The 112992-nt window shown below is 60.5% G+C and carries 110 protein-coding genes and 3 pseudogenes (1 of these 113 cut by a window edge); 57 read left to right on the plus strand and 56 right to left on the minus strand.

Annotation, left to right across the window (positions count from 1 at the left end; all coding sequences use genetic code 11):
- A protein-coding gene (locus N2A41_RS29905; RefSeq protein ID WP_260111933.1) for an ABC transporter ATP-binding protein crosses the window boundary here: on the minus strand, positions 1–344 show its beginning. The gene continues 1546 nt to the left of window position 1, outside the view; the window shows 344 of its 1890 coding nt (coding positions 1–344); its start codon is at positions 342–344; its stop codon lies off the left edge, out of view.
- Positions 345–498: 154 nt separating this feature from the next.
- Positions 499–1842, minus strand: a complete 1344-nt coding sequence (locus N2A41_RS29910) for an adenylate/guanylate cyclase domain-containing protein (RefSeq protein WP_260111934.1) — start codon at positions 1840–1842, stop codon at positions 499–501.
- A gap of 508 nt (positions 1843–2350) precedes the next feature.
- Between N2A41_RS29910 and N2A41_RS29915 the strand changes: the two genes are divergently transcribed.
- The 3 genes from N2A41_RS29915 to N2A41_RS29925 all read left to right on the plus strand — a co-directional run bounded on the left by N2A41_RS29915 (position 2351) and on the right by N2A41_RS29925 (position 4347).
- Positions 2351–3688: a nucleotide sugar dehydrogenase gene (locus N2A41_RS29915; RefSeq protein ID WP_260111935.1), complete on the plus strand. Its 1338-nt coding sequence runs from the start codon at positions 2351–2353 to the stop codon at positions 3686–3688.
- Positions 3689–3821: 133 nt separating this feature from the next.
- Complete coding sequence (locus N2A41_RS29920) at positions 3822–4073, plus strand: type II toxin-antitoxin system Phd/YefM family antitoxin (RefSeq protein ID WP_260111936.1); 252 nt, start codon at positions 3822–3824, stop codon at positions 4071–4073.
- Between the two features lies 1 nt (position 4074).
- A complete protein-coding gene (locus tag N2A41_RS29925; RefSeq protein ID WP_017968210.1) occupies positions 4075–4347 on the plus strand; it encodes a Txe/YoeB family addiction module toxin in 273 nt (90 codons plus the stop codon).
- Positions 4348–4401: 54 nt separating this feature from the next.
- Here the strand turns inward: N2A41_RS29925 and N2A41_RS29930 are convergent, their stop codons facing one another.
- The gene (locus N2A41_RS29930; RefSeq protein WP_260111937.1) at positions 4402–5577 is read right to left on the minus strand and encodes a DUF3095 domain-containing protein; all 1176 of its coding nucleotides are present in this window, start codon (positions 5575–5577) and stop codon (positions 4402–4404) included.
- A 224-nt stretch (positions 5578–5801) separates the two neighbouring features.
- Between N2A41_RS29930 and N2A41_RS29935 the strand changes: the two genes are divergently transcribed.
- The gene (locus N2A41_RS29935) at positions 5802–6281 is read left to right on the plus strand and encodes a class I SAM-dependent methyltransferase (RefSeq protein WP_260111938.1); all 480 of its coding nucleotides are present in this window, start codon (positions 5802–5804) and stop codon (positions 6279–6281) included.
- Positions 6282–6409: 128 nt separating this feature from the next.
- Here the strand turns inward: N2A41_RS29935 and N2A41_RS29940 are convergent, their stop codons facing one another.
- Together N2A41_RS29940 and N2A41_RS29945 are read right to left on the minus strand one after the other, a co-directional pair.
- A complete protein-coding gene (locus N2A41_RS29940; protein WP_260111939.1) occupies positions 6410–8200 on the minus strand; it encodes an ABC transporter ATP-binding protein in 1791 nt (596 codons plus the stop codon).
- A 421-nt stretch (positions 8201–8621) separates the two neighbouring features.
- Complete coding sequence (locus N2A41_RS29945; protein ID WP_260111940.1) at positions 8622–9077, minus strand: Rrf2 family transcriptional regulator; 456 nt, start codon at positions 9075–9077, stop codon at positions 8622–8624.
- Between the two features lie 131 nt (positions 9078–9208).
- Between N2A41_RS29945 and N2A41_RS29950 the strand changes: the two genes are divergently transcribed.
- From N2A41_RS29950 to N2A41_RS29990, 9 genes are all read left to right on the plus strand, one after another.
- Positions 9209–10114, plus strand: coding sequence for an NAD(P)/FAD-dependent oxidoreductase (locus N2A41_RS29950; RefSeq protein ID WP_260111941.1), 906 nt, complete (start codon positions 9209–9211; stop codon positions 10112–10114).
- Between the two features lie 251 nt (positions 10115–10365).
- Positions 10366–10812 carry a DUF805 domain-containing protein gene (locus N2A41_RS29955; RefSeq protein ID WP_260112002.1) on the plus strand — a complete coding sequence of 149 codons (447 nt, stop codon included), beginning with the start codon at positions 10366–10368 and terminating at the stop codon, positions 10810–10812.
- A 4-nt stretch (positions 10813–10816) separates the two neighbouring features.
- Complete coding sequence (locus N2A41_RS29960) at positions 10817–11572, plus strand: hypothetical protein (protein ID WP_260112003.1); 756 nt, start codon at positions 10817–10819, stop codon at positions 11570–11572.
- Complete coding sequence (locus N2A41_RS29965) at positions 11565–12851, plus strand: hypothetical protein (protein ID WP_260111942.1); 1287 nt, start codon at positions 11565–11567, stop codon at positions 12849–12851. Before N2A41_RS29960 ends, N2A41_RS29965 begins: the two co-directional genes overlap by 8 nt.
- 87 nt (positions 12852–12938) lie before the next feature.
- Entirely contained in the window at positions 12939–13895 is a 957-nt protein-coding gene (locus tag N2A41_RS29970) for an AAA family ATPase (RefSeq protein ID WP_222280194.1), read from the plus strand.
- A complete protein-coding gene (locus N2A41_RS29975; protein ID WP_260111943.1) occupies positions 13896–15215 on the plus strand; it encodes a DUF58 domain-containing protein in 1320 nt (439 codons plus the stop codon). It abuts the gene before it with no gap.
- On the plus strand, positions 15215–16291 hold the full coding sequence (locus tag N2A41_RS29980) for a stage II sporulation protein M (RefSeq protein ID WP_260112004.1): 1077 nt from the start codon (positions 15215–15217) through the stop codon (positions 16289–16291). Before N2A41_RS29975 ends, N2A41_RS29980 begins: the two co-directional genes overlap by 1 nt.
- Positions 16288–17187 (plus strand): RDD family protein, encoded by a 900-nt coding sequence (locus N2A41_RS29985; protein WP_260111944.1) that lies wholly within the window; start codon positions 16288–16290, stop codon positions 17185–17187. The genes N2A41_RS29980 and N2A41_RS29985 overlap by 4 nt, the downstream gene beginning before the upstream one ends.
- Positions 17188–17426: 239 nt before the next feature.
- Positions 17427–17759, plus strand: coding sequence for a hypothetical protein (locus tag N2A41_RS29990; RefSeq protein ID WP_222295325.1), 333 nt, complete (start codon positions 17427–17429; stop codon positions 17757–17759).
- A gap of 148 nt (positions 17760–17907) precedes the next feature.
- On the opposite strand, the gene N2A41_RS29995 is transcribed toward N2A41_RS29990, so the two are convergent.
- Together N2A41_RS29995 and N2A41_RS30000 are read right to left on the minus strand one after the other, a co-directional pair.
- Entirely contained in the window at positions 17908–18786 is an 879-nt protein-coding gene (locus N2A41_RS29995; RefSeq protein WP_170256474.1) for an FkbM family methyltransferase, read from the minus strand.
- Positions 18786–20504, minus strand: a complete 1719-nt coding sequence (locus N2A41_RS30000) for an adenylate/guanylate cyclase domain-containing protein (protein WP_222386864.1) — start codon at positions 20502–20504, stop codon at positions 18786–18788. Before N2A41_RS30000 ends, N2A41_RS29995 begins: the two co-directional genes overlap by 1 nt.
- A 177-nt stretch (positions 20505–20681) precedes the next feature.
- Here N2A41_RS30000 and N2A41_RS30005 point away from each other — a divergent pair, with 177 nt between their 5' ends.
- Both N2A41_RS30005 and N2A41_RS30010 read left to right on the plus strand, forming a co-directional pair.
- A complete protein-coding gene (locus N2A41_RS30005; RefSeq protein WP_162115203.1) occupies positions 20682–21770 on the plus strand; it encodes a glycosyltransferase family 4 protein in 1089 nt (362 codons plus the stop codon).
- The gene (locus N2A41_RS30010; RefSeq protein ID WP_222386865.1) at positions 21770–22510 is read left to right on the plus strand and encodes a polysaccharide deacetylase family protein; all 741 of its coding nucleotides are present in this window, start codon (positions 21770–21772) and stop codon (positions 22508–22510) included. Before N2A41_RS30005 ends, N2A41_RS30010 begins: the two co-directional genes overlap by 1 nt.
- Here N2A41_RS30010 and N2A41_RS30015 read toward each other — a convergent pair.
- The 3 genes from N2A41_RS30015 to N2A41_RS30025 all read right to left on the minus strand — a co-directional run bounded on the left by N2A41_RS30015 (position 22507) and on the right by N2A41_RS30025 (position 24724).
- Entirely contained in the window at positions 22507–23391 is an 885-nt protein-coding gene (locus N2A41_RS30015) for an alpha/beta fold hydrolase (RefSeq protein WP_222386925.1), read from the minus strand. The two genes, N2A41_RS30010 and N2A41_RS30015, sit on opposite strands and share 4 nt — an antisense overlap.
- A 2-nt stretch (positions 23392–23393) precedes the next feature.
- Positions 23394–23768, minus strand: a complete 375-nt coding sequence (locus N2A41_RS30020; RefSeq protein WP_162115205.1) for a GFA family protein — start codon at positions 23766–23768, stop codon at positions 23394–23396.
- A 125-nt stretch (positions 23769–23893) separates the two neighbouring features.
- Complete coding sequence (locus N2A41_RS30025; RefSeq protein ID WP_170256478.1) at positions 23894–24724, minus strand: MBL fold metallo-hydrolase; 831 nt, start codon at positions 24722–24724, stop codon at positions 23894–23896.
- Positions 24725–25221: 497 nt separating this feature from the next.
- Here N2A41_RS30025 and N2A41_RS30030 point away from each other — a divergent pair, with 497 nt between their 5' ends.
- Positions 25222–25890, plus strand: coding sequence for a GntR family transcriptional regulator (locus N2A41_RS30030; protein ID WP_170256479.1), 669 nt, complete (start codon positions 25222–25224; stop codon positions 25888–25890).
- 76 nt (positions 25891–25966) lie between these two features.
- Positions 25967–26641: a GntR family transcriptional regulator gene (locus N2A41_RS30035; RefSeq protein ID WP_170256480.1), complete on the plus strand. Its 675-nt coding sequence runs from the start codon at positions 25967–25969 to the stop codon at positions 26639–26641.
- A 95-nt stretch (positions 26642–26736) separates the two neighbouring features.
- Here the strand turns inward: N2A41_RS30035 and N2A41_RS30040 are convergent, their stop codons facing one another.
- Positions 26737–28632, minus strand: coding sequence for a bifunctional sugar phosphate isomerase/epimerase/4-hydroxyphenylpyruvate dioxygenase family protein (locus N2A41_RS30040; RefSeq protein ID WP_260111945.1), 1896 nt, complete (start codon positions 28630–28632; stop codon positions 26737–26739).
- A gap of 248 nt (positions 28633–28880) precedes the next feature.
- Between N2A41_RS30040 and N2A41_RS30045 the strand changes: the two genes are divergently transcribed.
- The 7 genes from N2A41_RS30045 (at position 28881) to N2A41_RS30075 (ending at position 34576) form a co-directional block, all read left to right on the plus strand.
- Entirely contained in the window at positions 28881–29711 is an 831-nt protein-coding gene (locus tag N2A41_RS30045) for a transporter substrate-binding domain-containing protein (RefSeq protein ID WP_222386867.1), read from the plus strand.
- Positions 29712–30014: 303 nt separating this feature from the next.
- Positions 30015–30458 carry a type II 3-dehydroquinate dehydratase gene (locus tag N2A41_RS30050; RefSeq protein WP_260111946.1) on the plus strand — a complete coding sequence of 148 codons (444 nt, stop codon included), beginning with the start codon at positions 30015–30017 and terminating at the stop codon, positions 30456–30458.
- Between the two features lie 31 nt (positions 30459–30489).
- Positions 30490–31158 (plus strand): amino acid ABC transporter permease, encoded by a 669-nt coding sequence (locus N2A41_RS30055; protein WP_017968237.1) that lies wholly within the window; start codon positions 30490–30492, stop codon positions 31156–31158.
- Between the two features lie 10 nt (positions 31159–31168).
- A complete protein-coding gene (locus tag N2A41_RS30060) occupies positions 31169–31810 on the plus strand; it encodes an amino acid ABC transporter permease (protein ID WP_017968238.1) in 642 nt (213 codons plus the stop codon).
- 54 nt (positions 31811–31864) lie between these two features.
- Positions 31865–32629 (plus strand): amino acid ABC transporter ATP-binding protein, encoded by a 765-nt coding sequence (locus N2A41_RS30065; RefSeq protein ID WP_311202897.1) that lies wholly within the window; start codon positions 31865–31867, stop codon positions 32627–32629.
- Positions 32630–32673: 44 nt separating this feature from the next.
- A complete protein-coding gene (locus tag N2A41_RS30070) occupies positions 32674–33741 on the plus strand; it encodes a Gfo/Idh/MocA family protein (RefSeq protein ID WP_222386868.1) in 1068 nt (355 codons plus the stop codon).
- A 4-nt stretch (positions 33742–33745) separates the two neighbouring features.
- Positions 33746–34576: a shikimate dehydrogenase family protein gene (locus N2A41_RS30075; protein ID WP_222386869.1), complete on the plus strand. Its 831-nt coding sequence runs from the start codon at positions 33746–33748 to the stop codon at positions 34574–34576.
- A 203-nt stretch (positions 34577–34779) separates the two neighbouring features.
- Here the strand turns inward: N2A41_RS30075 and N2A41_RS30080 are convergent, their stop codons facing one another.
- Positions 34780–35706: a LysR family transcriptional regulator gene (locus tag N2A41_RS30080; RefSeq protein WP_260111947.1), complete on the minus strand. Its 927-nt coding sequence runs from the start codon at positions 35704–35706 to the stop codon at positions 34780–34782.
- 116 nt (positions 35707–35822) lie between these two features.
- On the opposite strand from N2A41_RS30080, the gene N2A41_RS30085 reads away from it, so the two are divergent.
- The 4 genes from N2A41_RS30085 to N2A41_RS30100 all read left to right on the plus strand — a co-directional run bounded on the left by N2A41_RS30085 (position 35823) and on the right by N2A41_RS30100 (position 39674).
- The gene (locus N2A41_RS30085; RefSeq protein ID WP_222386871.1) at positions 35823–36809 is read left to right on the plus strand and encodes an NAD(P)H-dependent flavin oxidoreductase; all 987 of its coding nucleotides are present in this window, start codon (positions 35823–35825) and stop codon (positions 36807–36809) included.
- Positions 36810–36864: 55 nt separating this feature from the next.
- Positions 36865–38220, plus strand: coding sequence for an MFS transporter (locus N2A41_RS30090; protein ID WP_260111948.1), 1356 nt, complete (start codon positions 36865–36867; stop codon positions 38218–38220).
- A 59-nt stretch (positions 38221–38279) separates the two neighbouring features.
- Entirely contained in the window at positions 38280–38591 is a 312-nt protein-coding gene (locus N2A41_RS30095) for a tautomerase family protein (RefSeq protein ID WP_407767203.1), read from the plus strand.
- Positions 38592–38777: 186 nt separating this feature from the next.
- Complete coding sequence (locus N2A41_RS30100) at positions 38778–39674, plus strand: alpha/beta hydrolase family protein (RefSeq protein ID WP_222386874.1); 897 nt, start codon at positions 38778–38780, stop codon at positions 39672–39674.
- Positions 39675–39753: 79 nt separating this feature from the next.
- On the opposite strand, the gene N2A41_RS30105 is transcribed toward N2A41_RS30100, so the two are convergent.
- From N2A41_RS30105 to pcaD, 6 genes are all read right to left on the minus strand, one after another.
- Positions 39754–40521: an SDR family oxidoreductase gene (locus tag N2A41_RS30105; RefSeq protein WP_222386876.1), complete on the minus strand. Its 768-nt coding sequence runs from the start codon at positions 40519–40521 to the stop codon at positions 39754–39756.
- Positions 40522–40588: 67 nt separating this feature from the next.
- A complete protein-coding gene (locus tag N2A41_RS30110; protein ID WP_222386877.1) occupies positions 40589–41635 on the minus strand; it encodes a 3-carboxy-cis,cis-muconate cycloisomerase in 1047 nt (348 codons plus the stop codon).
- 141 nt (positions 41636–41776) lie between these two features.
- Entirely contained in the window at positions 41777–42388 is a 612-nt protein-coding gene (gene pcaG, locus N2A41_RS30115; RefSeq protein WP_222280207.1) for a protocatechuate 3,4-dioxygenase subunit alpha, read from the minus strand.
- Positions 42389–42390: 2 nt separating this feature from the next.
- Complete coding sequence (gene pcaH, locus N2A41_RS30120) at positions 42391–43140, minus strand: protocatechuate 3,4-dioxygenase subunit beta (protein ID WP_018071487.1); 750 nt, start codon at positions 43138–43140, stop codon at positions 42391–42393.
- Between the two features lie 9 nt (positions 43141–43149).
- Positions 43150–43554, minus strand: a complete 405-nt coding sequence (gene pcaC / locus N2A41_RS30125; protein WP_017968245.1) for a 4-carboxymuconolactone decarboxylase — start codon at positions 43552–43554, stop codon at positions 43150–43152.
- Positions 43551–44360: a 3-oxoadipate enol-lactonase gene (gene pcaD / locus N2A41_RS30130; protein WP_222313927.1), complete on the minus strand. Its 810-nt coding sequence runs from the start codon at positions 44358–44360 to the stop codon at positions 43551–43553. The genes pcaC and pcaD overlap by 4 nt, the downstream gene beginning before the upstream one ends.
- Positions 44361–44792: 432 nt before the next feature.
- Here pcaD and pcaQ point away from each other — a divergent pair, with 432 nt between their 5' ends.
- The 4 genes from pcaQ to N2A41_RS30150 all read left to right on the plus strand — a co-directional run bounded on the left by pcaQ (position 44793) and on the right by N2A41_RS30150 (position 47701).
- Complete coding sequence (pcaQ, locus tag N2A41_RS30135; protein ID WP_222386879.1) at positions 44793–45710, plus strand: pca operon transcription factor PcaQ; 918 nt, start codon at positions 44793–44795, stop codon at positions 45708–45710.
- 19 nt (positions 45711–45729) lie between these two features.
- Positions 45730–46419 carry a methyltransferase family protein gene (locus N2A41_RS30140; protein WP_222386880.1) on the plus strand — a complete coding sequence of 230 codons (690 nt, stop codon included), beginning with the start codon at positions 45730–45732 and terminating at the stop codon, positions 46417–46419.
- Positions 46420–46511: 92 nt separating this feature from the next.
- Complete coding sequence (locus N2A41_RS30145; RefSeq protein WP_222386881.1) at positions 46512–47033, plus strand: MbcA/ParS/Xre antitoxin family protein; 522 nt, start codon at positions 46512–46514, stop codon at positions 47031–47033.
- Positions 47030–47701: an RES family NAD+ phosphorylase gene (locus N2A41_RS30150; RefSeq protein WP_017968250.1), complete on the plus strand. Its 672-nt coding sequence runs from the start codon at positions 47030–47032 to the stop codon at positions 47699–47701. Before N2A41_RS30145 ends, N2A41_RS30150 begins: the two co-directional genes overlap by 4 nt.
- Before the next feature lie 40 nt (positions 47702–47741).
- Here the strand turns inward: N2A41_RS30150 and N2A41_RS30155 are convergent, their stop codons facing one another.
- On the minus strand, positions 47742–48383 hold the full coding sequence (locus N2A41_RS30155; RefSeq protein ID WP_170260548.1) for an alpha/beta hydrolase family protein: 642 nt from the start codon (positions 48381–48383) through the stop codon (positions 47742–47744).
- Positions 48384–48454: 71 nt separating this feature from the next.
- Between N2A41_RS30155 and N2A41_RS30160 the strand changes: the two genes are divergently transcribed.
- On the plus strand, positions 48455–48637 hold the full coding sequence (locus tag N2A41_RS30160; protein ID WP_222386882.1) for a hypothetical protein: 183 nt from the start codon (positions 48455–48457) through the stop codon (positions 48635–48637).
- Between the two features lie 327 nt (positions 48638–48964).
- Here N2A41_RS30160 and N2A41_RS30165 read toward each other — a convergent pair whose 3' ends face one another.
- Genes N2A41_RS30165 through N2A41_RS30175 form a run of 3 tightly spaced genes read right to left on the minus strand, consistent with a single transcriptional unit; the run spans position 48965 to position 50388 of the window.
- Positions 48965–49585, minus strand: a complete 621-nt coding sequence (locus tag N2A41_RS30165; protein ID WP_260111949.1) for a glutathione S-transferase family protein — start codon at positions 49583–49585, stop codon at positions 48965–48967.
- The gene (locus N2A41_RS30170) at positions 49578–50063 is read right to left on the minus strand and encodes an SRPBCC family protein (RefSeq protein WP_017968254.1); all 486 of its coding nucleotides are present in this window, start codon (positions 50061–50063) and stop codon (positions 49578–49580) included. The genes N2A41_RS30165 and N2A41_RS30170 overlap by 8 nt, the downstream gene beginning before the upstream one ends.
- The gene (locus N2A41_RS30175; protein WP_260111950.1) at positions 50044–50388 is read right to left on the minus strand and encodes an ArsR/SmtB family transcription factor; all 345 of its coding nucleotides are present in this window, start codon (positions 50386–50388) and stop codon (positions 50044–50046) included. Before N2A41_RS30175 ends, N2A41_RS30170 begins: the two co-directional genes overlap by 20 nt.
- Before the next feature lie 254 nt (positions 50389–50642).
- Here N2A41_RS30175 and N2A41_RS30180 point away from each other — a divergent pair, with 254 nt between their 5' ends.
- Both N2A41_RS30180 and N2A41_RS30190 read left to right on the plus strand, forming a co-directional pair.
- Entirely contained in the window at positions 50643–50903 is a 261-nt protein-coding gene (locus N2A41_RS30180; protein WP_017968256.1) for a DUF982 domain-containing protein, read from the plus strand.
- Between the two features lie 292 nt (positions 50904–51195).
- Positions 51196–51897, plus strand: a complete 702-nt coding sequence (locus N2A41_RS30190) for a DUF899 family protein (RefSeq protein ID WP_260111951.1) — start codon at positions 51196–51198, stop codon at positions 51895–51897.
- Between the two features lie 20 nt (positions 51898–51917).
- On the opposite strand, the gene N2A41_RS30195 is transcribed toward N2A41_RS30190, so the two are convergent.
- From N2A41_RS30195 to hutI, 6 genes are all read right to left on the minus strand, one after another.
- A complete protein-coding gene (locus tag N2A41_RS30195; protein ID WP_026154580.1) occupies positions 51918–52547 on the minus strand; it encodes a J domain-containing protein in 630 nt (209 codons plus the stop codon).
- Between the two features lie 175 nt (positions 52548–52722).
- Positions 52723–53298: a HutD/Ves family protein gene (locus tag N2A41_RS30200; protein ID WP_222386885.1), complete on the minus strand. Its 576-nt coding sequence runs from the start codon at positions 53296–53298 to the stop codon at positions 52723–52725.
- Positions 53299–53303: 5 nt separating this feature from the next.
- Positions 53304–54977, minus strand: a complete 1674-nt coding sequence (gene hutU / locus N2A41_RS30205) for a urocanate hydratase (protein ID WP_260111952.1) — start codon at positions 54975–54977, stop codon at positions 53304–53306.
- 30 nt (positions 54978–55007) lie between these two features.
- The gene (hutG, locus tag N2A41_RS30210; RefSeq protein ID WP_260111953.1) at positions 55008–55811 is read right to left on the minus strand and encodes an N-formylglutamate deformylase; all 804 of its coding nucleotides are present in this window, start codon (positions 55809–55811) and stop codon (positions 55008–55010) included.
- A gap of 153 nt (positions 55812–55964) precedes the next feature.
- Positions 55965–57500, minus strand: a complete 1536-nt coding sequence (gene hutH / locus N2A41_RS30215) for a histidine ammonia-lyase (protein WP_260111954.1) — start codon at positions 57498–57500, stop codon at positions 55965–55967.
- Positions 57497–58759 carry an imidazolonepropionase gene (hutI, locus tag N2A41_RS30220; protein WP_260111955.1) on the minus strand — a complete coding sequence of 421 codons (1263 nt, stop codon included), beginning with the start codon at positions 58757–58759 and terminating at the stop codon, positions 57497–57499. The genes hutH and hutI overlap by 4 nt, the downstream gene beginning before the upstream one ends.
- Positions 58760–58882: 123 nt before the next feature.
- On the opposite strand from hutI, the gene N2A41_RS30225 reads away from it, so the two are divergent.
- Positions 58883–60229 (plus strand): formimidoylglutamate deiminase, encoded by a 1347-nt coding sequence (locus tag N2A41_RS30225; protein WP_260111956.1) that lies wholly within the window; start codon positions 58883–58885, stop codon positions 60227–60229.
- A 121-nt stretch (positions 60230–60350) separates the two neighbouring features.
- Positions 60351–61073, plus strand: coding sequence for a histidine utilization repressor (hutC, locus tag N2A41_RS30230; RefSeq protein WP_162115229.1), 723 nt, complete (start codon positions 60351–60353; stop codon positions 61071–61073).
- Between the two features lie 35 nt (positions 61074–61108).
- On the opposite strand, the gene hutC (N2A41_RS30235) is transcribed toward hutC (N2A41_RS30230), so the two are convergent.
- A complete protein-coding gene (gene hutC, locus N2A41_RS30235) occupies positions 61109–61864 on the minus strand; it encodes a histidine utilization repressor (protein ID WP_162115230.1) in 756 nt (251 codons plus the stop codon).
- 196 nt (positions 61865–62060) lie between these two features.
- On the opposite strand from hutC (N2A41_RS30235), the gene N2A41_RS30240 reads away from it, so the two are divergent.
- From N2A41_RS30240 to N2A41_RS30260, 5 genes are all read left to right on the plus strand, one after another.
- The gene (locus tag N2A41_RS30240; RefSeq protein WP_017968268.1) at positions 62061–62900 is read left to right on the plus strand and encodes a transporter substrate-binding domain-containing protein; all 840 of its coding nucleotides are present in this window, start codon (positions 62061–62063) and stop codon (positions 62898–62900) included.
- Positions 62901–63116: 216 nt separating this feature from the next.
- The gene (locus N2A41_RS30245) at positions 63117–63842 is read left to right on the plus strand and encodes an ABC transporter permease (RefSeq protein ID WP_017968269.1); all 726 of its coding nucleotides are present in this window, start codon (positions 63117–63119) and stop codon (positions 63840–63842) included.
- 10 nt (positions 63843–63852) lie between these two features.
- Positions 63853–64557 (plus strand): ABC transporter permease, encoded by a 705-nt coding sequence (locus tag N2A41_RS30250; RefSeq protein WP_222386893.1) that lies wholly within the window; start codon positions 63853–63855, stop codon positions 64555–64557.
- Between the two features lie 26 nt (positions 64558–64583).
- On the plus strand, positions 64584–65360 hold the full coding sequence (locus N2A41_RS30255; protein ID WP_017968271.1) for an ABC transporter ATP-binding protein: 777 nt from the start codon (positions 64584–64586) through the stop codon (positions 65358–65360).
- On the plus strand, positions 65357–66850 hold the full coding sequence (locus N2A41_RS30260; RefSeq protein ID WP_260111957.1) for an HAL/PAL/TAL family ammonia-lyase: 1494 nt from the start codon (positions 65357–65359) through the stop codon (positions 66848–66850). The genes N2A41_RS30255 and N2A41_RS30260 overlap by 4 nt, the downstream gene beginning before the upstream one ends.
- Before the next feature lie 14 nt (positions 66851–66864).
- Here N2A41_RS30260 and N2A41_RS30265 read toward each other — a convergent pair whose 3' ends face one another.
- From N2A41_RS30265 to N2A41_RS30290, 6 genes are all read right to left on the minus strand, one after another.
- On the minus strand, positions 66865–67410 hold the full coding sequence (locus N2A41_RS30265; protein ID WP_260111958.1) for a hypothetical protein: 546 nt from the start codon (positions 67408–67410) through the stop codon (positions 66865–66867).
- A gap of 96 nt (positions 67411–67506) precedes the next feature.
- Entirely contained in the window at positions 67507–68322 is an 816-nt protein-coding gene (locus tag N2A41_RS30270; RefSeq protein ID WP_017968274.1) for a hypothetical protein, read from the minus strand.
- A gap of 218 nt (positions 68323–68540) precedes the next feature.
- Positions 68541–69329, minus strand: a complete 789-nt coding sequence (locus N2A41_RS30275) for a hypothetical protein (protein WP_222386896.1) — start codon at positions 69327–69329, stop codon at positions 68541–68543.
- An 88-nt stretch (positions 69330–69417) separates the two neighbouring features.
- The gene (locus N2A41_RS30280; protein WP_260111959.1) at positions 69418–71691 is read right to left on the minus strand and encodes a multiheme c-type cytochrome; all 2274 of its coding nucleotides are present in this window, start codon (positions 71689–71691) and stop codon (positions 69418–69420) included.
- A gap of 72 nt (positions 71692–71763) precedes the next feature.
- Complete coding sequence (locus N2A41_RS30285) at positions 71764–72735, minus strand: HAD family hydrolase (RefSeq protein WP_260112006.1); 972 nt, start codon at positions 72733–72735, stop codon at positions 71764–71766.
- Positions 72736–72850: 115 nt separating this feature from the next.
- Positions 72851–74521: an arylsulfatase gene (locus N2A41_RS30290; protein WP_170260532.1), complete on the minus strand. Its 1671-nt coding sequence runs from the start codon at positions 74519–74521 to the stop codon at positions 72851–72853.
- Positions 74522–74822: 301 nt separating this feature from the next.
- Here N2A41_RS30290 and N2A41_RS30295 point away from each other — a divergent pair, with 301 nt between their 5' ends.
- From N2A41_RS30295 to N2A41_RS30320, 6 genes are all read left to right on the plus strand, one after another.
- A complete protein-coding gene (locus N2A41_RS30295; RefSeq protein WP_260111960.1) occupies positions 74823–76715 on the plus strand; it encodes a sensor histidine kinase in 1893 nt (630 codons plus the stop codon).
- The gene (locus tag N2A41_RS30300) at positions 76712–77344 is read left to right on the plus strand and encodes a response regulator transcription factor (protein ID WP_170256506.1); all 633 of its coding nucleotides are present in this window, start codon (positions 76712–76714) and stop codon (positions 77342–77344) included. The genes N2A41_RS30295 and N2A41_RS30300 overlap by 4 nt, the downstream gene beginning before the upstream one ends.
- Before the next feature lie 100 nt (positions 77345–77444).
- Positions 77445–77816, plus strand: coding sequence for a response regulator transcription factor (locus N2A41_RS30305; protein ID WP_017968280.1), 372 nt, complete (start codon positions 77445–77447; stop codon positions 77814–77816).
- 256 nt (positions 77817–78072) lie between these two features.
- A complete protein-coding gene (locus tag N2A41_RS30310; protein ID WP_260111961.1) occupies positions 78073–78801 on the plus strand; it encodes a phosphatase PAP2 family protein in 729 nt (242 codons plus the stop codon).
- A 47-nt stretch (positions 78802–78848) separates the two neighbouring features.
- The gene (locus N2A41_RS30315; protein WP_162115241.1) at positions 78849–79601 is read left to right on the plus strand and encodes a COG4280 domain-containing protein; all 753 of its coding nucleotides are present in this window, start codon (positions 78849–78851) and stop codon (positions 79599–79601) included.
- The gene (locus N2A41_RS30320; RefSeq protein ID WP_017968283.1) at positions 79598–79822 is read left to right on the plus strand and encodes a hypothetical protein; all 225 of its coding nucleotides are present in this window, start codon (positions 79598–79600) and stop codon (positions 79820–79822) included. Before N2A41_RS30315 ends, N2A41_RS30320 begins: the two co-directional genes overlap by 4 nt.
- A 26-nt stretch (positions 79823–79848) precedes the next feature.
- On the opposite strand, the gene N2A41_RS30325 is transcribed toward N2A41_RS30320, so the two are convergent.
- The 6 genes from N2A41_RS30325 to N2A41_RS30350 all read right to left on the minus strand — a co-directional run bounded on the left by N2A41_RS30325 (position 79849) and on the right by N2A41_RS30350 (position 85254).
- Positions 79849–81369 carry a mechanosensitive ion channel family protein gene (locus N2A41_RS30325; RefSeq protein WP_017968284.1) on the minus strand — a complete coding sequence of 507 codons (1521 nt, stop codon included), beginning with the start codon at positions 81367–81369 and terminating at the stop codon, positions 79849–79851.
- Positions 81370–81487: 118 nt separating this feature from the next.
- Positions 81488–84049, minus strand: coding sequence for a GcvT family protein (locus N2A41_RS30330; protein WP_260111962.1), 2562 nt, complete (start codon positions 84047–84049; stop codon positions 81488–81490).
- 103 nt (positions 84050–84152) lie between these two features.
- Positions 84153–84284, minus strand: coding sequence for a hypothetical protein (locus N2A41_RS30335; protein ID WP_441005729.1), 132 nt, complete (start codon positions 84282–84284; stop codon positions 84153–84155).
- Between the two features lie 135 nt (positions 84285–84419).
- Positions 84420–84659: a hypothetical protein gene (locus N2A41_RS30340; protein WP_162115244.1), complete on the minus strand. Its 240-nt coding sequence runs from the start codon at positions 84657–84659 to the stop codon at positions 84420–84422.
- Positions 84660–84669: 10 nt separating this feature from the next.
- Positions 84670–84930: a hypothetical protein gene (locus tag N2A41_RS30345; protein WP_260112007.1), complete on the minus strand. Its 261-nt coding sequence runs from the start codon at positions 84928–84930 to the stop codon at positions 84670–84672.
- A gap of 3 nt (positions 84931–84933) precedes the next feature.
- Positions 84934–85254, minus strand: a complete 321-nt coding sequence (locus N2A41_RS30350) for a helix-turn-helix domain-containing protein (RefSeq protein WP_222386906.1) — start codon at positions 85252–85254, stop codon at positions 84934–84936.
- Positions 85255–85493: 239 nt separating this feature from the next.
- Here N2A41_RS30350 and N2A41_RS30355 point away from each other — a divergent pair.
- Positions 85494–86555: pseudogene (locus tag N2A41_RS30355) on the plus strand (class I SAM-dependent methyltransferase).
- Between the two features lie 25 nt (positions 86556–86580).
- Here the strand turns inward: N2A41_RS30355 and N2A41_RS30360 are convergent.
- Positions 86581–87606, minus strand: coding sequence for an AraC family transcriptional regulator (locus N2A41_RS30360; RefSeq protein WP_222386907.1), 1026 nt, complete (start codon positions 87604–87606; stop codon positions 86581–86583).
- Positions 87607–87666: 60 nt separating this feature from the next.
- On the opposite strand from N2A41_RS30360, the gene N2A41_RS30365 reads away from it, so the two are divergent.
- From N2A41_RS30365 to N2A41_RS30390, 6 genes are all read left to right on the plus strand, one after another.
- Complete coding sequence (locus tag N2A41_RS30365; RefSeq protein ID WP_260111963.1) at positions 87667–89133, plus strand: alpha-glucosidase/alpha-galactosidase; 1467 nt, start codon at positions 87667–87669, stop codon at positions 89131–89133.
- 122 nt (positions 89134–89255) lie between these two features.
- Positions 89256–91343, plus strand: coding sequence for an ABC transporter substrate-binding protein (locus tag N2A41_RS30370; RefSeq protein WP_170260519.1), 2088 nt, complete (start codon positions 89256–89258; stop codon positions 91341–91343).
- 117 nt (positions 91344–91460) lie between these two features.
- Positions 91461–92465, plus strand: a complete 1005-nt coding sequence (locus N2A41_RS30375) for an ABC transporter permease (protein ID WP_260112008.1) — start codon at positions 91461–91463, stop codon at positions 92463–92465.
- A gap of 1 nt (position 92466) precedes the next feature.
- Positions 92467–93603, plus strand: coding sequence for an ABC transporter permease (locus N2A41_RS30380; RefSeq protein WP_260111964.1), 1137 nt, complete (start codon positions 92467–92469; stop codon positions 93601–93603).
- Positions 93604–93613: 10 nt separating this feature from the next.
- Positions 93614–95281, plus strand: a complete 1668-nt coding sequence (locus tag N2A41_RS30385) for an ABC transporter ATP-binding protein (protein ID WP_260111965.1) — start codon at positions 93614–93616, stop codon at positions 95279–95281.
- A 22-nt stretch (positions 95282–95303) separates the two neighbouring features.
- The gene (locus tag N2A41_RS30390; RefSeq protein WP_260111966.1) at positions 95304–96674 is read left to right on the plus strand and encodes an alpha-glucosidase/alpha-galactosidase; all 1371 of its coding nucleotides are present in this window, start codon (positions 95304–95306) and stop codon (positions 96672–96674) included.
- A 97-nt stretch (positions 96675–96771) separates the two neighbouring features.
- Here the strand turns inward: N2A41_RS30390 and N2A41_RS30395 are convergent, their stop codons facing one another.
- Genes N2A41_RS30395 through N2A41_RS30420 form a run of 6 tightly spaced genes read right to left on the minus strand, consistent with a single transcriptional unit; the run spans position 96772 to position 103832 of the window.
- The gene (locus N2A41_RS30395; protein ID WP_260111967.1) at positions 96772–97137 is read right to left on the minus strand and encodes a hypothetical protein; all 366 of its coding nucleotides are present in this window, start codon (positions 97135–97137) and stop codon (positions 96772–96774) included.
- Positions 97138–97160: 23 nt separating this feature from the next.
- Positions 97161–97637, minus strand: a complete 477-nt coding sequence (locus tag N2A41_RS30400) for a hypothetical protein (protein ID WP_222333681.1) — start codon at positions 97635–97637, stop codon at positions 97161–97163.
- 20 nt (positions 97638–97657) lie between these two features.
- On the minus strand, positions 97658–98866 hold the full coding sequence (locus N2A41_RS30405) for a hypothetical protein (RefSeq protein WP_260111968.1): 1209 nt from the start codon (positions 98864–98866) through the stop codon (positions 97658–97660).
- 54 nt (positions 98867–98920) lie between these two features.
- A complete protein-coding gene (locus N2A41_RS30410; protein WP_260111969.1) occupies positions 98921–99685 on the minus strand; it encodes a TfuA-like protein in 765 nt (254 codons plus the stop codon).
- Positions 99678–100826 carry a YcaO-like family protein gene (locus N2A41_RS30415; RefSeq protein ID WP_260111970.1) on the minus strand — a complete coding sequence of 383 codons (1149 nt, stop codon included), beginning with the start codon at positions 100824–100826 and terminating at the stop codon, positions 99678–99680. The genes N2A41_RS30410 and N2A41_RS30415 overlap by 8 nt, the downstream gene beginning before the upstream one ends.
- Before the next feature lie 15 nt (positions 100827–100841).
- Positions 100842–103832: an ATP-binding protein gene (locus N2A41_RS30420; RefSeq protein ID WP_260111971.1), complete on the minus strand. Its 2991-nt coding sequence runs from the start codon at positions 103830–103832 to the stop codon at positions 100842–100844.
- 168 nt (positions 103833–104000) lie between these two features.
- Here N2A41_RS30420 and N2A41_RS30425 point away from each other — a divergent pair.
- Positions 104001–104327: pseudogene (locus N2A41_RS30425) on the plus strand (hypothetical protein); the annotation flags it as partial.
- Positions 104328–104612: 285 nt separating this feature from the next.
- A complete protein-coding gene (locus tag N2A41_RS30430; RefSeq protein ID WP_311202898.1) occupies positions 104613–105281 on the plus strand; it encodes a hypothetical protein in 669 nt (222 codons plus the stop codon).
- A gap of 313 nt (positions 105282–105594) precedes the next feature.
- On the opposite strand, the gene N2A41_RS30435 is transcribed toward N2A41_RS30430, so the two are convergent.
- From N2A41_RS30435 to N2A41_RS30475, 8 genes and pseudogenes are all read right to left on the minus strand, one after another.
- Entirely contained in the window at positions 105595–106197 is a 603-nt protein-coding gene (locus N2A41_RS30435) for a hypothetical protein (protein WP_260111973.1), read from the minus strand.
- 300 nt (positions 106198–106497) lie between these two features.
- Positions 106498–106638 (minus strand): hypothetical protein, encoded by a 141-nt coding sequence (locus tag N2A41_RS30445; protein ID WP_260111974.1) that lies wholly within the window; start codon positions 106636–106638, stop codon positions 106498–106500.
- A 434-nt stretch (positions 106639–107072) separates the two neighbouring features.
- The gene (locus N2A41_RS30450; protein WP_017968299.1) at positions 107073–107507 is read right to left on the minus strand and encodes a hypothetical protein; all 435 of its coding nucleotides are present in this window, start codon (positions 107505–107507) and stop codon (positions 107073–107075) included.
- A gap of 243 nt (positions 107508–107750) precedes the next feature.
- Positions 107751–108056 carry a hypothetical protein gene (locus N2A41_RS30455; protein ID WP_260111975.1) on the minus strand — a complete coding sequence of 102 codons (306 nt, stop codon included), beginning with the start codon at positions 108054–108056 and terminating at the stop codon, positions 107751–107753.
- Positions 108057–108704: 648 nt separating this feature from the next.
- Positions 108705–110948: a bifunctional diguanylate cyclase/phosphodiesterase gene (locus N2A41_RS30460; RefSeq protein ID WP_260111976.1), complete on the minus strand. Its 2244-nt coding sequence runs from the start codon at positions 110946–110948 to the stop codon at positions 108705–108707.
- A 148-nt stretch (positions 110949–111096) separates the two neighbouring features.
- A pseudogene (locus tag N2A41_RS30465) lies at positions 111097–111512 on the minus strand (ATP-binding cassette domain-containing protein); the annotation flags it as partial.
- Positions 111513–111598: 86 nt separating this feature from the next.
- Positions 111599–112096 (minus strand): hypothetical protein, encoded by a 498-nt coding sequence (locus N2A41_RS30470; RefSeq protein ID WP_260111977.1) that lies wholly within the window; start codon positions 112094–112096, stop codon positions 111599–111601.
- A 1-nt stretch (position 112097) separates the two neighbouring features.
- Positions 112098–112970, minus strand: a complete 873-nt coding sequence (locus N2A41_RS30475; RefSeq protein ID WP_260111978.1) for a PGN_0703 family putative restriction endonuclease — start codon at positions 112968–112970, stop codon at positions 112098–112100.
- Positions 112971–112992 lie beyond the last annotated feature (22 nt).

Genomic DNA, 112992 nt, shown 5'->3' on the forward strand with positions numbered 1-112992 from the left:
GGCGAGAGCGAGGTCATCGGCTCCTGGAAGATCGTCGCCATGCGCCGGCCGCGCAGGTCGCGCATTTCCTCGCTGTCGCGCGGAAAGGATAGGATATCGGTCGTGCTGCCGTCGAGCGGATCGGTGAAGAGGATGCGGCCGGAGGCCTTGGCCGGATTGGGCAATATGCCCATCACCGACTGGCTGATCACCGATTTGCCGGAGCCGGATTCACCGACGAGGGCGGTGACCTTGCCCGGAAGGATGCGAAGATTGGCTTCTTTTACGACGCGTAACCGGTCACCGAAAACCGAGAAGGAGACGTCGAGATTTTCAATACGCAACAGATCGGCTGCAGACGCCATACCAATGAAATTCCCCAGTCTTCTATGTTCCCGTTAAGGCACACTATCGTACCGCAAACGGGGTGTCTAGCTGATGACAATCATAGAAAAACCGCCGCCCCCGCCGAAGTTCCCCCGGGCGAGATGCGAAGATTATGGCAGGGGTTCTAAGCTCTTACTGGATGAATTTCTCCATGCTGGTGCGCTTGACCTGTTTCTTGGCGTCGCGATGCAGGAGAATGACCTGCTCGGCTTCCGAAAGTCCGTTCTGTACGGCCTCGCGGAAGCTCTCGTCGACATTGATTGTGGGTGCCGGCGCGCGCGGCTGCAGCACCGTCACCTTCTGGCGGACGCCGCGCAACTTCTCCTCGCCGAGCGTTGTCCATTCGCCGCCGCAATAACCGGCGAAGGCCTGGCTGGCGACGACCTCGCGGCCGTATTTCTTGGTCAGGATCTGCAAACGTTGGACCTCGTTGACGGCTGAGCCGAAGGCGGAGAAGGTCAGGCGGTCCTTGAGGCCGACATTGCCGAACATGACGTTGCCGACATGCAGGCCGATGCCGTAGCCGACCCTGGTCAGGCCCTTCTGCTCGCGGTCCCTGTTGAGCTCGGCGACCCGCGCCTGCGCCTGATGCACGGCCGAAAGCGCCGCCTCGCAGGCAATTTTCGATGGGTCCTTATGGCGCCCGCAAGGATAGACGGCGAGGAAGCCATCGCCGAGGAAGCTCAGGATCTCGCCGCCATTGCGGTTGAAGGGGGCGGCAATCGCGTCGAAGAACTGGTTCAGCGTGTCGATATAAGCCTGCCGGCCTTCCTTTTCGGCATATATGGTGGATTCGCGCATATCGCCCATGACGAGGGCTGCGCGGATCGTCTCTCCGTCGCCGCGGCGGATCTGGCCGTTCAGCACCCGCTTGCCGGCGTCGCCGCCGAGATAGGTGGTCAGCATGTTGTTGGCGAGTTTGCCGAGCACCGCCATCTTGGCAGCGACCGCCAGATGGTTCTGCATCCTGAGCAGCGCATCGATCATGTCGTCGGAAAAGCCGGTATTATGGTCCGTCGACCAGGAACCCATCATGCCCTGCACCGAGCCGTCGCCAAAGGGCTGCACGAAGGCGAGGTAGTCGGTGATGCCGTCCTTGCGCAGGTCCTCGAAGATCGGGAATTCGGCCGGGCCTTCTTGGGTCAGCCGGCGGCGGATGTGCTGCAGGTTGTTGTCGAGCAGGTAATAATAGGGGCTCTGCAGGAAGCGGTCCGGCTTCTGCCCGGCCGGCATGCGAAAACCTTCGATGGTGACGCCGCTGGCGCGCCGCCAGGTGAAGCTCAGCGCATCGTAGAGCGGATGCAGCATCGAAAAGGTCAGGTGCACGCGCGCGATCGGCAGGCCGGCGGCCGCAAGTCTTTCGCAGAAGCCGCGGACGATGTTTTCAAGCTCGTCTCCGGCCAGCGAAGAGTTCGTCAGCCATTCAGCGACCCGGTCCAACAGGATGGAGGAGACGCTGGTTTCGATCGTGCTCATTCTCGGTATGATCCTCATAAGGCACGCCATCCCTAAGAGCCAAAAATTCCCTCGGCCGCCGCATTTTCATGCGCAGGTCACAGGGAAATCAGGATGTACGAGCGGTAATATAGTGTCAACGGATCTGCCGAAAGCCCGGCAGTGGCGCCCCTCAGCTCCCCATATCCGGGGATCGGACGGGTTGTCCTTTCCAGCTGGTTCATTATCAAAAGTCAAAATAGGGATGCTGCAAATGCGAAACAATGGGAGCTGCAATTTTTTGTGCGCTGAAGTTGCAGCAAACGGCGCGGCCTGAGTCATTTCCGCCACACAGGTTAAGGGATTTGGGCATCAATGCCACGCGACATCCCGGCCCAGGAGATCGGCAAGAGGGTTAGGTTGAGGGGCAGCCATCGGCGAGAACCGGCCGGCCGTGCCGCCGGAAAGACGAGGAAGATCCGCGCCCGGGTTTAATTTGCCTGGATCATGCATTAGATCAGCCTTCCCTTCCCGTTTGAAAGATCCCGCCTTGACCACCTCCACCTTCGATACGCTTTTGCAGAAGATCGAAACCCGCGCGGCCCGTGCCGGCATCATCGGGCTTGGTTATGTCGGCCTGCCGCTGGCGATGGCGGTGGCGCGTAGCGGCTTTGCGGTGACCGGCTTCGACATCGATCCAGGCAAGATGGTGGCGCTCGATGCCCGCCGCTCCTATATCGACGCGGTGAGCGATGAGGCGCTGTCTGCCGAGATCGATGCGGGCCGCTTCAAGGCGACGACCGATTTCGCCGGCCTTGCCGAGTGCGACGTCGTCATCATCTGCGTGCCGACGCCGCTCACCAAACATCGCGATCCCAACCTTTCCTTCGTCGAGGCGACGTCGCGCTCGATTGCCGCGCATTTGCGCCCCGGTCAGCTCGTCGTGCTGGAATCGACCACCTATCCCGGCACGACCGATGACGTGGTAAAGGTCATTCTCGAAGGCACCGGACTGAAATCCGGCTCGGACTTCTTCGTCGGCTTCTCCCCGGAGCGTGAGGATCCCGGCAACCAGCACTATCATACCGCCACCATCCCCAAGGTCGTCGCCGGCGACGGGCCTGAGGCGCTGGCGCTGATGAAGGCCTTCTATGGTGCGACGGTATCATCCGTCGTTCCGGTCTCTTCGAATGCGACGGCCGAGGCCGTGAAGCTCACCGAAAACATCTTCCGCTCGGTCAATATTGCCCTCGTCAACGAGCTGAAGACCGTCTATGCGGCGATGGGTATCGACGTCTGGGAAGTCATCGACGCTGCCAAGACCAAGCCCTTCGGCTACATGCCCTTCTATCCCGGCCCCGGTCTTGGCGGCCATTGCATCCCGATCGATCCCTTCTATCTCACCTGGAAATCGCGCGAATATGAGCTGCCGACCCGCTTCATCGAACTCGCCGGCGAGATCAATTCGGCAATGCCGCGTTATATCGTCGGCAAGCTCGCCGAAGCGCTCGACATCCGCGCCGGCAAGGCGCTGAGCCGCAGCCGGGTGCTCGTGCTTGGGCTCGCCTACAAGAAGAACGTCGCCGATATAAGAGAAAGCCCGTCGCTGCGGCTGATCGAGATCATCGAGGAGCGTGGCGGACATGCAGATTATCACGATCCCTTCGTCGCCGAGATCCCGCCGACGCGCGAATACCAGGCGCTGAAGGGCCGCAAATCGGTGACGCTGACTCCTGATACCATTGCCGGCTACGATGCGGTGCTGGTGGCGACCGACCACGACAAGGTGGATTACGCGGGGCTGTCGAAAAGTGCGGCGCTGATTATCGACACGCGCAACGTCTTCAACCGGCTCGGCCTCTCGGGCGATCACGTCGTCAAGGCGTGACGCAAACGTCACCGCATAAGTCTGCTATTTGGCAGCGACTCCCATCGAGATGGCGGGCGAGCTAATGTTCCGTACTGACTTTCCGGCAATCTGTACATATATCCGTACGCTTGGAAGTTGGGAAAGGATGTCGATGGCCCACGTTCGTTTGACGGAGTTCCGGCAAAATATTGCAACCTATTTTGATCAAGTCCTCTCTTCTCGGGCTCCTCTGCTCGTGACCCGTCAAGGTTCGGAAGCAATGGTCTTGGTTGCCGAAGGCGAATACGAGAGTATGCAAGAGATGTTGCACCTGCTCTCGACGCCTGCTAATTCTGCCCGGCTACGCGAAAGTATCGGACAGCTTCGCAAGGGGCAGGTGGTAGAGAGCGATCCCACCCTCTGACATGAAATTGCTATGGACGCCGAATTCCTGGGAAGAGTACGAATACTGGCAGAAAAGCGACCAGAAGATGGTCGAGAAAATCAACGAGCTCCTGAAAGATACGAAAAGGTCACCCTTTAAAGTTCTTGACAAGCCAGAGCCATTGAAGGGCGATCTATCCGGATTTTGGTCAAGGCGCATCCTCGGAGAGCATCGGCTCGTCTACTGCGTGACTGGCAAGGGTTCCGACCAGCAGTTGGAAATCATTCAGTGCCGATTTCATTACGAAAAGTAGGTTCATGCGTGGTGCAGGTGATTGCGACGTCCGAAGGATTGCGGGGTTACAGCGTTAAATCACGCTCGGCGCTGTAGAAAGCGACCTGCCGGTGATCTGGCTCGCGGCCACTGCATAACCGCCGGCGGCGCCATCGATGAAATGGATGTGATCGCGCGCGATCGGCGTCGGCACGAAGCAGGTCATCAACGCTGAGGATTGTCGATGCAGGCCGTAGCGGGCCACACCCTTGGCCTTCGCCTGTTGCAGCAGGGTCTCGATGCGCTTCAGGTGTTCGGCGTCGACATCGATCGTCATTTTCAGCCCGTCGTCGAACTTGCGGAAATCGGAATTGTCCGCGACGTCGCGCTTGTAGCGGCGTGCATCGAAGCGGCCGAGCGGAATGCCGAGCCTGTAGCACGCGACTGTGATGGCGAGCTGCAGGAAGATGAAGAGCTTCTGCCACAACCGCCGGCGCGGTGGCGCGGTGGCTTTGGCCTCGCGATTGATGCCATGGAGCGAGAAGGCAAGGTCCGGACCATCGGCCGGTACCGGATGGCTGTCCCTGTTCTGCTCGGTGGTGATGGCGACAATGCCGCCGACGAGCTCTTGAAATTCCCGGCCTGGCCGGCCTTCGCCGGGCACGGCGATAATCGAGACGATCTCGCCGTTTCTCGCATCGATCGGGCTCCAGCGGCAGGAGAGACCGGTGAGATTCGGGCGAGTTCCAGCGGGCGCGCGGGCGATGCCGTAACGGCCGAGCTTCATCTGTCTTTCGGCCCAGCTGGTGCCGCCGCCCCAGAACATCGCATAGGTCACATAGGGGCTTGCGGAGTAACGCGCGACACGGACGTCGAGGCCCTCGGCGCGGGTGTCGGCGACCGGCACGATGGCGATGCGCAGCATCAGGCCCAAATCCTCTTCGACCCAGATCTGCACGGCGGCAAGGGCGCCGCGTGCCGCCGCCTCCAGCGAACCCGGAAGCGCGATCAGTGCGCCGTCACCGCCGAAGACGAAGGGATAGTCGCCCTTGCCGACCGCATTCAACACCGCTGAAATGACGCTGGCGCCTGCCATGTTGACGTCCTTGTAACGGCCGGCGCCGATCGCCTGCGTCGAGCCGACGATGTCGGCGAGCGCCAGCACCCATCCGTCCGGCAGCGGCCGGTAGTTGGCGGCGTCGGTCACGCCCTCGAATTCGCTGAAGAGCGGCACTTCGGCAAAAAAATCTTCGTCGGTCACGGTTTTCATGTCATCAAGCTTAGCACAGACCCATGTTGCCACTGCAACGCCAATTCCCATTTACGGCAATCGACTTGCCAAGGTTTCATGTGTTAGAGCATTTCCTGCTTTTTCGGACGCACGGAAATGCTCTATCTTTTTGTTTTTACGCAATTCCGGATGCAAAACCGCTCTCGCACTTTTGCTGGAATTCCTCCAGGACCGCTGACGATTTCATGACGGATAGAGATTAGATGAGCCGCCTCGACAGCTTCATTCGCCGGTTGACGGCTCAACGCGACATTTTGAACTCGATCGTCGATCTGGTGGGGGAAATTGAAGGCCCGGTGCTGGAGTTCGGCCTCGGCAACGGCCGCACCTATGATCATCTGCGCGAGATTTTTCCCGGCCGGCGCATCGTCGCCTTCGACTGGGAAGCGCGCTCCTATTCGGCCTCGACACCAGAGGCAGAAGACATGGTGACCGGCAATATCCGCGAATCGGGCCAGGCCTTCGTCGGCATCGGCGCAGCCCTCGCCCATGCCGATATCGGCACCGGCCATGACGAGATCGACGCGGTGACGCTGATCTGGCTGCCGCAGCTGATGGCCGGCGTGCTCGCCCATAACGGCGTCGCCGTCAGCGGGCTGCCGCTGGAGCATCCCGAACTGGTGGCGCTGCCGTTGCCTGATGGCATCAAGGAAGGCCGCTATTTCCTTTACCGGCGGACGTAAAGGATAGCGTCAGCCCTGCTGCATATTTCCTGAAACCGGAATCGATTTAAGGATAAAATTATGCAGCCATTCAAAGTGCTACAGCGCCGCGGCTCTCGAAAAGACGCGCGGCGCTGTAGTGTTTCGGTTCACGCCACCAGACCCTTGGTCAGCTCCAGCGCCTGTCGTTCGAACAGCCGGCGATAGATACCGTTATTGAGCCGGATCAGCGCCTGGTGGTCGCCTTCTTCGACGATCTTTCCCTTGTCGAAGACCAGCAGCCGGTCCAGCGCCCGCACCGTGGACAGCCGGTGGGCGATCACCAGCGTCGTGCGGCCGTTCATCAGACGTTCCATGGCCTGCTGGATCTGCACTTCGCTCTCGCTGTCGAGGCTCGACGTCGCTTCGTCCAGGATTAGCACCGGCGCATCCGCCAGGAAGGCACGGGCAATGGCGACACGCTGCCGCTCGCCGCCCGACAGCTTGACGCCGCGTTCCCCCACCATCGTCTCATAGCCCTTGGGAAGGTCCATGATGAAGTCGTGGGCACTCGCCTGTTTCGCCGCCTGCTCGATCTCGCGCCGCGAGGCGTTAGGCCTGCTATAGGCGATGTTTTCCGCCAGCGTTCGGTGGAACAGGATAGGCTCCTGTTGCACGATGGCGATCTGGCCGCGCAGGCTTGATTGCTTGACCCCTGCAATATCCTGCCCGTCGATGCGGATCGCGCCCGAGTTGACGTCATAGAGGCGCTGGATGAGCTTGACGAAGGTCGTCTTGCCCGAGCCCGAATGCCCCACCAGGCCCACGCGTTCGCCCGGCTTGATGGTGACCGAAAAATCCTCGTAAAGCGGAGTGGGATGAGCGCCGTACTGGAAGGTGATGCGATCGAAGACGATCTCGCCCTCCCTGATCTTGACAGGCTTGGCGTTGGGCTTGTCCTCGATATCGAGCGGCATCTTGTCGAGCAGCACCAGTTCTTCCATGTCGTTGACGGCACGCTGCAGGTTGCGGATGTCCTGGCCGACGTTGCGCAGATAACCTTGCAGAACGAAGAACATGGCCAGCACGAAGGTGATGTCGCCAGGCGTCGCCAGCCCCTGCCGCCACATCACCAGGCCCGTTCCCAGAATGCCGGCCTGCATCGAAACCATCATGAAGCCCTGGATCGTGCCGCTCAATGTGCCGCGCTTCCATGTCCGCCGCGTGCGGCTGTCCCATCTGGCGAGCACTTGGCCCAGTCGCGTCTCTTCGCGGCTTTCAGCGCCGAAGGCCTTGACCACCGAATTGCAGCTGATGGCATCTGCCAGCGCACCACCCAGCTTGGTGTCCCAGGCGTTGGCAAGCCTTGCCGCCGGCGATACGAAGCCCATGGAAAGCGCCACGGTCACCCCGATATAGATCAGCGACCCCGCGGCCACGATCAGGCCCATGATCGGCCAGTAGCTGCCGAGCACGATACTGGCCCCGACCAGCATGACGATGGAAGGCAGCAAGGCGACCAGCAGCAGGTCGTTGAGCGAGTCGAGCGCCCACATGCCGCGGGTGATCTTGCGCACCGTCGAACCGGCAAAGCTGTTGGCGTGCCAGTCGGTCGAGAACCGCTGCACCTTGTGGAAACCGTTGTTCGTCACATCCGCCATGGTGCGGAGCGTCAGCCGGATAATGCCGTTGAAGATGAACCAGCGCAATGCCACGCTGGTCAGGCCCAGTGCCACGACGATGACGAAGGCGCGCAGCGCCCGGTCAGCCGCATTGCTGCCGGCAATGGCATCGACGATCTGGCCGGAAAACACCGGCACCATGACTTCGGCCAGCGTGCTTGCTATCACCAACACGATGATAACGCCCACTAATACAGGCCGATGGCGCCAATGATGGAAAACAAAGCCGAGCACATGGCGATAGGCATCGGCGCGGAAATCGAGCTTCTTGCGAGTCATTTTAATCGCTCGGCGCCGTGTTCGGCAACCGGTCCTCAAAATAGAGAGTTGGAAGGCACAGCCTAAGCGGGAGACGAAATAATCCCGTCAAATCATCGGGCTATGAATTAAGGGAAAACCGCATGTCGGGCGCGCTTGAGGCGGGCCGCGAATGGAAATGACCTAGCGTCGGGACATTCCGCACGGGAAGGTTTCGATGATTGCTGGCATGCAACGCCTCCCTTATGTTTGAACTAAAGCGGTGAGCGTTTTGTACCGAAGCAATTCGCCATTGCCAAGCGGATATTTGCAACCTTACAGGAAGTGATGCGGAAACGACACACCTTGTGCGCTTGCGAGTGACGGTTCGGGCCGGCGTGCTCGCTTCACAAAGACGTCAAGGAAGGTCGTTACTTTCTCTACCGAGAGATGTAATCACCGCTCATGAACCGCAGGAATAGCATATCGCCGGGCGGGCGGTCAGTTTTGCCTCGAAGTCGGCCGCGATTTTGTCCAGCGTAACGCTGTCCAACCGTCGCAGGAGCAGGGCCTGGGCCTCCTTCATCGCGTCGCCGAGAGCGACATTCACCGCCTGTTCCACGAGGCATTGCGGCTGATCGTCGGCCGGGCCGATGGCGAAGAGATGCGGTTCGCCGATGGCGCGGTAGACGTCGAGCAGGGTGATCTCGGACAGCGGACGCACCAGTGTCCAGCCGCCGCCATGGCCTTTCTCGGAGCGGACATAGCCCTGTTGGCGAAGGCCGGCCATGGTGCGGCGGACGACGACCGGATTGGTGTTCAGCATCTTGGCAATCATTTCGGAGGTCGCCGAATGCTGGTGCTTATCCATGTGGATCAGCACGTGCAGCATGCGTGAAAGGCGGCTGTCATTGCGCATGGCTCTCTTTCCTGTCGATCGCGCGGATATTATCGCAAGCGGATCGTAACAAGACAAGTAACATGATGCTTGACGGCGTCATATCATGTAACTTATGTTGAGTCATGAATTCGATATCAACGGAGAGTTCCATGTCCTTCGAAGCCATCGTCATCGGCGGAAACTTCGCCGGCCTGTCGGCCGCTATGCAGCTGGCCAGGGCGCGGCGGCGCGTGCTGCTCGTTGATGCCGGCGCGCCGCGCAATCGGTTTTCTGAAGCGTCGCACGGTTTTCTCGGCCAGGACGGCCAAACGCCGGCGGCGATCATGCGGGAGGGAAAACGGCAGCTTTCGCTTTATCCGACTATCACCATCCGCCAGGGGAAGGTCGTGCGGGCGCACAGCGATGGTGACGCATTCATTGTCGGCACCGAAGACGGCGGCGAAGAACGAGCCGCGCGCGTCCTGCTCGCAACCGGCGTCAGAGACACGCTGCCGGAAATCCCCGGCCTCAAGGAGCGATGGGGCCGCTCGGCGCTGCACTGCCCTTATTGTCACGGCTTTGAGGTCAGCGGCGGCAAGCTCGGCGTTCTCGCAAACCATCCGCATTCGGCCCATTCCGCCATGATGATTCCGGACTGGGGCGCAACGACGTTTTTCACCCAGGCGCTGTTCGAGCCCGATGAAGAGCAGTTGGTAAAGTTGACCGCCCGTGGCGTCCGGATCGAACGCAGCCCTATCGTGGAATTGTTGGGCGACAATTTGAAGCTTGAGGCCGTTCGCCTCGCCGATGGCCGCGTCGTGCCACTCGATGCCGTCTTCGTCGCGCCGAAAACGACGATGGCTAGCGCGGTTGCCGAACAGCTCGGCTGCGCCTTCGACGACGGCCCGTTCGGGCCAATCATTCGGATCGCCGATAACAAGGAAACAACCATCAAGGGTGTCTTCGCCGCCGGCGATGCGGCAAGCGCCATGCACAATGCCACGCTCGCCTCCGCCTCAGGCGTGCTCGCCGGCGTGCACTGCCATCAATCGCTGGTGATGCAGTCGGCGGCATGAGGCAAAACAGCAGGTTAAACGGGCTGAATTCTTCCCCCAGCAGGTCAGGGACCTTTACGGCCACCTCGTGACCAAGGTGAAAATCTCAACGCGTTAATCATTGCTTTTAAAATAATGATCCCAATGCAACCGACTTATTGCAATTTCTACGTTTGAAATGTAGCTGTTTTCATCTGAATGACTAACAAGCAAGACGATGGTGAGACCGTGGATCACCGCGCTTGCAGCAAGCTGAAATGGGGGCATTTCATATGGGGTTTACTGATGCTGTTCGGACCGTTCTGACGCAGAAATACGCAACCTTTTCCGGCAGGGCCTCCCGCTCGGAATATTGGTGGTTTCAGCTGTTCTATGTGCTTGTTGTGGTCATACTTGTAATTGTGGCCGCTTTGACCGGGGCTTTTTCAGATATTCAGGATGGACCTTCGCCACTGCTCTTTATTTTTGGAGCCATCGGTGGATTGTTTGCGCTTGCAATGGCTTTGCCGCAGATATCCCTTCAGGTTCGACGTTTCCATGATCGCGACCTTTCTGGCTGGTGGTATCTCGGGCTGCTCGTGTTGGGCATGGTTCCCTATATCGGTAAGATTACAGGCCTCGCGATATTCATTATTTCCGTACTCAGGGGCACCGATGGTCCCAATAAGTTCGGGCCGGATCCGCTGCGTCCCGAAGCAAGAGCAGAGGTCTTTGCCTAGCAGCATGACCATCCGCACTGTCAGCCTGCTGGTGGCTCTGTTGCTCGCCGCTTCGGCTCAGATTTCGTCTGCGTGGGCGCAGGACAGCGACACTCGGCAGGTTGTGGGCGGTGATCATCAAAAGAGCGCCGTCGGAGCCGAGTATGCCGCGCAGTGCCAGCAGAACGGATTGCGCTGCACGCTCGTCTATGGCGACGTCGCGGCAAAGGCCGAGCCGGCATCGAATACGACAAAATCGTCGCCTCAACGCAAGCCGTTGATGATCCCGCGCGAGCCCGTTGTCAACGGTCCTCTGGCGGTTGCCGTCGTGCTTGTCGGTCTCATCGTGGTCATCGGTTTATGGATACGCTTCGGTAATGGCGGCGTCTTGCTTTCATCTGCGCCACGCGACATTAAACGGCAGGGGGAGGCGCCGGAAAGCTGGCGCACGTCAGCAGCCGAGGCCGAGGAAAAGCCGAGCGACTTTCTGCAGCGCATTGCCGCCATGGCGGATCGCAGGCAGGCGCTTGTCCTGCTGCTCAGACATTGCCTGCTGCACGCGGCAGATGTGACGGGAACACGGCTTTTCCGCTCGGATACGGAACGGGCCGTTTTCGCCCGTCTGCCGGACAATATGCCCGACCGCGATCGGCTTGAAAATTTTCTGACCGCAGTGGAGCTCGTTCATTACGGTGGCCGCACGCTTGCGGAAAGCCATTTCGGCATCCTTCTGACGACCGCGCGCGGCTTGCTGTCATCGGGCAGAGTAGCCAATGCGTAACGCGGGGCCTCTTCTGTTGCTGGGGCTGTTGCTTGCGCTGGCGGCGCTGGCAGTCTTTGCGCTTTCGCGCGGCAGCGATTTCGACCGCTCGCCGCTTGGCAACAAGGGGTTGGAAACGTGGCTGCAAGCCAAGGGTATCCCTGTCGTACGATCCGACCCTCATGTCGCTCGGGCGCGTTCGGAAATCTCGCTGCGCATCATTCCCCTGTCGATACGCCAAGCCATGGTTGTCGCACCTCAGGCAAGCGAGGAAGCGGATGACGCAGGCCCGGAAAGCCCGATCCGGGAGTCAAACCGCTATGCGTTGCCGACGCTGATCATATTGCCGAAATGGCGCGGCAGCGTCTCAACGGATGGTGTTGCCAGCACATCGGGACTGATCGATCTCGCCGATATCGGCGGCGAACTCGACAAGCTCGGTTATTCAGATTTTGGCTTTGCCCGTAGCAGCACCGATTTTGAAGAGGCGCAGCCGCAGCCGAAACCGGGCCAGCCCATCAACATCGCCCTCTATCAGGCGCAAACCTTCGAACGGTCGGGCCTGCCGAGCGGTTGGGAGGAGCTGGCGGGCACACCGTCGGGCGCGCTGCTACTGCGTGGCGAGGACGACCCGAACGTCTATCTGCTGTCGGATCCGGACCTGTTGAACAATCACGGACTGGCTCTGGCCGATAACGCCTCCTTTGCCGTGTCGCTCGTCACGCTGTTGCGCGGCGCGGGCGAGAAGCGGCCGGTCTATCTGGATACGGCCGGCCTGCCTCTGGATAGTAAGAAACCGGCGGATGAAGGCCGGACCTACGAGCGCTCTGCCTCCGATTTCAAGCGGTTTTTCGCTTATCCGCTGTCCGTCATCTGGGGAGTGCTGTTCGTCGTCGCCGCTATTTGTTTCTGGCGCGGCGCCTATCGCTTCGGGCCTGCTTTGCCCGAGGCATCCGCAAACACCGAGATGTCGAAGACGGCCGCGATCGACGCGACGGCGCGTCTGCTGCGCCTGTCAGGCAATGATGGCCGGATGACCGGACAGTTCGTGCTCCATCTGCTTGCGGACAAGGCGCAACTGGTCTTCGGCCCCGGAGCCGGAAACGAGGCAGGCGTAGAGCGGCTGTTTCAACGCCTGGCGCGCCGCGATCAGGCGGCGGCGAAGGCATTGCACTCGTCAGCGCAAGCGCTGATCGATCGTGGGCATCGGATGACGCGGGCGGATCTGCACCGCAATCTCGAAATATTTAGAAAGTCGCTAGAACAGGATGATTTCAGGCCGGGTCGGCCTAAAATCTGAATCCTGTTCTAAATTAAAGAGTTAGAGCATGATGTCGTCCGAAAACCGCTTACACATTTCGGCATCATGCTCGAGGGAGCATTGATCTTGGATCTAGGTGAATTTCGCAATCTTATCGCCGCGGTTCGTGGCGAAATCGGCAAAGCGGTGCAGGGGCAGGATGCGATCATCGACCTCGTCCTGATCTCGATCTTTGCCGGCGGCCACTGCCTCGTCGAAGGTCCGCCCGGCACAGCCAAAACCTTGCTTGCCCGGTCGGTCTCCGCCGCCATGGCGCTGCAATATCGCCGCATCCAGTTCACGCCAGACCTGATGCCCGGCGATGTTCTGGGCGTCAATCTCTTCAATTTCCAGACCAATCAGTTCCACCTGACCAAGGGCCCGGTCTTTACCGACATTCTTCTCGCCGACGAGATCAATCGCGCCCCCCCGAAGACGCAATCGGCCCTGCTGCAGGCGATGAACGAGCGGATGGTCACGCTTGACGGAACCGATTATTCCCTGGGACCGGATTTCTTCGTGCTTGCCACGCAAAACCCGATCGAGCAGCAGGGCACCTATCCCTTGCCCGAAGCACAGCTCGATCGCTTTCTGTTCAAGCTCGTCGTCGAATTTCCCAGCCGCGATACGGAAATTGCCATCCTCTCCAAACATGCGACGCAGGCGCTGAAATCAGACCTGCGCAATGCCGGCATCCGTCCGCTGGTCACGAGTGCCGCACTCGCTACGGGGCGGGCGCTGATCGATGCGATCCATCTGGACACCACGATCCTGACCTACATCGTCGACTTGGTGCGCGCCACGCGCTCCGATCCCGACATTCTCTATGGTGCGTCCACCCGCGCGGCCGACGCGGTAGCATCGGCAGTGCGCGTGCGAGCGGCTTTCGAGGGAAGGGATTACGGCTTGCCGGACGATGTCCAGGCGTTGCTGGTGCCTGCCTTGCGCCATCGCATCGTACTTTCGCCCTCGGCGGAAATTGACGGGCGCACGCCGGACGAGGTGCTGCGCAATATCATGAACCGCGTGGACGCGCCCCGTTAAATGCGGCCATCCTCCACTCTGATCGCGCTCGTTCTGATATCAGCCGCGGTGACGGTCTTCACCAGCGTGTGGTGGCGCGACATGAGCTCCTTCTTGCTCCTCATGTGGCTTGCGCTTGCAGCCCTGACCGTCGCCGATTTGGTCATCTCCAACCTGGCGGGGAGGATGACGATCGATTTCGATCTGCCGCCGCAAGGCTTTGTCGGCCACACCGCCGCGTTTACGGTCGGCATCCGGCCGCAGAAGGGCGCGCTGCCCCGGAAAATCGAAATCCGGCTCGATCTCGCTCCCGAGCTGGTCGTCGACGAAATCAGATGGCTCGACCCTGCATCGGGTGCCGGTGAAGGAGAGGTCAAGGCCTCTCTGGACCTTCATCTGACCCGGCGGGGACGATACGCTGTCCACGAGCTATGGCTGAAGTGGTCATCGCGATTGAAGCTGCTCGAGATCATCGCAAAGATGCCCGTTGGGCAAGAGATCGCTGTCCAGCCCGACATATCGCCGGTGCTGTCTGGAGCGATCAAGACCCAGATCCTGCCGCTGGAGGCCGGCCAGAAGGATTTGCGGTTGCGCGGCGAGGGATCGGAATTCCACCAGCTGCGTGAATTTGTAAGCGGCATGGATCCGCGCAGCATCGATTGGAAGCGCTCGGCGCGCATGCGCAGCCTCGTCGTGCGCGAGATGAGGGCCGAACGAAACCACCAGATCATCCTCTGCGTCGATTCCGGACGGCTGATGGCCGAGCAGCTTGCCGGCTTCACGAAGCTCGATCGCGCCATCAATGCGGCGCTCGCCATGTGCTGGGGCGCAGGCCTTGCCGGCGATCTTGTTGGCTTCTACAGCTTCGACAGCCGTCCGCGTCTGTTCGTGCCGGCCTTGCCCGGACGAGCGGCCTTTCCGCGGCTGCAGACGGTGTGCGCCGGGCTGCGCTACGAAACCCAGGAGACCAACCATACCTTGGGACTGAGCCACCTGTCAGGACGCCTGAAGCGACGGTCGCTGATTGTGATATTCTCCGATTTCGTCGACACCATCACGGCGGAGCTGATGATCGAGAACATGCAGGTGCTCGCCCGGCATCACTTTGTCGTCTATGTCGCCTTGTGCGATCCGATGCTGGCCAAGCTCATCGAACCTGAGGAAACGACGCTCGATGCCGTCGCTCGCTCGGTTGCGGCGCGCCAGATCCTTCAGGAGAGGCGCGCCGTCATGGAAAAGCTGGCGCGTCTCGGGGTGCTTTGCCTCGACAGCACGCCGGAGGCACTAACTTCGGATCTCATTGCGCGCTACATCGAAATCAAATCCCGTGAGATGATATGATGGATATCGGTATCGACGGCAGGATGGATAGGGGCGCGACAGTCAATGTCGGCGCCGTTCAGAACGATACGCTTCGTTCGGCCCGCTTCCGGCTGGAGCGCGAGGCACACTGGCGCCAACTGGACGAACTGGTGACGCGTGCCGAGAAAGGGGGCGCAGCCGCACTCGGCTATGATGAAGTCCGCAATCTCGCCACCGGATACAGGCAGGCGATGAACTCGTTGAGCGTGGCGCGCGATATTTCCCTCGATCGCGCCTTGATCGCCTATCTGGAAAGCCTCTGCGCCCGGGCCTATCTCGTCGTCTACGCTCCTCAGGAAAGCCTTGGCGGCCTAATGAGGCGCTTGCTGTTGCACGGCATTCCCCAGGCGGTGCGGCGCTCGGTCCTGCCTTTGTTCATCGGCTTCCTGGCGCTCATTCTGGGCGCGCTGGCCGGATACAGACTTTGCGCCAACGACCCGAGCTGGTTCTATACCTTGGTGCCGCCGGAGATGGCCGACCAGCGCACGCCCGATGCCTCGACCGATTACCTCCGCTCGACCATCTATGGCAATGAAGGGCATGACAGCGACCAGTTGGCCGCATTTTCCAGCTTTCTCTTTTCCCACAACACCACCATCGTCATCCTGATCTTCACCCTTGGTGTTTTCCTGTCGGTGCCGAGCTTCATCCTGACCTCTTACAATGGTCTGATCCTCGGCGCGTTCTTCGCGATGTTTTATCGCAGAGGGCTAGGCTACGACGTCTTCGCCTGGCTCTCGATCCACGGCGTCACCGAGCTTGCGGCCATCGCCATTGCCTGCGCCGGTGGGGCAAGGCTCGGACTTGCCGTTCTCCTTCCCGGTGCCAGAACGCGAAAGGAAGCCTTGCGCCACCAGGCGCATGATGCCGTCAAGCTCGCCATCCTGGCGGCGCTGATGCTTGTCGCGGCAGCCTTCATCGAAGGCTTCCTGCGTCAGCTGATCCAGGATCCGCTCTGGCGCATCGTCATCGGTTGGGGGATGGGCCTCTTCTGGGTAGGCTGGCTGCTGCTTGGAGGTCGCCAAAGCAAGGTTTCGCGTGAGGCCGTGCGATGAGCCAGACAGTCACGGACGGCAGCCACGTCGAGCAGTTCATACCGCCTGAGGGCGTCCCGATCAGCTTCGCCATTGCCTCGATCGGAACCCGTTTCGGCGCGCAATTCCTCGACATCGTCTTCACCTCGATCATTATATTCATCTGCGCTGTGGCCATCCTCTTCACAGGCGTGCTGCCTATGACGGCGGAGGCGATGCTCATGGTGATGCTCGGTTTTTTGGTGCAGACCCCCTATTACATTCTCTCGGAGCTCATCTGGAACGGACGCACGCTCGGAAAGAGAATCACGGGCATCCGCGTCATCAACATGGACGGACGGCGGCTCACGCCGCACCAGGTGACCGCACGCAACCTGATGAAACAGGTGGAGATTTTCGCCCCCATGGGCCTTTTGGCTTCGGTCGGCACGCAGTCGGTCTGGGAAAACGGTCTGACGAGCCTCTGGCTTCTAGCGGTGGTCGTCGTCCCCTTCACCAACCGACGCCGGCAAAGGCTTGGCGACATCATTGCCGGCACCCTGGTGGTCGACACTCCGCGTTCCGTGCTCTTGTCCGACCTTGCGCTGTCTGCTCCTGCCGCCGTCTCGTCGCAGGCGGAATTCGAATTCCTGCCGGAACATCTCGATATCTACGGCAAATATGAGCTGCAGACGCTGGAGGACGTGCTTCGCGACTCGACGAAGACAGCCAACCATAAAGAGATCGAACAGATCGTGCGAACCATTACCCGGAGGATCCGGTATGAAGACACGGTGAAGCCCGGCCGGGGACTGGTTTTCCTGAATGAGTTCTATCGCGCCCAACGCGAGCATCTCGAGAGCTTGAAGCTTTTCGGCACGCTTCGCGAAAACAAATATCATGAGCATTCGCGATCAGAGGCGAAGAAGCTCGTTTGATGGGGTGAATGCTTTGGGACGAAAGTGGCAAGTCACCGCCACCAATTGATGAACGTCTTTTTTGAAGCATTGAGAAGGCTTGAGCTCGACGACAGGTGATTGGATGCCAGTTTGGCTGTTGTTAGAGCCCTCCTACCGATCGAACTCTGAAGGAATTGTGGTTTTGAGTTGGAGAGAAGTTACTTCGGAAATCCGCCGGGTTGTACTATGCCCATAGATTGTACTTTAGGGATAATGTAATGAAGCTACGTATTTTAGGCGCTTTCGCGCTTGTTCTTGCTGCTACGGGTCACGCTCAGGCCGACGAACGCGCCGCCGCATCAGCAATCTTCTTTCATGATGTGACGAAATCGACATGCGGTTTCAAGATGACGCCAGAGTCGGCGTTAAAAGCTGCAACCACTCTTGGAATGTCGGGTCTTATTAGCGAGCCATTGCTTTCGGCGGTGTTTGCAATTTGTGGAGAAGTAAAAAAGGGAAACAAAAGCAAAACCATTGTAATCCAGGTTCCCGACAACCGCAAAGTGCTGCGGAAAGTCATGATTGAAAGAGCCAAGTGGTGGCAAGCATGATAAGGGCGGCAGCGCTTGGCGGAGATGACAAACCCGCTGTAACCGCCGGATACCGAAGCAAGTGACAAGTGCTGCATCTTCACCGCGTGTCTGGTGAATTTCAATTGACGCAGGGGAAAGAGTCTCTCCGGCATGCATGGCCGAACATTTAAGGCAGAAACAGCACGTTGTACTGTCCGAAATTGCCCGGCAGGTCGCGGACCTTCATTTCCTCTTCGCGGTCCTCGAAGACGACGAGGCAATCCTCGTAGAACCCCGACAGCATCGATATGAAGGCTTTCGTTCCCTCCGGGCCGTAGAAGAGCGGCGTGAATTCCATATAGAGCGGCACGCGGCGGGCAAGCAGCGGCCGCATCGAGCGGCAGGCGACCGGCTCGTAGCCTTCGATATCCATCCAGACGAGGCCGATTGCGGCCGGATCGACCGAAAGACCGGCAAGGATCTCGGAAACCGGCTTCACCGGCACGCTGATCTTCCTGTCTGTCGGGCTTTGACGGATGGCGCTGCTCTTGCCGTGATTGTTGAGGTTGAGGAAAAAGTCGATCTCGCCTTCGCTCTCGCCGGCGGCGCAGTTGACGAGGCGGACTTTCTCCTCCAGCCGATTCTGGCGAATATTGAGGGCAAGCAGCGGGAAATTGCGCGGATCGGGCTCGATGCTGACAACATGGGCGTAGGTGTCGCTGAGGGCGAAATAGACGGTCTGGGTGCCGATATTGCCGCCGATCTCCAGCAGCGTCGCGTCCTTTCGCAAGAGGCCGCGCTCGCGCAGGATGGCGATCAGCCGGTCGACGGCCTCGCGCTCGAAATGGCCCTTTCGGAAGACCTTGCGGCCGATATAGTCGGCGGGCGAGAAGGTCATCAGGTGGTCGCCGGCGTCGATCGTCATCGAGACGACGCGCGGGCCGATATTTTCGATCAGCAAGCGGCGGCCGAAGCGGGTGTCGAAGAAGCGCGAAGCGGCTCTATTGCGCGCCTTGCGCAGCCGGCGGCTCCAGTATTTGGTGGTCAGCCAGGGCTTGCCGGGCATCAGTCTTTTCCTTCGAGCGGTTCTGCTGCTTTCTCTCTCGGAATGACGTAGACTTTCAAGGGCAGGGCCCGGCCGCGCACACTGATTTCACGGCTTTCGATGCCGGAAAGATCAGCACCCGAAAGGGTCGCCACCGGTTCGGAGATGACGATCGCCGCTTCGAACTCTTTTGCAGCGCTTTCCAACCGGCTCGCGACATTGACGGTATCGCCGATCGCCGTCATGCTGCGCACCCGGCCGTATCCCATCGTGCCGACGACGGCGGGACCGGTGTGAATTCCGATGGCGATGCGCAGCGGCAGCGCCAGTTCATCGGCCAACTCGGCAGCGAGTTTCTCGACCTCGGCGACGATCGCGGCTGCTGCGTTGAGCGCCTGGCGGCAGGCTTCCTCCGGCGCGGTATTGAGGCCGAAGAGCGCCATGGCGCCGTCGCCGATGAACTTGTCGAGCCGCCCGCCCGCCTGCTCCACCGCCTTGCCGATGATGGCGAAATAGCGGTTCAGCAGGAAGACGACGTCGAAGGGCAGGCGGGTTTCCGTCAGCGTGGTGAAATGGCGGATATCGACGAAGAGCACGGCGATTTCACGCTCGCGGCCGGGGCTCGTTTCCTGGCTGTTGGCAGGAAGGGCTGCCTCGACCGCCGGGACGAGAAGCGGCGCGACCGCAACGTCGCGGTTCGGACGAAGCTGGCAGGCGAGCCGGACATCCGGGCCGGCATTGATGCGCTTCAGCGTCGTCTGCTCCATCTTGTCGGGGGCCGGCAGGCTTTCGTAATCGCCAAAGATCTGCACGCGGCAAGTGGAGCACTGGCCCTTGCCGCCGCAGACGGCATAATGCGGCAGGCCACCGAGCCGGCTCGCTTCCAGCACCGAGAAGCCGCGCGGCACCCGGATCACCTCGCCGCCCGGATAATTCACGGCGACCTGATCGAGCCGCTCCTTCAGCTTGCGCCGGGCGCGGGCGACGACGACGATGAGCAGCGAGGCCGAGAAGGCGCCGTAGAGCCCGGCGCGGATCACGGCGACCTGACGGTGAACGTCCGGGTTCGAGGCGTAGCGGGTGTTGACCCCCTCCTTGTAGGCGCTGACCGTCATTGACTGCTGGTAGGAAGGGTCGGCGAGCGCCCGGCCCATTTCGACGAAGCCCAGCAGCGCGAGCACCGGCACGAGGATAGCAAGCGCCAGCATTAGCGGAGCGAAGTCCGGATACCAGGAGCGGTAGCGCAGCCAGAAATGGATGCCGATGCAGCCGTGGATCCAGACGGCGACAACGGCGAACACCTGCCGAACGCCGTTTGTCGGGTTCCTGATCCAGAGCATTCCGACGACCGTCTCGTAGTCATCGATGTAGCCGTAGAATTCGTGGGCGATGCGCGTACCGATGACATGATCGAGGAGCAGCAGCGGGATCATCAAGCCGAGCACGATCTGCGCCATTTCCCCCTTCGGCATGACGAGGCTGCGGCGCATGTAGATGGCGCGCAGCACCAGCGCGATATGGATGAGGACCGACGAATAGAAGATGGCGGTCCCCAGAGGATTGCGCCAGATCGCCAGGAAGAGGTGGGCGGCTTTATCGGCGGCAGCGACGGAAATCAGGCCAATCGCATGGTTCGACAAATGGAAGAGGACGAAGATGAAAATGACGAGGCCGGAACCGAGCCTCGCCCTTCTGATCGTACGCTCCGAAAAAATCCCTGTGGCCGAGACCGTCGTCATTCATTCCCGTTCTTGTCGATGTAACCGCAGGCCCATAGAGATTGAGAAAGAGGCGGAATTGCTTCGATCGCGATCACATTCCATATGCTTATGCGCAAGTTTCCGGCAAAGGGACAAGAGCGGAATTTTTCCGACGGGCGCGAAAGTTGTAAACAGTCTGTCTCACGTGAGGTGTCAATGCGGGTGGCTTTCTACGCGCCGATGAAATCGCCGAACCATCCGGTGCCGTCGGGCGACCGGCTGATGGCGCGACTGCTGATCCGGGCACTGGAGCTTGGCGGGCATCAGGTCGACGTCGCCTCCGAATTCCGTACCTATGCCTCGACACCGCAAGCCGCAGCGGCGCTTGAACCCGCCATCGGCGCCGAACTGGAGCGGCTGCGGCTAAGATGGAAATCCGCGCCGCGGCCGGAACTCTGGTTCTGCTACCACCCCTATTACAAATCGCCCGATCCCTTCGGGCCGGCGATATCAGCCGAATTCGCAATTCCCTACGTCACCGCCGAATCCTCCTATGCGGCAAAACGCGATCGAACCGGCTGGGCAGCTTCACAGAAGCTGGTGGGCGAGGCGATCATGCGGGCGGCGGTCAATATCAGCTTCACCGGGCGCGACCAGGCCGGACTTGCCGCCGCCTTTGCGCAGGCGCGCCTTGCCAGGCTTAACCCCTTCATCGACACGGCGTTGTTCGAGACGGTGTCGCCAGCGCCCGATCAGCGCCGGCTGATGACGGTCGCGATGATGCGGGCCGGCGACAAGATGGACAGTTATGTCATGCTTGCAAAAGCGTTGCGGCTGATCGAAGACCGGCTCTGGACGCTGGCCGTCATCGGCGATGGTCCGTTGCGGCAAGAGGTGGAGGCGCTGTTTGCCGGCTTTCCCGGCCGCATCGAATGGCTGGGCGAGCGGAATGTCGTCGAGATCGCCGAATTGCTCGGACATGGCGGCATCTATGTCTGGCCCGGCTGCGGCGAAGCCTACGGTCTCGCCTATCTCGAGGCCCAGGCAGCCGGTCTTCCTGTCGTGGCGCAGGCAACGGCAGGCGTGCCAGCGGTGGTCGAGGCTGGCGTGACCGGCCTGCTGACGCCGGAGGGTGATGTCGCTGCCTATGCAAGGGCGATCGCAACCCTGCTCGGCGACGGTCAAAAGCGTGACGCGATGGGGCAGGCGGCACGATGCTTCGTGCTCGAGGAGCGTTCGCTTGCGAGGGCTGCCCGTGTCTTGGACGGGATTTTGCGCAGAAGCGCAGGAACAGGAGTGAGGTGATGAACTGGGAACCGTTGGGCCGCGAGCTTGAACGCTGGCGTGCCGCCGGCCGCGTGGTGCGGTTCTGGCTCAGGGACGACGACGCCGTCGAGCCGACGCCTGATCTGGAAAAGCTGCTGTCGCTGACCGGCGACAACGGAATTCCGCTGACGCTTGCCGTCATTCCCGCCCTGACGGGTGAGGCATTGGCCGCGCGGCTGGCGGGGGGAGCAGGCGTCGCTGTCGCCGTGCACGGCTGGTCCCACACCAATCACGCCGGACCTGAGCGCAAGAAGCAGGAACTCGGCGGCGAACGGGCGTCCGAGGTGGTGCTCGGCGAGTTGCGTGAGGGATTACAGCGCCTGAAGCGGCTCCATCCGGCTCGCTTCCTGCCGGTGCTGGTGCCGCCGTGGAACCGGATCGATGCCGCCCTGATTCCTGCATTGCCCGAACTCGGCTTTGCCGCGCTTTCGACTTACGGGCGGGCAAGAGAGGGCGGACCAATCCCGCTGCTCAACACCCACGTCGACATTATTGACTGGCACGGCACGCGCGGCGGCCGCAGCGAGGGGGAACTGGTGGCCGAACTGGTCGCTGAACTCCGCGACCGGCTTGCCGGCAGCGACGAGCCGATCGGCGTGCTCACTCACCATCTGGTTCATGATGCGGCCGCCTGGGATTTTCTGTCCGCCTTGTTTGCAGCGACGGGCCGGCATCCCGCCGTCCGCTGGTCATCGGCGTCGGAATTGCTAGAGCCTTAGACATTGCCGATCAGGCGGCGTGAAACTCGCCCGAGAAACTCTCGCATGAGTGCTACGACGTCATCGAGATGCGTCTCGAGCAGCCAGTGGCCGCCGCCGAGCAGATGCAGTTCGGCATCCGGCAGATCGCGCATGTAGGCTCGCGCCGATTTTTCCGGCATGTAGTGATCATTCGGACCCCAGACGATTAAAGTCGGAGGCCGATATTCGCGCAGATATTTGCGGTGTTCCGGGAACCACGCCCGGTTCTCCTTCAGTCCGGCGATCAGGTCGATGGCGATTTCCTTGCGCCGCGGCGTGATCAGCGACCAGTGCAGCTTCCAGAGATCCGGCGGGACCGTGTCGGCCAGAAGCGGCGGCAGATCGTTGAGGAATTCCTCCTTGAAGGTCTCCTCGCTGACTGTCTCCGCCAGCACCTTCTTCATCTCGGATCTCGGAAGCGTCCATGTCGCCTCGATCTCCGCATACTTCGGCCCGAGGGCATCATCATAGGGGATGTCGCCGTTCTGGATGATCAGCGCCAAGATGCGCTGGGGATCCTTGATCGCCAACCGCGCACCGATAGGCGACCCGAAGTCGTGGAGGTAGAGGACAAACCGGTCGACATTCATCGCGCTGACGAAGGCCTCCAGCCAGGCAGCGTATCCGTCGAAGCTGTAGTCGAAATCATCAGGCGTGCCGCTGTAGCCCGCACCCGGGAAATCCGGCGCAATCAGGCGCCAATGGTCGGCAAGGCGTGGCATGAGATTGCGAAATTCATAGGATGAGCAGGGATATCCGTGCGGCAGCAACAAGACCGGAGCATCTTCTCGGCCGGCCTCGCGGTAAAAAGTCTCGACGCCTGCAACCGTAACGAAGTGATGTCGGACGAGCGTGGCCACGTTCACGTTCGGTCCTCCTCATACTGCTCGGCGCCCTCCACCGGTCGCAGCCACGCTTCGCGGCGCTTGATCCAGAGTTCGTAGCGTGGCACCAGTGGCGTCGGCGCCTGCGAGAGGATGCCGAGCTTGATTTCCGCCTCCTGGTCATCGGCGGAAAACAGGCGCGCGCCGCAGCCGGTGCAGAAGCGTCGGCCGTGGAATTCGCCGGTTTCGCCGGAATGTTCAAACTGGCCGGCGGGCCAGACCCCGTAGAAGGTGAAGGCCGAACCGCTTTCTTTTCTGCAGTCGGTACAATGACAGATGCCGACGCGCAGCGGTTCGCCCCGCACAGAAAGCTGCACCTGCCCGCAAAGGCATTGTCCGGAAAGCACGGTCATGGCTGATACCCCGTTTCATCGATCTTGCGCTGCCGGGAAAACGGTCGGATCCGACATCTGTTCCGTCAGCAAGGCGCAAGCTGCCGGGCGCGCCCACTTGCGCGGGTACAGGAGACTTGTCGGTTCTAGACCACCATAGTCTGGTTGTCGCGGGCGGCGAAGGCGCCGGGGAAAGCGTCCTGCGCGTGTGCTTCCATCTGCGCCAGCTGTTCGTCCGTGCGGGAGGGCGCGTGGTGGAACAAGGCGAAGCGCTTCGCGCCGGCCATTTTCGCAAGCTCGGTGCCGTGCTGCCAGGTCGAATGGCCGAAGCCCTTGAAACGCTGCATCTCGTCTTCATTGTAAGTGCAGTCGTAGACGACGAGATCGGCGCCCTGCATCATCTCCAGCGAAACCGGATCGTAGCTGCCTGGAATATGCTCGATGTCATAGACGAGAGCGACCGAACGGCCCTGCCATTCGATGCGGTAGCCGATGGCGCCGCCCGGATGGTTCAGCATGAAGGTCTTGATCTCAATGCCCGCATGGGGCGTCAGCACCTGACCGGCATGGAAATCGCGGAAGTTCATCGTCGCCTGGCAGATGTCGGTCTTAACCGGAAACCAGGGCGGGCTGATGAACTGCTCGACCATTTCCCGCGTGCTCATCTTGCCATGGAGATGGCCGGACCAGATGTTGACGTTGATCGAGGGATAATAGATCGCCTTGAAGAAGGGCAGGCCGATGATGTGGTCGTAGTGGCAGTGGCTGAAGAACAGATCGACGTCGCTGACGCTGTCGGCGAGCAGCGAGAGCCCAGCCTCGCGCAGGCCGGAGCCCGCGTCGAAGATCATCCGATGTTCTCCGCAGCGAATTTCGATGCAGGAAGTGTTACCGCCGTAGCGATCGAACTCGGGGCCCGACACGGGAATACTGCCGCGGACGCCCCAAAATTTTACCTGAAATAAATCTGTCGTCATCGTTCTTCAAACCGGCCTTCCCGCATCGCCATCGTAGTCATTGTTCATCCCGATGCGAAGCAGTAGAATTCCACGGGTTTGCCTGCGGCCCCTTTCATTCTCCTAACCGCTAGCGGAAGAAGAAGTAGATTTTCCTAAGCAATCGGCTTTCGCTTCGGAAAGCAACCCAGTATGGTTGGTTTTCGGTAAACGGGCTGCTGAGGGCGGGACATTTTCCCGTACGTCATGCCTATTAGATGGTTGCGCGCGATTGAAAAAACAATTGCCGCCCTGTTGAGCCGAAAAATCCGGTTTTAAGAGCAGCACGAAAGCCCCGTGAAAGGGCTTCGCCCAACACGCATGGGGCACGGTGTTATGGTCAGGCCCTGCCGGCCGCTTCCACGTTCTCCGGCAGCATCATATGAGAAAATTCTAATTCCTGTTCTGCGAATGTTTTCTTGATTGAGAATGCCAGAAAGAGATATATCCGACGATACAGAAAATATAAGAGACTCGCCATGTTGCAGCCGGCTATCAACGAGACCATTGCCGAGACCAGCTACAGGCGCATTCGGGCCGACATCATTTTTGGCCGGCTGGCTCCAGGACAAAAATTGAAGCTGGAAAGCCTGAAGGAGTCCTACGAGACCAGCATCAGTACACTTCGGGAGGTGCTGAACCGGCTGTCCTCCGAGGGGCTCGTCGTTGCCGAGGGACAAAAGGGTTTCGAAGTGTCTCCGGTATCCGTTTCGGACCTCAAGGAGACAGCGGCGCTGAGGCTTCTGCTGGAAACACATGCGCTGGAACAGTCGTTCGTGCATGGCGACGTAGAGTGGGAGGCTCCCCTGGTATCGGCGCATTACAAATTGGCGCGGATGGAACGGGTGATGGCATCCGGCGACACCAGCAGGGCCGAGGACTGGAAGCGCTACGACTGGGAGTTCCACCAGGCCCTGATATCCGCCTGCGGGTCGAAGCTGCTGATGGAAACGCATTCGGTGATCTTCGACAGATATCTCAGATATCAGATGGTTGCCTTGTCCTATCGAGGCGATGTCGCCGCCAATGAACACCAGCAGCTTTTGGATGCGGCGCTGCGACGTGATGCGGAGACGGCCAAGCGCGTGCTTGTGCTGCATATCCAAGGCGGGGTCGAACATGCGCTGGCAAGAGGGACGCTGAAATAGAAATGATCCGGATGTTGCTCTTCGAGCTTTAGGTCCACCAACACAGGTGACATTTCGGCAAAACCAGGAAAAAGCCATGCTCAAGCAAATCCATGATCCGGCTGAAACAGTAAGCGATGTCGTCTTCCGGCAGATCCGCCAGGATATTATATCTGGGACATTGCCGCCGGGGGCCAAGATCAAGCTGGAGCAGGCAAAGGAGCGCTACTCCATCGGCATTTCATCGCTGCGTGAAATTCTAAGCCGCCTGACGACGGAAAACCTCGTTGTCGCCGAGGGGCAGCGCGGCTTTGAAGTCAGCCCTGCTTCGCGCCGCGAACTTCTGGAGCTCGCCGACCTCCGGATTGTTCTTGAAACGCATGCGATCGGCCTTGCATTCGCTGCGGGAAATCTTGAATGGGAGGGGCGCATCGTCGCTGCCCATCACAGGCTGGCTGCCGCCGAACGCAAGCTGCTTGCGGGTGACGTCTCGCGGACCGTCGACTGGGTTCGATACGACTGGGAGTTCCATCAGGCGATCGTCTCGGCCTGCAATTCAGCGACGCTGATGGCGACATTGTCGTCTGTCTTCGACCGCTTTCTTCGTTACCATATGCTGGCTGAGAGTTTTCGCGGCAAGCCAGTCGTCGATGACCACAGGCTTTTGTTTGAACTTTCCATTCAGCGCGACGTCGCTGGCGCGACCGACGTCGTCAGAACGCACGTTCAAAGCGGCGTGGAGCATGTGCTGAAGAGCGGCCGGATTCGCTAGAGCAATTCCGGGAAAAGTGCGAAGCAGTTTTTCAAAACAAAAGCTTAGAGTGGCTCTGCTCTCGATGAAAAACTGAACCGCTCTAAACCAGGGCCTCAAGAGGCGTCTTTCGGAATTCCTTCCGGACGCATCTGTTTCTTCAGGGCGGCGATCCGGAAAATTGCGTTCGGCGCGCCGTAGCCGCGGTAGCCGCGGCGCTCGACGATCTCGAAAAAGAAACCCTCTCCATAGGTTCCGCTATAGAGCTGGAAATATTCGCCATGCTCGTCCCGATCATAGAGGATGTTCTCCGCCTTCAGCCGCTCGGTCAGGGCAGGATCGAGGCCGAAGCGTGCTTCGACGTCATCGTAGTAGTTCGGCGAAATGTGCAGCGATCTGAAACCACAGGCACGAAGGTTTTCGGCGGTTGCAAAGATGTCGTCGGTCAGGAACGCCAGGTGCTGGATGCCGGCCCCGAATTTCTCGGCCATGAAATGTCCCGCCAAGGTGCGGCGGTTCTCGGCGCCGTTCATGGTGATGCGCAGCGCGCCGGTGTCGTTCTCGACGACTTGGCTGCGGACCACCCCGGCCGGATCGATGATATCGACCATCGGGGTCTTCCGCGTCTCGAAAATGGAGGTGTAGAACAAAAGCCAGGTGAGCATTTCATCGTAGCCGACCGTCTGGGCGACGTGATCAATGCGCAAAAGACCAGCAGACGGCGCGTCGCTGTCGTCCGTGACCGGCTGAAAGTCGATTTCGGAGAAACGACCCAATGCGCTCTTGTCGTCGATGAGATAGATGATCCCGCCTCCCACGCCCCGAATGGCAGGCAGCTCGAGCTCACCGTCTGCGACAGGCTGGGTGAATGGCTCGGCATCCAAGGCGAGCGCGCGCTCATAGGCCTTTGTCGCATCGTCGACGATCAGGGCCATGGCATAGGCAAAAGTACCGTGAACGGCGTAGGCCGCGTTGGCAAATCCTGCCTGATCGACATTGACGAGGATCCGGATCTCGCCCTGCTCGAAGAGGGAGACCTTTTTCGTGCGGTGGACCGCCGTCTTTTTGAACCCGAGAGTGCGCAGCAATGCAACCAGTTCGACTTCGTCTTCCTCGTCCGTGGCAAACTCGACGAAGCCGACGCCCTTGACGGAAGGCCTTTCCGGCATCGCCGCCCCGGTCATGCTGCCGATGCCGAGATGGCGGCGCACCTGATCGCCAAGATAGATCAGCGAGCGGTGGCCATCGGCGGCAATCGCCCGCGACAAACCGCCTCGAAACTGGTCGTTGAAGATCTCCAGGGAGAAATACCCGTCATAACCTGTTGCCGCGACGGCTTCGGTGAACGCCGTGACGGGAAGGTCGCCTTCCCCCGGCATGTTTCGGAAGTGGCGGCTCCAATAGAGCAGGTCCATGTCAATCAGCGGCGCATCGGCAAGCTGGACGATGAAGATCTTCTCCTTAGGAATCGAGCGGATGGAATTGACGTCGATCTTGCGCGACAAAGTGTGGAAGCTGTCGAGGATAAGACCGACATTCGGATGATCGGCGCGACGGACGATCTCCCAGGCGTCGCGGTGGTCGCTGATATGGCGACCCCAGGCAAGCGCCTCGTAGCCCACCCTCAGTCCTCGCCTGGCGGCACGCTCGCCGAGTTCATGAAAGTCCTCTGCCGCCCGGTCGATGCCGCCGATCGCGGCCGGCGAGACGTTCGAGCATACGAGCACCAGGTCCGTTCCCAGCTGCTGCATGACGTCGAATTTCCGTTCCGCGCGGTCAAACGTGCGGCTCCGCAGCGGCTCCGGCATGCCCTCGAAATCACGAAATGGCTGAAACAGGGTAATCTCCAGGCCGTGGTCGCGGACGAGTTTTCCGACATCGGCCGGCCTGCCGTCGAAGGCGAGGAAGTCATTCTCGAAGATCTCGACGCCGTCGAAGCCCGCTCGGGCGATCGCCTCGAGCTTCTCCGGCAGTTCGCCGCTGATCGTTACAGTCGCAATCGAGGTCCTCATGTCAAAGCCCTTCCGATATCCGTGCGGGATTGAACGAGCGCCGAACACAAAGATGCATTCCAGAAAACCGCTCGTTACTATTATGGCAAATGTCGTGAGGAATTCAAATAGCGTGTCTTATTATAAACTCTCATATGATTTTTAAAAACTCTGTTGATTTTAGCGCTCGTCTCTGGCAATCATTCCTCACACAGTCAAAAGGTGAGGTGGCTGTCCGGTCGAATGACCGCCAAAGGAGGAGGAGTTACATGTTCAAGTCTTTCCTAACGCGTGGAAACGCGATGCTCGGAGCCGCGGCCCTGGTGGCTGCCGTCACCCTGGCGCAACCGGCCGCCGCCATCACGCCTGATGAAATCAAGGCTCGCGGCAAGATCATCGTCGGAATTCAGGGTGACAACCCGCCCTGGGGTTTCGTGACCAGCGGCGGCAAACAGGACGGCCTCGACGCCGACATCGCAACGCTGTTTGCCAAGGAACTGGGTGTATCCGTCGAGTTCGTGCCGCTTGAAGTCAACAATCGCATTCCCGCACTGACGGCCGGCCGTGTCGACGTTCTCTTCGCAACGATGGCGATGCTGCCGGATCGCGCAAAGGCCGTGCAGTTCAGCAAGCCCTATGTTGCCAACGCGATCGTTCTGATTGGTCCGAAATCGGCTGAGATCAAGACGAATGCCGACATGGCCAAGTTCACTGTCGGCGTCGCCAAGGGTGCGGCTCAGGACACGCAGGTGACCAAGAACGCGCCGCCGAGCACGACCATCCGGCGCTATGATGGAGACGCCGCGAGTGTCCAAGCGCTGGTGTCCGGCCAGGTCGAGACACTCGGGGGCAATATCTTCTACATGGACCGGGTGGAGAAGGCCCGTCCGGGCGAATTCGAAAACAAGCTTGAATTCCAGAAGCTCTACAACGGTGCTTGCACGCGTCTCGGCGAAAAGGAAATCAATGCGGCGCTCAACACCTTCATCGACAAGATCAAGGCCAACGGCGACCTCAAGGCAGTCTACGACAAGTGGATGAAGGTTCCGGTACCGGAATTCCCGGAAAAGCTGGAAGGCATTCCATTCGCGGCGAACTGAGCGAACGGCAAAGGATGGCTGGCTTTCGCGTCGGTGGCCGCCCGATTGCCCCTCACCCTAACCCTCTCCCCGTAAGGACGGGGAGAGGGGACGTGCTCCACGGGACGCTGGCGAGGGACGGAGAGGTCACGGCTTGATCCCTTCGCCCCGTTTACGGGGAGAAGGTGGCGGCAGCCGGATGAGGGGCAGGCGGCCATCTCCTGGCGCGGGAATATTGAGGTCCAGACGAAGCCCTTACCAATGAAGGCGGGCAGCCATGCCCGTCAACGCAACCGCCATACCCACGGCCCTGAGGTGCGCGACATGACCAGAACCATTTTTGTGCTCAACGGACCGAACCTGAATCTGCTCGGTGAGCGCGAGCCCGCCATCTACGGCTCGGTGACGCTGGCCAATATCAAGGACAAGTGCCTCGCAAAGGCTGGCAGTCTCGGCTTTGCCATCGACTTCCGGCAGACCAATTTCGAGGGCGAACTGGTGGAGAGCGTGCATCAGGCCAGGACAGACGCCTGTGGCATCATCATCAATCCTGCCGGTTATACCTTCACATCGATCGCTCTTCTGGATGCGTTGAAAATGTTCGACCCGCCGAAGATCGAGCTGCACATTTCGAATGTTCATGCGCGCGAGAGCATCTACCACAATTCGCTGATCTCGCGCGTTGCCACCGCCATCATGATCGGCTTTGGAGCCGACGGCTACGAACTGGCTATCCAGGCCATGGCTGGAATGGTCAAGCGGGACTGAACTTTCAGGAAGACGGACCGGAAGGGTCGCCATGAATTATAAGTTGGATTTCACCCCGGTCATAGACGGCCTGCCGAGCCTTCTGCTTGGCTGTCTCGGGACATTCTTGCTTGCCATTTGTGGGATGTTGCTGGCGATCATCATCGGAATTGGCGGCGTTGCGCTGCGCGACTCTGCGCTCAAGCCGGCGCGATGGCTGGTCATCGCCTTCGTCGAACTGATCCGCAACACGCCGTTCCTGGTCCAGATCTTCTTCATCTATTTTGCGCTTCCGCTCACGGGCATCAGGCTGGATCCGACGCCGACGGCGATTATCGCGCTCGGCATCAACGGTGGTGCCTACGCCATCGAGATCATTCGCGGCGGCGTTCAGTCGATCCCTAGGGGACAGATGGAAGCGGGGCTGGCCCTTGGTCTGCACAAGGCTCAGGTTTTCCGGCTGATCATTCTCAAGCCGGCATTGCGGGCGATTTATCCGTCGCTGACAAGCCAGTTCGTCCTCCTGACGCTGACCACCAGCATTGCATCGGCGATTTCGGCCTACGAGCTGACCTCCGTATCGCAGCGCATCGAGTCGGAGAGCTTCCGCAGCTTCGAGGTCTACTTCACGGTCACGGTTTTCTATTTCGTGATCTCCTGGCTGATGATGCGCATCTTCGCGCTGTTTTCGGCGCGCTACTTCAAATATCCGGTCAAGTAGGAGGAATTCCATGGGTCACGACGAATTCGTCTTCCTCCTGATCGGCCTGAAGTGGACCGTGGTCCTGTCCGCCGTCGGCTTCGTCTGCGGCGGCATTGCAGGGCTCGGCGTCGCCCTTGCGCGCGCCTCGGGCATACCGCTGCTGGAACGCGTCACGGCCGCTTATATCGCCGTCTTCCAGGGTACACCGCTGCTCATGCAGCTTTTCGTCGTCTATTACGGGCTGGCGCTGGTGGGGCTGATGCTCGACGCCTGGGTGGCCGTTGCCATCGGCCTGACCCTGCATGCCAGCGCCTATCTCGGCGAGATCTGGCGCGGATCGATCGAAGCGGTGCCGCGCGGCCAGACGGAAGCGGCCAAGGCTCTCAGCCTCAGATACGTCTCGCGTATGAGGGATGTCATCCTGCCGCAGGCGCTGCGCATCTCGCTGCCAGCCACGGTCGGTTTCCTCGTGCAGCTGATCAAAGGCACCTCGCTTGCATCGATCGTCGGCTTCACCGAGCTGACGCGGGCCGGCAACATCATCTCCAACCAGATCTTCCAACCGCTGACGGTCTTCGGCATCGTCGGCGCTCTCTACTTCCTGATGTGCTGCCCACTGACGATCCTTGGCGCGCGCCTCGAACGAAAGTTTGCCGCCTCTGCGCGCTGATCCGCATCGCCCATTCTTCGACGCGGTCCAGCCCGCCAAAGTGGAGTTCTACCGATGACCAGTCCCAGTCCTGCTCAAGGCGCAGAGACCATGATCACCATGGAGCGGGTGGAGAAGTGGTATGGCGCTTTTCAAGCCCTGCACGACATCAACATATCGGTTCGCAGCGGCGAGAGGATCGTCTTGTGCGGGCCTTCCGGCAGTGGGAAGTCGACGCTCATCCGCTGCATCAACCATCTCGAGACCTACGAGAAAGGTGAAATCCGCGTCGGCGGAATTCTTCTCGGCAATCAGGCCAAGACCATCGATGCGATCCGTCGTGAGGTCGGCATGGTCTTCCAGCAGTTCAATCTGTTTCCGCATCTGACGGTGCTGCAGAACTGCATGCTGCCGCCGATGAAGGCTGCCGGCGTCGGCAAGGCGGAGGCCGAGGAACGGGCACGCGGGCTGCTCGAGCGCGTCAAGATCCTGGAGCAGGCCGACAAATATCCGGTGCAGCTTTCGGGTGGCCAGCAGCAGCGCGTGGCCATTGCCCGCGCGCTTTGCATGCGGCCGAAGGTGATGCTGTTCGACGAGCCGACGTCGGCGCTTGATCCGGAGATGGTCAAGGAGGTGCTGGATACGATGATTGCGCTCGCCGACGAGGGCATGACGATGATCTGCGTCACCCACGAAATGGGCTTTGCCCGCCAGGTCGCAGATCGCGTGATTTTCATGGCCAGCGGCGCGATCGTCGAGGAAGCCCCGCCGGCCGAGTTCTTCACAAACCCACAGCATGAGCGAACCAGGAAATTCCTCGGAGAGATCCTGCGGAAGTAATGCGTTTCAAGGTCGATGCCTCTGGCAAATTATGGGAGCAGGCAATGAAGCCGCTGGAGATTGCAGTCATGGGAGCTGGCCTCATCGGCAGGCGCCACGTCGAGCGTGTCATGTCCGAGCCCGGAACCGTTCTCTCGGCGGTGATCGATCCTTCTGCCGCCGGTCGCAACTTTGCCGAGAATGTCGGCGCCCGATGGTACCGGAGCTTCTTAGACATCCGCGTTGAGGACAGGCCTGACGGCGTCATCGTGGCAACGCCGAACCAGCTCCACGTTGAGAACGGAATGGAGATCGTCGCTGCCGGCATCCCTGTCCTGATCGAGAAACCTATCGCCGACGATGTCGATGCTGCCGCAGCACTGGTTGGCGCCGGCGAGAAGGCAGGCATACCGCTCCTAGTCGGCCATCACAGGCGCCACAATCCGATGATCAAGACGGTCAAACAGATCGTCGACGGCGGAAGGCTTGGCCGGATCCTCACGGTGCACGGCACGTTCTGGGTCGCCAAGCCCGACGACTATTTCGACATCCCCTGGCGGCGCGAGGCGGGCGCCGGCCCGGTCTTCGTCAACCTGATCCACGATGTCGATCTCTTCCGATATTTCTTCGGCGAGGTCGAAGCCGTCCATGCGATGGAATCCCACGCCGTGCGGAACCATGCCGTCGAGGATACGGCTGTCGTCACGCTGCGTTTCGCAAGCGGGGTGCTTGCAACCCTCAACGGCAGCGATGCCGTGGCCGCGCCCTGGAGCTGGGAGACGACCACCGGCGAAAACCCCGCTTTTCCCCGTTACGATCAATTCTGCTACCAGATCGGCGGCACCAAGGGTTCGCTCGGAATTCCCGATCTGACGCTTTGGACGAGCCCTTCGAAGCCCGATTGGCTGGAGCCGCTTGCCCAGGAGCGCGTGCCTTACCAAGCCGCCGATCCCCTTTGCGTTCAGCTCAGACACTTTTGCGACGTCATTCGTGGCGGTGCCACGCCTCTGGTGAGTGGCCGGGAGGGCCTTGCTACGCTCAGGGTCGTCGAAGCGATCAAGAGATCGGCACGCTTAGGGCAGATGATCCACCTCTCCAATGGCAGCGCCTCTTCCGATCCCCAGAAAGTCTGACCACATGATCACCGGGACGACCAAACTCATCGCTCACCTCGGCTATCCCACGGAGTCCTTCAAGGCCCCGCTGATCTACAATCCTTACTTTCAGAAGAACGGAATTGATGCCGTCGTCGTGCCGATGGGCTGCAGGCCGGAGGATTATCCGGCATTTCTGAAGCTTCTGTTCCGGTTGTCCAACATCCACGGTGCTCTGATCACGATGCCGCACAAGGTTTCGACAATGGCACTGCTCGACGAAACATCGACCAACGCAAAAGTCGCCGGCTCGTGCAATGCAGTGCGTCTCGGTTCGGACGGCAGGCTGATCGGTGACATGTTCGATGGCGAGGGCTTCGTTCGCGGCGTGTTGCGCAAGGGTAAAAAGGTTGAAGGAGCCCATGCGCTCATTGCGGGCGCCGGCGGCGTCGGCTCGGCGATCGCCGCGTCATTGGCACAGGCGGGTGTGGACCACCTCGCCATCTTCGATGCCAACCAGACGACCGCGACCGCGCTGCTGGACAGGCTGAAGAAATATTATCCGCATCTTGAAGTGACGGTCGGCTCCGCCGATCCTGAAGGTTTCGACATTGTCGTCAATGCGACGCCTCTCGGCATGCGGCGAGGTGACCCGCTGCCGATCGATATCGACCGCATCTCGCCATCGACCTTCGTCGGCGAAGTCGTGTTGACGAAGGAGATAACCCCTTTTCTTGAGGCCGTGCGGGCGCGCGGCTGCGCATTTCAGGTGGGAACGGACATGTTGTTCGAACAGATCCCCGCCTATCTCGAATTCTTCGATTTCCCGACGACGACGGCCGACAATCTGCGGGCAATCGCCAAACTCGGATGATGTCGAAATGTGTGAGCGTTTGCGATTCGGGATTTTAGATCCCCACAATAACAGGCAGATTTTATCTGCCGCTTGAGCTGGCGGCTTTGGCCCTGATGCTTGCGGCTTGGAACGCTATAGCCATTTTTTGAGGCAAATGGAGACGCAAGATCTGCGGTCAAGATCCGCGAAGGATCTCGTTTAGCTCTTTTGCGGCGCGCTTCTTAGGCCTGCTGCAGCTGTCTGATCGCCTCTGGCCTTGTCGGCTGAGGCTGTGAATGCACCTCAGAGGCTACCTTCATGAACGTCTGAAGTGCCGCAGAAAGATATTGGTCGCTCCGCGTCACGAAAACAGTCGGCGCCGTTCGCAGATTGTCGGGAAGCTGGTGTATCATGACCCGTCCGTCGGCCGCCGCTGCCTGAACGACACCGCGAGGCAACATGGCCACGCCGACACCGGCTGCAACACAGCCGATGATCCCGTCCATGGTTCCGAGTTCCATCCAGCGGACATTCGTTACCCCACATGCCGCAAGGAACATGTCCATGCGCCGGCGATAGGAACAGCCCGATCGGAAGGCGAGGACCTTCAGGGCCGGCGATGCAGCCAATGCCTTCAGATCCGCAAGCTCGCGAACCCGCGGCGAGGAGATGACCACGAGCTCCTCCTCGATGATGGACAGGCTCTGCAGTTCGGGATGAGCAATGGGGCCGGAGACGAACGCGCCATCCAGTTTGCGTGCGACGACGTCGCTCACGAGCTGTTCCGTCGGTGCAGCCTCCATCAAGACATCGACTTCCGGATATTCTTCAGCATAACGTATCAGGATGGGCGGAAGGCGAAGCGCTGCAGTGGTCTCCATCGAGCCGATCCTGAGTAAACCGCTCGGCGTACCGTGGTCCGTGACGACGCGCATGGCTTCGTCCAGAAGCTCTCCGACGCGCTCGGCATAGGGTACGAGCTGAAGGCCGGTGGCCGTCAGCGTAACCCCTCGCCTGGAGCGATGAAAAAGCGGCGCGCCGATTTCTTCCTCAAGCGACTTTATACGTGCGGTGACGTTGGATTGGACAGTATGCAGCACACCGGCCGCCCCTCCAATGCTGTTTGCTCTCACCACCGCCTGGAAAAACTTGAGATCGACGCTGTTCATCAGCCATCTCCTTTTCTGATGGAAAACATCTGATCTAATCGTTTGTCATTCGTCAAGCGTCACCATAGCGTCAAAGAAAATTAACCGGGAACATTCCTCCAACTGGGAGAAGTACGATGACGATACGGACGCGTCTGACAGAGTTTTTCAATATTGAGCACCCGATCATCCTGGCACCGATGACGCCGGCAGCGGGTGGCGCGCTTGCGTCCGCCGTCGCCGATGCCGGCGGTTTGGGTCTTTTGGGCGGCGGATATGCTGATCGTTCATGGTACGAGACCGAGTCATCGCTGATCACCAACGAACGCGTTGGCTGCGGGTTCATTACATGGGCGGTTGAGCACGACCTTGATCTGTTTGACCGTGCGCTTGCGGAGCGTCCATCCGCGATGATGCTGTCCTTTTCCGATCCGGCCAGGCTCGCAGCCCGCGTCAAGCAGGCGGGTGTTCCGCTGATTTGTATGATCCACACGCTCGAACATGCCCGGCATGCGATCGACGTCGGCGCCGACGTGCTTATCGTTCAGGGGACCGAGGCCGGTGGCCATGGCCTGGTCGCGCGCTCGACCATGCCCTTCGTTCCCGCGGTCGTGGATCTGGTGGCGAAGATTTCCCCGTCTGTCATCATTGTGGCGGCAGGCGGCATTGCCGACGGAAGAGGCCTGGCCGCTTCGCTGATGCTTGGAGCGGACGGGGTCCTGATGGGAACCAGGTTCTGGGCTACGCGCGAGTCGCTCATCCATCCGGCAGCCAAGGACAAGGTTGTCGCCGCCTCTGGCGACGAGACGATCCGGACGTCCGTTTACGACATCGTCCGTCAGAAAGCCTGGCCCGCTGGCTATACCGGTCGCCTGCTCAAAAACGGCTTCATCGACAAATGGCATGGCCGCGAGGAAGAGCTGCGTATGCTGCATTCCGAAGAATTGTCAAAGGTCGAGACGGCTTGGGCCTCTGGCGACTATGACACGGCCAACGTGACCGTCGGTGAGGCGGTTGGCCTCATCAACGATCTGCCGTCGGCGAAGGACATCGTCCGCCGAACGGTGCGCGAAGCAAGCGAAAGGCTTGGCCTCTACGCATTCGATCAGCGCATCGCCAGCTGATTTACCACGGCCCAAAAGGGCCGATCGCTTCAAAAACAAAAAAGGGGACTGCAGCATGCAACAGCTACAGGAAAGGGACGATTCCGTCCGCAAACCGGGCATCTGGACCGTCGTTCTCGCGTCAAGCGCCGGCACGGTCATAGAATGGTACGACTTCTATCTCTACGGAAGCCTGGCAATCTTTTTCTCGACACTCTTCTACCCAGCCAATGAGCCGACGGCAGCCGTTCTGATCAGCGTCGCGACTTTCGCCACGGGATTTGTCGTGCGGCCATTGGGAGCCCTGCTGTTCGGCAGCATCGGCGATCGCTTCGGACGCAAGAGCACCTTCTTGATGACGCTCATTCTGATGGGCATCGCGACCGCGCTTATCGGCATCTTGCCAACCTTCGAGACTGCCGGGTATTTTGCACCGATCGCCCTTGTCGTCCTCCGGCTGATCCAGGGATTGGCAATCGGCGGCGAATACGGCGGCGCCGCCGTTTACGTTGCGGAACACGCTCCCGAAAACAGACGTGGTTTCTTTACGAGCTTTATCCAGACAACCGCAACCGTCGGCTTTTTCCTGGCGATTGTCGTCGTTCTTACGTGCCGGCTGTCGCTCGGCGAAGAAATCTTCAAGCTATGGGGTTGGAGAATCCCCTTCCTGCTTTCGTCGGTTTTGATCGTCCTGTCGCTTTATTTGCGCCTCAAGCTCAGCGAATCTCCGGTTTTCGAGGAACTCCGCAAGGGCGGAAAGACCGCAAAGAGCCCGATCCGCGAGAGTTTCGCCACCGGTCATGGTGCGCGCTATGCAGCCTTCGCGCTGTTTGGGGCAACCGCGGGCCTCGGATGCGTGTGGTATACAGGGCAGTTCTACGCCCTCTATTTCTTGCAGAGCGTGCTGAAGCTGGACTTCCTGACGGCGAACCTTTGCCTTGCGGCTGCTCTGGTGATCGGAACGCCGCTCATCGTTTTCTTCGGCGCCTTGTCCGACCGGGTCGGCCGCCGCAAGTTGATTGTCACCGGCTTTATTCTCGCAGCCGTGTTCTATGTCCCGATCTATCAGGGCATCGCCGCCGCCGTCGCAGCGCAAAATTTCGTTCTGGTCACGGCCCTCATCGTCGCCCAACTCGTCTTCGTCGGTCTGGTCTACGGGCCGATGGCAGCCTTCCTCGTCGAGCTCTTCCCGGCGAAACTGCGCTACACCTCGCTCTCGCTTCCCTATCACATCGGAACAGGCGTGTTTGGCGGGTTCGTTCCCCTCATCAGTCTGTCGCTCGTTGCCTATACGGGCAACATCTATGCCGGCCTGGCCTATCCCATCGCGATCGCGATTATGAGCGCGGTCGTGAACCTGCTCTGCTTCCCCCGTGCCCTGTCTGCCGATACCCGACCCGCCATAGCCGCCCTCCCGGCGGATGCAAACTAAGTGCAGGCGGGGAACGGCATAGGGCCGTTCTCCGCTCTCCTTTCCCCCGAGGACGACCCATGCCGCTGATAAAAATCAATCTTCTGAAGGGCCGATCGCCAAACGATCATGAGAGGATACTCAACTGCATACATGAGGCAGTCGTCAGGGCTTTCAATGTGCCGACGGCAGATCGTTATCAGATTCTGTATGAGCACGAGCCAACCCATGTCCGTGCAGAGGACACTGGCCTCGGAATTTCTCGCAGTGACAGGCTGATCATTATCGAGGTGATCTCGCGAGCACGGTCCGCCGAAGATAAGCAGGCTTCTACCGTTTTGTTACCACGGGGCTTCTGGATGCGTGTGCGATCGACCCTGCAGATGTCGTAGTCAGCATCGTGGAGAATGGCGACGCGGGTTGGTCCTTCTGCCTTGGTCGAGCTCAATTCATAACCGGCGAACTTCGCTGAATCAGGCATCCGGGCAGTGAAAGGACATCAACGCCCGATGCCAATCCGATACGGCCGCGCCACTTTGACCGGCCGAGCGCAAATTCAAAAAAGAAAGAGAGCAGCTATGAAACAGCTATACCGAACCGTTGCCGCGTCACTGGGAGTGCTGATGACAACCTTTTTAGTTTCCGCGCAAGCCGAGGAGACCATCGTCAAACTTAAAGTCGAAGGCCAGACAATCGTAGCGACGATGGTTACGCCGGATGATGTTGCCAATCCCCCTGTCGTCCTGATGCTTCACGGCTTCACTGGCAGCCGCAACGAATGGAGTTCGGACGCAGTGAAGGAAGGCCTATTCGGGCGTGCTGCGCCGGTGCTCGCAAAGAACGGCATCGCTTCGCTTCGGATCGATTTTCGCGGCAGCGGGGAGAGCGACGGCAAATTCGAAGACATGACGGTCGAAACCGAGATAACGGACGCGCAAGCGGCGCTCGACTTCCTATCGACGAATGACGGCGTCGATGGCAAGCGGATTTCGGTGATGGGAATGAGCCTGGGCGGCGCTGTCACGACCGCCGTCGCCGGCCGGACAAAAACACCTTTAAAATCTGTGGTGCTCTGGAACCCCGGTATCAATCTTCCCGCGGCATTCATTTCGATCTTCGGCGAAAAGCAAATGGCTGAAGCTGTGAAAGCTGGCGATAACGTCTATCCTACCAAGCGCCTCGGCGATGGGAAAGATATCCCGTTGAAAGGCCGCTTCTTCGAGAGCCTATACGCAGTGCAGCCTGCTGGCGAGATCTCGCGCTATAAGGGTCCGCTGTTCCTGGCGGTCGGAACACGTGATAGCATCGTCTTTCCCCAGCCCGTTCTCGCCAAGTCGCTGCTTTCTTATCACGATGGTCCGGAGGAACTGTGGACTGAACCCGTTGATCATGGTTTCGGCGTCGAACAGAGCGCTGAGACAGTGGACAAGCTGATTTCGGCGACGGTCGCCTTCCTGAAGTCCAGCGGCGAATAATCTGCGCCTCGGACAGCGCTTGCTCGGCCGCCAAAACCGCCGGAACTGGCGGCATCTGTACGGAGGCGGCAGCAGCCTGCTAGAGCGAGGCGGTGATGCCGCCATCGACCGTCAGCATATGGCCGTTGACGAAGGAAGAGGCACCCGAGGCGAGGAAGACGGCGGCGCCGACGAGCTCCTTGACCTCGCCCCAGCGGCCCGCCGGCGTGCGGGTTTCCAGCCAGCCAGAAAACTTCGGATCGTCGACAAGCGCCTGGTTGAGCGGCGTGCGGAAATAGCCGGGCGCGATCGCATTGACCTGCAGGCCGTATTTCGCCCAGTCGGTGGCCATGCCGCGCGTGAGGTTCTTCACCGCGCCTTTGGTCGCGGTATAGGGCGCGATACCGGGACGGGCGAGTTCGGCCTGGACGGAGGCGATGTTGATGATCTTGCCGCAGCCGCGCGATATCATCGCCTGGGCGACCGGCTGGCTGACATAGAACAGGCTGGAGACATTGGTCTTGAAGATCTCGTCCCACTTGTCGACCGGGAAGTTCTCCAACGGTGTGCGAAACTGCATGCCGGCATTGTTGACGAGGATGTCGATCGGGCCGATCTCCGCCTCGATATAGGCGATGGCGGTGCGGCTGGCCTCCGCATCGGTGACGTCGAAGGCGGCGCTGACGGCATGGCGATGGCTGCGACGGATATCCTCGGCGGCGGCCTCCGCCTTCTGCGCGTTGCGGCCGTTGATGATGATCGAAGCGCCATGCTCGGCAAGCCCGACCGCCAATGCGCGGCCGATGCCCTGACTGGAGCCGGTGACGAGGGCACGACGGCCCGAGAGATCGAAGAGGGGAAAGGTCACGGGGCTGCTCCTGATTTCATTGCACTGTGCATAGCCGGTTTCCGGCATTACATGCAAAGGTGCGGGATCAGGCCGTTCCAAGCCTCTTGATATTTCCTGCAAGCTCCCCAGCGAGCCGCAGGCTGGCGGCGGTCGCCATCGTCATTTGCGGCAGCAGCAGCCATTCGAGCGTCCAGGCAGCGCCGGAGCGTTCCTGTTCATGGACGAAGGAATGATGGATGCCCGAGAGCGCCGTGGCGTTGAAGCGGGCGAGCGAAACGAGGACTTCGGCGGAAACGGGGTTTTGCTTGTGTGCCATGGCCGACGAGGTGCCGCCGCCTGAAATTTCGATCTCGTCACCGGCCTGGGCAAGCAGTGCGATATCCTGCCCCATCTTGCCGAGACTGCCCGATATCGACGCAAACAGGCCGGCAATATCGGCGATCGGCAGACGCCCGCTCTGCCATTGCGATGCATCGGTGAGGCCGAGTTCCTGGGCGAGCGAAGCGCGGATGGCTGCGGCCTGCGATCCGAGCTTGTCCAGGGTGCCGGCCGCACCACCGAACTGGACGGGAAAACTCTGCTCGGTCAGGCGATCGCGATAGGTCGTCAACGGTGCGCGCCACGCGTTGAGGCGATCAGCAACAGTAATCGGGATCGCCGCCTGCATACGTGTGTGACCCATCAGCCGGTTCCGGCCGAACTGGCGGTCCAGCGCATCGAGCCGTTCGGCAATGGTGGAAAGCCGACCGGCAAACAGGAAGACGACGGTCTTCAGGCGGATCATCAGGCTGGTATCGATGACATCCTGGCTGGTGGCGCCGAGATGCAGGCTTTTTGCCGCTTCCTCGCCGACATCGGCGCGCAGCTGCTTCACGAGATCGGGAACGACGACACCGTCCCTTGCCGTTGCCGATCGAAGACTGGACATATCCGGCGAGAAGGCGGCGCAGGTGTCAGCGATGCGCCTTGCGGCTTCGGCAGGAATGAGGCCGTGAGCGGCTTCAGCCTTGGCGAGCGCGGCCTCGAAGGAGAGCATGGCCCGTATATCCGCCTCGGCGGAGACATAGGGCGCGATTTCATCGTCGCCGAGCAGGCTGGAAAGGAAGGGGTGGTCGAACGGCGATGCGGTCATGATCGTCTCGGTTTGTGGTGGCGGCCCCCTCATCCGGCTGCCGCCACCTTCTCCCCACTGGGGAGAAGGGACTCGAGGCGGCGTCCGCGATTTATGGAGGCTACTTGCAGAGTGGCCGGCAAACAAGCCGCCACCATGCCCTCAGATATCGAGAAACACCGTTTCCTTCGGGCCCTGCAGGTAGATGTCGAAATGACAGGTCGCGCCGTCGCGGGTGGCGATCATCGTTGCGACGCGCTCGCGATGTTCGATGCGGGAAAGCAGCGGGTCGGCGGCATTGGCCTCCGTCTCCTCCGGAAAATACATGCGCGTATGCAGGCCGATATTGATGCCGCGGGCGACGATCCAGAAAGTGATGTGCGGGGCTTGTCTGCGGCCGTCCTTGAAGGGAACGCGGCCGGGCTTGACGGTCTCGAAGCTGTAGACGCCGTCTTCGGCACGGGTCGGGCAGCGGCCCCAGCCGGTGAAATTGGGATCGGCGGCGCCGCGCATTTCCGACGGGCTGTTGTAGAGGCCGGCGCTGTCGGCTTGCCAGATCTCGATGACCGCATCGCGCACCAATGCGCCGGCGCCGTCGAAGATCCGGCCGGTGACGGTGATACGCTCGCCGAGCGTCTTGTCGTTGACCATCCCGATGCCGAGATCGGTGTCGTAGACGCCCGAGATGTCGCAGAAATTCGGCGTCAGGCCGATATGGACATAGGGGCCTGCCGTCTGCGACGGAGTTTCCTTGAGATAGCCGAGCTGCTGCATGGTCAGTTGCCCTCCAATTTGTTTTCGAACATCGTCGAGCGGCGGCCGCGCAGCACAATGTCGAATTTATAGGCGCGTGAATCCATCGGGATGGTGTTGCCCCAGTCGAGCGGCGCGATCAGTTGCTCGATCGCCGCCTTGTCGGGGATCGTTCCGACGATCGGACATTTCCAGATCATCGGATCGCCCTCGAAATACATCTGGGTGATCAGGCGTTGGGCAAAACCATGCCCGAAGATCGAAAAATGGATATGGGCGGGACGCCAATCGTTGATGCCGTTCGGCCAGGGATAGGCGCCGGGACGGATGGTGCGGAAATGGTAGTGGCCGTCCTCGTCGGTGATGGCGCGGCCGCAGCCGCCGAAATTCGGGTCGATCGCCGCCAGATAGGTTTCCTTCTTGTGGCGATAGCGGCCGCCGGCATTGGCCTGCCAGAATTCGACCAAGGCGCCGGCGACCGGCCTGGCGCGCTCGTCGAGCACGCGGCCATGGACGATGATGCGTTCGCCGATGGCGCTTTCGCCGGGCTGCGCGTAGTTCAGGATCAGGTCGTTGTCGAGTTCGCCGATCATCGAATGGCCGAAGACCGGACCCGTGGTTTCGGAAATCGTGCCGTCGAGCGACAGCAGTGCGCGCTGTGGCGCGCGCAGCACGGAGGTCTTGTAGCCGGGGGTCAGCGCCGGCGCATGCCAGGCGCGGTCGCGGGCGAAGAAGCCGCCGGTCTCGGGCTTGCGGTTCGGTCGTTCGGACATGTTCCTCCCTCAGGCCGCCTTTTCGGCGTCCATCTGTTCAAAAGCCTGTTTTGCGATCTTGATCGCGTGATTGGCAGCGGGAACGCCGGCATAGATCGCCACATGCAGCAGCGCCTCGCAGATATCCTCGCGGGTCGCCCCCGTATTGGCGGTGGCGCGCACATGCATGGCAACCTCGTCGTCCTGGCCAAGCGCGGCAAGCAGAGCGATCGTGACGATCGAGCGCTCGCGCTTGGTCAGCGCCGGGCGCGACCAGACATGGCCCCAGGCGGCTTCGGTGATCAACTCCTGGAAAGGGCGGTCGAACTCCGTCGACGCGGTGGCGGCGCGGTCGACATGGGCGTCGCCGAGCACGGCGCGGCGGGTCGCCATGCCCTGCCGATAGCGCTCGGAGGAGGACGCGGTCTCATTCATGGGCTGACTTCTCCAGACGGAATGGATGTGAGGAAGGCGCGGATGATCGCCGTCAGCGCCTCCGGCTGCTCGACGCAGGGAATGTGCGCGCAATCAGGGATGACCTCGTAACGCGCGCCTGATATCAGCTTCGCGGTCGAAAGCACGAGATCGGGCGGCGTCGAGCCATCCTGGTCGCCGACGATGCAGATCGTCGGGACAGTGATCGTCCTTGCGATTTCGGTGAAATCGGCATCGCGGATCGCGGCGCAGGCGGCGAGATAGCCCTCGACGGACTGGCGCGTCAGCATGTTGCAATAGCCGGCATAGGCGGTGCTCTCTGGCCGCCGGAAGGCGGGCGTGAACCAACGTTCCATGATGGCGTCGACGATGCTTGCGATGCCGTTTTTTTCGACGGCGGCGATGCGGGCATTCCAGCTCTGCGCCGTGCCGATCTTGTGGGCGGTGTCGCAGAGGATGAGCGCGCGGATCAAGTCCGGCCGGCGGTGATAGAGCGACTGGGCAATGAGACCGCCGACCGACAGGCCGCAGATGACGGCATCCTTGACCGACAGCAGATCGAGAAGGCCAGCGAGATCCGTCGCATGGTCCTCGATCGATGAGGGAAGTTGGCCGACATCGGAAAGGCCGTGGCCGCGTTTGTCGTAAAGCACGATGGCGAATTCGCCGGCGAGCCGCACCACGACGTCGCGCCAGATGCGGAAATCCGTGCCCAGCGAATTGGTGAAGACGATCACCGGCCTGTCGGCAGGGGCACCGATGACCTGATAATGGATCGTCACGTCGTTTATGCGGGCGAACTGCACGTCACTCTCCTCCTCATCAAATCAGTTCAGCCGGAGGACCGGCATTTGGTTCAACTGACGGACGGCATTCCTGACTCAGGCGTCTGCGCCATGAATGGCTCCTCCCGCCTGCCTCACCCTCCGTCATGCTCGGGCTTGACCCGAGCAGCAGCGGGCATGGATCCTCGGGTCAAGCCCGAGGATGACGGAGAGTGGGGTTAGCCCTCTTGCCAAACTTGCCCCGGCCTATCGAGGCAAACCACATCCGGTGCTTCACTAAGCCTCCCTGGATTATAGAGGATTTCACAAAGAATGATGCGCGCTTCAAAATTTTAGAGTTCTCACCGCCCATCCAACGGGACAGGCAGCGTTCCGGCTGGAAATTGAATGGTTGATCCGGTTAAGTAAAATGATATTTATTGGCGTTTCGATAACCATGGAGTTATGCGAGCGATGATCGACAGCCGGGTCAAGTTCCGCCATCTGCAAACCTTTGTCGAGGTGGCGCGGCAGAAGAGCGTCATGAAGGCCGCCGAATTGCTGCATGTCAGCCAGCCGGCGGTCACCAAGACGATCCGCGAACTGGAACAGGCGCTGGGCGTCGATGTTTTCGAGCGCGACGGCCGCGGCATCAAGATCACCCGCTACGGCGAGGTCTTCCTGCGGCACGCTGGCGCTGCGCTGACGGCGCTGCGACAGGGTCTCGATTCCGTCTCGCAGGAGCAGTTTTCCGATGCGCCGCCGATCCGGATCGGTGCGCTGCCGACGGTTTCATCGCGCATCATGCCGCGGGCGATGGAACTCTTCCTCAAGGAGAAGACCTGGAGCCGGGTGAAGATCGTCACCGGCGAGAACGCGGTGCTCTTGGAACAGCTTCGTGTCGGCGATCTCGATATCGTCGTCGGGCGCTTAGCAGGCGCCGAGAAGATGGCGGGTTTTTCCTTTGAGCATCTTTATTCCGAACAGGTGGTGTTTGCCGTGCGCGCCGGCCATCCGCTGCTCGACGGCAGGCAATCGCTCTTTGCCAGCTTCGGCAACTATACGGTGCTGATGCCGACGCGGGGTTCGATCATCCGGCCGGTAGTTGAAAATTTCCTCATCGTCAACGGCGTCTCCAGCCTGCCGAACCAGATCGAGACGGTGTCGGATTCGTTCGGCCGCGCTTTCCTCAGGGCAAGTGATGCGATCTGGATCATTTCCAACGGCGTGGTGGCCGCCGATGTCGCCGACGGGCGGCTGGCGCTTCTGCCGGTCGATACCGGCGAGACCAGGGGGCCGGTCGGGTTGACGATGCGCGCCGATGCCGTGCAGTCTCTGCCGCAATCGATCCTCATGCAGACGATCCGCGAGGCGGCTGGCGAGGTTTCCTGAGGTAACGGAGGTCGGACCGATGGAGAGTCAGAACAAGGATCTGGGCAGGCGGGCGACGGAAGCGACGGTGAAATTCGTCGTGGTGCTGGCGGTGATGATCTTCGTTGCCGCGGGCTCGCTGACTTATTGGCAGGGCTGGCTGTTCCTTCTCAATTTTTGCGGCTGGATCATCGCGACGACGGCCTATTTCCTGAAGTATGACCGCGCTTTGCTGGAACAGCGGTTGCATGTCGGGCCGGGCGCGGAGCGGCTGCCGGCGCAAAAGCGTATTCAGCTTTTCAACAGTGTCGCGCTGATTGCGCTCTTCATCGGCTCGGCCCTCGATCATCGGTTCGGCTGGTCGGCCGTTCCGGTGCCGATGGTGATATTCGGTAATCTCCTGGTCGCGGCCGGTTTTTACGGCTGCTTCCTCGTCCTGCGTCAGAACAGCTTCGCCTCGGCGACAGTCGAGATCCAGAGGGGCCAACGGGTCATTTCCAGCGGGCTCTACAGCATCGTGCGCCATCCTATGTATGCGGCGGCGCTGGTGCTCTTCTCAGGCATGCCGCTATCGCTCGGCTCCTATTGGGGCCTGCTTGCCATCCCTCCTGCCTTTGGCGGACTTGCTGCGCGGCTGCTGGATGAGGAGAAACATCTGACCAGAGACCTGCCGGGTTACGCCGAATACCGCCGCAAGGTCCGCTACCGGCTGCTGCCGGGACTATGGTGACGGCTAAGCCGGCGGTCGGCAGGACCGGTCTTTAAATTTGCTTGATGTATGCCCAGATTTGGACTATGTCTAATTCAAGACAGGAGGCTCTTATGCAGCATGCACGACGGGAGCAGCGGAAGGGCCAGGGGCCACAGCGGCTGGAAATGGAGCGGTTTGCTCCGGCAAACCGCAGGAGGCTCAGCGCCCCGGCATTGCGAACCTTTCTGGCGATCGCCGATCTCTGGGGACTGACGGAAGAGCAGCGTCTGCTCGTGCTCGGTTATCCCTCTAGGTCGACCTACCACAATTGGGCCAAACAGGCGCGCGAGCACGGTGCCTTCACGCTCGATGTCGATACGCTAACCCGCATCTCGGCCGTGCTCGGCATCCATCAGGCGCTCGGCGTGCTGTTTTCCGATGAACGCGCCGGCGTCGCCTGGCTGCGCACACCGCATCAGGCGCTCGTTTTCAGCGGGCGTCCGCCGCTTGATGTCGCGACGAACGGAACCCAGGACGGGTTGATGACTGTCCGCCGCTTTCTCGATGGCGCGCGAGGCGGTCTCTATATGCAGCCGAATGCGCTCGACGAAGCGTTCACGCCCTACGAAGACGCGGACATCGTCTTCCGGTGAGGGATCGGTTTGCCCAGGCGCCACGTCCATCGTACCGCTTGATCCCTTCGCAGTTTCCGCCCATCGGGCTTTTTGAGACGGTGACGCGGGCGGCCGATCTCGAAGCCGTGATGGAGCTCGTCGGCTGGACCAACGACCGTCTGGTCGCCGACCGCATCCAACGGCTTCCCGAGGACCAATGGGTTTATGGCATTGCCAATGCCAGTATTGTGATGGCGGCATTCCTGCATGTCGCGCCGGGAGGAATGCGCTTCAACGGCCCGGATCTCGGCGCCTGGTATGCCGCCGACGATCTCAGAACCGCCGCCGCGGAGGTTGGCCATCATCTCAGGCGCGAAGCTTACGCGCGCAGCGTGGCGACGATGGCGCGCACCTATCGAAGCTATGCGGCCAATCTGATTGGTGATTACCTCGACATTCGCGGTGAAGAGAGTCTGCGGCCCGATGTTTATGACGCCACCAGCTATGCGGCGTCGCAGGTGCTGGGGGAAGAGGTCCGCTCGAGCGGCGGCGCCGGTATCCTCTATGACAGTGTCCGGCTTAAAGGCGGAGTGGCCATCGTCGCCCACCGGCCGCGCAATATTCAGGGCGTGGTGCAGGCCGACCACTTCGAAATCACCGTTTCGGCCACCGACCGACGCATCGATGTCAGGAAGCTTGCAGCCTGATGGCGGCAGCCGCGGGCCGGCACCGGGACAAGGGTGATGCTCAAACCGGCAGTCGTTCGGCCCATGTCTTCACCGCCGTCGCCATCGTAGCGAGGTGATCGGCACTGGAGAAACCGGAGATCGTCTTGCGCGGCTTGAGGTCGTGGTCGCCATCCTCGAGCCAGAGGATCTCGATCCTGTCGGACAGATCGTAGCCTGGCACCTCGTCCCGCGTGCCGAATTCGTCACGCGTTCCCTGGCAGATCAGGGCGGGCGTCGCCAGCCCTGTGAGATGGCCGGTGCGCAGCTTCTCCGGCTGGCCGGGCGGATGGAAGGGATAGCCGAGGCAGAGCAGGCCGGCGATCTTACCCCGACGATGAAGACCGTCGGCGATCATGCTGGCGACCCGGCCGCCCATCGACTTGCCGCCGATGATTAGAGGACCGCTGGCGCCGAGCTCGGCAATGGCCGCCTCGTATTCGGGATTGAGCGTTTCGGCCCGTGGCGGCGGCTTGCGGCCTTCCGAGGTGCGGCGGGCAGCCATATAGGCGAATTCGAAACGGGCCACACGGAAGCCGACGCCGGCGAGCGCATTTGCGGCTGCTGTCATCGATGCCGAATCCATCGGCGCGCCGGCGCCATGCGCAAGAAGGATGGTGAAGTGCGCATCCTGAGGGCCCTGCAGCAGAAACCTGTCAAGCATCGGTAAATCCTCCATCCCATCGCCGGAACCATGTCGACGGCCATGACTTCTTCCTGAAAAGGAGACTGACAATGTCGACGAATGATCAAAACGTAAAGCCCGAGCAGCGGCGACCCAAGGATGTCGGCGTCGTTCCTGAAAAGCCGGAGCCCGCCGACGCAGAATCGATGGCGCCGCCGGCGTTGCAGCCGGCTGGGGTCAGGGACAAAAGCGAACGACCTGTGGTCAATCCAATCACCGGGGTCGCCTCCTGATCGACTACGGTCGATTATAGTGTAGAACCGCTGAACAGCCTCTTGAAACCCCGGCGGGAAGGGTCCATATACCCGTCCTGCCTGAAAAATGGACGCGCGCGGTATCGACGTCGTCGAATTGTTCGTTGTCCGACAGGATAAGGGCGCTCCCCGCAAGGGTCGAGCGCCCTTTTTGCTTTGCAGCCCTTGCGCATACCGCCGCTTTCGTCTTGTCGTTTGACGGGCGAAGGGATTCCAGCGGCGGAGAAGCGAGGCCCCGTGAAGCGGATTAGTTAGAAAATACCGGCGAAGCAGACACGCCAGCCAAGCGGAGACGGCCGCACCTTTTTAGGCCGGGAAGGGGTTTCGCCACGCATCTAGTTGTTCAAGCCGTTCGTACCACGCCTGTATATGCCTGAACTCGGAAAGTGGAATCTCAGCAGAAGTCGCATAAGGAAGTGCAGCGGCCAATGCAAAATCTGCGATAGTCAGTGTCTTTCCGACAGCGACGATCTTCGTGGCCAAGTGGTCGTCGAGCACGCGAGCATGGAGTCGGAAGCTCGTCTTCGCATCTTCGATCACGGCGACGTCAGGCTCTCCGCCGAACAACGGCTTGATCAAGGTTTCAAACCACAGCGTTGCCCCATGCCGGGTGAAATGACTGGCGTCCCAGCTCAGCCACCGGAGGACGTCGATCTGCCGGTGGTCATGCGGCCAGAAATCCGAGGCAACGCTGTCAGACAACCGGCACATGATGGCATTCGCTTCCCACAAGGTTCCGCCATCATCCTGCAGCACAGGGACTTTCCCGTTCGGGTTAAGAGCCAGGAATTCAGTGGTGCGCTGTTCTCCGCTTGCCAGGTCAATCCTTATGAACTCGACGTCGGCTTTAAGAAAACGGGCAGCGGCGCAGGCCTTCCGAGGATTGAGCGTCTCGCAATAGTAAAGCTTCATCGCCGCCTTATTCATGGTCCGGCCTTTCGGATTCAGCCCCCAGAAAAACGCCAAGTCGCTCGAAGCTTTGCGACCAACCACCTTCATGACCCTCAAGTGACGATGCGCTTTCAAATCCACTTTGCCGAAACGTCATTTCCGTGCCTCCGTCGCTTTCCTTTAGCGCAATCGTGACCACCGTTTCCGGGCTCGTTTCGCCGGTTCCGATTTCCCAGGCATGTGTGAAGACAAGCCTGTGCGGAGGCTCGACCTCAAGGTATTTTCCGCTAACCCAGTGCTCCTCTCCATCTGGCGCTATCAGACAGGCGCGGTGTCTACCACCGGGCCAAACTTCAAGCTGGTCGCCCACCGCCTTGAAACCGTGAGGACCGCTCCATTGCGCTAGCGCTTTCGGGTCGGTCCATGCCCTGAAAACGAGATCGCATGGGGCATTGAACCTTCGTACAAAAACCAGATCGCGAGCATTGTCAGTATCAGTCTTCGGATTTGTCATCTTCGTATCCTTGTACCTTGGACAAATAGCCATCGAGACGATCGAAGCTCTGATCCCAGAAGCGTCTGTAATCGCCAATCCAATCAGAAATTTTCTTCAACGCGTCCGGCTGAAGTTCGCGGGGACGCGAAGTCGCTTCACGGCCGGAGCGGATCAATCCGGCCTGTTCCAGGACCTTGAGATGCTTTGAGATGGCAGGCTGAGACAACTCGAAGGGATCTGCGAGTTCGGCCACGGTCGCCTTGCCGTGAGCAAGCCGCTCAAGGATTGCTCTCCTTGTTGGGTCTGAGAGTGCGGAGAAAATCGCATCGAGGCTGCTATCCATATATCACCATGTAGCTATATAACCGGATAGATATATTGCTTATCGCGACGTGTCAAGGCAATCTTGCGCGACCGTTTCCCTGCAAACAGGTGCCCATGCTAACGCTGGCGATGCTGGGGCGGCTAGAGCGGCCATTAAGAAACGTTCTCCTTTCCATTATGCGGCCTCAGAAACGAGCTTCGGCATGCCAGCGAAGATCACGGAACGGTTCTTGCACGGTTACTAATATGTTTACTGTGGGGAGACCTAATGTCATGAAGTGGCGCACATCCGAAGAGTTTGCCCCTCTGATGCTCGTTGTGAGTGGGTCGGAAAAATACAAGCTTGTCGCAACCCTTTTCCAGGCTGCCGAGATGCTGACCGTTGGCTGGCCGATCGACGACGGAGAAGAATATCTTATAGCGATTAGAGCGTGCCGAAATGCAATTCATGGGGAAATTCCGGCTCAGGACGCGCGAGCAGCGCTTATCCGTGCCGCCGACGAAGCTGGCATTCCGGTGATCACCGTTCACTGAGTTTCGCAGCCGACGGTGAAATGAGTTCACGGGGCGGCGTCCTCTCGGAAGGGCGCAATGCGGATCATGAGCTGGTTCGATGGTCCGCATTTCGGAACGCGCGATCTTGATCGGCTGGACTTTGGCGATCCGGGCGCTGAGCCGGCCAAAGCGCGGGGCAAATATTTTCCGTCGGCTCTGTCGATTTTCGCATCGGCCGATCGTCCTTGTAATGATGTGCTGCGACCCGGTCGTGGCTTCAGCACGTCCTTGGCGCGTCTGAGACGCGCGGCAATAGAAGGAGGATATCATCATGGATAATCAACATCTGGTGCCCGCCGCCGTGCTTGCGGCCAAGAACGGCGTCCGGTTTCCCAATGAGAGCGAGGTGTATCGCAGCGCCCGCGACGCGCTGCTGGCCGAAGAGATCGAATTGCGCCGGCACATCGAGCGCGTGGCAAGACAACGCCGAGCGCTGCCGCCGGGCGGCGAGGTGACGAAAGACTACCGCTTCCAAGGCAGCGATGGGCCGATCTCCTTTGCCGAGTTCTTCGCCGACAAGGATACGCTGATCGTCTACAGCTACATGTTCGGCCCGCAACGCGAGCGCCCGTGCCCGATGTGCACCTCGCTGCTGTCGGCCTGGGACGGCGAAGTGCCTGACATCCAGCAGCGCGCCGCCCTTGCCGTCGTCGCCCGCTCGCCGATCGAAAGGCTGCTCGCCTTCAAGAAGGAGCGCGGCTGGCATCATCTGCCGCTTTATTCCGACATGACGGACGACTACAGCCGCGACTATCACGCAATCGGCAGGGATGGCAGCGATGACGCCGCCTTCAACGTATTCACGCGGCGCGACGGCACCATCCGCCATTTCTGGAGCCAGGAGATGGGCGGTGTGACGGCCGATCCCGGTGAGGATCCGCGCGGCGCGCCCGACCTGATGCCGCTCTGGACCGTGCTCGATGCGACGCCCGAAGGTCGGGCACCGGACTGGTATCCGAAGCTGGCTTATTAAGATCAGCCGCGTCTACGCCGTCAGCCGGTGGAGCGGTTTCTTGAGGCTTCGACCCATTCGATGCTGGTAACCGCGTCATCAGACAGCGGCGGCGGATCGATGTCGTAGACATAGCCGGAGAGCATGTCGGCGGCGCGTTCCGCCGCCTTGATCTTCGCCTCGGTTTCCGCGACCGCCTTGGAGATCGCTTCGATGCGGGCGCGGAACATGTGGGCGAGCACATCGCGGCCGGACTGCTTTTCCAGCCGTTCCAGATGCAGTCCGATGCGCGAGGCGTGGCGCTCCAGTTCGCTCTTGCTGAAACGCGCCTTTCGCAGTTCTTCGGAAAGACTGTCCTGCATGACGGCCACGGGATCGAAACTTCCGGGTGCGCGCTCGTCGAGCACTGCATCGGTGACGAGCTTCTCGATCATCACGAGCGCCTGCAATTCGGCCGCATCGGCGAATTCGACGTCGTAGCCGGTATCGTCGTAGACCTTGCGCCGGACCGGATCGAGAAGCAGCCCATAGGCTTTCTGCAGATGGGCAAAGGCTTCCGAATCGCCACCCGAATCGGGGTGGGCGACCTTCGCCAGGCGCCGATAGGCGGCCTTCAGCTGCGCCTCGTCCGCATCGCGTTCAACGCCGAGAATATCGTATGGATCCGTCACGCCTGCTCCCTTGCTCCCCGGCACGTTGCGGGCAGTCTAGGTCTTCTTCTGCATCAGAAGGGCGAAGTTTAGACCGAAACGAGGAATGACGTCCATGGCCCGAGATGGCGATGGTTTATGCACACGCTTCGCCAAATCCTCGATTGCTTAATGTTTTCAGTATGTTGTTCGAAGATCAGCCTGTGGTGATCAAAGCGAGATAACATCTGGCTTCGCCATCGATTTCCAGCACGGTTGCAGCCGCGTCGTCGATCAGCAGCGCATCGCCGGCCGCAAGCGCGCCGGTCTCGCCGTCGCGGCGGAATGACAATGCGCCGCGATGGCAAAGCAACAGGCATGTCGAGGGCGGCAGCGGCACGGTTTTGCTGCCATCGACGTCGATGCGGATCAGCGTATGGCTAAACCCGTCACGGCGCGTCATCACGTTGAGATCGGTGATTGTTCCGTCCTCGAGCCTGGCGGCGACCGGGATATCCGCCGGGAAGGCCAGCGGATCGCTTGCCGTTGTCAGCAGCACCGAAGATCTGCCTTCCACATCGAGCACCATGCCGTTGCCATTAAGGATCGCCAGCGTCCGGTCGATGCCGGGAAAGATCGAAAACGGGCCGTCTTCTGCGACCGTCGCCATGCTGATGCGCCAGTCGAAGTCGTCGATCGAGGCGTCAGGTGGAAAGACGGCGATCTCCACCGTCTCTCCCTTGCCGTTTTTCCAGGGCATGCGTTTGTGATCGCCGGCGCGCAGGATCTTCACCGGGCTCAGTTCCCGAGAATGCCGGGCAAGCGCAGGCCCTTTTCCTTGGCGCAGTCGATGGCGATCTCGTAGCCGGCATCGGCGTGGCGCATGACGCCGGTCGCCGGATCGTTCCACAGCACGCGCTCGAGGCGTCTTGCGGCATCGTCCGTGCCATCGGCGCAGATGACCATGCCGGAATGCTGCGAGAAGCCCATGCCGACGCCGCCGCCGTGATGCAGCGACACCCAGGTGGCGCCCGATGCCGTGTTGAGCAGGGCATTGAGCAGCGGCCAGTCGGAAACGGCGTCAGAACCGTCCTTCATAGCTTCGGTCTCGCGGTTCGGCGAGGCGACGGAGCCGGAGTCCAGATGGTCGCGGCCGATGACGATCGGGGCGGAGAGTTCGCCTGTTCTCACCATCTCGTTGAAGGCGAGGCCGAGTTTGTGGCGGTCGCCAAGACCTACCCAGCAGATGCGTGCCGGCAGGCCTTGGAAGGCGATGCGCTCCCTGGCCATGTCGAGCCAGTTGTGCAGGTGCTTGTTGTCAGGCAGCAGCTCCTTCACCTTGGCATCCGTCTTGTAGATATCCTCCGGATCGCCGGAAAGAGCCGCCCAACGGAAGGGGCCGATGCCGCGGCAAAACAGCGGGCGGATATAGGCCGGCACGAAGCCCGGGAAGGCAAAGGCGTTTTCGAGGCCTTCGTCCTTGGCGACCTGGCGGATGTTGTTGCCGTAGTCGAGTGTCGGCACGCCGGCGTTCCAGAAGGCGATCATCGCTTCGACATGCTCGCGCATCGAGGCGCGCGCCGCTTTTTCCACCGCCTTCGGATCACTTTCGCGCTTTGCCTTCCACTCACCCATCGTCCAGCCTTTCGGCAGGTAGCCGTTGATCGGGTCGTGGGCCGAGGTCTGGTCGGTGACGATATCGGGGCGGATGCCGCGACGGACCATCTCCGGCAGGATTTCGGCAGCATTGCCGAGGAGGCCGACGGACTTTGCCTCGCCGGCCTTGGTCCAGCGGTCGATCATCTCAAGCGCTTCATCCAGCGTCTCTGCCTTGGCGTCGACATAGCGGGTGCGCAGGCGGAAATCGATCGAATCGGGATTGCATTCAACGGCCAGGCAGCAGGCGCCGGCCATGACGGCGGCGAGCGGCTGGGCGCCGCCCATGCCGCCGAGGCCGCCGGTCAGGATCCATTTGCCCTTGAGATTGCCGCCGTAATGCTGGCGGCCGGCCTCGACGAAGGTCTCGTAGGTGCCCTGCACGATGCCCTGCGTGCCGATATAGATCCACGAGCCGGCCGTCATCTGGCCGTACATGGCAAGGCCCTTCTTATCCAGTTCGTTGAAATGATCCCAGGTCGCCCAGTGCGGCACGAGGTTGGAGTTGGCGATCAGCACCCGCGGCGCATCCTTGTGGGTGCGGAAGACGCCGACCGGCTTGCCGGACTGCACGAGTAGCGTTTCTTCTTCCGTCAGCGTCTTCAGCGTCGCGACAATGCGGTCGAAATCCTCCCAGGTGCGGGCGGCGCGGCCGATGCCGCCATAAACGACGAGTTCGTTCGGATTTTCGGCAACGTCAGGGTCGAGATTGTTCATCAGCATGCGCAGCGGCGCTTCGGTCATCCAGCTCTTGGCATTGAGATCGTTGCCGCGGGGCGCGCGGATTTCGCGGATATTGTGGCGTGGATTGTTCATGGCGGTTCCCCTGTTCTCAGGTTTCGGGCGTCAGCGTTTCAGGTCGGGCGCGATCTGTTCGATGCGCACCAGAATGTTTTTGAGATGGACGCGGAGTCTGTCTGCTTTGGCGGCATTGTAGGCGAAGGGCGCCGCCTCGGTCTGGAGATGGGTCGATTGCGCAAGCTCCATCTGGATCGCGTGCACACCGGTATCGGGCTGACCATAGTGGCGTGTCGTCCAGCCGCCCTTGAAACGACCGTTGAGCACACTGTCGTAACCTTCGGCGGCTTCGACGACGGTGAGCGTCGCCTGCTCGATGGCGCTGTCGCACGTCTTGCCCATGTCGGTGCCGATATTGAAATCCGGCAACTTGCCTTCGAAGAGGAAGGGAATGTGGGAGCGGATCGAGTGGCAGTCGTAGAGAATTGCGACGCCATGGATTGCTCTCACGCGCTCGATCTCGGCGGCAAGTGCCGCATGATAGGGGGCATGAAAGTCCCGCAGCCGCGCCGCGACGTCAGCTTCGTCAGGCGCCTGCCCATCCCTCCAGATCGCCTTGCCGTCGAAATCCGTCTGGGGAATAAGGCCGGTGGTGTTTTGGCCGGGATAGAGGCTGACGCCGGCCGGATCGCGATTGGCGTCGATCACATAGCGGTGGAAGGTGGCGCGCACGGTCGTGACATTGTCGAGCAGCCCGTCATAGAGCCGATGGATGTGCCAGTCGGTGTCGGCCAGCATCCTGCCGTTGTCGTTGAGGCGGTCGGCAATCTCAGACGGCACGTTGGTGCCGGTATGGGGGAAACCGAGGATGACGGGGGAGGTGCCCCGATGGATTTCGTATGGTGCGGTCATGGCAAAAACCCCTCCCCAACCCCTCCCCACAGGGGGGAGGGGCTAGAGCCAGCCGCACGCTCTGCGTTCAAGATTGAATGCAGCCGGGGCCGCAGGTTAAGCCCCTCCCCCTTGTGGGGAGGGGTTGGGGAGGGGACTTTTTCCATCATCATCTCAACCTTCCAAAACCGGCAGAATGCCATCCGAAACGGCGGCGTTCAGCGCGCCCGTCGCCACCAGTTCGGCCGCCGCGGCGAGGTCATTGGCCATATAGCGGTCGCTGTCGAGGCTCGGCACCTTGCTGCGGATTGCGGCGATGGCCTTCGAAAGTTCCGGGCTGGTCGATAGCGGTGCGCGCAGTTCGACGCCTTGGGCGGCGGTCAGCGCCTCGATGCCGATGATGCCGAACAGGTTCTCGGTCATGCCAAGCAGGCGGCGGGCACCATGGCAGGCCATGGAGACATGGTCTTCCTGGTTGGCCGATGTCGGCGTCGAATCGACCGAGGCCGGGTGCGACATCTGCTTGTTTTCCGACATCAGCGCCGCAGACGTCACCTCGGCGATCATCAGGCCGGAGTTCAAGCCCGGCTTCTTGGCGAGGAAGGCCGGCAGGCCGTAGGAAAGGGTCGGATCGACCAGCAGCGCGATGCGGCGCTGCGAAATCGCGCCGATCTCGCAGACGGCAAGTGCGATCTGGTCGGCGGCGAAGGCCACGGGTTCGGCGTGGAAATTGCCGCCGGAGACGACGGAATTGTCCGACAGCACCAGCGGATTGTCGGTGACCGCATTAGCCTCGATTTCAAGCGTGCGGGCAACCGAGCGCAGCAGATCGAGGCAGGCGCCGTCGACCTGCGGCTGGCAGCGAATGCAATAGGGATCCTGCACACGCTCATCGCCCTCGATGTGGCTTTGGCGAATGATGGAGTTTTCGAGCAGGGCGCGAAGCGCGGCAGCCGTGTCGATCTGACCCTTGTGGCCACGCAATGTGTGAATATCCGGATGAAAGGGCGCCGAAGAGCCCATGGCGGCATCGGTGGACATCGCGCCGGTGATGAGCGCTGCCTGTGCCGCACGATGGGCGCGGAAGAGGCCGGCAAGCGCCAGCGCCGTCGAGGTCTGGGTGCCGTTGATCAGCGCCAGGCCCTCCTTGGCGGCGAGCACGACCGGTCTGAGGCCGGCCCTTTCGAGGGCTTGCGCGCCTGAGAGGCGTTCGCCGGCGAAGAAGGCTTCGGCCTCGCCCATCATCACCGCCGCCATATGGGCAAGGGGCGCAAGATCGCCGGAGGCGCCGACCGAGCCCTTTTCCGGGATCAGCGGGATGACGCCCTTATCCAGCATGCCTTCGATCAGCCGCACCAGCTCCAGCCGCACGCCGGAGGCGCCGCGCCCGAGCGAGACCAGTTTCAGCGCCATGATCAGCCGCACGATATTCTTAGGCAGTGGCGCGCCGACGCCGCAGCAATGCGACAGGATGAGATTGCGCTGCAAGGTGGTCACATCGGCGCTGTCGATCTTGATCGAGGCGAGTTTGCCGAAGCCGGTATTGATACCGTAGACCGGCGCATTGCCGGCGGCGATCTCGGCGATACGGGCAGCGGCCTTGGTGATGCCGGCATCGAAGGCGGGATCGAGCCTTGCCGGTGCGCCCGTCCAGTAGATGGTTTCCAAATCTTTGAGCGAGACGGAGCCCGGGTGGAGCGTGATGGTCATCGACCGTTCCTTTCGCCCTTGAAGACGCGTGTGTGAAGCGGATTGAAGCCGATGCGGTAGACGAGCTCGGCGAGGCTTTCGATATTCCATATGGCGAGATCGGCGAATTTGCCGGGTTCGAGCGTTCCCGTCTTGTCGAGCAGACCGAGCGCGCGGGCGCCTTCGCGGGTGGCGCCGGCGATGCATTCCTCGACGGTGAGGCCGAAAAGCGTGGCCGCCATGTTCATGGTGAGCAGCATCGAGGTGAGCGGCGAGGTGCCGGGATTGCAATCGGTGGCAATCGCAATCGGCACACCTGCCCGCCGCAACGCCTCTACCGGCGGCTTCTGCTTTTCATGGATAGCGTAGAAGGCGCCGGGCAGCAGCACGGCGACGGTGCCGGCTGCGGCCATCGCCGCAACGCCATCTTCGTCGAGATATTCGAGATGATCGGCCGATAGCGCGCCGTATGACGCGGCGAGCCTGGCGCCGCCAAGATTGGAGAGCTGCTCGGCATGCAGCTTGACCGGTAGGCCGAGCGCCTTCGCCTTGTCGAAGACGCGGGCGATCTCGGCCGTGGAAAAGGCGATGCCCTCGCAGAAGCCGTCGACCGCATCGGCAAGACCGAGATTGTGCATGTCGTCGAGACCGGGCAGGACGACATCATCGAGATAATCACCGTTGCGACCCTTATATTCCACCGGCGTCGCATGGGCGCCGAGATAGCTGGTGGCGACGCGGACCGGTCTGATATGGCCGAGCAGGCGGGCGCTCTGCAGCATCTTCACTTCGCCGGTTCGGTTCAGCCCATAACCGGACTTGACCTCGATCGTCGTCACACCTTCGGCAAGCAGCGTATCGAGCCGCGGCAGAGCCTCGGCGACGAGCTCTTCGACCGACAGCGCGTTGGTCGCCTTCACCGAGGAGACGATGCCGCCGCCGGCGCGGGCGACCTCCTCATAGGTGGCGCCTGCAAGGCGCATTTCGAACTCGCGGGCGCGGTTCCCGCCGTGGACGATATGGGTGTGGCAGTCGACGAGGCCGGGCGTCACCCAGCGGCCTTCGAGATCGACGATTTCGGAGTGTTCGATGGCCGATGCCGGCAGGTCGCTTTCGGCGCCGGCAAAGGCGATGCGGCCATTTTCGGTCAGCACGGCGCCCTTTTCGACGATGCCGAGTCCTTCTTTACCAGGCGTAAGCGTGGCCAGCCGCGCATTGCGCCAAAGCGCCGGACGGGGGTCGGCGGATGAGGTTTCCTCTGAAAAATTGTTCCCGGGCATCAGCTTTGCGCCTTTCCTTATGCCAATAACATGTATATACATAATCGGCGGGTGACAAGAGAAATTTTGCGCGCTTTTCTGGAAAAGAAAGATCGGCGACGCGGCAAAAGGAGAGGGAAGGCCATGACCACACTTCACGCAGGCACGGCGCTGACGCCGCAAGGCTGGCAGAAAGATGTGCGGCTGATGCTTGAAGCCGGGCGCATCGCGCGGGTCGAAATCGGGACTTCTCCGGGACCGAGCGATGAATGCCACGCTCTCCTCGTTCCCGCCATGGCGAACCTGCACAGCCATGCCTTCCAGCGGGCGATGGCCGGCCTTGCCGAAGTGCGCGGCCCGGCCAATGACAGCTTCTGGAGCTGGCGCACGGTCATGTACAAGTTTGCCCTGGCGATGACGCCGGAGCATGTCGAAGCGGTCGCGGCCAAGCTTTATGCGGAAATGCTGGAGGCCGGGTTTTCCCGCGTCGGCGAGTTCCACTATCTTCACCATGACAGGGACGGCAGCACTTACGCCAATATCGCCGAGCTTGCCGAACGCATCGGCGCGGCAAGCGAAGAGACCGGTATCGGCCTGACGTTGCTGCCGGTCTTCTATGCTCATTCCGGCTTCGGCGGAGCTGCCCCCATCGATGGTCAGCGGCGTTTCATCAATTCGCTCGAAAGCTTCGAAAGGCTGATGGAGGGATGCCGGGCAGTCACTGGCCGGCTCGACGGCGCCGAGCTCGGGCTGGCGCCGCACAGCCTGCGCGCGGCGACACCGGACGAGCTTATAAAGCTCGTGCCGATGGCCGGCGACGGTCCCATCCATATCCATGTCGCCGAGCAGGTGAAGGAGGTCGAGGACTGCGTCGCCTGGTCCGGCGCGCGGCCTGTGGAATGGCTGCTCGATCATGCGCCTGTGGATGAGCGCTGGTGCCTGATCCATGCAACGCACATGACCGAGGACGAAACGCGGCGGATGGCGAAAAGCGGTGCGATCGCTGGCCTCTGCCCGATCACCGAAGCCAATCTCGGCGACGGTGCCTTTGCCGCGCCGCTTTTCCTCGAAGACGGCGGGCTTTACGGCATCGGCTCGGATTCCAACGTGCTGATCTCCGTGCCGGAGGAACTGCGCCAGCTCGAATATTCGCAGCGCCTGGCGCTTCGCGCTCGCAACGTCGTGGCTGCACCCGGTGGTTCGACGGCGCTTTCGCTGTTCACACATGCACTGGCCGGTGGTGGCGCCGCGCTAAAGGCGCCGGCCGGGCTCGCCGTGGGCCATTCCGCCGATATCGTTTCGCTCGATACGACGGCCGTTCCTTATCTCGCAGGCGACCAGATCCTCGACCATTGGGTGTTTGCCGGCGGCGTCGCCGTCGATTGCGTCTGGGCGCATGGCCGCAAGCAAGTGGAGGGTGGACGCCATCTCAGGCGCGATGCCATCGACCGGCGTTTCCTGGCGGTCATGAGCGAATTGCTGAGCGCCTGAGAAAGAGCTTTTCCTGTCCGGCCATTCGAATTAGAGCAATTCCAGCAAAAATGTGTAGTGGTCTTTCGTCTGGATTTTAGTAAAAACAAAGAGATAACGGGAGACCAGTCGGAACGTGGCGATGAACCAAAGCAGGGATCCCACCTTGCATCAGCGCATCCTCAGCGACATCGAGGGCCGTATCGTCTCGGGCGATTGGCCGCCGGGGTACCGCATTCCCTTCGAAGTCGATCTCGCCATGCAGTATGACTGCTCGCGCATGACGGTGAACAAGGTGCTGACCCAGCTCGCAAAGGCCGGCCTGATCGAGCGCCGCAAGAAGTCCGGCAGCTTCGTCACCCAGCCGAAGGCGCAATCGGCTGTTCTCGAAATCCACGACATCAAGGCCGAGGTGCAGTCGCTGAACCTGCCCTATTCCTATGCGGTATCGAAGAAGACGAGCCGTAAGGCCAAGGCGGAAGACAGCCGAAGGCTGGAACTGCCGGTGGCGTCCTCTGTCGTCGAGGTCGTCTGCATCCACAATGCCGGCATGCGGCCCTTTTGCCTGGAGGAGCGGCTGATCAGCCTTGCGACGGTGCCGGAGGCCGCCAATGCCGATTTCCTGACGATGGCGCCGGGGCCATGGTTGCTCAACCAGGTGCCGTGGAGCACGGCCGAACACCGGATCCACGCCGTCTCCGCCAATGCAGAAGTGGCAGCCGTCCTCGACATAGCGCGCAATACCGCCTGCCTCGTCGTCGAACGCCGCACCTGGAGCGGCGCCGGCCCGGTGACGCATGTGCGTTTCACCTATCCGGGCGATCGTCATGCATTGGTGGCGCGTTTCACGCCAGCATCACAATAAGCGCCCATGTTCCATATACAACGTGAGCAGTGTTTTCATTCCTCGAACATCTTGCCGCTGCGCGCTTCCAGCCGGTAGCGGTGGCCAGGATAGACGAGGCGAGCGGTCGAGACCACCTGCTTTGCCGACCAGGTACGCCGGCGGATCGTCAGGCACGGTTCGGTCTTCATGATGGTCAGCAGCTTGCATTCCCAGGCCTGTGGCATCGCCGCTTCGACAACGTGCTCGGAGCCGCTGAGCGGGGCTGCGGCCGTCAGATAAGCGTTCGGCGTCAGCGTCGAAAAATCCTGGTCGAGATATTCAGGGGCGGCCTCCGGATGGACGAAACGGTCCTCGATCTGCACGGGAACACCGTTTTCGCTGTGGACGATCAGCGAGTGGAAAACCGCAGCACCGATCGGCAGTTCGAGCGCGTCGGCAATCTCCGGAGAGGCGGTTTCCTGGGCGAGAACAATGACGGAGGCCTCATGGGTATGACCGCGTTCGGCAATTTCCTCGGCGATGTTGCGGACCTCGAACAGCGCCGAATAGCCCTTGCGCTCGGCAACGAAGGAGCCGACGCCCTGGATGCGGATGAGTTCGCCCTCGTTGGCAAGTTCGCGCAGCGCCCGGTTGGCAGTCATCTTGCTGACGCCGAGCTCGACCACCAGTTCGTTTTCCGAGGGCACGCGATATTTCGGCGGCCACTCGCCGCTGTGGATGCGGTCGAGGATCACCTGCTTGACGCCGGCATAGAGAGGGGTGCTATCATTCTGCGCCAGTTCGCGCTTCATCTCGCCGGGACGCTTCATTGCCTATTCCTTTTGCACAAATGGAATTCGCCACATAATTCGACTTTCCCCTTGCATATCACAAAATATCTCATATGCTACCATATACAACCTCCCAATCGGTCCTTGAAACAGAAATAGGACAGGAAAGGGCAAGCCGGCGAAGATCGGCCGTGGTGCCGCAAGGTCTGTTTCAACTCCAGAGGAGAATTCACAAATGAAATTCAGCGCAATCCTGCTTTGTGGCGTGGCGGCTTTTTCCGCCTTCGCCGCGCCTGCCTTTTCCAAAGACTGGACGAAGGCGACCATCACACTCGAAGGCGCCTATGCGCCCTGGAACCTCACCAATGCCGACGGCACGCTCGGCGGCTTCGAACCGGAACTCGCCAAGGTGCTGTGCGAACGCGCCAAGATCGAATGCACGCTGGTCGCCTCCGATTGGGACGGCATGATCCCGGCGCTCAACGCCGGCAAGTTTGACGTCATCATGGATGCGCTGTCGATCACCGAGGAGCGCAAGCAGGTCATCGACTTCACCATTCCCTATGCCGCCACGCCTGCCGCCTTTGCCACCGCCAAGGACAGCCCGCTGGCAAAGGCCGCCGGCACCGGCACCACGATCAAGATGACGCCCGGCCAGACCGGCGTGAAGGAGATCGACGCGCTGAAGGCGGCCTTCAAGGGAAAGACGATCGGCATTCAGGCGGCGACCGTTTACGCCAAGTTCGTCTATGACAATTTCGGCGATATTGCCGAGATCCGCGAATACAAGACCGGTGCCGACCGCGACCTCGACCTACAGAACGGCCGCATCGACCTCGGCTTCGATGACGCCGTCTATTTCGCCAATGCCTTTGCGTCCGCCAACGGCGCACTCGACTTCACCGGTCCCGAGATCGCCGGTTCGATCTGGGGCGAGGGCGAAGGCCTGGGTGTCCGCAAGGCGGATACGGACCTGCGCGACAAGTTCAGCGAAGCAATCAAGTCCGCACTTGCCGACGGCACCGTCAAGAACCTCTCGATGAAGTGGTTCAAGGTCGACGTCAGCCCGCAATAAGCATTTCGGCCTTTCGGCCGCAAACGCCGGTCTCCGGCTTTATCGCCGGAGACCGCATGCACGAACAGGATGATTTTTGGCCCGGTCGGCCTAAAACTGAATCCTGTTCTAAATAAAAGAGTTAGAGCATGATGTCATCCGAAAACCGCTGGTACTTTTCGGCATCATGCTCTGGTTCAATCCGCAAAACACTGCCACGGACGGGGAACGGACGATATGGCAAGCTTGGAACTTCTCGGCTTCGGCTCGACCGGATGGGGCGCGCTGCTCGTTGCCGCCGCCTTGATGACGCTGGCTGTCACGGCGACGGCACTGGCGATCGGCGCGGTGCTGGGCGCGATCGTCGCGGCCGCGAAACTCTCCGGCAATCTTGTCCTTGTCACGCTCGGCAATGTCTACACGACCGTGTTTCGCGGCGTGCCGGAACTGCTGATCATCTATCTCATCTATTTCGGCGGTTCGTCGGCCGTCACCTCGATCGGCCAGTCGTTGGGTTACGAAGGGTTCCTCGGCTTGCCTTCCTTTGTCGCCGGCGCGCTAGCCGTCGGCATCATCTCCGGCGCCTACCAGGCGGAGGTGTTTCGCGGCTCTTTTCTTGCCATCTCCAAGGGCGAGCTTGAGGCCGCCTCGGCGATCGGCATGCATCGCGGCATGCGCCTTCGCCGCATCATCATGCCGCAGGTGTTTCGCCTCGCCATCCCCGGCCTCGGTAACGTCTGGCAGCTCAGTCTCAAGGATTCGGCGCTGATCTCCGTCACCGGTCTTGCCGAGCTGATGCGCACCAGCCAGGTGGCGGCGGGCTCGACCCGGCAATATTTCCTGTTCTTCATCGCCGGCGGCTGCCTCTATCTCATCCTGACCAGCCTTTCGGACCGCATCTTCAACGGGGCGGAGCGCCGCGCCAATCGCAGCATGCCGGCATCCGCCATGGGCCAGGCGTAAGGAGGCGACAATGGATTTCACCTTCATCGCCTCGACCATGGTCACTCTGCTCAAGGCCGTGCCGACGACGCTCATCCTGTTTTCCCTGTCGATCGTCTCCGGCGGCCTGCTGGCGCTTGTCATCGTCTGGATGCGGACCAGTGGCAACAAAGTGCTTTCGGGCTTTGCCAAAGGCTATATCTTCGTCTTCCGCGGCTCGCCGCTTTTGATCCAGATGTTCCTGGTATTCTACGGCCTCGGCCAGTTCGGCTTCATCCGCTATTCCTTCCTGTGGCCGTTCCTGCGTGAGCCGATGGTCTGCGCCGTACTGTCGCTGGCGCTCTGCACCGCCGGCTACTCGGCGGAGATCTTCCGTGGCGGCATTCGTGCCGTCTCGCCGAAGGAGATCGAAGCGGCGCGCTCGATCGGCATGTCCGGCTTCCTGCTGGTGCGCCGTATCCTGGCGCCGATCGCCTTCCGCCACGCGCTGCCGGCCTATTCCACCGAGATCGTGCTGATGATGAAGTCGACGGCGCTCGCAAGCCTCGTCACCGTCTGGGAGGTCACCGGCGTGGCGCAGCGGCTGATCTCGCAGACCTACCGCACAATGGAAGTCTTTCTCTGTGCGGCGATCATCTATCTCGTCCTCAACTTCATCATCCTGCAGGGCATGGCCTTGCTCGAATATTCGCTCTCCCGACACCGCCGCGCGGCCCCGCAGCCGCTGAAAGCGTAGTAGCTTTTGACCCGATTGGAGCACCCATGCCAGGCGTAACCCGACTATCGGTCCGCAATATCCGCAAGAGCTTCGGTACGCACGAGGTCTTGCGCGGCATTTCCCTCGATGCGGAAGACGGCGATGTGATCTCGCTGCTGGGGGCCTCCGGCTCCGGCAAGTCGACGTTTCTGCGCTGTATCAACATGCTCGAAACCGCCAGCGACGGCGAGATCTGGGTCGACGGCGAGGAGGTCCGCATGGTGCACAAGGGCGGGCGAAGCAAGCCGGCCAGCCAGAAGCAGGTGGACCATATCCGCTCTGAACTCGGCATGGTGTTCCAGTCCTTCAATCTCTGGTCCCACATGACGATCCTGCAGAACGTCATCGAAGGGCCGATCCATGTGCTGAAGCGCCCGCGCGCCGACTGCATCGCCGAGGCCGAAGCCCTGCTCGAAAAGGTCGGCATATCAGATAAGCGCCATGCCTATCCGGCCCATCTCTCCGGCGGCCAGCAGCAGCGTGCCGCAATCGCCCGTGCGCTGGCGATGAAGCCGAAGGTGATGCTCTTCGACGAACCGACCTCGGCGCTCGATCCGGAGCTTGTCGGCGAAGTGCTGCGCGTCATGCGTGCGCTGGCCGAGGAGGGGATGACCATGCTCGTCGTCACCCATGAGATGAGCTTTGCCCGCAACGTCTCGAACCGCGTCGTCTTCATGCGCGAAGGGCTGATCGAAAGCAGCGGCAAGCCCGACGAAATGTTCACCGGCGGCGCCACACCCGCCTTTCGCCAATTCATCGGCCATTTCGGAAGCGGTCAATGACAATCGCCATCGAGTCCGTGTTGACCTGGCGCGATGTCGCCCGCGTCGGGGCAGGGGAAGCGCTGGCGCTGTCGCCGGCCGCCTCGGCCCGCGTCGAGCAGGCAAGCCGCATCGTTGCGCGCATCGTCGAGACAGGCGTGCGCGCCTACGGCGTCAACACCGGCGTCGGGGCACTGGCGGATACGGTGGTCGATCGTGCCTCGCAGAGCCTGTTGTCGCGCAGCATCGTGCTCAGCCATGCCTGCGGCGTCGGGCCATCGCTGGCCGCCCGCGAGGTGCGCGCCATCATCGCCACACAGATTGCCAATTTCGCCCATGGTCATTCCGGCGTGCGGGACGAGATCGTCCAGCATCTTGCGGCCATGCTGGAACATGATTGTATTCCCGACGTGCCCTCCAAGGGCTCTGCCGGTTACCTCGTCCACAATGCCCATATCGCCCTTGTTTTGATCGGCGAAGGCAGCGCTCACCTGGACGGCCGGCGCATGAGCGGTCGCGAGGCGCTCGCCGCGATCGGCCTCGAACCACTGGTGCTTGGCGCCAAGGAAGGCTTGAGCCTTGTCAACGGAACGGCCTGCGCCACCGGCCTGACCGCTGTGGCGCTTTCCCGCGCCGAACGGCTGCTCGACTGGGCCGATGCGATCTCAGCACTGACGCTGGAAGCGGCTGGCTGCCAGATTGCCGCCTTCGACGCGGCGGTGCTGGCGCTGCGCCCATCGGCGGGAATCGAGAAAGTCGGAGCGAGCCTGCGCGCGCGGCTTCAAGGCAGCGGTCTTGTCGCCGCCGCCTTCGGCCGGCGCACGCAGGATGCGCTCAGCCTTCGTGCGGTGCCGCATGCGCATGGGGCCGCCCGCGACGTCTTCGACAATTCCGCCCGCGTCGTCAATCAGGAACTTGCTTCGGTGACGGACAATCCGGCGGTCTCAGGCACGCCGGAACATCCGATCGTCTCCTCCGAGGCCCATGCCGTTGCCCCGGCACTCGGGCAGGCGGCCGATAGCCTGGCGATTGCGCTGGCACAGATCGGCGCGATCAGCGAACGGCGCATGGACCGGCTCGTTAATCCGCTGGTGAGCGGTCTGCCGCCCTTTTTGGCGAGCGATGCCGGCAGCCATTCCGGCTTCATGATTGCCCAATATACCGCAACCGCACTGAGCAACGAGAACCGCCGCCTTGCCGCACCCGCGGCCATGGACGGCGGGCTGACCTCCGGCCTGCAGGAGGATTTCCTCGCGCATCCGACGGCTGCCGCCGGCAAGCTGCTCGCCGTCATTGACAACGCCGAATATATCCTGGCGATCGAGCTGATGGCTGCTGCCCAGGCGCATGATTTCCTGGCAGCGACGGCGCCGCGGGCGGCAGGCACGGACCTGGTCTATAAGGCAGTGCGGGAACATGTTTCCCATTATGGCGACGAGCGCCCGCTCAACAGCGATATCGAAGCCGTGCGCAGCCTGATCCGTGATACCGCGCCGCCGCCGATTGGTTGAACCGAAGACCGCTGTCAGAACGGCTTGCTGGTTTCGGAATTCCGCTTGGGCCTTTCGCCGGCCTCGAGACGTTTGAGGCACTGGAGATAAGTCGGGTAGAGTTGATCGACCCGCGAGAGCGGAAGCGTCCAGTCGCCTTCGTCGCCGGCAAAGGTAAGCTGCACGTCAGGTGTTCCGGCAAAGGAATTCTTGATGATCTTCTTCAGTCCGCCGCTCCCCTTGCTGGCCGGACCCCAGAGGCGAAGCGTGTACTTGTCGAAGTATTCGGCGGCGACCACTTTCGTCACTGTCCGGTTGGTCAGCGTCACCTCGGTCTTGGTATTGGCCAGAATGTCCCACGTGTTCTTTGAAACCAGCCAGAACGTCTCGGTCGCGTTCTGGCGGAATTCCATGGTCTTGCCGATCTCGCTGTCCCACAGCAGGCGGCAATAGGGATGTGGGCCCTCATTCGCAAAGCCGACCGACCATTGTCTCGCCCCGCCCATCCATTCGGTCTCGCCGAAGGCGCAGACCGGCTGCACGATGGCCGCCATCAAAACCATAGCCGCGAGAATTTTCATCGCCAACATCATCTCCAACACAATCGGCTCTAGCGATAGCAAAAGAAGGTTGAGCTTTTGCTACTACAGCCGCCGCGCGCGTCGTCGACTGCGGATTCACTTCGGGAAGAGGAACGTGACCGCGACGCGAAAGCCCAGTCCTTCCGGCCCATTGTCTGGAGCCGCCGCCCAATATCGTATGCCCGCCGTCAGGCTGATTGGCTGCTTGTCGATGGTGATCAGCTTGGCGACGGCGAAGTTGATCGGCACCGACCAGTCGTTCGTTTCCCAGTTATAGGTGGATTCCGTATTCAGCGAGAACGTCCAGGCGTCCTTGGTCGTGTAGGAGAGGAACGGCTGGAGGAACGTCGAACTCACATCCTCCCGGTCGCTTTGACCAGCGAAGGACCAGATGTGGTTCCCGAGAAAGCCGTAAGTCCACGGGCCTTGTTGCTTGAGGACGACCGCTGTCGGACCCGCGCCCCACTTGCCGCTTCCGAGGAGCTCGTCCGTCGCCGTTGGCAGCAGGAACACCGGGCCGACGCCCCAGACGATGCCGCTCTCGGTCGGCTTGGACGGCGAGAAGAAGAAGCTTTGCGTGGTGTCGCCCAGACCGAACTGCGTTCCCGACGGTCCGGCAATGTCGTTCTGCCATGTCACTGGCAGGATGGTGCGCGAGATGACGTTCCAGTCCTCGTTTATCTTGAAGGGAATGACCGGCTGAATGTTCAGCGTCGCCTTGTCGCCGTCGTCTGGACCATAGCCGTGATCGTAGTTGAACTGGAACGGCACGCTGATCAGCGAGGCGATCGGGTTCGACAGCTTCTTCGCCAGGTCTTCACTCGACTGGGCGGCTGCCGTCCCTGTCCAGACACCGAGCGGCGCGACAACCAGTACTACCCAAGAAGCGACTTTCTTCACCAATGCCTCCATGATCCGATTGAATCCAGCCCGCAAGGCAGGCTTCCTCCGAAACGAAACGATATCCCCCCGGTCGATCCTGTTGGATACCGAACTGTGAGCCGCTGTCACGGCGGCTCTCTGCTTCCTGGGGAGGTCGTTTTCCGGCTCCTCGATGGACACCAGGTCTTCAAAAGGCGAGCATACTGGAAGGATAATCGCCAACAGTACGAAGTTCGCCAGTCCGCCCGTTAGAACCGGATGGCGACTCCGATAATCGGCCCCTGCTGGACGACGTCGAAGACGAACCCGTCATTATCGTAATTGACGCCGAGTGCACGATATCCGGCGACCGCTGAGATGGTGTCGTTGAACTTGTAGCCGAGGCCCAACGCCACATCCCAGTCGATATCGGCGCCGCCGGCGCCCAGCAGGCCCCACCCGGTGACATAGATTTCCGGCGTGAAGAAGTAGTTTCCTCGGACGCCAGCGACGGCATCGACCCATGTGGCGCTGTCTTCGACATCCACTCCGTCCAGAATGCCGCCATTGAAGGAGATCTCGGTCTTGGCCGACCAGACCCTCATGCCACCGACCACGTCGAGGTGGCCATTTTGATCTTCGAGCACGGCGTAACCGACGCCAAGTAATCCCGCGAAGGTCTTCGATGTCACATCGACGCTATCGGCAAGGACGCCGGCAGGTGTGTCGGCGTCGGCACCGAGCTTGGTGTAGATCACGTCACCAACGATGCTGAAACGGTCGTATCTTGCTTCACCTGCCGCCATGAAAGCGAAGTCGAGGTTATTGAGGATATCGCCGAAATCCGCGTCGACATGAACTTCCGGCAGCCCAAATTGCCCAATATCGCCGGATATGCCGGCAGCCCAGAAATATGGCGCGAAGGTGAATTCCCAGCCGCTCTGGCTCTCGATTGTTTTTGCTTCCGGCGTGAGCGGCGTAATATCGGCGGCGTTGCCGGCCGACGCCGCGCAAATGCCCGTCACCAATAGAATGGCACGCAAGTATATGGCCTTCATGAGAATCCCCCGATCTCGTTTCGCCTCGGCACTGCTGTCCCGAGTCGGCACTGTGCAGCGAGAAGTAGATTTCGACAAGCTAAAATACCTATTTTTCGTTGATCGCCTGCGTCAACTGCCCGATGAGGCCTGAAATCTGCTGGTCCTCAGGTCTCAGTCGCGCTAGGACCTCCGCGTGTTTCAGCGCCTCGGGCAAGCGTCGAAGCTTGAGACTGTATTGCAATGCCAGGCCTATGATGTCGGCGTCTTTACCCGCTGCCCAACCATCGAGCCTGTCCAATGCCTCCCCCGTCCGGCCAGCCGAATCGAGAGCGACGGCAAAGGTCGTTTTGTACTGGGAGTTCTGCGGATCGAGCCGCACGGCCTCTTCGAGTTCCGTAATAGCATCGGTCAATGCCTGTTTCCGCACCAGAGACAACGCATGGCCGTAGCGCAGATCCGCGCGTTCGGGCGCCATGGCGATCGCTTCGGCATAAGTCTGCTCCGACCTATCCTTCTGGCCGGAAGCGCGGTAGAACTCGGCGAGATTAACGCGCATTCCCTCCAGTGTCGGATCGAGCGAAATCGCCCGCCGGAACGCGGCTTCGGCCTCGGCCGTACGCTGCCGGGCGAACAGGAAGAAGCCGTAATTGCTTTGTGTTTCCGCGACGTCGGCGTTCGCCTCGACGTAGGCGCGCAGGTCCGCGACAGCGGCTTCGAAATTGCCTTGCTGATCGCCAAAGAGGTGGGGAGGAGTGCCGGCGAGTGCGTTGGCGGCAGCAACGCGGACCGCGCGCGTTTGATCGCCGAGCAGATTGCCGACCGCCTCCAGCCTGCGTTCAGGCGGTATGTTGCCCGCCGCTTCCGCAGCGCCGAGCCTGACGAGCGGATCTGCATCGACTGCGGCAGTGCGGATGTCGGTGGTGATATCCATGCCGTCGATGCCACTCATTGCGGCGATGGCGCTGCCCCTGACAATTCCCGCCTGGTCCTGATCGCTGACAAGCGTGCGCAAAGCCTCTATCGCGGCCTCATCGCCGTTCGCAGCTCCGGCGAAGGCATGGGCGATCGACGGGCGTTTGCGCCACTGCGTCCCGTACCATTTGTCCATTGTCTCGGCTGCCCAATCATTCGTTCTGCCGACATGGCAGGTCGTGCACGCATTCGGCGTTCCAAGCGTTGCCGACAGGTCCGGCCGGGGGATGACGAAGGAGTGGTCGCGGCGCGGGTCGACCTTCATGTAGGTGCGTTCCGGCATATGGCAGTTGGCGCATTGCGCTCCGGTCGAACCGGCCTGATGGCGGGTATGGGCGGGAGTGTCGAACAGCCCACTTGGATCCTGCCGGACGAAGCGCTCCGGCTTCCTTTCGGTGTGGCATTGCGTGCACAGCGCATTGCCCTCGGCCTTAAGCCCGGCCTCGTGCGGCCGATGACAGTCGAGACAGGTCACGCCCGCCCTTGCCATCTTGCTTTGCTGAAACGAGCCATACTCGAAGACCTCGTCAAGGATCTGCCCGTCGGGGAAATAGAGATCCTGCCGGAGCAGGGCAGGGGAGAAATAGTCGAGAAAGGGCTTTCCCGGCTGGTAGCCGTTCAGCAGCTTGGTGCGCCTGGCATGGCAGGCAAAGCAGATGCCCGCATCGACTTTCGGCAGACCGATATCCGGTATCGAGGATGAGAGATTGCCCGATTGCGCCGAAGCGACGTGCTTGGCTCCGGGGCCGTGACAGGACTGACAGCCGATGCTGGTGGCGACGTAGCTCGACTTGTATTCGTTCGTCTGCGGTTGAAACTTCGCCTGGGGATCGGTCGAATGACAATCGATGCAGGTGCGGTTCCAGCGATAGAAAGGACCTGTCCAATGATAGGTCGATCCGGGCTTGGTCGGGGTGCCGTCGCCGAGCCAGAACCACTGCCCTTTGGCCGTATCCCAGGCAATATCGAGCGCCTGCAGCCGTCCGCCTCCGATGTCGACGAGGTATTGCTGCAGGGGCTCGTAGGCAAAGGTATATTTGACTTTGAACTCGGCCTGGCCGCCGTCCGCTCCTTCGGTGTTGACGAAGAAGTGGCCATCGCGGCGGGTGAGGGTCGTGACGACGCCGTCATGATCGAACCTGGTATTGTCGAATTTGCCGCGCACCGTTTCGTCGTCGGCCAATGCCATGGCCTTTGCATGGTGGGACTTCGAAAAGGCCGCGGCCTGATCGGCGTGGCAGGATGTGCACGTCCTTTCATCCACGAAGCCCTCATGGATCGATATCTGCGGGTCGGCCCTGGATGTCGAGATGTCGTCAGTCGCAAGGCTGCGCCCGGCAGGCGCGAGCAACAGGAAAAGCAGGACAGCTATTCGTCCCACTGCTGCTGGCCGAACAGATGCTGCCACTCAATCGCTCCCTGTTGACGTTTTAGAAGGTCGGGGTCGCCATTGTTCAAACTTCTGGCGTGAGGCGCATTCCTAATCCTTGAAAACTTGTTTCCAGTCAGCCTTCATATCGACGACGGTCCAGCCGGTGATTGCGGCCGCATCGAGCGCCTTGTCGAGGCGGCCGAATTCGGTATCGCGGTCGTAGGCATATTCACGCTCCGCATCGGTGTGATGAATCAGCACGCCGAGTCTGGCCGGGGCGCCTGCCATGGTCGTCCATTGCAGCATTTGGAAATCTCCGTCGGAATTGCCGAAGGCGGCAATCGGCCGCCGGCCGATCTGCTGGTTGATCCCGACGGGTTTGCCGGCCTTGTCGTCGATGAAGTTGACTTCGGGGAGGCGGTAGAGGGTTGGCATGTCGTCCTGCATCCTGAACTCGGTCTTGATCGACGAGCCGATTACCTGCTCGGGCGGGACGCCGTAGACTTTTTCCGCCCATGGCCGCATGAACTCTATGCCTCCGCCTGAAACGATGAAGGTCTTGAAACCGTTGGCGCGGAGATAGGCGAGAAGCTCGACCATCGGCTGATAGACGAGTTCTGTGTAAGGCCGCTTGAATTTTGGGTCACGGGCCGCCGCCAGCCAATCGGTGACGATCTTCTGGAAATCGCTGCTGGTCATTCCGGCATGCGTGGTCATGATGAGCTCGACGAGGCCCTTTTCGCCCGACGCCGCAAGCGTCTTCATGTCGCCGTCAAGCACAGCCTTGAATGGCTGCGTCTCCTTCCATTCCGGATGCTGCGGAGCAAGCGTCTTCACGCGGTCCAAAGCGAAGGCCAATTGGACGTACATGGGATGCTCCACCCACAGGGTACCGTCATTGTCGAATACGGCAATCCGTTCGGTTTCCGGGACGAAGTCGGGCGATCCCTGGCCAGTGACCTTTTCGACGAAAGAGACGATGGCAACCTTCGAAGCTGTATCGTTCCAGGAGGGCAAAGGATCGCTTTGAGAGAATGCAGAAGTGGCATGAACCAGTGCGACACCGAGCGCAATGATCATCAGGCAGATCAATCGCGGCGCCGAGCGGACAAAAGACATCGGTCATCCTCCGGGGTTGGCAACAGGGAGAAAAAGAATACGGGCGGCGGCCCCTCGCAGAGCCGCCGCTCTTCGGTCAGTTCCCGGTCGGGAGGGTGAGCGTCACACCTTCCTTGGCGAGCTGATCACGCACCCACTGAAAGCGCTCGTAGTTCGAGAGCGTGATCGGACCCGTGTAGCCGACGCTTTGCATCTTTCTCGGAGGATACTTGACGTAGGTCGCCATGATTTTCTGGAGTTCTTCGCCCATGACAACGCCCATCCATGTACGTTCGGTGAAGTTGTTCATGAAAATGTCGTAGCGTTCCTGCGGATCCTGCCAGAGGTCGAACACCTGGGGAACCGTTGCCACGTATTTGTCCGGGCCTTTCCAGCCGAGATTGGAATCGACTGCCAGTCCGCCGGTCTGCGCTCCGTCGTCGCCGCGAAGATTGAACGCAAACTTGTAGTTATTGACCCTGATGGCACCTGGCGACAGCTCATTTTCGGTGAAATAGAACCAGGATTTCCGTTCCGATTTCCCCGTGCCGAGGAGGATCGGCGACATGTCGTAGCTGTCGAAAATGATCGGCTTGTTTTCGCGGTCCTCGGTCGGAAGGGGGACCGCGCCGACGGCAGCGAATGTTGCCATCAGATCGAGACCGCCGACGATGTCGTGGTTCTTGGTGCGGGGTTTGATCTTACCCGGCCAGACGGCGATCGCAGGGACGCGATTGCCGCCCTCGCGCAACGTACCCTTCGTGCCACGAAACGGCGTGTACCCAGCGTCCGGATAGACGTCCTGCCAGGCGCCATTGTCCGTGGTGTAGAAGACCAGTGTGTTCCGGTCCATTCCGGTTTCCCGCAATTTGTCCATGATCCGGCCGATACGGGTGTCCAGTTCCACGATCGAGTCGGCATACTTGCTCTTCGACAGTGACTTGTGCTCGAATTCCGGCGCCGGCATATTTGGCTGGTGCACCTTCATGAAGTTCACGTTGATATAGAAGGGCTCATCCGGCTTCTTTGCGGCTTCGTCGAGAAATTCGACGGCTGCCTTTTCGACATAGCTGTCGAAGTAGGGGATGCCGACGACGCCTTCCTTGCCGTCGATAATCGGGGTGTCGACATATTGACCGTTGACCTTGAAATCTTCAGTGACAGGTCCCCCGGCCTTGCCGGAAAGCGCGCCCTTCGTCACCCTTTGGAACATCTCCCGCAGCTTCGGATCCATATCCGGAAACCAGGTCGGATCAGCGTAGGTGTAGGCGTTGAGATGGTAGAGACCGGCATATTTCATCTCGTCGTAGCCCTGTGCGGTCGGCAGCGCGTAGTCCGCCTCGCCAAGATGCCACTTGCCCGTGAAGTAGGTGTGATATCCGCCGCGCTTCAGCACTGATCCCAATGTCCATTCGGCCGCCGGAAGGCCGCCGCCCTGACCCTGAAACGCCACCGTGGTCATGCCGCTGCGGTTCGGAATGCGCCCGGTCTGCATGGCCGCACGCCCAGGTGTGCAGCTTGGCTGCGCGTAAAAGGAAAAGAAGGTCATGCCTTCGTCGGCGAGCTTGTCGATGTTTGGGGTCGGCATCCCGCGACCTTCACCGCCGCCATAGGGGCCGAGATCGCCGTAGCCGGTATCGTCCGACACGATGAACAGGATGTTGGGCTTTCGTTGGGAGTCCTGCGCTTGCAGGGGCGAGGCCGCACACCAGAGAATGGTGGATGAAGCCAAGGCTCCGATGCAGCGGACAAGGATTCTGCCGTTCATGTCAAATCCCTCCATTGGAGTCCGGTTGATGACGGTGTCGCTCGCGGCAAAGGCCTGCGATCGCCTGCGTCAGCTCAAACGGGCTGCTTTGAAAATGACGATCCTGCCGGAGCTGCCTCCGGTGGGGTTTGCGAAGCCGACGGCATCTCTGCCGCGGCGTGCTGGACCTTAGCCAATACGGTCTTCGCCCGATATTGTACTTTGGGGAATCCTTCTCACAGTAAGCAATCGAAAGTAGTGATGCGCAGATGACGGCGCAGCGAGAAGCTGTTATTGTCGCACGGCTTTGGGGGGAAAGCGGATGGGCTTGGGCGAATGGTCAGGTCGATTGTGCTGCACTGCCTTTTTGTTGGCGGTGGTCGCCCTGAGTGTGCCCAGTCGCCATGTCGCAGCCTCCGACACCTCGATTGCCATCGTCGACCGGGTTCCCCGCGTGCTCGTCCTCTATCCCTATGATGAGAGGATCGCGGCGACGACCGCTGCCGGAGAGGCGCTGCGGAGCCGTTTGCTGGAGGCGACAAACGGCAAGATCGACTTGTTTTCAGAGTTCCTGGATCTTTCGCGGTTTCCGGAAGGCGACCATGTCGCGCGCATGGCACGGTATCTCGGCGAGAAATACGCGTCGCGCCGTCCGGACGTGGTTGTGGCCCTCGGCAAGGAATCGGCGAGCTTCGTAACCGCGAACCGCGGCACGATAGCGCCTGGCGCAAAGATCGTCGCTGCCGGTTTCGGCACAGCCACCGCCGAGAAGATCAGCTTGCCGGATGACGTGATCGGAGCCTTCACGACATTCGACATTCTGAAGACCGCCGAGATGGCCCGCAGCCTGCAGCCCAATGCGCGCCACCTCTACATTGTCGGCGGTTCGTCCGACTTCGACCGCGGCTGGCTGACGACGGCCCGCGCGGCTCTCGAGCAGTTCTCGAAATCCTACGAGACGACCTATCTGGAAGATTTGACGATCGACGAATTCGCCGAGCGGGCATCCCGAGTGCCGCCCGACAGCATCATCCTGGCATTGACGGTGTTTAAGGATCGGGCAGGGCGCAATTTCGTTCCGCGCGACGCGATCGGTCAGATCGCTGCGACCGCCAGCGCGCCTGTCTACGGCCCCTACGAGACTTACATCGATCATGGCGTCGTCGGGGGCAACACCGTCACATTCGAAGCGCTGGGCCGGACCGTCGGCGACCTCGTCATCGATGCGATTGCCGGCAAGCCGGTGTCGGATCTCGAAGCGCCGCAGACCTACATTGCCGATGCCCGGCAACTCCAGCGCTGGGGGCTTGCCGAAAAGGATCTGCCACCGGGCACGATCCAGATGCACAAGGAGAGGAGCCTCTGGGCGGAACATTCGGTCGTGTTGGTAGCGGGGGGTGGCCTCGTGCTGGCGCAGGCCAGCATCATCTCGGTGCTTCTGCTCGAGCGGAGGCGCCGCCGCGACGCCGAGCGCAGCTCGCGTCTGCATTTACTCGAAGCCGTTCATCTCAACCAGTCCGCGACAGCCGGCGCATTGTCCTCGTCGATCGCTCACGAACTGAACCAGCCCCTCTCGGCCATTCGCAACAATGCCGAGGCAGCGTCGGTGCTGCTTCGAAGCGAGAACCCGGATCACGAACTGATCCAGCAGATTCTTCTCGACATCCAGGAGGACGATCAGCGCGCAGGCGACATTATCAGCCGGATGAGAGGATTGCTCAAGAAGAGAGACGAGATCGATTGGCAGGAGTTTGACCTGAACGATGTCACGTCGAGCGCGATCCACATCATTCACGGCGAGGCGGAACGACGCGGAATCAAGCTGACATCGAACCAACTGCCCGGCGGGCTGCCGGTGCGTGCCGACAAAGTTCATGTGCAGCAGGTCATCCTCAACCTGGCGATCAACGCGATGGATTCCATGCTGGACGCCGTCCCGGCCGGGAGAACGCTCACCTTTGCAACGGAACTGGCGAACGAGAAGGCGGAACTGCGGGTCTCCGATACCGGCGACGGTATTCCCAGAGAGAGACTGAATAACATCTTCGAGCCATTCTACACCACCAAGAAAGCAGGCACGGGCCTCGGGCTCTCCATAGCCCGCGCCATTGTCGAGACCTATGGCGGCACCATCCGTGCCGACAACCGCCCGGAAGGCGGCGCGGTCTTTCGTGTGGCCCTGCCGCTTGCCCGCCGACAGGAGCGATCGAGATGAAACCGGTTATCCATATCGTCGATGACGATAAATCCTACCGGACGGCGACCGCAAGGCTGCTTTCCGCACATGGTCTGAGGGTCGAAGTCTATGAATCCGGAGATCAGTTTCTCGCCGGCCTTTCGGCTTGCGAGCCGGGCTGCGTTCTCCTCGACCTGCAGATGCCCGGCCAGTCCGGCCTGCACATACAACGCCGCCTGTGCGAGCTGGCACCGCACTTGCCGGTCGTGTTCCTCACAGGGGAAGGAGACATAAAGGCAAGCGTCGAGGCGATGAAGACGGGTGCCAAGGATTTTCTGGAGAAGGGATCGACCGCGGCGACATTGATGGAGGCGATCGATCGGGCGCTTGTCCAATACGAAAGGCAGCGGGTCGGTCACGACCGTCTTCAAGCTCAGCAGGCCCTGGTGGCGGGCCTCAGCCCGCGCGAAGCCGAAGTGTTCCAACTCGTCATTCGCGGCCGTCTCAACAAGCAGATCGCTTATGCACTCGGCATCTCGGAGCGGACGGTGAAGGTGCATCGCCATCAGGTCATGGAAAAGCTCGGCGTACGCTCGCTGGCCGAGGCGGTGTCGATCGCCGCTAATATCGGTCTCATCGACCAGGATACGGCATCGCCGGTGGGGTGATCGGGCTCCTTCCCCTTAGGACAATATCAATCGGCTTCCAAGCGGCCTAATTTGACCGGCAACCGTTAGTCTCTCATATCTTCGAAAGAGGGGGCATGAGGTGGAGAACCTTCGCCGCACGGTCGCTGTCGTCGACGATGACGCAAGCCTGCGGCGCAGCCTGGGGCGGCTGCTCAACGCCTACGGTTTTCTGGCCATGGAGTTTGCATCCGCCGAGGCCTTTCTCGCTCGCGATCCCAAAACGGCGATAGACTGCCTTGTCCTTGATATCGACCTCGGTGGCATGTCCGGTATCGATCTGCAACGCAGGCTGAAGGCCGAGGGGACAACCCTTCCGGTGATTTTCATCACGGCACTGGAAACCGCCTCCGTGAAGGCAGAGGCGGAAAAGGTGGGATGCGTTGCTTATCTGCAGAAGCAGTTTTCCGGAGCCGCGCTGATTGCGGCCATCAACAAGGCGTTGGGATTGTGACCTGATAGGGCCGAAGACCATGCGCGCTCGAAGAACGACGGTCGGCGTTGCATCGGCAGCAGTCCTTTGCCGGACCGCGACCGATTCAGGGCGATCACCATCTCGCCAATGGCGTTGATGAAGCATAATCGCTGGCCTCGCCAACCGAAAAACTCCTCTCGGGAGCGCCTTGATGGCAGTAAGGCCTTGAATCCTCGTTCTGCATTGCCAATCTGGCGAGGACCGACATTATTATAAGGGAGGTTCTACGGCAGGCATGAGTGAGGTTCAACGACGGGGATTCTTGGCGAGGCTCAATGCATATGAGCCGCTGACACTGATCATGGTGGCATCGATCGCCGGTGGACTGTTCGTGCTCCAGCGGCTGACGAGCGAAGTCCTGGAGGGTGAGACATTCCGCTTCGACAAGGCGATCCTGTTGGCTTTGCGACGGCCGGGCGAACTTGCCGTGCCGATTGGGCCTGGCTGGCTGACGCATGCCGTCGACGATATCACCAGCCTCGGCGGCATCACCGTTCTCTCGCTAATGACCGTTCTCGTTACCGTCTATCTTCTGCTCGACCGGCGCTGGCCGATCGCGATCTTTGTCTTTTCCTCCGTGCTGACCGGCTGGCTCGCGAGCACGCTCCTGAAGATCCTCGTCGCTCGGCAGCGCCCCGATATCGTGCCGCACCTGGTCGAGGTGAGCGATCTCAGTTTTCCCTCCGGACATGCGATGGTCTCGGCAGTGACCTATCTGACGCTGGGCGCGCTGCTGGCGCGAACGCAGCGTTACCAGTCGACACGAATTTTCGTTATGGGCACCGGCGTCTTTCTCGCCGTCATCATCGGTTTGAGTCGGATCTATCTCGGTGTCCATTACCCCACTGACGTCTTGGCAGGATGGTGCGCCGGCGCGCTCTGGGCGCTCGGCTGCTGGCTGATTTCGAAGCGGTTCGTTCCGAGCCGCGTGCCAGATGATGTTGCGGAAGCGGGAAAACAGTAAGAAAAGTAACGCCGGTACGTGATTCCCCGGCATAGCGGACAAGCACCATGACGACTTTGACAACGATCACCTCGACGGTCACGGCCGCGTTTCTCGGCTCCTTCGTCGAGGTCGTTGAAGCCTTCACCATCATCCTCGCCGTCGGCGTCACGCAGAGCTGGCGTCCGGCCTTCATCGGCACCGGTCTTGCGCTTGCCCTTCTCGCCCTTCTCGTGCTGGCGCTCGGTCCGCTGCTCGGCCTTATTCCGATCGAGCTGATGCAGTTCGTGATCGGGACGCTGCTCGTTCTTTTCGGCCTGCGCTGGTTGCGCAAGGCGATCCTGCGGGCTTCGGGCTTCATCGCGCTGCACGACGAGGAGAGGGCGTTCGCGGCCGAGACCGATAGCCTGCGGCGCCAATCCGCCGAGCGCCGTGCCAATTTCCTGGCGGGGACCGCGGCTTTCAAGGCCGTGCTGCTGGAGGGGATCGAAGTGGTGTTCATCGTCATCGCCACCGGCGCCGGGCACGGCATGATCGGCTATGCCAGCCTCGGTGCGGCCGCAGCCTGCCTGCTGGTACTCGTCATCGGCATCTTCGTGCACAAACCGCTCTCTGCGGTTCCGGAAAACAGCCTGAAATTCGTCGTCGGCCTGTTGCTCAGCGCCTTCGGCATATTCTGGGTCGGCGAGGGGGTGGGCGCCGACTGGCCGGGCGCCGACCTTTCGCTTCTGGCGATCCTTGCCGTGCTCGCCGTCTTTTCCTTCGCTGCCGTCCGGATGCTGCGCCAGTATTTCAATACCCGCGCCGAGGTCACCGCGTGATGAATATTCTTACCATCGCGCTCAAGGAACTCTTCGGCATGTTCATCGACGACGGCGCCCTGGCGCTGTTGGCGCTGCTGCTAATCGCCGCCGTCGCCGTTCTGGTGAAATTCGTCCACGTCGATGCGCTGCTTGTTGCCGTTCTTTTTCTGCTCGCCTGCCTGCTGATCCTTGCCGAGAGCCTGGCGCGCGCGGCACGGAAGAAGTTTCAGCGGAAATAGTCTACAGCGCCGCGCGTCTGGGACAGCTATTGCGGCACTTTGAACAGGTGGCGGATACGCGTCACCAGCGAACTCACCGAGCGGCCATGCAACGTCGCGCCCTCGGCCGCGAAGGAATGCTGACCGGTCTCGATCCGGTGTGCGAGGGTGGCGGCAAGCTCTTCCGCGATGGCGGGTCGGTCGTGCAGCAGCGGCGTCAGGCTTGCCTGGGCAATCTCGTAGACAACGACGAAGGTCAGCGCCCGCAGGCTGGCGGCCTCGCCGACGCCAATCAGCAGTCCGCTTTCGCCGAAATAATCGCCCGGCGCCAGCCGGCCGAGTTCGATTTCCTTGTGGCCTTCCTGCCGTGTCGCGATGAGCGCACCGCTGCGCACGATCATCAGCGATGCAACCGTATCGCCCTGTTCGATGAGGATGGCATCCTTCTTGAAGGTCCGCCGCGTCATCGAGGCCGCGAGCGTTTCCTTCTCGTCCTCGGTCAGTGAGGAAAACAACGGGATGGCGTCGAGAAGCTTGAGCGGCGTCGGCCGGTGCGGCCTCATCACCTCTTCCGACTGCAACTGGTCGGGCGGAGGGCCTGCGGCGTCGAGCGGTCGTGCCAAGATGAGGCCGGCGGCCTTGATATGGCGGTAAATGAGATCGAATATCTCGTTCTTTGCCGGTCCCGTCTGGCCGATATCCCTGACGCGGAAGGAGAGTTCCAGCTCCACTGCATCCGATGTCAGCGATTTTATCTGAACGCCGGGTTTCGGCTCGGCCAGGATCGAGTCGCTGCTCAATAGCACGGCGCGCATGACGTCGATGATCGCCGACGGCCCGATCGTCGGCACGACGCGGACCGTCAGCGTCGCGCCGTGACTTCGGTCGGGACTGCTGAGATTGGTCAGCCCGACCTTGGCCAGAAAACTGTTGGGCAAGATGACGAGGTCGTTGGAGCCGTTCAGCAGATGGGTGGAGCGCCAGTTGGTTTCGACGACACGGCCTTCAATGCCGTCATTCAGGACGATCCAGTCGCCGATCGTATAGGGCCGGCCGAGATTGAGCGCGATGCCGGAAAAGACGTCGCTCAGGGTGCTTTGCATCGCCAGGCCGAGGATGACGGCAAGGACGCCTGATGTGGCGATCAGCGTGCCGACGGGAAAGCTGAAGACATAGGCGACCACCGAGAGAATCGCGCCGAGGTAGATCAGGCCGATGACCAGATCCTGAACGAGGCGTCCTTCGCGTGGTTGACGCTCGAAGATCAGGAAGACGCGGACGAAGGCGATCAACGCCCAGGCGGCATTGATCCACCAGACCACCTTGGCAAGGGCGATGAAGACGCGTTCGAAGGTCGAAGCCGGCGCCGGCCCGACTTCGTAGGGTACGATGTCGTGATAGAGCAGCAGGACGGTCAGCGCCGCGAAGAAGAACACCTGGCCGGCGAGCTTCCAGCTTGGGAAGGGCCGAAGGGCTATTCGGGTGATCACCGCGCCGACCACGGCCAGCGTCCCGGCCTGGACGACAGGATCGGCAAGCACTCCGGACCATGTGAGATTATCGAGCATCGTCTACCCACTTGAGCGCTTACAGCGCCGCGCGTCTCTTCAGACGGGCGGCGCTGTAACACATTCAATCCTCGCATCGGCTTTCCCGAAAATCGAGTCCGATCTTCGCGCCGACGCGTTAGCTGCGCGGCTTCAGATTTTCTGGGTCATAGATCGGCTTGTAGCCGACGCCGACGACCTCCACCGGATAGCTCTCGGCAAAATACTCGACATTCAACTTGCGTCCGACCTGGCAATGCGACCAGGGCAGATAGGCGAAGGCAATGTTCTTGCCGACCGTCGGGCCATAGGCGATCGAGGTCGTGTAGGACCGGCGGCCGAGCTCGTCGACCAGAACCTCTCCCGTGGCGAGATCGACAACCGGCAGGTTTCCGACGGGATAACGCTTCACGCCCGACTTGTCGGTATTCTCGGTCATCACAAGCGTGCAGAGCATGGCCGGCTGGTGCTCACGCGACTTGTATTCCAGATGTTTTGCCTTGCCGCGGAAATCGGCTTCCTTGACCTTCGGACGGGCGAGATCGGCTTCGATCAGGTTGTACTGGGTCAGGAGATCGGCGTTCTGCAGGCGCAGGCTCTTTTCCATGCGGCGCGAGTTCGCATAGGTCTCGACGCCGAAAGCCATCACGCCGGTCGCGCGCAGCGCATCCCAGACGGCGAGGCCGTCTTCGTACTTCATGTGCAGTTCCCAACCCTGCTCGCCGACATAAGAGATGCGGAAGGCGGTGACGGGTCTACCTGCGATTTCGATCGGTTTGATCGCCGCAAAGGCGAAGTTTTCCTGATCGAGCCCTGCCGGATCGGCCACAGCCTTCTTCAGCGTGTCGCGCGCGTTCGGACCCCAGATGCCGATCGTCACGAATTTTTCCGAGACGTCGGTGATGATCACGTCAAGGCCGCGATCTTCGGCGACGCGCTTCATGTAGTGCAAGTCGCGCGGGCCGGCATCGGCACCGTTGACGAGACGGCAGCGGTCGGCCATGCGGAAGATAGTGAAGTCAGCGCGCACCATGCCTTCGTCGTCGAGGAAGTGGGTGTAAACGCCCTTGCCGATGTTTGCGTCGCCGCCGATCTTGGCGGCGCAAAGCCATTCCATCAGTTCGACATGGTCAGGTCCCTCGATATCGACCATGTGGAAGTGGCTGAGGTTGACGATGCCGCAGTCCTCGCTCATCGCCAGATGCTCGGCATTCGATACGCGCCAGAAATGGCGGCTATCCCATTCATTCTCGCGAACCGGGACGCGGTCGGCGTATTTCTCCAGAAGGTGCTCGTTGGCGGCGTAGCCATGCGCACGCTCCCAGCCGCCAAGTTCCATGAAGTAGCCGCCAAGCTCCTTTTCGCGCTCGTAGAAGGGCGAGCGTTTGGCGTTGCGGCCGGATGCATAGGGTTCGCGGGTGTGAACAGCCGGGAAATAGATCTTCTGGGCGGCTTCGAAGCAGCGGCCCTCGATGAACTCTTCCGTCAACTGATGCGGATAGAAGCGGGCGTAGTCGATGCTGTTGTGATCGATTTCAGTACGGCCATCGGTCATCCAGTCGGCGATCAGCTTGCCGTAGCCCGGGCCGTCTTTGACCCAGATGGCAACGCAATACCACAGGCCGCGCACCTTCTGGCTCTCGCCGCAGGAGGCGCCGCCGCCGGCGGAAACTTGCAGCAGGCCGTTGAAGGAGTGACCTTCGTTATAGCCGAGTTCGCCGAGGATCGGCGTCAGTTCCATGGCGCGTTCGAGCGGCTCGATGATCTGTTCCATTTCGAGATCACGCTGCGAGGGCGAAAGGCGCGCTTCGTGTTTTTCGAGAAGATCGCGCGGATGGCACATGCGCGGATTGGTGGCTTCGTAGTAGCCCCACTCGATCTGACCGCCCTCCGTCGTCGCCGGGTCGCCGGTATCGCGCATATAGGCCGAGTTGCCCTGGTCGCGCAGCAGCGGGAAGCCGATTTCCTTGCCGGTGCCTTCAAATTCGTTATAGGGACCGAAGAATGTGAGCGGGTGGTCAACCGGCATGACCGGCAGGTCTTCGCCGACCATCTCCGCGATCAGGCGCCCCCAAAGGCCGGCACAGACGATGACGTGGTCGGCCATGATGGTGCCGCGATGGGTGACGACGCCCTTGATGCGGCCGCCTTCGATGATCAGCGACTTCGCCGGCGTGTTGCCGAATACCTTGAGCTTGCCGGCCTTTTCGGCGGCATCGACCAGCTTGCCGGCAACGGTCTGCGAGCGCGGAATGACGAGGCCAGCATCCGGATCGAAAAGGCCGCCCATCACCTGATCTTCCTCGATCAGCGGGAACTTCTCCTTGATCTCGGAGGGGCTGACATACTGGGCGCGCGTGCCGAAAGCGCGTGCCGAGGATAGCTTGCGCTTGATTTCCTCCATCCAGGCATGGTCGCCGGTGCGCGCCAATTCGAGGCCGCCGATGCGGGCGTAATGGCCCATCTTCTCGTAGAAATCGATCGAATATTGCGTGGTCCAGACGGACAGGTAGTCGTGGCTGGTGGTGTAACAGAAGTCCGAGGCATGGGCTGTCGAGCCGATATCCGTCGGTATGCCCGACTTATCGATGCCGACGATATCGTCCCATCCCCGCTCGACGAGATGATGCGCGATGGAGGCGCCGACGATACCGCCGAGCCCGATGATGACGACCTTCGCCTTTTCCGGAAATGCTGCCACGTGCTGTTCCTTCTACTTATCGCACGAATTAAAATACCCTAGCTGCGCTTGACGTACGCTTCGCGCGCGAGATGCAGCAGCCATGCCAGCCTCGTAAGGAGTGTCACATTTGCCGAAGCCGCGGAACCCCCAGACCGCTCCGTATGGCAGCTGCGATGAGGGTATTATGCATAAGGCTCATGATCGTCATTGGTCCTACGCCGCCTAGTACCGGCGTAATTGCGCCAGCCCGCATCGAGGCGGCGAGGCAACCGCCAAGCAGCGCCGGCACTGCTGCGATCCATTCCGCATCGAACGGTCTCGCAATGACTCGCGGCGATCGGATATGGCGAGCCCTTGCAACCGGCCTTTCCGCTCGCGCGCCCCGGGATCACGGCGCTGAAATCGCCGCAAGCCGGTCGATGTCCACCAACACGATGTCTTCAGAAACGGGCTCGCGATTGTGCAAGCGGAACCATTCCGCCGCTTCCCGTACTCGCTCTCCATGCGGCGGCGGATAGACGCCGAGTCCGAGAACCCATTCCCGCACGGTCTCGCGCTCCATCCGCCCGGCCCGGTATCGATCGCAGACGGTTTTCGCTGATGCGACCAGATCATTGATGCTCTTCACGGGATACCCCTCAATGGACGGATGGCTCTTCGTCTTCGAGAAACGATCGAATGCCGTCCCGCGCGATGACGGCCAGGAATTCGTCGAAGGCATCCCGGTCAGTCGCAAATGGCTCGTCCCAGCGGATCAGGTCTTCCGTTTGCGTGACCACTTCCATCGTCCAGTCTTCATTGCTGCCCGATGTGCGGAAGATATCGACGAGCACGGTGATCCCGTCATCGGTGAATTCTCCCGCCAGTTCGGAGTGTTCGAGCTTTTCTTTTTTCGCCATCATTCAGCCACCTGCACCGGGCGGTGCGTCGTTTTTGAGATATTCTTCATATTGAACCGTCTCGGTCTCATTCGTGTCGATCGAGGCATCCGCGCGCTTTGCAAGGCGAACGCCCGCACCCCCACCATTTTCAGGGATGAAAACAACGCCTGCGACTTCCAGCGCGTGCTTCACATCCTGAAGGGTCCGATCATAGGGAGCGCGCTTGCCGGCCTCGAAATTAGCAATCGTCGCTTTGGCGACTTTCGAGGCCGATGAGAGATCGTCCTGAGACCATGCCAAAAGGGCCCGAGCCGCGCGGCATTGAGCGGAGGATAGATACAAACCAATAACCTTGCATCAAAAGTGTGATTCTGCCTCGGGCAGATTATATTAAAAATGCAATCTCGATACAAGCGATGACGAGAGCAGGTGCATGACGGCATAGGACGTTGTGAGCCTTTGAATGGACCTGTCTATTCCATCCTTTCGACCTTTAACATCTGGCGAAAGGGAAGATTGATTGACTGAATATTATTAGAGTCTAATTTAGATTGTCTTTATCACGCACTCGGGAGGTTATAATGCGTGAGCCAGATACGCAAAAACTCGATGCACTTGTCAGTCGTCTTGTTGGCGACGTCGGCGCCGCCGTTTCCGGTGTATTGGTCGTGCTTGGCGATAAGGTCGGAATCTTCAAGGCGATGGCCGACGGAACGCCGATGAGCGTCCAGGATCTTGCCAAGAAGACAGGGATAAGGGAGCGTTATCTCAGGGAGTGGCTAAGCGCCTAGGCGGCCGCGGACTATGTCGCTTACGATGAAAAGACGGATCGTTTCAGCCTGACGCCGGAACAGGCGATGGTATTTGCCGAGGAAAACAGCCCCGCCTTTTTCGTCGGCGCCTTCGAGGTCGTCCAATCCATGTGGATGGACGAGCCGAAGGTCGCCGATGCCTTCCGCACCGGCAAGGGTCTCGGCTGGCATGAGCACAGCACCTGCCTCTTTCGGGGAACCGAGCGGTTCTTTCGACCCGGCTACAACAGCCATCTCGTCAACGAATGGATACCGGCTCTTGCCGGGGTCGAAGAAAAGCTCAAGGCCGGCGCCAGTGTCGCCGATGTCGGCTGCGGCCATGGCGCCTCTACCATCCTGATGGCGCAGGCCTATCCTGCTTCCCGCTTTACCGGCTTCGACTATCACGGCCCCTCGATCGAAAGAGCAAAGGCGGCCGCCGAAGATGCGGGTGTCTCTGACCGTGTGACCTTCCAGCAGGGCTCGGCGGCGGAATTTCCGCGGCGCGGTTATGACATGGTCGCCATGTTCGACTGCCTTCACGACATGGGCGATCCGGTCGGCGCCGGCCGGCATGTCAAGGAAACGCTTGGGCCGAACGGGACATGGCTGATCGTCGAGCCCTTTGCCCATGACCATCTCAAGGACAATCTCAATCCTGTGGGGCGCGTCTATTACGGCGCGTCGACGATGATCTGCACGCCGGCATCGCTCTCTCAGGAGGTGGGGCTTGGGCTTGGCGCGCAAGCGGGAGAAATGAAACTCCGAAAGGTCGCGCTCGACGCCGGATTCACCCATTTCCGTCGCGCAACGGAAACGCCGTTCAACATGGTGTTCGAGGTGCGGGCCTGAGGCCACTGGTTTAGCGGGTGGCCGGCTATCTCAGCTTTCCGATGCTGGCATACATGCCGGTCGTGCGGAATTCGGTGGGGTTGGTGCCGTAGACGCGGCGGAAGACCTTTGAGAAATAGTTGGGGTCTTCGAAGCCGCACATGATGGCGACTTCCTTGACCGGCAGGAAGTCTGCCTTGGTTAAAAGCTTGACGGCACGCTGCAGGCGCTGCTGCAGCACGAATTCGGCTGGCGGCATGCCCTCGCTCTCGGCAAAGCTGCGCGAGAAATGCGCGCGGCTGAGGCCGACGATGCCGGCAAGCTCGCTGACCGGCAGTGGCTTTTCGAGATTGGCGTTGATATGGTCGATCACCGGCTGCATGAGGCTGAGCTCGGCGGCAAAGGCCGGCGAGCCGAAGACGTCGTCGTAGAGCGCCATCGCCGCTTCATAGGCGATCGCCGAGGCGGCACCCGGCGATGTCGCGCCCTTGACCAGGCGCAGGCTGCAATCGGCAAGATGATCGATGGTCGAGGGCTGCAGCTTCAGCACCGGGCCGGCGGTCGACAGCACCATTTGGTGGATGCGCAGCGTTTCCTCGCCGTTCATCGAGATCCAGAAATATTCCCAGCGGTCGCCATTCTCCAGCCAGTAGCGATGATTGTGCGGCACCAGAACGAGCAGCGTGTCGCCGCCCTGAAGGCGATAGTTGCGGTTCTGGTAGCGCAGCTGGCCGCTGCCGCTGATCGTGTGCTGCAGCACCGTGAAGGGGGTCTGGCCGCGCCGGCGGCCGTCCCAGTCATAGCTCTCGTTCTCGCGCACTTCATAACCGGCGCTGGTCGGCATGGCATGCAATCGCTGGCGGCCTCGAGGCAGCGAAACCGTCCTCATCGACTGTCCGTTGGCGATCAAATCCTGCAGCACAAAATTACCCCCGAAAGCATAATCCTTCTCTGGTCGCCCTGTCGATTTCGGGCATAATCCCGCTCGACAAGAGGAAGAGACCACGGCCGACAGAGCGGCCGGGAGGAAAAAGACAGATTTTGCGGCGTTTTCAGCCACATGCGTCAGCATGCGGCCTGATCCTCCATGGCCTTCTTTTCCTTAGCATTCGATTGGGTCGAGGTGAAGATCATGAGTTTCAAAATCGCTATCATCGGTGCGGGCAGCGTCGGGTTCACCAAGAAGCTGTTCACCGACATATTGTGCGTTCCGGAGTTTCGCGACATCGAGTTTGCACTGACCGATATCAGCGAACACAATCTGGAAATGATCAAGGCGATCCTCGATCGCGTCGTCGAGGCGAACGGACTGCCGACGAAGGTGACGGCGACGACCAACCGGCGCCAGGCGCTGGAAGGCGCACGCTACATCATCAGCTGCGTCCGGGTCGGTGGGCTCGAGGCCTATGCCGATGATATCCGCATTCCATTGAAATACGGCATCGATCAGTGCGTCGGCGATACGATCTGCGCCGGCGGCATCCTCTATGGTCAGCGCAACATCCCGGTCATTCTCGACTTCTGCAAGGATATCCGCGAAGTGGCGGAGCCCGGCGCGAAATTCCTGAACTATGCCAACCCGATGGCGATGAACACCTGGGCGGCGATCGAATACGGCAAGGTCGACACCGTCGGCCTGTGCCACGGCGTCCAGCACGGCGCCGAGCAGATCGCCGAGGTGCTCGGCGCGAAGTCGGTGAGCGAGCTCGACTATATCTGCTCCGGCATCAACCACCAGACCTGGTTCATCGACCTTCGCCTCAACGGCCGCAAGATCGGCAAGGACGAGCTGATCGCCGCCTTCGAGGCGCATCCGGTCTATTCGCAGCAGGAGAAGCTGCGCATCGACGTGCTGAAGCGTTTCGGCGTCTATTCCACCGAAAGCAACGGCCATCTCTCGGAGTATCTGCCGTGGTATCGTAAGCGGCCGGATGAAATCACCCGCTGGATCGACATGTCCGACTGGATACACGGCGAGACCGGCGGCTACCTTCGTCATTCGACGGAAACGCGCAACTGGTTCGAGACGGAATATCCGCAATTCCTGGAATCCGCCTCGCAGCCGATCGATCCTGCCAAGCGCTCGAACGAACATGCGAGCCACATCCTCGAGGCGCTGGAGACGAACCGGGTCTATCGCGGCCATTTCAACGTCAAGAACAATGGTGTTATCACCAATCTGCCGTCAGATGCGATCATCGAATCGCCCGGCTTCGTCGATCGCTTCGGGATCAACATGGTCTCCGGCGTCACCCTGCCGGAAGCCTGTGCGGCCACCTGCATTTCCTCGATCAACGTCCAGCGCATGTCGGTGCATGCCGCCATATCGGGCGATATCGACCTTCTGAAACTTGCCGTGCTGCACGATCCGCTGGTCGGCGCCGTCTCGACGCCGGAAGAGGTCTGGCAGATGGTCGACGAGATGGTCGTTGCCCAGGCGCCCTGGCTGCCGCAATATGCCCATGCCGTGCCGGCCGCCAAGGAGCGGCTGTCGAAATCGAAGGTGCAGACCCGCGACTGGGCGGGGGCCGCACGCCGCAACGTTCGCTCGATCGAGGAGCTGCGGGCGGAAAAGGCGGCGCTGAAAAAGGCCGTCTGATTTTCGTGAAGCACGGGTTGCCGGGGGTTTCCGGGAGGGAAATCCGCGGCGTCCGGCCCGGTTTCGTGTGTTCGAGGAGAAAGGAGCCGCGTGATCGCGCTCCGGAACAAGAGGGAGAAACGATGATGAATTTTCGTAACGCAGGCATTCTGGCCGGACTGGCGCTCAGCGTCTCAGCCGCGGCGCTGAATGCATATGCCTCCGAGCCAACCGTTCCACCGAAACCGGCGGACTTTCCGGCCGAAGGCAAGATCAACTATGTCGCGCGCGACTCCATCCTGGAGTTCAAGGCGCTGCCCGAATATCACGAGCCCGACTGGGTCACGAAGAATTTCGTCGCCACCGGCAAGCTGCCGCCGGTCAAGGACCGGCTGCCGAAGGAACCGCTGGTCTTCAAGACCGGCAATATGCCCGACGGCATTGGCGTCTACGGCGATACCATGCGCCACGTCATCGGCGGCCGGCCGGAAGGCTGGAACTACGGCGCCGGCCAGACGCAGGGCTGGGGCGGCATCGATATCGGCCTTTCCGAATGCCTGACGCGCACCGCGCCGCTGTTCCAGGTGCAGGCCTCCGACACCGAGCCGCTGCCGAACCTTGCCAAGAGCTGGGATTGGTCGCAAGACGGCCACAAGCTGACCATGCACCTGATCGAAGGCGCCAAATGGTCCGACGGCGCGCCGTTCAACGCCGACGACATCATGTTCTACTGGGATGATGAAGTCATCGACCCGAACGTCTCGCCGCTCGGCGGCGGCGCCTCGCCGGAAGCCTTCGGCGCCGGGACGACGCTGAAGAAGGTCGACGATTACACCGTCGAATGGACCTTCAAGGAGGCCTTCCCGAAGCAATATCTCTACACCATGTCCTACCCGAATTTCTGCCCGGGTCCGTCGCACATCCTGAAGGCGCAGCATCCGAAATACTCGAAGAACACCTACGACCAGTTCAAGAACGCCTTCCCGCCAGAGTTCATGAACATGCCGGTCATGGGCGCTTGGGTACCGGTGGAATATCGCCCGGACGACATCATCGTCATGCGCCGCAACCCCTATTATTGGAAGGTCGACGAGAAGGGCGATCAACTGCCTTATCTCAATGAGCTGCACTACAAGCTCTCGACCTGGGCCGACCGTGACGTTCAGGCCGTCGCAGGATCCGCCGATTTCTCCAACCTCGAGCAGCCGGAAAACTTCGTCGCGTCGCTGAAGCGCGCCGCCGAAAAAACGGCGCCCGCCCGGCTTGCCTTCGGCCCGCGCCTGATCGGCTATAACTTGCGCATGAACTTCTCCGCCAACGGCTGGGGCAACCCGGACGAGCGCGGTGAGGCGATCCGCGAATTGAACCGCAACGAAGACTTCCGGAAGGCCGTCACCATGGCGCTCGACCGCAAGGCGATCGGCGACTCGCTGGTCAAGGGGCCGTTCACCGCGATCTATCCAGGCGGGCTTTCCTCCGGCACCAGCTTCTACGACCGCAATTCCACCGTCTACTATCCCTTTGATCTTAAGGGCGCCAAGGCGGAACTCGCCAAAGCCGGCCTCAAGGATACGGATGGCAATGGCATCGTGAACTTCCCGGCCGGCACGGCGGGCGGCAAGGATGTCGAAATCGTCATGCTGATCAACAATCAGTACACGACCGACAAGAGCCTTGCCGAAGGTGTCGTCGGCCAGATGGAGAAGCTCGGGCTGAAGATCGTCATCAATGCGCTCGACGGTGCCAAGCGTGACGACGCCCATTATGCCGGCCGCTTCGACTGGCTGATCCAGCGCAACACGACGGAGCTGTCGTCGGTGGTGCAGAACACCGAGCAGCTCGCCCCTGTCGGTCCGCGCACCAGCTGGCACCATCGCGCCGGCAAGGATGACCAGCTTGATCTGATGCCCTTCGAAAAGGAGCTTGTCGATGTCGTCAACAAGTTCAGGACGAGCCAGAACAACGACGAACGCGTCGATCTGATGAAGCAGTATCAGAAGATCTCGACGGAGCACGTCAACACCGTCGGCCTGACGGAGTATCCGGGCGCCCTGATCGTCAACAAGCGGTTCTCCAACGTGCCCCAGGGTACGCCAATCATGATGTTCAACTGGGCTGAAGATTCGGTGATCCGCGAACGCCTGTGGGTGGCTGCGGACAAGCAGGGCAAATACGAGCTGTTCCCTGAACAACTGCCCGGCAAGCCCGGCGAAAAGGGCCCGATCAACTAAGCTCCCTCCCAGCTGAAGTGAGCTCCAGGCCGCGCGTGCTGCGCGCGGCCTGACATGACCAACAAGCCGGCCGCGCTGACAAGGAGCGACTGGCGGCAAGGAGAAGCGAACCGTTCGATGTTACGATTCCTGCTCGTGCGCATAGCCTCAGCGATTCCCATTCTCTTCATCCTGAGCGTGGTGACCTTCGCGATCATCCAGGCCCCGCCCGGCGACTACGCCGATTATATAAGATCCCAGCTGATCAACCAGGGCGGCGCGTCCTATGCCCAGGCCGAAGCGCAGGCGCAGCTCTACCGGGTCGAACACGGCCTCGATAAGCCGATGGTCGTTCAATACGTCAACTGGATCGGCGGGATAGTGACCCGCGGTGATTTCGGCTACAGCATGTTTTACAACAAGCCGGTCGCCGATGTCGTCGGCGAACGCCTGCCGCGGACATTGCTTCTGGCGCTCGTCTGCCATCTCCTTGCCTCGGTGCTCGGCATCGGCTTCGGCATCTGGGCGGCGACGCGACAATATAGCTGGATCGACAGCCTGCTTTCGGGAATTTCTTTCCTCGGCATGACGGTGCCGCGCTTCCTGATGGCGCTGATCATCGTCTATCTCCTGGTTTTCCAGCTTAACGTCTCCGAAATCGGCAGCTTCTTCTCCCCGCAATATGGCGGAGCGCCCTGGTCCTGGGCGAAGTTCGCCGATCTGGTTCACCATGTCTGGCCGGTCGTGGCGATCGCCACCTTCGGCGGGCTCGCCTACAATATGCGCGTCATGCGCGGCAATCTGCTTGATACGCTGAATGCCCAATATGTCGAGACGGCCAAGGCCAAGGGGCTTTCGGGCGCAGCCGTGGTGATGCGCCATGCGGTGCCGAACGCGCTGCACCCGCTGGTGATGTACCAAGGCGTCGTGCTGCCCTACATGCTGACCGGCGAGATCGAAACCGCGATCATTTTCGCATTGCCGACCGTCGGCCCGGCGATCGTCGGCTCGATGGCGGTCGGCGACGTCTATGTCACCGCCACCTTCATGATGGTGTCGGCGACGCTGATCGTCGGCAACATCATCGCCGACATGCTGCTCGCCCTGCTCGATCCCCGTGTCCGCCAATATGGAGGAGCCTGAGATGCTGGCTTTCGACTCCGCGCCGCCTCCGCCGACGACAGAACTTTCCATCAACAAGCCATCGCGTGGGCATGAAAGCTATATCGCCCTTGTCTGGCGCCGGCTGAGACGCTCCTGGACCGGCATGGCAGGGCTCGTGCTCGTCGTGCTGCTGATCGTCATGGCGATCTTCGCCGATTTCTTTGCGCCGATGGACCCGAAGGCGACCGATGTCGGCTTCGCGCCGCCGCAGATGATGAGCTTCCACGACAAGGACGGCAATTTCGTCTTCCAGCCGCGCGTCTATGCGCTCTCCGATTCCGAAGAGCTCGACCCCGTCACCTTCCAGCCGATCGTCGGCATGGATTACGACAATCCGCGGCTGCTCGGCTTCTTCGTCAAGGGCGCGGAATACCGGCTTTTCGGCCTAATCCCGGCCAGCCGGCACTTCTTCGGCTCGACCGACGGCCAGCCGGTGCATTTCCTCGGCACCGACAAGTTCGGCCGCGACGTGCTGTCGCGCGCCATCATCGGCTCGCGTATTTCGCTGACCATTGCCCTGACGGTGGTCTTCATCGTCACCATCATCGGCACGACCGTCGGCATGGTATCGGGCTATTTCGGCGGCACCTTCGATATCTGGTTGCAGCGTTTCGTCGAACTGGTACTCGCCTTCCCGCAGCTGCCGCTCTATCTGGCGCTGACCTCGCTGATCCCGGTGACGGCGCCGACCAATGTCTTCCTGGCCTTCGTCATCGCCGTCATGTCGGCGCTCGGCTGGGCGCAGATGTCGCGCGAGGTGCGCGGCAAGACCTTAGCGCTCGCCCGCATCGACTATGTCAGGGCGGCCATGGCCGTTGGCGCCACCGACACGCGCATCATCATGCAGCACATCTTCCCGAATGTGATGAGCCACGTCATCGTCGCGGTGACGCTGCATATACCGAGCGTCGTGCTCTTGGAATCCTTCCTCGGTTTCCTCGGCTTTGCGGTCAAGCCGCCGCTGATCTCCTGGGGGCTGATGCTGCAGGATACGGCGACCTATTCTGTCATCGGCTCCTATCCCTGGATTCTCTCCCCCGTCGGCTTCGTGCTCGTCACCGTCTTCGCATTCAATGCGCTCGGCGACGGATTGCGCGACGCGGTCGATCCTTATTGAGGTGATTGATATGGCTCTCGCACTGGTCAATTCCTTCGCCCCGCCCGTTCGCCACGACCATGGTGGCCGTTCGGACACACCGATTATCGACGCCCGCAACGTGGCGGTGAATTTCAAGGTCGAGGACGGCATGGTCGAAGCCGTCAAGGACGTCTCGTTTCAGCTCTATCGCGGCGAGACGATCGCGATCGTCGGCGAATCCGGTTCCGGCAAATCGGTAACGGCGCGAACGGTGATGGGACTGTTGTCGAAGCGCGCCGTCGTCTCCGAGAAATCGACGGTTGCCTATGACGGCAGCAACATTTTGAAATTTTCCGAGCGGGCGCGCCGCAAGCTGCGCGGCGACCGCATCTCGATGATCTTCCAGGAGCCGATGAGTTCGCTGAACCCGATCTATACGATCGGCAGCCAGATCGTCGAAGCGATCCGCGTGCATCGCCGGATCAGCAAGAGGGATGCGCAAAAGCGGGCGCTCGAGCTGCTCGAACATGTTCAGATCCCTGATCCCGCTGCGCGGCTGATGCAATATCCGCATCAGCTTTCCGGCGGCCAGCGTCAGCGCGTGATGATCGCCATGGCGCTTGCCAACGATCCCGACGTGCTGATCGCCGACGAGCCGACGACGGCGCTCGACGTCACCGTGCAGGCGCAGATCCTGAATCTCATCCGCAACCTGCAGAAGGAACTGGGGATGGCCGTCATCCTCATCACCCACGACCTGACGGTGGTGCGGCAGTTCTCGGATTATGTCTATGTGATGCAGTACGGCGAAGTGCGCGAGCACAACACCACCGAAGCGCTGTTTGCCAATCCGCAGGATGCCTATACCAAGCATCTGCTTGCCTCCGAGCCGCGCGGCCAGGCCAATCCGCTGCCGGAAGGATCGGATATCATCCTCGATGCCAAGGGCGTGCGGGTATCCTTCATGATGCGTCACGGTACTTTCCTGAAGCCGGCGATGCGTGAGCTTGTCGCCGTCGACAGCCTCGACCTGACGCTGCGGCGCCATGAGACGCTCGGGCTGGTGGGCGAATCCGGCTCCGGCAAGACGACGTTCGGCCAGGCGATCCTGCGGCTGAACACGCCTGACAGCGGCGAGATCCGTTTCGACAACCAGCCGATCCATGGCCTGTCCAGGGCCGAGATGCGGCCCTTGCGCGCCCGCATGCAGGTGGTGTTCCAGGATCCTTTCTCATCGCTCAACCCGCGCATGACGATCGGCCAGATCATCGAGGAGGGGCTCGTCGTCAACAGGCTGGGCGCGACCAAGGGCGAACGCCAGGACCGGGTGCGCGAGGCGCTGATTGCCGCCGGCATGCCGGGCAATATCCTGTCGCGTTTCCCGCATGAATTTTCCGGCGGCCAGCGCCAGCGCATCGCCATTGCCCGCGCCATCGCGCTGGAGCCGGAGTTCATCCTGCTCGACGAGCCGACATCGGCGCTCGATCTTTCCGTACAGGCGCAGATCATCGAACTCCTGCGCAAGCTGCAGGACGAGCGCGGCCTGAGCTACCTTTTCATCTCCCACGATCTCAAGGTCGTCAGGGCGCTCTGCCATCGCGTCATCGTCATGCAGCATGGCAAGATCGTCGAAGAGGGTCCTGTCAACGAGGTTCTCACCCATCCCAAGACCGCCTACACCGAACGGCTCGTCAAGGCCGCTTTCGAGGTAGCATGATTACCGAATGCCGGAGGCTATAATGGCAAGAAATCCCAAAATCACCTTTATCGGAGCAGGCTCCACCGTCTTCATGAAGAACATCGTCGGCGACGTGCTGCAGCGCCCGGCGCTGTCGGGTGCGACGATCGCCTTGATGGATCTCAACCCGCAGCGGCTGGAGGAAAGCGCCGTCGTCGTCAACAAGCTGATCTCGACGCTTGGCGTGAAGGCGAAGGCGGAAACCTATTCCGACCAGCGCAAGGCGCTTTCGGGCGCCGATTTCGTCGTCGTCGCCTTCCAGATCGGCGGCTATGAGCCCTGCACGGTCACCGATTTCGAAGTCCCGAAGAAATACGGGCTGCGCCAGACGATCGCCGATTCGCTCGGCGTCGGCGGCATCATGCGCGGGCTTCGCACCGTGCCGCATCTCTGGAAGGTCTGCGAGGACATGCTCGCCGTCTGCCCCGAGGCGATCATGCTGCAATATGTCAACCCGATGGCGATCAACACCTGGGCGATATCGGAGAAATATCCGACCATTCGCCAGGTCGGACTCTGCCACTCGGTGCAGGGCACGGCGATGGAACTGGCGCATGACCTCGACATTCCCTACGAGGAAATCCGCTACCGTGCGGCCGGCATCAACCACATGGCCTTCTATCTCAAATTCGAGCATCGCCAGCCGGACGGTTCCTACCGCAATCTCTATCCCGACCTGCTTCGCGCCTATCGCGAGGGTAGGGCGCCGAAGCCCGGCTGGAACCCGCGCTGCCCGAACAAGGTGCGCTACGAGATGCTGACGCGGCTCGGCTATTTCGTCACCGAAAGCTCGGAGCATTTCGCCGAATACACGCCCTATTTCATCAAGGAGGGCCGCGAGGACCTGATCGAGAAATTCGGCATTCCGCTCGACGAATATCCGAAGCGCTGCATCGAACAGATCGAGCGCTGGAAAGGCCAGGCCGAGGCCTATCGTTCGGCCGACAAGATCGAGGTGCAGCCGTCGAAGGAATATGCCTCCTCGATCATCAATTCGGTCTGGACGGGCGAGCCTTCGGTGATCTACGGCAATGTCCGCAACAATGGCTGCATCACCTCGCTGCCCAATAATTGCGCCGCCGAAGTGCCCTGCCTCGTCGATGCCTCCGGCATCCAGCCGACCTTCATCGGCGACCTGCCGCCGCAACTGACGGCGCTGATCCGCACCAATATCAACGTACAGGAGCTGACGGTGCAGGCGCTGATGACGGAAAATCGCGAGCACATCTATCACGCCGCGATGATGGATCCGCATACGGCAGCCGAACTCGACCTCGACCAGATCTGGTCGCTGGTCGACGATCTGCTCGCCACCCACGGCGACTGGCTGCCCGAATGGGCACGCACGACCCGCAAAGTACAGGCCGCCTGACCCCTCTCCCGGGCAAGGCGTCAAGGAGCCCCGCGGTGGCAACAACCGCGGGGCTCTTTGCGTGAGGATGGGCGGGACGGCCGGGATCAGCAATTGTCTACCTTGGACCGCCTGCCATACGCTCCTTCAAGCTCTCGACCTCTTCGGCCAGCTCGTCGAGATCGCTTTGCGATGCCGCTTGCGATGTCGCCACTATCTTGGGAACATAGATCTTCCCGCCGGCATCGCGTTCATCGGGAATGTTGTATTTGAATATTCGCTGTGCTGATTTGGCATCCGTCGCCCGGACGAAGACCATAGCTTCGTTGTTGCTATCTAGCGCAACCGACATGTCGAAAGTTCCGGGGCTCACAGCTAAGTTCTCGAGCTTTTGACCCTTTTTGTCCACGTAGGGACTAAGCCCATCGTCCACTGTGAAAGCGGTGAAGGCTTCCGTCACGTCTATTGTCACGTCACATGGCATGATTGTTCTCCCCCGTTGGAAGTTTAATCGTTGCTGAGGCGACCATTGCGGTGGGCCATTCTGAGTGTGATAGCGTAGGAGCTCGGAGACCTCTTGCCGGGCAACTGGGCATCCAGAATAAGCGTCCTGGCGTCGCCGAAAGCCGTCGAGATCTCGAGGATTTGCGAGGATGCCGTCAGCCGCCACATTTTGTACCCCAACGTGGGGTCAAAGCCGCAGCCGGCAGCCGGCTCGGCATGCGGACCTGTGACAACGAAAATGCGGTTGGAATCCAGCCTGTAGCAGTGACCCTCAAACGCATAGCCGTAAGCAAGGACTGTCGATCCGGTGATGCCGACTCCGCTTGCGAGTTTTATCTGCAGTTCCGCCTTTCCCGCCATCCCGACATCCAGGTGGGTAATGCCGTGGGCGTCGTTCAAGTCTATGCCGTAGAGTATGATCTGGCCCGCCACATAGGGGAGTCCAGGAAGTGAAGGTGCTGGAACGCTGTCGTCTATCATCGATGCCTCCCGTCGTTTGGTTAAAGAATGCCGCGCCACCTCATGCAATCTTCCAGCTGGTCGATATAAGTCCGCCCGCGCCCCCGCCAGGCGGCCTCGAGCAAGGCCGAAGCCGCAGCCTCGAAGGTCAGGCTATCGGGGTCGAGATACGTCCAGGAGCGCGTCACAGCTTCGCCCACCACGTCCCGTGCCTCCTGCAGAGCGGCTTTCGTGGCGAAATGCGTGACGTCATAGGATGTCGCCGATGCCCGAAATCCTTCTTCTATCAGCGCCGGCGCCATCTGCTGGCGAAGATCGCTGAACTTCCTGGGATTGATCTTCGACAGTCCGCGCTCGAACAGCAGCGACTGGTAGACCTCGATGAGGCAGTCGAACAGGCCCGCCGCAAAGGGCTTCGACTGGTCGTGTACTTCCCGGCTGACATCGCCGACACGAAGCGAGTTGTTGAGCGATCTGAGCTGCTTTTCGTCGCTGAGTTCGGCAAATTTGTCGAGTTCGTTGTGCAGGAGCAGGTTGCCTTTTGTGCGCCGAAGCAGCCGGTCGAGGGCGGTATCGAAGTGCAGCAATCCCAACAGCGATATGAAATCGGCGATCGCTTCGTGATAGGAAAAGAAGTCGCTGCCGGATCCGTCGTCTTCGAGGATCCCAAGTTCGCTCAGCAGAATGAGATGCCCCATTTCATGGGCAACCGCGTCGAAATTCAGCGCGAAACAGGATGTCGGGCTTTCCGGCTCGCTCTCGCCGAGTTCCAGAAAGCCGAAGCCGGATTGCGCATTCTGCCAATGGGGAATGCGGGGAACGATTTCCAGCCGTTCCAGCGTCGGCTCGAAGAACCAGGCAACCGGGCGTCCGGCATAGCTCTCGCAGATATCGAGAACCCGGCGAGCGCAGGCATAGCTGTGGGTCGAAAGAAATGCCGGCGAACCAGGCCCTATGTGATCGAAGTGCCCGTCGGGGCCGGGCTCTGCGGGCGGTCGCAAAAGGCCGGGATATGGAGGGATATAAGGCGCGGCATAGGGCGATTTCGGTTCGATGGGATTTGCCACATAGATCCGGCTGTCGGACGGCCCTGCCAGGATGGGTCCCGCTGAAGGTCCGATCCACACCACTTCCGGCTTTTCGTAACCGGGAATGAAGGATGGCTGTGGAAAGACAAGGAAACGCGTTCCGAGCGGGCGCTCCAAAGCCGACCCGTCGCCTGCTCCCTGCGAATGTGTGATGGCATCCAAAGCTGCCCCCACCGCTCGTTGCCCAACGCCGAGCGATCTTCTACTATACCAGTCTTACTGGCATTTCGACAATAGCATGTCGAGCATTCCGCAGTACTCCATGTCATTGGCGAATGATTCCGTAAGTTCAAACTCGAAAGAAAGAAGCTCGTTTAGACCATTGATCTTGTGATCGGCCAGATGTCTCAGGAGATTTACAGCGTCGGCTCGCTTCTGGTTTATGGCTCCGGCTTTCAACCACGCCTTTAGAGCTGCGATCCGGTCTACAGCGCTGAGATTGTTTTCTGCCTCTGCGAAAAGCCTGGCGAACGATCTCTCGCTGAAGTGCAGCGAGCGTGCCAGGAACTCAAGCTGATGCCTCAGCCGTCTTTCGATGACCCCGACGCGTTCCGCTTTTTTCAGGCTCAGCCTGATGTCGATGAGAGCATCACCAAATGCGCGCGAGCCCAGCTCGACGGGAGCCATCGGCACCGTGACGTCGGCATCGTCGGCGAGCGGCTGCCGTCGGTACCACCGGTAGATCAGCCCATGCCCGAGCATTCCCTGGGGAGCGAGCTCCGCTGCTCTGAGCGCGCCTATGCTGGCCGCACCGTATATGCGGAGCCCTCGGGCCATCGCCCAGAGAATTTCCTGGTGGCGAACGGCGGGGCGCTGCGCGAAGACGCCGTCGATCAGCACGATCGCCGACGGAGCGTAGTCCGCCACGGCGCGCACGACATCACCGCAGCCGACGGGAGGCAGATAGATCGCCTCCAGATATTTCCGCGCTTCCGTCGCGGAGAGGGTGGGGCCGAGAAAGACCACGACATCGTCACGCAAGATCCGCCTCCGGATTTGTTTCCAGCGGAGGAGCAACCACCCGGACGACGTGAAGAGGGATGCGATCATCGGAATGAAGAACCACAAGGATCGCCGCCTTTGCGCCGGCCAGCTTCAACGCCTCGGCGATCGGCAGGATGGAGCGACCGCCGGCAACAGGACCTTCATCGGGGCGGTAGGAGCCGCCGCCCTTTACGAGTTGCGCGCGCCAAGCGGCGAGCTCCGAAGCATCGGCATATGCGTAGACTTCGCTGCTGATATCGTCGCGCGCAGCCGAAATCACCCCCAGCCGCGATTGACACGCTTCGAGCAATGCGCTCGTCAGCGCGCGATCATGGCTGAAGTCGCAGCCGAAGCCTTCGGCCGGCAAGGGCGCAAAGGGGGCTCGGCCGGCATCTTCCATCACGTGGCACCAGTAGATCGGCAGCGCGTGCGGCGCCGGGATTTGCCAGATGCCGACGACAAACCCAGCCTTGGCCAGCCGTCGCATAATTTCCCCGGCGCTGCCTGAGCGGACCGACCGGGAGTCGATCTGGAAGCGGTCGAAGAAATGCGGCGTTTTCATCGCCGTGCATCGCGCCTGCCGCTCCAGAATTTCCAGGCAGGCATGCAAGGCCGCGCTTTGCAGGTTGGTGCCGGCTGCCAGACCCGTTGTGTCTCTGGGCATCCAATGCGGATGAGGCGAGGGGACGGTGTAGGCGGAGTCGACAAGGGCAAGCGGGACAGGGGTTCTCCGGCCTGCAAGCAGATCCAGCCCGTCGATCCAGGAAAGCCTCTCCGCCTCTCGCCCGACGCCGAGGTACGACCAGATTTTCTGCTCGTTCATCTCGCGGAAAGCCGCTCCGAAGACGCGCTCTGGGGCAATCCGCTCCGAGGCCCATCCCTCCAGGGATTCCATCAGGCCCGATATCGCCGCAAGCGGGAGGGTCAAACCCTTTCCTTGGCTGACGGCGACGGAAAGGGAGCGCGGCCTGATAACTTGGACGACGGGGATGCCGATCCGGTCGAGTTCTGTTACCGAGCCCAGCCTGGTGATCCCGTATTCGTGCTTGCGCGCCAGGATGCGCTGCACCGTCTGCCAGGGATCAGGGGGCGAGAGGGTAGGGGCATCAAAGATGTTGTCTAGCACCCCGTGGTCCATCGCCTCCTCCTGGCCCTACGACTTTGGCAGTCCGTCTAAGGCGCGCTTTGCTCTTTCGGCCAGCCAGGCGGCTTTTTGTCCTTCGGCAATCTGCACCGCCCTCATCAGGTCTCTCCTTACCAAGGATGGAGGGTCGTTCAGATCTCGTCTCAGTCTTGCGCTGAGGCGGTAGAGTTCGGCCAGCCAGAACCGTTGACCGCTGTTGCGGCCGACATTGATTGCATTGTGAATGGCCGCCAAGGCTTCACTAGGCTTGCCGAGCCGCTGCAGCACCTGCGCATGCATGTCGCTGTGCATGGAAAAATTATCGTCGGTGCCCAATTGCTGCTGGAGCAGCAGACCGTGTTGGAATCGCTCTTCACCCCGTTCGGCAAACGACGTCATCAGCTCCGCCCAGCCGCAATACATGTTGGCGCGCGCCTGGCTGGCGGCGAGGCCGTGTCGCTCGGCAAGCGCCAGCATTTGTTCGCCGAGGTCATGGACATCGTCATATCTGCTTTGGCAGCGGCGAAGGACGATGGCGTAATAAAGCGCGTGAACCATGCTCCCGGCATGATCGGTCGAGGCCGCCCAGTCCAGGCACTGTCTGATCGCATGTTCACTGGCATCGGCATCGTTGAGAAGCAGGTAGGACAGGGCGCTCTCGCCCAGGCCGCAGACCTTGGCATCATGTCCGCCGAAGAAGGCGCGATTTCTGACCGCTCTTTCTGGCTCGTAGAGATCAAGGCCTCTGGCGACGCAATCGAGGCAGAATTCGTGCTCGCCGGCATGGAAGCTCGTCGCCCATCCGCAGTGATAGGATTGCAGCCGCGTCTCCTGATCTTCGACCGCTTGCATGTCGCCGACGAGGATGCGCGCGCGAGACTGCTGCGTCAGAATATTGGGCGCCGTGAACCACCATCCCCAATAGACCGGGAAATGTTTCGACCGGACAGCCGAGGCCTGTTTCCTCAAAAGCTGCATTGCGCGGGAATAGGCCCGGCGCGCGCTTTCCGAGCCCTCTCCCTCCAGTGCGGTCGCAACGACCCCCTGAAGTTCGAGCAGGCCTAATGCGAGTTCGATGCGATCGGGATGGCGCCGCGAAAGGCTGTCGACCTCCTGCGTGCCGAGCTCGAGCGACACGTTCGCCTCGTGCATGGCGGAGCGCAGAACGCTCGCCTCGGCCGCCGCCAGGGCAAACCTGGCCGCGGCGGCGTGCAAGCCTGCTTCAGCGCATTGCCAGGCCGCGATGGCAGCCGGCAGACTGGGTTTTGCTTCTCCGATCAGGAGTTCGGCGATCCGCTTGTGTATCCGTCGTTTGTCGCTTTTGAGAAGGCTGCTGTAGGCGGCTTCCTGAGTGAGTACGTGCCGGAACTGAAAAGAGCCGGGCGTGGCGGAAGAGGGCTCGATGATGCCTTGGGAAACCAGCCGCTCGACCGCGACCTCCACCGTCTGCCGGCTGACCCCTTCGAGAAGGTAGGCGAGCAGCGAGATGTTGAATTCGCGGCCGATGACGCTCGCAAATTGCGCCGCCCGTCGTGCGGATCCGGTCGCCGCGAGTCTGGCGGAAAGCAGATCATTCAGCGAGCTGACGCCACCTTCCAGAAGCAGCCCTTTCCATTCGGATGCGGCCTTGCCCAAGGGTTGCCTTCCCAGGAAGAAGTTGGCCAGTTCTTCCGCGTAGAGCGGCATGCCATCGCATTGATCCAGAATGAAATCGGACAGGCCCGGCGGGGGACGCTCACGCCAGACCGAGGCGACGAGATCGCGAACCGCCGCAGATGCCAATCCGGATAATTCTATCTCGGTCGCCAGTGCCAGGGATCGTCTGATCCTCGATGTCTGAACGACGAGGATCGGCAACCTGCCTGCGAGCAACCCAAGCCGATCGATCAGTTCCAACGTCATGCCGTCAGCCCAGTGCACATCCTCGAAGACGAGGAGCGTCGGAATGCCAGTCGCTTTGCACGTCAGGATGTCGGCAGCGGCTTCGATGACCTTCCGTCTGAATGCCCGCCCCGACAGATCCGACACGCGAATATTGCGCGAGGTCGCCGGCGATCGGTCTGACGTAAATGAGAGAATGGTGTCGACGATGCCTGCGTCGACGTCTCGGCCGGATGCTTCAAGAGCCTGCATGAAAGCGCCCCTGTCGCCATCCTTCAGAACCGAAGGTTCGGCCACAAGCCTCTCAAGAAACGACATAAAAGGGTGCAGAGGCTGGCTCTCGAGGCGCCTGCCGCACTGAAAGATCAGGGTCTCGTGCGAAGTTTGCGATAGACTGCGGGCGAATTCGCCCATCAGTCTGGATTTGCCGATGCCTGCCTCTCCGACCACGGTGATCGAACTGCCTTTGCCGTCGAGAGCTGAATTCCAGGCGCTCGAAAGAGCGGCAAGCTCTCTTTCCCTGCCTCTTATCGGCCGGTCCGATTCATTGGATGGCGACAGCGCGGCCGTTGATCGATCGAGTTCCTGCGGGCGCCAGAGCGCAAACGGCTCTTCGAAGCCTTTGAGTTTGGCCTTCCGCACCAGGCTATAGTTGAACTTGTGTCGCGTGAGCTGAACGGTCGAATCTGCGACCAGGACCGAATTCGGTTCGGCCTCTGCTTGCAAGCGAGCCGCCAGGACCGGTGCTGTGCCGACGATCTCGTCTCCTTGCGTGGAGAATACGACAAGACCTGTGGCAACCCCGATCCGCAGCCTGAAAGCGGTGCGCGCCTTGCCCTTGGTGCTCGTTGCAATGCCCAACAATTCCAACGAAGCCTGTACCGCACTTTCAGCCGCATCTTCGGATTGATCGGGATATCCGAAGAAACAGCATCCCCCATCACCGAGCCGCTGATGAAGAAAGCCTCCATGCTTTTTTATGATCGTCTCGGCGCTCTGATGTAAAGCCGACACGGAGCGAAAGAATTTCTCCGGCTCGCTCCGCAACAAGAGCTCCGTCGAGCCGACGATGTCATAGAAAAGGGCAGTGACCTGTCGCCGCTCACCTGTAAACCGAATTCGCGCGTCGAGGTTTTTCATGCCGGGTCGCCCAACACCACAGAAGCCTTTCTCAGGACATCCGATTTATAGCTTGCATGCAAGCTTTTCGTGCGGCGATGCTAATTTATGAATCGGTTGTTGGACTGCGGCTTGATAATCATGCGCTCTTCAAACCCGCGACGCATGCCCGGCCGCTCGCTTCTGGCTCACCATGCTGTTTGGCGTATGCTCTTCATCAAGGAGGGCCGCGAGGACCTGATCGAGAAATTCAGTATTCCGCTCGACGAATATCCGAAGCGCTGCATCGAGCAGATCGAGCGTTGGAGGGGGCACCAATATCAACGTCCAGGAGCTGACGGGGCGCTGACGACCGAGAATCGCGAGCACATCTATCACGCCGCGATGATGGACCCGCATACGGCCGCCGAACTCGACCTCGACCAGATCTGGTCGCTGGTCGACGATCTGCTCGCCACCCACGGCGACTGGCTGCCCGAATGGGCGCGCACGGCCCGCAAGGTACAGGCCGCCTGATCCCCTCTCCCGGGTAAGGCGTCAAGGAGCCCCGCGGTCGCAACAACCGCGGGGCTCTTTGCGTGAGGATGAAGCCGATCTACTCAATCAACAAATGGTCCTTGAAAGCGATACCGTTCGATCTCACTTGATATGCTGACTTCAATTTTGAACTGACAGCTCCTTGCCAAAGAAGCTGCCGCCGGTGCTCAGCAAAGACGCCTAGTGACGTCAGGGAAACCAGCTCTGATTCCGTCTGCGCGTGCTTTTGACGTGACCCGCATCTCCAATCGAATGAGGTGACTTTTGACGCAATTCTTCGAAACTACTCAAGGAATAATGGTAATGGGAGCGCTGATTGCTGCCGCTGGCTTAACAGCTGGCGCCTGCATCCCCACGGTAATTCAGCTCGCAAAAAAGCAGATCAATCGACGCCCCAGAAGCGAGGCGAGAAATCTGGCAATGATGACGGTGTTGGCGCTCGACGACTTCGCCGGAGCGAGCTATGCGGCAGTCCGGGACATCCCAGAATTCAATCCGATGGATGAAGGCGAATTCGTGTTTCACGTTCCGGATCCTGTCCTTTCGCTTCCGAAGGACGCCGATTGGAAGCTTTTCGCTACCGAGTTGTCAGACGAAATCTTGTGGCTGTCGAACCGGGTCAAGAACCTCAACTATGCGTTGGATAGCCTCGATCTCTCTAGGCCCGGGTACGATGGCTTCTTTGAAAAGCGCCAGGAAGGTTATGCGGGTCTTGCAGCCGAGGCCATGGACCTGATTGAGCGCATGCTCGAACAGTTCGGTCTGACGCTGCCTACCAAGCCTGACTACTATCGCCAGCGTGAGGGGCTCGTATCGGCGATCCAAAGCGTGGGAGAACGAAGCTCCGGCCGTCGAACGACTGGGACTGTCACGCGATCGAACGGATCGAATGTCCTGTACCTATTTCCAAAGACAGGCGATGAAGCCGACTGATTTAAAGGAACCGCGCTCACGAACAACTTGACCTTAAGAATGACGAGTGGTGCTAAGAAGGTTGGCAGTGCGAGATCCGAGAGAACAAATCGACGTGGTGTCCACGCGGCCGACACAGTTTCTTTGACCAAAGACGTGTGATGCCGTTTCGATCAGTCGGAGTTGGTCCCGCACGTGGTTGGCTTTGTCGATCGGATCTACTCGATAGCTCATGGCCGTCTCCCGAAGATCAGTTTAGTTCGGAGCGGTCGCTCAGCATTCAGGAAATTGATGCGAAGCTGCTTTCGTACTGGCAGTCTGACCTCACGATCAATCAGTTGCCCCAGCCAATTTGGAACCGATCAAATCGAACCTCGCTCAACGGCTGGTTGGAGGGGCCCAGCCTTACCGAACGAAGAACGAGACGGAGCTCGGGGGAATAGTATTGTTCAAAAATAATCGGAGGCAATCCCGTCAGTTCGAGACGGCTGTTGACGGCCCAAACTTTGTAGGAACAAGACGCGATCGTTTCTTCTCCCCAGCCGTCGAACCTAATAATAGTCGCGCCCGAAACGGATTTTTTGCCATTGATGAAAAGCGTAGTCTCGGATTGCCAGTTCTTCTTCTGTGGTAGATCGTCTAACGTAATCGCATTCGCGTATTTCAGCTCATGCGTCCCGCTGGCACTAACTCTCTTTTCGACGAGCAAGGGGTGCAAATATACAGCCGACACCGGCTGCAGTGAACGGTTACGCTCCATCAGCCGTTGTTCGGTGAGGCCCGGACCGTCCGGCTTGTAGAACGCGGAAAAGAAAGGCACTTCTCTGGTAAGCAGCACGCCCTGCCTGGTTTCTTTAGCGCTCAAGCAATTGCCAGAGGCGGGCGCCGCCAATGTTAGTCCGACCAATAGGGACAAACCTCTGAGCAAGATCGACATTCCAGATATCCCCCATCGAGACTGTCACCTGCGATCCTTGGGTGGTAAACGCGGTGAGGTCTCGTCGGAGCCGTGACCGAGTCACGTAACGGGCGGAACGAGTGGCGCAGGATCTTGCCGCCGGCATCCATGAACACCACGCGTTGCGCGACCTCGCGGGCAAAGCCCATTTCGTGGGTCACCATCATCATCGTCACGCCTTCCTGCGCGACAGCGACCATGACATCGGATCGAGTGCCGAGGTTGGTCGTCGTAAACAGCCAGGCTGTGTTTCTAAAGCGGTCGAAACACCTCTATCGGCTAGTAACCGCCGATATTGCCGCGAACTGGGCCAATCCCCAGCGGCTGTGCATAGGTCGTGTTGTCCGATCCACTGGTTGCGCATCCTGAGAGTGTCATGAAGACGATTGCTGCTGCGGCAAAAATGTTTTTCAGAGGCACGGCGTTCTCCGTTCATGGCAGGCTGCCCAGGCCTCAAGGGCCACGCCGAGGACTTTCCGTTAAATCACCTACAATGGCAAGCGCGTGGTTAGCTTGCGGTAAGTAGCGATACGGCCTCTTCAAGCGTCTGCCTGACTGGATAGTCGCTCGGCGAGGCATCTTTCACGGCACGCTGACATAGAATGTGGGTGCTGTTGGTGGACGCCCTGACCCAAGTCCCTTGGGGGCGTGGTCGGCCGGCAGAAACCCTGGACCCGCCAGTTGACCTGCGGGAGCCAACTGCTCCAGAAATCTGCCCCCTCAAAATGTCAGCGATAGTCTATGCCGCAGGAGCGACGACCCGACCGATCCGGCGTGGGGCGTCGCGCGTGCCACCCGCGACGGGGATCGATGCATCTCCGACCAGCACGTCAGATGGTGGCCTTTCGCCTCAATCAACCAAAGAACGCACGAAGTTGAGCGAAAAACCCGCTTGGTTTGCAGCCTGCCATCTTTCGCAAACGGCGAGCGACGACTGCCGCGCTGACGCGTTCACCGAAATGGCAGAAGCACACAAGATCATGCAATTGCTCATCGCCGAGTTCGAAGAACCGTTTGGCCTCTCCATAACTGTCGTTTTCCATTCCTGCCGCCCGCAGCATGGGATCAGCGAATGCAACAGAGATCGGCGTGCCGTCAGCCCTGAGAGCAAGCCGATCGGCCATCGGCTGATACTCGGTTTCGTGAAGTGTCTTGAGAAACGGTCTGGGGCTGCCTTCGAGACTTTCGGCCCAGCGTTCAAGCCGTTCGCGCCAAGTCATTTCAAGGCGCTTGCAGGTCGGGCTGACAGTTGCGATGCTTTTCAACTGGTCTAATGCGTACTGTTCCATTTCGGCCTCCTATCTCCGGAAAAATAGATGGTCCGCCTCCCGAAGACAGCGTCGCTCAGGTCGCAGCCGATGTCCAATCACGATTGAAAACGGCACCTGCGTTGAAGTGGAACGGAAGCCGGAATCGACGACACGCCGTTCGCGCGGCTGCCTTAAGGCGCCGCTGAGTTGGCGGCCTCGGGTCATTTTCAACTGGATTTGTCACCCGCCGCGTATCGCAACAACGCACCATCGCGCGCGTTCTCAGATCCCTGACCCGTAGAGCTCCTGGTCATCGTCGCCTTCCCAGGGGGAGGGCATCGAGGTGCGGTTGAGGTTGGCCGATGGCATCGGCATCCAACACTTCAATTCCGGCTCGGCATATTCGATGATGTGCCCGGGCGAGGAATCAGAAGCGCGCCAGCCTTCTGCACCGAACTGATCGCCATGCGACCAGTAGGCGAGGTCAACTTCTGCCGGCCCCTGTTCGGACGGGCGAATCGTGACGAGGATCCGGCTACCGTCTCTCGGTGCGCTTACCATGTCGCGCCAGCGGTCTGTGTCGTCCATCGTTTTCCTCCTGCCTCGCTACAGGTTGCGAGTGTCGCCTCGCCATCGGAAACGGTCAATTGAAACTTTGCAGAACCGATCCTCGTCGATTGACTACCAATCCGGTGGCAGACGCCCGCACTCGCCGCATCTTCCATGCGGCGCTTACATCGCCGGCTGAAATCTGTGGCAAGGACCGGCATTCACCGGAATGGCCTCAGTAGACGATAGTCATTTCGAATGAACGCCCGATATTTTTCGTCCCACTTGAGAAAAATAAGCAAATATTGAACTCTTAGTTGTATCTCAAAATGTACATTCATAAGCTGCGCAGTGCCGGCTCGAACAAACTCGGATGTTAGAATGAACAACGTTTCTACTGCCTGGAACGGTCGTCAGAGAGAAACTTGAGAAAATCACATGAACCAGATTGAGATCGAATATCGCGCCCGTCATGGTCAGGGGTGATATCCGCGGAAGAGCTTTCGGCGCAACTGTAAAGTCTTTGGAAGGTGAAGCCCGGATCGATCGTATTTCGGTGCGCCCGAAAAAAGATCGCGCCGGGTGACAGACATTGCCGCATCTTTCCCGCAGTGCGTGCTAAAGGCGGCCACAAAACAATAGAGAAACACGGACGAAAAATACTCATACCCGGAATACAGGGTTTGGCTATCGGCCTGCCTCTGTCATTCCTTTGTCCTTTATACGGCAAAATTCGATCAACTGCCCCGAGGGCATTGGTCGTGCCAGAGCGTAACCTTGCAGTATATGGCAACCGAGGTCTTTCAGGATTTTCGCATGCTCCATGGTCTCCACGCCCTCTGCAACGATGTCGATGTTCTGCGATCGGCCGATTTCGATAATGGAGGAGACCAGGCGGCGCTGCGATGGAGACGCGATGATCGGCTTGATAATTTCGCGATCGATCTTCAGCCGTCGCGGCTCAAATCGAAGCAGGCTGACGATACTGGCATGTTCGGTGCCGAAGTCATCGATCTCGATTTCGATGCCAAGCTTTTTGACGGCGGGAATGATCTCGTTGAGAACAGGTTGAAGAGCATTAAAGGAGATTGTCTCGAGCAGCTCGAAACACAAGCGACCCTTCGCTATGGGAAGCTCGGACAGTTCGGCAAGCAGATTTGCCTGCGCCAGTCGACGCGCTGAAATGTTGACCGAAACACGGGGAATTTGCATTCCCAAGCTGTCCCATCTTGTCAGCTCAAACAGGGCCTTTTGCAGGATCAGCCTATCCATGTCGCCGGTGCGCCCCAGCCTTTCCGCGACCTCAAGAAATTTGTCCGGGGCGAGCAGACCTTTTTGCGGGTGATCCCAACGGGCAAGTGTCTCGACGCCGACAATATCCAATGTGTCTGCATCGAACTGCGGTTGGAAGAATGCAACGAGCTCATCGCGATCGAGCGCATGGTTGAATTCGTCCGCCAATTCTTTCGCATGGATCGCGGCGCTGCGAAGCTCTTCCGTAAAAACCGCCGCGCGGCCGCGGCCCGCCTTCTTCGCCTCGTACAGAGCCAAATCGGCATTAAGAAGCAATTGGCCGAGGTCCCGCCCGAGGGCACCTTCACTCTCCCAGGCGACCCCGACACTTGCCCCGACAACACAGGCCGCACCGTCAATGAACAGGGGTTGGTCGAGCGTATCGACAATTTGCCGGGCCAACGCGTTTGCCTTCGGCTCCGGATCGGTACTCCAGCTGGCGAAGATGAATTCATCTCCACCGATGCGAGCCGCTACGTCGTTGGGACCAGCCAAATCGGCAAGGCGCGAAGCCGTTGCTTGCAAGACCGCGTCACCGCCGGCATGCCCTTTGGTGTCGTTGATCTCTTTAAATCGATCCAGGTCGATATGAATGAATATCAGACAATCTTGTGGACTGGGTCTCGGCGGTTGCGAGATCATCCGGTCGACAAATCGTCGGTTGGGAAGCCCTGTCAATGCGTCATGCAATGACAGGTACTCCAGCCGCTGTCGTGCGCGAACGAGCTTTTTCTTGTGAAGGCGAAGCTTTTCGATCGTTCTTTGGCGCGATTTTGTCAGAAAGCCGATCCAGACAATCGGCGCAACGACACATAATGCCAACAGGCTCGCGTAGAATTCAAAAATGCCGATCCCATTATTTTGGCCCCAACCCTGCTTTGGCAGTGCGGCGAGAGCCCATCGGCCATAGGTTATATCGACGGATGCCTGGACCGGTTTCCTGGAAAACGTTGCCAGGCTGCCGAAGAAAACCTGTTTGGGCGCATTCGGCTCCGGTACGGTGCTGATAGCAATCTCGAGCTCGGTCGAAGCAAGGCCACTTTCCTGGTAAAGCTTGGGTATGTCGACTATCCCGGAAAGCAGGCCCCAAAAAATCTGGCTTTTTCCGTCATTGATGTAGATAGGGTACCTGACCACAAAACCGGTTCCACCTTGGATAAGCTCCACCGGGCCTGTCAGAACAATATTGTGCGTGTTGCGCGCCAGCATCGCGGCAGCCCGTTGCTTCTCATTGGTTCGGTAGTCGAGCCCGATGGCCTTTTCGTTTCCTTTCTCCGGATAAACCCACCTGACCACCATGCCGGGCGCGGCGGCGAAGCTTCGCAATTGTGAATCGGGCTTCAGGATCTCAGCGGCAAGTTTGGAAAATCCGTTCTGGTCCATCGCCGGATTGACTGCGATGCCAGCCGCCAGCCCCTGCAACAGCTTCACATTGCTGTTGAGGTTTGTCTGAAGCCGTGAGGATATGGTGGCAAGCTCGCCGGCAACGATCGAGCGTTCATCGGCCAGCGATCGCTCCAGCCGCCAGTTCGTTGCCATCCAGACGACGATTGCCGCAATAATGGCCGCAAATATTGCCGGAGCGAATGCGCTGATATGGCTTATGACAGAGCGAGCGAGATTTCTTCGAAGTTTCATCAGGTTGCCGGCGTGGATGAGAAGCCCTCATCCTTGCACGGTTTCTTTAAGGCAACGCTAAACCTGCCGGCGTCCTATAAAGGAAAATTGCCTGTTCGTCCTGGATCCGGGTAACAGACGTAGCATTCCCGCATCTTGCCCGCAGCGCTTATGTCGCCGCGCTGAAGTCCGCCGCCAGCACCGCATCCTTCAACGCCCGCGAATAGGGATGCTGCGGGTTGTCCAAGACACTGCGCGCCTGTCCTCGCTCGACGATTTCGCCTTTGCGCATGATGATAATGTTGTCGCTGATGTAATAGGCGGTGGCGAGGTCGTGGGTGATGTAGACGATGGAAAGCCCAAGCTCAGCTTTCAGCCGGCCGAAGAGGTTGACGATGGCCATGCGCAGCGATGCATCGACCATTGAGACCGGTTCATCGGCCACCAGCAGGCGGGGTTGCGGGATCAGCGCGCGGGCGATGGCGACGCGCTGCAGCTGGCCACCGGACAATTCGTGGGGAAACCGGCCTTTCACTCTTCAAGGGTCAGGCCGACATGCACCAAGGCTACGTCGGCCATCATCTCTTCCGGTACGACCCTCCGCGATCTCTGCTATGATCACTGAAAATCCGCTCACGAAAGAACCGATCCGTTGGTTGCTGATGAAGTCGTCATCCGATGTGAGGCAGATCACTCCACCTTATCCTCAAGAGAGGTTTAGCCGTTTTAGGAAGCTTCGAGCGATCGACCATCCGGGATGAGACTTCAAAGTCGGCATTGATCTTCACGACGAGCAGCTTGCTGAAATTGCCTGACACCTTTACGGAAACCTCGTCATTGGACTTGAATGGCGTGATGGTTTTGATCTCAATGTGATCGTTGCCAAGCCTACCATCGGCGCCCTGCGCGTAATTCTTGTTCAGCCTTATTCCGTAGGTGATGGCGCCGAAGAGTTCCCCAATGTCGCCGTATGCATTGAGATGGCGACCAGTCGCAAGATGGTAGTCTTGTGCCAGCGACAAGAGCTCCTGAAAATACGGTATCAAAGATGTGACCGCATTCGGATATTTGGCGCGCCACTCATGATATCGGAGCTGTTCTTCCACATCGGACCAGGAAACCCATTCGCCGTCGTCATAAAAGGCTCGATCCCAGATATCAGCATCCATTTCAAACCTCTTGGAGTTCCGATCTTCGTAACGCCGCGCCTGCGATCTTTCGATCAACCCATGCAGAAAGGCCGGTCCAAAGTTCTTGGTCGAGGCCGACATGACAAGCGATCGCAGTGATCTGCTGGTAGGAAATGGGTGTAATGGCAGCGTGGCCACCGAGACTCGCGTCTAGCAGGCCTCGCTTCGCTTTCCGTGCCGTCGGAAAACTAGGATGATCGGCAAAGGCTGCGAGGGCGGCCGCTTGAAGCTTGTGGTGCTTGCCAAACGCTGCTGCCAGCACGGCGTTGCGCATCCACTGATAGGAGTCCGCCTTAAAAGGGCAGGGCGTGTGGTCGACAGCCGGATCGAGCGCGAAGACCCTTGGGATATACTCCCAGTAACGAATGCCCTTGCCTGTAAGAGCACAGCGCGCGCGCAAGCCGTTAACCGGATTGATTTGGTCGGCATAGCTTCCGTTGCATTGGCGCTCGCCCGAGCTCAACATGGCCGTTTGGCTACATTGTCCTCCGGGTTCGGTGAATTTGCACTCGATGACGAGCGCAGCCAGTGAGCCAACAGCAAGTGCATCGACTTGCGTAGGCCTCGGTTCTCCCAGCAGCCGATCGGTGTCCGTCCACTCGAGTGTTATCGCCCACGGGCCGCCCGGTGCCACGCCAACTCTTGCGGCGATGGCATCGAAGATGCGGTCGCGATCCGTGCTCATCTTGACCGTGCCGAACACATCGATTGCGATGGCTTGCGATGAATGTGCCTTATGCGCCTGAATCCGGTTGGTTCGGTCACGATGCCAGGGGAATGCTTCCCAGTGCTCGATGGCTCCGTGGCTGGCCGGAAACAGATTTTCGCGAACTGCCTGGAAATCGGATGTCATCGCAGTTGCGTCTCCATACCAT

Source organism: Rhizobium sp. SRDI969 (genome assembly GCF_025152725.1).
Lineage (GTDB): Bacteria > Pseudomonadota > Alphaproteobacteria > Rhizobiales > Rhizobiaceae > Rhizobium > Rhizobium leguminosarum_I.

What these genes read in the sequence shown, in the direction of transcription:
- N2A41_RS29910 (WP_260111934.1), bottom strand. Translation starts at nt 1,842, where the DNA reads ATGAGCACGATCGAAACCAGCGTCTCCTCCATCCTGTTGGACCGGGTC.
- N2A41_RS29920 (WP_260111936.1), top strand. Translation starts at nt 3,822, where the DNA reads ATGGCCCACGTTCGTTTGACGGAGTTCCGGCAAAATATTGCAACCTAT.
- N2A41_RS29925 (WP_017968210.1), top strand. Translation starts at nt 4,075, where the DNA reads ATGAAATTGCTATGGACGCCGAATTCCTGGGAAGAGTACGAATACTGG.
- N2A41_RS29930 (WP_260111937.1), bottom strand. Translation starts at nt 5,577, where the DNA reads ATGAAAACCGTGACCGACGAAGATTTTTTTGCCGAAGTGCCGCTCTTC.
- N2A41_RS29935 (WP_260111938.1), top strand. Translation starts at nt 5,802, where the DNA reads ATGAGCCGCCTCGACAGCTTCATTCGCCGGTTGACGGCTCAACGCGAC.
- N2A41_RS29940 (WP_260111939.1), bottom strand. Translation starts at nt 8,200, where the DNA reads ATGACTCGCAAGAAGCTCGATTTCCGCGCCGATGCCTATCGCCATGTG.
- N2A41_RS29945 (WP_260111940.1), bottom strand. Translation starts at nt 9,077, where the DNA reads ATGCGCAATGACAGCCGCCTTTCACGCATGCTGCACGTGCTGATCCAC.
- N2A41_RS29950 (WP_260111941.1), top strand. Translation starts at nt 9,209, where the DNA reads ATGTCCTTCGAAGCCATCGTCATCGGCGGAAACTTCGCCGGCCTGTCG.
- N2A41_RS29955 (WP_260112002.1), top strand. Translation starts at nt 10,366, where the DNA reads ATGGGGTTTACTGATGCTGTTCGGACCGTTCTGACGCAGAAATACGCA.
- N2A41_RS29960 (WP_260112003.1), top strand. Translation starts at nt 10,817, where the DNA reads ATGACCATCCGCACTGTCAGCCTGCTGGTGGCTCTGTTGCTCGCCGCT.
- N2A41_RS29965 (WP_260111942.1), top strand. Translation starts at nt 11,565, where the DNA reads ATGCGTAACGCGGGGCCTCTTCTGTTGCTGGGGCTGTTGCTTGCGCTG.
- N2A41_RS29975 (WP_260111943.1), top strand. Translation starts at nt 13,896, where the DNA reads ATGCGGCCATCCTCCACTCTGATCGCGCTCGTTCTGATATCAGCCGCG.
- N2A41_RS29980 (WP_260112004.1), top strand. Translation starts at nt 15,215, where the DNA reads ATGGATATCGGTATCGACGGCAGGATGGATAGGGGCGCGACAGTCAAT.
- N2A41_RS29985 (WP_260111944.1), top strand. Translation starts at nt 16,288, where the DNA reads ATGAGCCAGACAGTCACGGACGGCAGCCACGTCGAGCAGTTCATACCG.
- N2A41_RS29990 (WP_222295325.1), top strand. Translation starts at nt 17,427, where the DNA reads ATGAAGCTACGTATTTTAGGCGCTTTCGCGCTTGTTCTTGCTGCTACG.
- N2A41_RS29995 (WP_170256474.1), bottom strand. Translation starts at nt 18,786, where the DNA reads ATGCCCGGCAAGCCCTGGCTGACCACCAAATACTGGAGCCGCCGGCTG.
- N2A41_RS30000 (WP_222386864.1), bottom strand. Translation starts at nt 20,504, where the DNA reads ATGACGACGGTCTCGGCCACAGGGATTTTTTCGGAGCGTACGATCAGA.
- N2A41_RS30005 (WP_162115203.1), top strand. Translation starts at nt 20,682, where the DNA reads ATGCGGGTGGCTTTCTACGCGCCGATGAAATCGCCGAACCATCCGGTG.
- N2A41_RS30010 (WP_222386865.1), top strand. Translation starts at nt 21,770, where the DNA reads ATGAACTGGGAACCGTTGGGCCGCGAGCTTGAACGCTGGCGTGCCGCC.
- N2A41_RS30020 (WP_162115205.1), bottom strand. Translation starts at nt 23,768, where the DNA reads ATGACCGTGCTTTCCGGACAATGCCTTTGCGGGCAGGTGCAGCTTTCT.
- N2A41_RS30025 (WP_170256478.1), bottom strand. Translation starts at nt 24,724, where the DNA reads ATGACGACAGATTTATTTCAGGTAAAATTTTGGGGCGTCCGCGGCAGT.
- N2A41_RS30030 (WP_170256479.1), top strand. Translation starts at nt 25,222, where the DNA reads ATGTTGCAGCCGGCTATCAACGAGACCATTGCCGAGACCAGCTACAGG.
- N2A41_RS30035 (WP_170256480.1), top strand. Translation starts at nt 25,967, where the DNA reads ATGCTCAAGCAAATCCATGATCCGGCTGAAACAGTAAGCGATGTCGTC.
- N2A41_RS30040 (WP_260111945.1), bottom strand. Translation starts at nt 28,632, where the DNA reads ATGAGGACCTCGATTGCGACTGTAACGATCAGCGGCGAACTGCCGGAG.
- N2A41_RS30045 (WP_222386867.1), top strand. Translation starts at nt 28,881, where the DNA reads ATGTTCAAGTCTTTCCTAACGCGTGGAAACGCGATGCTCGGAGCCGCG.
- N2A41_RS30050 (WP_260111946.1), top strand. Translation starts at nt 30,015, where the DNA reads ATGACCAGAACCATTTTTGTGCTCAACGGACCGAACCTGAATCTGCTC.
- N2A41_RS30055 (WP_017968237.1), top strand. Translation starts at nt 30,490, where the DNA reads ATGAATTATAAGTTGGATTTCACCCCGGTCATAGACGGCCTGCCGAGC.
- N2A41_RS30060 (WP_017968238.1), top strand. Translation starts at nt 31,169, where the DNA reads ATGGGTCACGACGAATTCGTCTTCCTCCTGATCGGCCTGAAGTGGACC.
- N2A41_RS30065 (WP_311202897.1), top strand. Translation starts at nt 31,865, where the DNA reads ATGACCAGTCCCAGTCCTGCTCAAGGCGCAGAGACCATGATCACCATG.
- N2A41_RS30070 (WP_222386868.1), top strand. Translation starts at nt 32,674, where the DNA reads ATGAAGCCGCTGGAGATTGCAGTCATGGGAGCTGGCCTCATCGGCAGG.
- N2A41_RS30075 (WP_222386869.1), top strand. Translation starts at nt 33,746, where the DNA reads ATGATCACCGGGACGACCAAACTCATCGCTCACCTCGGCTATCCCACG.
- N2A41_RS30080 (WP_260111947.1), bottom strand. Translation starts at nt 35,706, where the DNA reads ATGAACAGCGTCGATCTCAAGTTTTTCCAGGCGGTGGTGAGAGCAAAC.
- N2A41_RS30085 (WP_222386871.1), top strand. Translation starts at nt 35,823, where the DNA reads ATGACGATACGGACGCGTCTGACAGAGTTTTTCAATATTGAGCACCCG.
- N2A41_RS30090 (WP_260111948.1), top strand. Translation starts at nt 36,865, where the DNA reads ATGCAACAGCTACAGGAAAGGGACGATTCCGTCCGCAAACCGGGCATC.
- N2A41_RS30095 (WP_407767203.1), top strand. Translation starts at nt 38,280, where the DNA reads ATGCCGCTGATAAAAATCAATCTTCTGAAGGGCCGATCGCCAAACGAT.
- N2A41_RS30100 (WP_222386874.1), top strand. Translation starts at nt 38,778, where the DNA reads ATGAAACAGCTATACCGAACCGTTGCCGCGTCACTGGGAGTGCTGATG.
- N2A41_RS30110 (WP_222386877.1), bottom strand. Translation starts at nt 41,635, where the DNA reads ATGACCGCATCGCCGTTCGACCACCCCTTCCTTTCCAGCCTGCTCGGC.
- pcaG (WP_222280207.1), bottom strand. Translation starts at nt 42,388, where the DNA reads ATGCAGCAGCTCGGCTATCTCAAGGAAACTCCGTCGCAGACGGCAGGC.
- pcaH (WP_018071487.1), bottom strand. Translation starts at nt 43,140, where the DNA reads ATGTCCGAACGACCGAACCGCAAGCCCGAGACCGGCGGCTTCTTCGCC.
- pcaC (WP_017968245.1), bottom strand. Translation starts at nt 43,554, where the DNA reads ATGAATGAGACCGCGTCCTCCTCCGAGCGCTATCGGCAGGGCATGGCG.
- pcaQ (WP_222386879.1), top strand. Translation starts at nt 44,793, where the DNA reads ATGATCGACAGCCGGGTCAAGTTCCGCCATCTGCAAACCTTTGTCGAG.
- N2A41_RS30140 (WP_222386880.1), top strand. Translation starts at nt 45,730, where the DNA reads ATGGAGAGTCAGAACAAGGATCTGGGCAGGCGGGCGACGGAAGCGACG.
- N2A41_RS30145 (WP_222386881.1), top strand. Translation starts at nt 46,512, where the DNA reads ATGCAGCATGCACGACGGGAGCAGCGGAAGGGCCAGGGGCCACAGCGG.
- N2A41_RS30155 (WP_170260548.1), bottom strand. Translation starts at nt 48,383, where the DNA reads ATGCTTGACAGGTTTCTGCTGCAGGGCCCTCAGGATGCGCACTTCACC.
- N2A41_RS30160 (WP_222386882.1), top strand. Translation starts at nt 48,455, where the DNA reads ATGTCGACGAATGATCAAAACGTAAAGCCCGAGCAGCGGCGACCCAAG.
- N2A41_RS30165 (WP_260111949.1), bottom strand. Translation starts at nt 49,585, where the DNA reads ATGAATAAGGCGGCGATGAAGCTTTACTATTGCGAGACGCTCAATCCT.
- N2A41_RS30170 (WP_017968254.1), bottom strand. Translation starts at nt 50,063, where the DNA reads ATGACAAATCCGAAGACTGATACTGACAATGCTCGCGATCTGGTTTTT.
- N2A41_RS30175 (WP_260111950.1), bottom strand. Translation starts at nt 50,388, where the DNA reads ATGGATAGCAGCCTCGATGCGATTTTCTCCGCACTCTCAGACCCAACA.
- N2A41_RS30180 (WP_017968256.1), top strand. Translation starts at nt 50,643, where the DNA reads ATGAAGTGGCGCACATCCGAAGAGTTTGCCCCTCTGATGCTCGTTGTG.
- N2A41_RS30190 (WP_260111951.1), top strand. Translation starts at nt 51,196, where the DNA reads ATGGATAATCAACATCTGGTGCCCGCCGCCGTGCTTGCGGCCAAGAAC.
- hutU (WP_260111952.1), bottom strand. Translation starts at nt 54,977, where the DNA reads ATGAACAATCCACGCCACAATATCCGCGAAATCCGCGCGCCCCGCGGC.
- hutG (WP_260111953.1), bottom strand. Translation starts at nt 55,811, where the DNA reads ATGACCGCACCATACGAAATCCATCGGGGCACCTCCCCCGTCATCCTC.
- hutH (WP_260111954.1), bottom strand. Translation starts at nt 57,500, where the DNA reads ATGACCATCACGCTCCACCCGGGCTCCGTCTCGCTCAAAGATTTGGAA.
- hutI (WP_260111955.1), bottom strand. Translation starts at nt 58,759, where the DNA reads ATGCCCGGGAACAATTTTTCAGAGGAAACCTCATCCGCCGACCCCCGT.
- N2A41_RS30225 (WP_260111956.1), top strand. Translation starts at nt 58,883, where the DNA reads ATGACCACACTTCACGCAGGCACGGCGCTGACGCCGCAAGGCTGGCAG.
- hutC (WP_162115229.1), top strand. Translation starts at nt 60,351, where the DNA reads ATGAACCAAAGCAGGGATCCCACCTTGCATCAGCGCATCCTCAGCGAC.
- hutC (WP_162115230.1), bottom strand. Translation starts at nt 61,864, where the DNA reads ATGAAGCGTCCCGGCGAGATGAAGCGCGAACTGGCGCAGAATGATAGC.
- N2A41_RS30240 (WP_017968268.1), top strand. Translation starts at nt 62,061, where the DNA reads ATGAAATTCAGCGCAATCCTGCTTTGTGGCGTGGCGGCTTTTTCCGCC.
- N2A41_RS30245 (WP_017968269.1), top strand. Translation starts at nt 63,117, where the DNA reads ATGGCAAGCTTGGAACTTCTCGGCTTCGGCTCGACCGGATGGGGCGCG.
- N2A41_RS30250 (WP_222386893.1), top strand. Translation starts at nt 63,853, where the DNA reads ATGGATTTCACCTTCATCGCCTCGACCATGGTCACTCTGCTCAAGGCC.
- N2A41_RS30255 (WP_017968271.1), top strand. Translation starts at nt 64,584, where the DNA reads ATGCCAGGCGTAACCCGACTATCGGTCCGCAATATCCGCAAGAGCTTC.
- N2A41_RS30260 (WP_260111957.1), top strand. Translation starts at nt 65,357, where the DNA reads ATGACAATCGCCATCGAGTCCGTGTTGACCTGGCGCGATGTCGCCCGC.
- N2A41_RS30265 (WP_260111958.1), bottom strand. Translation starts at nt 67,410, where the DNA reads ATGAAAATTCTCGCGGCTATGGTTTTGATGGCGGCCATCGTGCAGCCG.
- N2A41_RS30270 (WP_017968274.1), bottom strand. Translation starts at nt 68,322, where the DNA reads ATGGAGGCATTGGTGAAGAAAGTCGCTTCTTGGGTAGTACTGGTTGTC.
- N2A41_RS30275 (WP_222386896.1), bottom strand. Translation starts at nt 69,329, where the DNA reads ATGAAGGCCATATACTTGCGTGCCATTCTATTGGTGACGGGCATTTGC.
- N2A41_RS30285 (WP_260112006.1), bottom strand. Translation starts at nt 72,735, where the DNA reads ATGATCATTGCGCTCGGTGTCGCACTGGTTCATGCCACTTCTGCATTC.
- N2A41_RS30290 (WP_170260532.1), bottom strand. Translation starts at nt 74,521, where the DNA reads ATGAACGGCAGAATCCTTGTCCGCTGCATCGGAGCCTTGGCTTCATCC.
- N2A41_RS30295 (WP_260111960.1), top strand. Translation starts at nt 74,823, where the DNA reads ATGGGCTTGGGCGAATGGTCAGGTCGATTGTGCTGCACTGCCTTTTTG.
- N2A41_RS30300 (WP_170256506.1), top strand. Translation starts at nt 76,712, where the DNA reads ATGAAACCGGTTATCCATATCGTCGATGACGATAAATCCTACCGGACG.
- N2A41_RS30310 (WP_260111961.1), top strand. Translation starts at nt 78,073, where the DNA reads ATGAGTGAGGTTCAACGACGGGGATTCTTGGCGAGGCTCAATGCATAT.
- N2A41_RS30315 (WP_162115241.1), top strand. Translation starts at nt 78,849, where the DNA reads ATGACGACTTTGACAACGATCACCTCGACGGTCACGGCCGCGTTTCTC.
- N2A41_RS30325 (WP_017968284.1), bottom strand. Translation starts at nt 81,369, where the DNA reads ATGCTCGATAATCTCACATGGTCCGGAGTGCTTGCCGATCCTGTCGTC.
- N2A41_RS30335 (WP_441005729.1), bottom strand. Translation starts at nt 84,284, where the DNA reads ATGCGGGCTGGCGCAATTACGCCGGTACTAGGCGGCGTAGGACCAATG.
- N2A41_RS30345 (WP_260112007.1), bottom strand. Translation starts at nt 84,930, where the DNA reads ATGGCGAAAAAAGAAAAGCTCGAACACTCCGAACTGGCGGGAGAATTC.
- N2A41_RS30360 (WP_222386907.1), bottom strand. Translation starts at nt 87,606, where the DNA reads ATGCTGACGCATGTGGCTGAAAACGCCGCAAAATCTGTCTTTTTCCTC.
- N2A41_RS30365 (WP_260111963.1), top strand. Translation starts at nt 87,667, where the DNA reads ATGAGTTTCAAAATCGCTATCATCGGTGCGGGCAGCGTCGGGTTCACC.
- N2A41_RS30370 (WP_170260519.1), top strand. Translation starts at nt 89,256, where the DNA reads ATGATGAATTTTCGTAACGCAGGCATTCTGGCCGGACTGGCGCTCAGC.
- N2A41_RS30375 (WP_260112008.1), top strand. Translation starts at nt 91,461, where the DNA reads ATGTTACGATTCCTGCTCGTGCGCATAGCCTCAGCGATTCCCATTCTC.
- N2A41_RS30380 (WP_260111964.1), top strand. Translation starts at nt 92,467, where the DNA reads ATGCTGGCTTTCGACTCCGCGCCGCCTCCGCCGACGACAGAACTTTCC.
- N2A41_RS30385 (WP_260111965.1), top strand. Translation starts at nt 93,614, where the DNA reads ATGGCTCTCGCACTGGTCAATTCCTTCGCCCCGCCCGTTCGCCACGAC.
- N2A41_RS30390 (WP_260111966.1), top strand. Translation starts at nt 95,304, where the DNA reads ATGGCAAGAAATCCCAAAATCACCTTTATCGGAGCAGGCTCCACCGTC.
- N2A41_RS30395 (WP_260111967.1), bottom strand. Translation starts at nt 97,137, where the DNA reads ATGCCATGTGACGTGACAATAGACGTGACGGAAGCCTTCACCGCTTTC.
- N2A41_RS30400 (WP_222333681.1), bottom strand. Translation starts at nt 97,637, where the DNA reads ATGATAGACGACAGCGTTCCAGCACCTTCACTTCCTGGACTCCCCTAT.
- N2A41_RS30415 (WP_260111970.1), bottom strand. Translation starts at nt 100,826, where the DNA reads ATGGACCACGGGGTGCTAGACAACATCTTTGATGCCCCTACCCTCTCG.
- N2A41_RS30420 (WP_260111971.1), bottom strand. Translation starts at nt 103,832, where the DNA reads ATGAAAAACCTCGACGCGCGAATTCGGTTTACAGGTGAGCGGCGACAG.
- N2A41_RS30435 (WP_260111973.1), bottom strand. Translation starts at nt 106,197, where the DNA reads ATGTCGATCTTGCTCAGAGGTTTGTCCCTATTGGTCGGACTAACATTG.
- N2A41_RS30450 (WP_017968299.1), bottom strand. Translation starts at nt 107,507, where the DNA reads ATGGAACAGTACGCATTAGACCAGTTGAAAAGCATCGCAACTGTCAGC.
- N2A41_RS30455 (WP_260111975.1), bottom strand. Translation starts at nt 108,056, where the DNA reads ATGGACGACACAGACCGCTGGCGCGACATGGTAAGCGCACCGAGAGAC.
- N2A41_RS30460 (WP_260111976.1), bottom strand. Translation starts at nt 110,948, where the DNA reads ATGAAACTTCGAAGAAATCTCGCTCGCTCTGTCATAAGCCATATCAGC.
- N2A41_RS30470 (WP_260111977.1), bottom strand. Translation starts at nt 112,096, where the DNA reads ATGGATGCTGATATCTGGGATCGAGCCTTTTATGACGACGGCGAATGG.
- N2A41_RS30475 (WP_260111978.1), bottom strand. Translation starts at nt 112,970, where the DNA reads ATGACATCCGATTTCCAGGCAGTTCGCGAAAATCTGTTTCCGGCCAGC.